Source organism: Ideonella sp. (assembly GCF_041287625.1).
In the GTDB taxonomy this organism is placed as follows: domain Bacteria; phylum Pseudomonadota; class Gammaproteobacteria; order Burkholderiales; family Burkholderiaceae_C; genus Ideonella.
This window is the reverse complement of the sequence record NZ_JBGGNH010000059.1, coordinates 1-90,669: the sequence shown is the minus strand read 5'-3', so window position 1 is coordinate 90,669 and position 90,669 is coordinate 1. Positions and strand designations below refer to the sequence as shown.

Here is a 90,669-nt window from a genome sequence, read left to right as displayed (position 1 = left end):
ACCAGCAGCGGACGGCCGGCCTTGGCGACTTGCTCCAGGATCGGCAGCAGGTCACGGATGTTGCTGACCTTCTTGTCGTACAGCAGCACGAACGGGTTGTCCAGCAACGCCGATTGCTTCTCGGGGTTGTTGATGAAGTAGGGCGAGAGGTAGCCGCGGTCGAACTGCATGCCTTCGACGACTTCGAGTTCGCTCTCGAGCGACTTGCCGTCTTCGACAGTGATCACGCCTTCCTTGCCGACCTTGTCCATCGCGTCGGCGATGATCTTGCCGATGGTCTCGTCGCTGTTGGCCGAGATGGAGCCGACTTGCGCGATTTCCTTGGAGGTCGTGGTGGCCTTGGAGGCTGCCTTCAGCTGGGCGACCAGGGCGGTGACCGCCTTGTCGATGCCGCGCTTCAGGTCCATCGGGTTCATGCCGGCGGCCACGTACTTCATGCCTTCGCGCACGATGGCTTGCGCCAGCACGGTGGCGGTGGTGGTGCCGTCACCGGCGTTGTCAGAAGTCTTGGAAGCAACTTCCTTGACCATCTGCGCGCCCATGTTCTGGAGCTTGTCCTTCAGCTCGATTTCCTTGGCCACCGAGACACCGTCCTTGGTGACGGTGGGGGCGCCGAACGAGCGCTCCAGGACCACGTTGCGGCCCTTGGGGCCCAGCGTCACCTTGACCGCATTGGCCAGGATGTTCACGCCTTCAACCATGCGGGTGCGGGCGTCAGAGCCAAAGATCACGTCTTTTGCTGCCATTTGTATTCTCCGAATTCAGTTCAATGAGGGTTCGAGTGGGAGAAGTGGATTACTTCTCGACCACAGCGAAGAGGTCCTCTTCGCGCATGACCATCAGCTCTTCGCCATCGACCTTGACCGACTGGCCAGAGTACTTGCCGAACAGCACGCGGTCGCCAACCTTGACGTTCAGGACGATGAAGTCGCCCTTGTCGTTGCGCTTGCCTGGGCCAACGGCCAGGACTTCGCCTTGATCAGGCTTTTCTGCGGCGTTGTCAGGGATGACGATGCCGGAGGCGGTCTTGGTTTCTTGTTCCAGACGCTTGACGATCACGCGATCGTGCAACGGACGAAGTTTCATGGCATCTCCTAAATGCAGTGGCTTTGAGCGAGGAAGGCAGCACCGACAAAGGGCGCTGCATCACATCAGGTGCTCAGGAACGCTGGCCAGGAAGGCCGGCGCCAGAACTGTTAGCACTCGACTTGGTTGAGTGCTAATTCCATTATAGGCACCGTCTGCCGGGTTTCAAGAGCTGGCGAGTGCCTGGGTGTGACGAAAGCCGGCCTCAGGGCTGGCTGGAGCCGATTCAGGGCTCAGGCTCTTCGCTGCTGGGCTTGGTCGGCACCCGGTAGCCTTCATTGGCCCAGGCGCCGAAATCATGGCCCTGGCAGCGGGCGCTGCAGAAGGGCCGGAAGGCGTTCGCAGGCGAATACACGGTGCGCTCGCCGCAGGCCGGGCAGTTGACCTCGATTGCCCTGGCGGCAACGGAGGATGGGGGGCTGGATTTGGGCTGGTTCACGGCAGGCGCTGACGGTGCTTGCAAATGCAAGAGCGAGGCAGAAACGAGTGACGAAGCGATGTGACTCAGGCGCAGAGCGAGAGTTCAAACGCGGTGTCCTGCGCGGCAGGGCGCAGGCGGCCTTCGGCGTCGGCCCGCATCAGCCGCACCGAGACCATCAGCCGGTGGCCGCTGATCTCCGGCACCAGGTCCACGCCGTCGTCCAGCCGCACGCGCAGCAACTGGTAGGTGCGGCCCTGGGGCAGGGTTTGCTGGTACTGGCCGCCCTGGGCCACGACCTTGTGCGGCATGCCGGCGTCTCGCAGCAGGCCCAGCAGCACGTGCAATGCTTCGCCCAGCGGCCACAGGTGGCTGAGCCACTGGGCCAGGTCGGCGCGGCGTCGATCGGGGCTGTGCTGCTGCCAGGCGAAATAGGCCGGCAGGTCGAACTCGCAGGTGCCACCGGGAATGCTGATGCGGCTGCGGATGCTCATCAGCCACTCATTGGTGGTCAGCGCTTGCCCCGCTTTGCCGGCGAACTGGTTCAGTCCGTTGAAGGCATGGTCGATGCGAGCGACGACTTCGTCCAGTGCAGCTTCCGACACATGCGGATTGCCGCGGTAGCTTTGCAGCTGCGCCTTGTGGCGCTCCAGCTCCTTGAGCAGGTCGGATTTCAGGTCGGCCCGCGAGGCCACGTCCATGATCTCGAACAGCGTGACCAGGGAGAAATGATGGTCGACCGCTTCGTCACGCGGCACCAGGGTGTTCAGTCGGCCGAACAGGTGTTCGAGCCGCAGCATCGTGCGGATGCTTTCGTTGAACGGGTATTCGTAGAGGACCAAAAGGCGCTTTCCTGGCGGTTGGCTGGCGGCGATTGTTTCACACCCCGATGGCAGCACCCGGACCAAAAAAACCTTGCTGCCAGAGTGCATCCACTTCAGCCTCCAACGCCGGAAGGCTGAGACCATCGTTGAGGATCACCGCGTCCGCAATCGCGCGCCGCTGGGCCCGCGTGGCCTGCAAGTCGATCACCCGCTGAACCTCTTGCGCAGGCCAGCCCGAGCGAGCCATGACCCGCTGGATCTGGGTGGCCTCACTGCAGTCGATGACCAGCACCTTGTCCAACTGTTTGCGCCAATGGGCAGACTCTGCCAGCAGCGGCAAGTCGAACACCAGTGGCTGTCCAGGAGTCGCCTGCACGGCCTGGCGTGCGGTTTCGGCCTGGATCATCGGATGCAGGATCTGTTCAAGCGTCTGCTTCGCTCGCAAGGCTTCGGGGCTTTCGCCAAAAGCCAGTTGGCGCATGCGGGCGCGGTTCAGCGCGCCATGTTCGTCGATCAGGTCGGCGCCGAATGCCGCTGCGATTGCGGGCAGCGCTGCGCCTTGCGGTGCTGTCAGCGCGCGCGAAATCGCGTCGGTGTCGATGACCTTGGCGCCTCGGTTGGCGAGCAGGGTGGCGACCGTGCTCTTGCCGCTGCCGATGCCACCGGTCAAGCCAACGCGCACCGCATTCACTGGCCCATCCAGCCCAACACGGTTTCGGTACCGGCCAACATCAACACCAACCCGCCACCGGCCAGGAATGGACCGAAGGGCACGTAACGGCCTTCGCGCAAGGTGTCGGTGAGCTTCATGCCGATGCCAACCACCGCGCCGATCACCGAAGCCATCAACACGATGGGCAGGATGGCTTTCCAACCCAGCCAGGCCCCCAATGCGGCGAGCAGCTTGAAGTCCCCATGGCCCATGCCTTCCTTGCCTGTCGTCAGCTTGAACAGCCAGTACACCGACCACAGCGACAGGTAACCCACGACGGCACCCCAAACGGAAGTGCTGAGTGGCAGCGTCCACTCCAGCGCTGCGGCGCACAGGCCGGCCCACAGCAGCGGCAGCGTCAGCGCATCCGGCAGCAAGGTGGTGTCCCAGTCGATGGCAGTCAGGGCGACCAGCGTGGCGGCCACGCCGCACCAGGCCAGCGCAACCGGCTGCGGACCCACGCGCCAGGCAATGCCGGCGAACAGCAGGCCAGTGGCCAGTTCCAGCAGCGGATAGCGCGCCGAAATGCGGGTGCCGCAGGCGGAGCAGCGGCCTCTCAGCCGCAACCAGCTCACCAGCGGAATGTTTTCGTGCCAGCGGATCCTGTGCTGGCAGACCGGGCAGCGTGAGGCGGGCTTGGAAAGCGTCAACCTGCCCAGCTTGTCCAATTCCTGCTCAAGTTCACCCGAGGTCGCGGCAAGTGGCTTGGGCGCACCCCGTCCGAAGGTCCGCTGGAACGACTCGCCGTCGCTCAACTGCTGGGCAACGTCCCGCCACCATTGCCGCTCCATCATGCGCGGCAGTCGATGCGCCACCACATTCAGGAAGCTGCCGATGCACAGCCCGAACACACCCAACACCCAGGGCGACAACCAGATCGCCCATTCTCCGGTCGCCATGCGTCAGACCACCTGACCGAGCTTGAAGATTGGCAGGTACATCGAAACCACGATGCCGCCGATGATGGTGCCCAGAAAGACAATGATGATGGGCTCCATCAAGGTTGACAGGCCCTTCACCATTTCATCCACCTCTTCTTCATAGAACTCAGCGGCTCGGGCCAGCATGTCATCCAGCGCGCCGGACTCTTCGCCAATGCCGGCCATTTGCAGCACCATGTTCGGGAACACGCCGGTCGCGGTCATTGCCGAGGTCAGTGCTGTGCCGGAGGCGACGTCACGCTGAATCGCTTCGGTGGCAATTGCGTAGACTTTATTGCCCGCGGTGCCGCCGACCGAGTCCAGCGCCTCGACCAATGGCACGCCTGCGCCAAACAAGGTCGAAAGGGTCCGCGTCCAGCGCGCGATGATGGATTTGCGCACCAGTTCACCGAAGACCGGCATGCGCAGGAACAAGCGGTCCATGAAGAACTGCAGTCTTTCCGAGCGCCGCCAGGTCCGCACGAACATGTAGCCGCCGCCGAAGATGCTGCCGAAGATGGCCCACCAATAGGAGACGAAAAACTTGCTCATTGCGATCACCAACAGCGTGGGCGTGGGCAAGTCGGCGCCGAAGTTCTTGAACACATCCTCGAACGCGGGGATCACGAAAATCATGATCACCGTGACCACGATGAAGGCGACCACCAGCACCGACATTGGGTAGATCAGTGCGGACTTCACCTTCTGCTTCAGCGCCAGCGTCTTTTCCTGGTAAAGCGCCAAACGGCTGAGCAGCAATTCCAGAATGCCGCCTGCTTCGCCGGCTTCGACCAGATTGCAGTACAAGGCATCGAAGTATTTCGGGTGCCGGCGGAACGCTGCAGACAGGCTGGTACCCGTCTCGATGTCCGCGCGGATGTCCATCAACAGCCGGGTCAGTGTCGCATTGGTGCTGCCTCGTGCCACGATGTCAAAGGCTTGCAGCAAGGGCACGCCGGCCTTCATCATCGTCGCCAGCTGGCGCGTGAAGATGGCAATGTCCTTGGGCTTGATGCTCTTGCCGCCAGAGCTGCGGCGCTTCTTCACCTTGGTGACCAGCACGCCTTGCCGGCGCAGGCTGGCACTCACGGCGGCTTCTCCGCCGGCGCGCAGTTCCCCGCGCACGACCTTGCCGTTGCGGTCCTTGCCTTCCCATTCGAAGGTGAAATCCTTGGCGCTTCTTGCTGCCGCTGCTGTAGCCATAAAGCCTCCGGCCGCTCCCGACGGTGTGATCAGTTGTAGTCGACGCCCGCAACGCGGGTGGATTCCCAGGACCCCGGCTTCGCACGGTGCAAGCCGGCGTCGCCTTGATTGTTTTGCATGCCGCTATTCGTTGGTCGCGGCGATGACTTCTTCCAGCGATGTGGCGCCAAGCCTGACCTTCAGCAGGCCGGACTGACGCAAATCGCGCACGCCATCTTTGCGCGCCTGTATCGCCAGATCGTTTGCCGAACCATTGGCCAAGATCAACCGCTGAATAGAGTCGGTGATCGGCATGGCTTGGTAAATGCCCAAACGACCACGGTAGCCATTGTTGCAGGCCGAACAGCCCACGGCGCGGTAAGGACGCCAAGTGCCGTCGAGTTCGCTTTCGGTGAAGCCTGCACGCAACAGCGCTGGCCTGGGATAGTCTGCGGGCGTTTTGCAGCTTTCGCACAAGCGGCGCACCAGCCGCTGGGCGGTGATCAGCAACAGGCTGGACGCGATGTTGAAAGGTGCCACGCCCATGTTCAACAGCCGGGTCAAGGTGGACGGTGCGTCGTTGGTGTGCAGCGTGGACAGCACCAAGTGGCCGGTTTGCGCAGCCTTGATCGCAATGTCCGCAGTGTCCAGGTCGCGGATTTCGCCGACCATGATCACGTCGGGATCCTGACGCAGGAAAGACTTGAGTGCCGAGGCGAAGTTCAGGCCGGCCTTGTCGTTGACATTGACCTGGTTGATGCCGGGCAGGTTGATTTCCGCCGGGTCTTCCACGGTCGAAATGTTCACGCCCGGCTGGTTCAGGATGTTCAGGCAAGTGTAAAGCGACACCGTCTTGCCCGAGCCTGTCGGCCCGGTCACCAAAACCATGCCGTAGGGCCGATGCACCGCGTGCATCAACCGCTCCTTTTCCTCTGGTTCGTAACCCAGGGCCTCGATGCCCATTTTGGCGCTGGACGAGTCCAGGATCCGGATCACGATCTTCTCGCCAAACAGCGTGGGCAGCGTGCTCACCCGGAAGTCGATCGACTTGCTGCCAAAGCGCAGCTTCATCCGCCCATCCTGCGGCACGCGCTTTTCCGAGATGTCCAGCCGCGAGATGACCTTGATGCGGGACGCCAGCTTTTCCTTGATCGCAATCGGTGGCTGGGTGATCTCGCGCAACTCGCCGTCCACACGGAAGCGCACGCGGTAGTGGAATTCGTAAGGCTCGAAGTGCAGGTCGGAGGCGCGGAGATTGATGGCGTCAATCAGCATCTTCTGCAGGAAGCGCACGACGGGTGCATCTTCGACTTCCGCCACCGCCTCCGGTGATGGCGAAGCGCCTCCCGCTTCTTCTTCGGTGACATCGAATTCGAAGTCGGCGGAGGCAATCGTTTCCAGTGCCTGGTTGGCCGAGGTGGTCTGCCCGTCCACCAGCTTGATCAGCTTGTCGTATTCGACGACCACCCATTCCGGCGAAAGCTGTGTTGCGAACTTGATGCGTTCGCTGGCTTCCTGGTCGGTTGGGTCCGCGCAGGCCAGAAACAGGCGGCTGCCTCGCTTGCCAAGCGGAAGAACTTTGTATTGCCCAATCAGCTTGCTGTCGATGAAGGACTTTGGCAGTTTTTGCGTGTCAACCGAGTCCAGATCCAGCAAGGGCGCCGCGAGGGCCTGGGAAAGGGACTGCGCCAGCGCCAGCGGCGTCATGGTGTGGCTGCCGATCAGTTCTGCAATGAAGGAGTGCTTCTTTTCCTTGGCGCTGCGCACCAACTCCTCGGCCTTGGCCGGCTGAAGCTTGCCGCCGTGGACCAGCACACGTGCCACTCCTGACAAGAAGGCTTTGGAAGCGTCGGCAACAGTATCCACGGCTGAACGGCAAAAAGGCTACAACAGGGCGGGGCCGGGCAATCAACGCCCTTCGGCACGGTACTGTATATCGGCGGCATTGCCGGCCAATTCAGCGCGCAAATGGAACTGCAGTGGTCACAAGTTGTGACTGAACGCACGCAAACCGCGGCGGCCTTGCTGCGGCCGGCGGATTGCTTGGCAGATGATCTGCAAGAAGCGGGACCGGAATGCAAAAAGGCGCAGGAAGCTGAAAGTTCCTGCGCCTGCGCATGATTCACCAATGATTCTGGTCGGGGTGAGAGGATTCGAACCTCCGGCCTCTACGTCCCGAACGTAGCGCTCTACCAGGCTAAGCTACACCCCGAATGACCCATTGCCCGGACAGATTTGTTGGCGTTCGATTCGCATTGCACTTTGGGCGCCTTGCTTTTTGCCTCAGTCATTTCTGGTGATGACTGCAGATCCTGCCCGGTTCGCTCAAGAAGAGCGCTCAACCGATCGAGCTGATAATTCTAGCAGCAAATTCAGCGAGTTGGAAAGCGGGAGCGAAGAAAGGCTGTGACGGGCCGCTTCCGCCTCCGTGCGTGCGGCGTCACGCGTCGCGTCGATTGCGCCGGTGCGGTGCACGATGCCGATGATGTCCTGCAGCCGTTCAACTTCGCCTTGCTCGATTGCGTGCCGGATCAGGTTGCGCTCATCGACTGAGCCGCGGCTCATGGCGATCAGCAGTGGCAGCGTGGGTTTGCCTTCACGCAAGTCATCACCAACGTTCTTGCCGAGCGCGGTGGTCGTGCCCTCATAGTCCAGCAGGTCGTCGACCAGCTGAAATGCCGTACCCAGCGAGCGGCCGTAGTCGGCGCAGGCCTCTTCGACTTCGCGCGGCGCCTGGGCGATCACAGCCCCCAGGCGTGCGCTGGCCTCGAACAGCTTGGCGGTCTTGTAGCGGATCACGCGCAGGTAATCCTCGATCGCCACGTCCGGTTCATGCATGTTCATCAGCTGCAATACCTCACCTTCGGCGATGACGTTGGTTGCATCGGCCAGCACGTCCAATACCCGCATGCTGTTCACCGAGACCATCATCTGGAAGGCGCGTGAGTACAGGAAGTCGCCCACCAGCACGCTGGCTGCGTTGCCAAACACCGCGTTGGCCGTGTCCCGGCCGCGCCGCAGAGAGGACTCGTCCACCACGTCATCGTGCAGCAGTGTGGCGGTGTGGATGAACTCCACGGTGGCGGCGAGTTCGTATTTATGAGCGCCCTGGTAGCCCAGCGCGTCGGCGAACAGCAGCACCAGCCGGGGGCGAATGCGTTTGCCGCCTGCGCCGATGATGTAGTGAGAAATCTGTTCGATCAGCGCGACATCGGACGACAGCCGCTGCCGGATCACCTCGTCGACTTGGTGCATGTCATCGGCCATCGGATCGAAGTCGATGCTGGAGGGGGATGGCGTCGTGGAGGTGGGCGACATGAGGCGGGGGAGCGAACCCGATGACAGCAAAACCAATCGATTATAGGAAGCCATCGGCGGTGTGGACGGGCGCGCGGCCACGCGCTCGCCAGCCTCTTTGCGAGTCGGTAGCCGATATGCTATGATCCCAAGCTTCGCCTCGGAATGGTCCGCGGCGATTGGATGAGATGCGTTTTGGCTGGTTGCGGCGCGTCCTGAAATGGGCCGGCTTGGCTGTGTTTTCGGGGGCGCGCCGGCAGCTGATGCGCACTTCAAGCAAAGGGCACATATGTACGCGGTCGTAAAAACCGGTGGCAAGCAATACAAGGTTGCAGCCGGCGAAAAGATCAAGGTAGAACAGATTGCTGCGGACGTTGGCCAGGAAATCGTGATTGACCAGGTTTTGGCTGTCGGTAGCGGCGCAGATCTGAAGGTCGGGACTCCCCTGGTGAGCGGTGCAACAGTGGTGGCAACCGTGGTGGCCCATGGCCGTCACGACAAGGTTCGCATCTTCAAGATGCGCCGCCGCAAGCACTACCAGAAGCATGGCGGTCACCGCCAGAACTACACCGAGCTGGAAATCAGCGCGGTCAACGGCTGATTCAGCACCTCAACAGGAGTTCTGAACCATGGCACAGAAAAAAGGCGGCGGTTCCACCCGGAACGGCCGCGACTCGCAACCCAAGATGCTGGGTGTCAAGGCCTTTGGTGGCCAAGTCATCTCGGCAGGCTCGATCATCGTGCGCCAGCGCGGCACCAAGTTCCACGCCGGCACCAATGTCGCAATGGGTCGTGACCACACGCTGTTTGCGTTGGTCGACGGTACCGTTTCTTTCGCCATCAAAGGCGAGCTGAACCGTCACACCGTGATCATCACGCCGCTGTAATACGCGGCCTTCGCCCGGCCTCTTCTGCGGAAGAGGCCAGCGTCAAAGCCCCGGCTTGCCGGGGCTTTTGTCTTGATGGGCCAAGACACTCGGGCCGGTTTCGGCCCTCCGATACCATCCGAACACCATGAAATTCGTTGACGAAGCCACCATCGACATCGCCGCCGGCAACGGCGGCGCGGGCTGCGCGAGTTTTCGGCGCGAAAAGTTCATCCCCTTTGGCGGGCCGGACGGCGGCAATGGCGGCAAGGGCGGCAGCGTTTACGCCGTGGCTGACCGCAACCTGAACACGCTGATCGACTACCGCTACGCCCGGCGCCATGAGGCGCGCAACGGCGAAGCCGGCCGAGGCGCAGACTGTTTCGGCGCCGCAGCGGACGACATCTTGCTGCGCATGCCCGTCGGCACCATCATCACAGACGTCGAAACCGGCCGCGTGATGGCCGAGCTGATTGACCCGGAGCAGCCGGTGCTGCTGGCCAAGGGGGGCGATGGCGGCTTCGGCAACCTGCACTACAAGACCAGCACCAACCGTGCGCCCCGCCAGCACACGCCCGGCTGGCCAGGTGAAGGCTTCAAGGTCAAGTTGGAACTGCGCGTGCTCGCTGATGTTGGCCTGCTGGGCATGCCCAATGCTGGCAAAAGCACGCTGATCACGGCGGTGTCGAATGCGCGGCCAAAGATTGCCGACTATCCGTTCACCACCTTGCATCCGAACCTGGGCGTGGTACGCGTGGGTCCCGAGAAGAGCTTTGTCGTGGCGGACATTCCTGGCCTGATCGAAGGTGCTTCCGAAGGCGCCGGCCTGGGCCATCTGTTCCTGCGACACCTGCAGCGCACGCGTCTGCTGCTGCATGTGGTCGACCTGGCGCCGTTTGACGATGAAGTGGATCCCGTCAAGCAGGCCAAGGCCATCGTCGAGGAGCTGCGCAAATACGACCAGGCGCTGCACGACAAACCACGCTGGCTGGTGCTGAACAAGCTGGACATGGTGCCGGAAGACGAGCGCGCCAAACGCGTCAAGGATTTCGTCAAGCGCTACAAGTGGAAGGGCCCCGTGTTCGAGATCTCGGCCCTGGCCCGCGACGGCTTGCAGCCGCTGATCCACGCCATCTGGGACCATGTGGCGGCCGAGCAAATCAAGCCGCCGCCCGAGCCCGATCCGCGTTTCGACGCCGCCGCTGACGCGACTGCTGCCGACGAGTGACCTCGCGATGAGTGCAGCACTGCAGGGCGCGCGGCGCATCGTCGTCAAGGTCGGCTCCAGCCTGGTGACCAACGAAGGCCGCGGCGTGGACGCCGAGGCGGTAGGCAACTGGTGCCGCCAGATGGCTGGCCTGGCGTCGCAGGGCTGCGAAGTGGTGATGGTCTCCAGCGGTGCGATTGCCGAAGGCATGAAGCGCCTGGGCTGGACGACCCGGCCCAAGGAACTGCCGGAGTTGCAGGCTGCGGCCGCTGTCGGCCAGATGGGCCTGGTGCAGATGTACGAGAGCAAGCTGTCCGAGCACGGCATGGGCAGTGCGCAGGTGCTGCTCACGCATGCCGACCTGGCCGACCGCGAGCGCTACCTGAATGCACGCTCCACCTTGCTGACGCTGCTGGGCCTGAAGGTGCTGCCGGTCATCAACGAAAACGACACCGTCGTCAACGACGAGATCAAGTTCGGCGACAACGACACGCTGGGTGCACTGGTCGCCAACCTGGTGGAAGCCGATGCGCTGATCATCCTGACCGACCAGAAAGGCCTGTATTCGGCCGACCCGCGCAAGGACCCGGAGGCCTGTTTCATCGACGTGGCAGAGGCCGGCGACCCGGCGCTGGAGCGCATGGCAGGCGGCGCCGGCTCCAGCATCGGGCGCGGCGGCATGATCACCAAGGTGCTGGCCGCCAAGCGCGCGGCCGGCAGCGGTGCCAGCACCGTGATCGCCTGGGGTCGTGAGCCTGACGTGTTGCTGCGGCTGATGGCGGGAGAGGCCATTGGCACGGCCCTGTTGGCCGGCACGCCCAAGCTGGCCGCCCGCAAGCAGTGGATGGCCGATCACCTGCAGATGCGAGGCGCCGTGGCGATCGACGATGGCGCGGTCATCAAGCTGCGTGAGGAAGGCAAGAGCCTGTTGTCCATCGGCGTGGTCGAGGTGCAGGGCGAGTTCCACCGCGGCGATGTCATCGCGGTGCGCAGCGTCGCAGGCGAAGAAGTGGCCCGTGGATTGGCCAACTATTCCAGCGCCGAAGCCCGGCTGATTGCCCGCAAGCCCTCGTCGCAGATCGCCGGCCTGCTGGGCTATGTGGCCGAGCCCGAACTGATCCATCGCGACAACCTGGTGCTCAGCTGAGCGCTGGCCGCCTGGTCAGCGCAACTGAAGGCGGAGGCGGCTTACTCTGGCGCGCCAGGCGGCGACATCACTGGCAGTGCAGGACCCATGGCTTCGTCCATGACACCGTCCGGCGACCTGCGGCCATCGCGGTGCGGGCGCATGCCGCCGCGGAGATAACGGTTCTGGTAGGCCGTGCGGGGCATGAAGCGCGCCAGTTCGGTCAGCGCCATCTGGTAGACGCCGCGCTTGAATTCGATCACCACGTCCAGCGGCACCCAATAGTCGTTCCAGCGCCAGGCGTCGAATTCCGGGTGGTTGGTGGCGCGCAGGTTCATGTCGCTGTCACGGCCCATCAGTCGCAACAGGAACCATATCTGCTTTTGCCCCTTGTAGTGGCCGCGCGCATCCTTGCGGATGAAATGATCGGGCACGTCATAGCGCAGCCAATCGCGGGTGCGCGCCAGAATTTCCACGTGATCGGGAAGCAAACCGACTTCCTCGTGCAACTCGCGGAACATCGCCTGCTCAGGCGACTCGCCATACTTGATGCCCCCTTGCGGGAACTGCCAGGAGTGGGTGCGCAGCCGCTTGCCCCAAAACACCTGGTTGCGGGCGTTGAGCAGGATGATGCCGACGTTGGGCCTGTAGCCTTCCCGGTCGAGCATAATCGAACCCCAAATTTTGAACTGAAATCAATATAGCACCCACGGGGCTCCCCGCCCAGGCTCTCGCTAACCCGGAGCTTGCGCCGGGCGCCTCTGCAGGCTGTAACGTCGCGCCCATGAAAGCCTCCCAGTTCTTCATCTCCACCCTCAAAGAGGCACCTGCAGACGCCGAAGTCGTGAGCCATCAGCTGATGATGCGCGCCGGCATGATCAAGCGCCTTGGCGCTGGCATCTACAACTACATGCCCATGGGCCTGCGCGTGATCCGCAAGGTCGAGGGCATCATCCGCGAAGAGATGAACCGCGCTGGCGCGGTCGAACTGCTGATGCCGGTGGTGCAGCCGGCCGAGCTCTGGCAGGAAACTGGCCGCTTCGACAAGATGGGCCCGGAGCTGATGCGGGTGAAGGACCGGCACGACCGCGACTTCGTCATCCAGCCGACCTCCGAAGAGGTGGTGACCGACATCGCCCGCCAGGAGCTGCGCAGCTACAAGCAGCTGCCCAAGAATTTCTATCACATCCAGACGAAATTCCGCGACGAGCGCCGGCCGCGTTTTGGCGTGATGCGTGGCCGTGAATTCACGATGAAGGACGCTTATTCCTTTGACCGTGACGAAGCCGGCGCGACCAAGAGCTACGAAGCCATGTTCGCTGCTTACAAGCGCATCTTCGACCGCTTCGGCCTTGAGTACCGCGCCGTCGCGGCTGACACCGGCGCGATCGGCGGCGACCTGTCGCACGAATTCCAGGTCATTGCCGACACCGGCGAAGACGCGGTCATCTACTGCCCCACCAGCGACTACGCCGCCAACATCGAACTGGCCGAAGGCGTGGCGCTGCTGGCCGAACGCGCGGCTGCGGGCTCCGCGATGGCCAAGACGCCTACCCCAGGCAAGAGCACCTGTGCCGACGTGGCCGCGCTGCTGGGCCTGCCGCTGGCGCAGACCGTCAAGTCACTGGTGCTCGCGACCGATGAACTGGATGACAGGGGCGACATCAAGAAGACCACTGTCTGGCTGCTGCTGCTGCGAGGCGATCATGACCTGAACGAAGTCAAGGCCGGCAAGCTCGAAGGGCTGAAGAGCGGCTTCCGCTTCGCCACCGTGGCCGAGATCGAGGCCCACTTCGGCTGCAAGCCTGGCTACCTCGGCCCCATCGGCCTGCTGAAGCCGGTCAAGGTGATTGCCGATCGCACGGTGGCCAACATGGCCGACTTCGTCTGCGGCGCCAACGAAGCCGACTTCCATTTGACCGGCGTCAACTGGCGCCGTGACCTGCCCGAGCCGGACCTTGTGGCGGACATCCGCAACGTCGTCGAAGGCGACCCATCGCCCGACGGCAAGGGTGTGCTGGCCATCCAGCGCGGCATCGAGGTCGGCCACGTGTTCTTCCTCGGCACCAAGTATTCCAAGGCGATGAACGCCAGCTACCTGGACGAAACCGGCAAGCCGCAGCTGATGCAGATGGGCTGCTACGGCATTGGCGTGACCCGCATCCTCGGTGCCGCCATCGAGCAGAACCACGATGCCCGCGGCATCATCTGGCCGACCAGCATCGCGCCTTTCCAGGTCGTGCTGTGTCCCATCGGCTACGACCGTTCGGCCGAGGTGAAGACGGCTGCCGACGCGCTGCACGACGAGCTGACTGCCGCCGGCATCGACGTGCTGCTGGACGACCGCGGCGAGCGCCCTGGCGCAATGTTCGCCGACTGGGAACTGATCGGCGTGCCCTTGCGCGTGGTGCTGTCGGACCGCGCGCTGAAAGAAGGCCAGTTCGAAGTGCAAGGCCGGCGCGACGCGGAAGCGCAGAAGGTCGCCGTGGCCGATGTGGGTGCCGTCGTGAAGGCGCGCCTGGCGGCATGAGTGCCGTTGGGGCGAGGCGGCCCGTCAGCCGGCGGGCCTGCCTGGCAGCGGGTGGGGCTGCTTTGCTTGCGCCCTGGGCCGCACCGGCCCGGGCCGGCAAGCAAGCCGAGGAGCCGCTGATCGATTCGGTGCGCAGCGCGCTGTCGTCTGCCATTGCCAACAAGGCGCCACCCAAGCCCAGTTTTGCCAACTTCGACGACCGCCTCGTCTACCTGCGCTGGCTGGGCACCAACAGCGACCGGCTGAAGAAGCGCAAGTCCGAAGACCAGACGCGCATCGAGTTTCTCGAGACCATCTGGTACGAGGCCAAGCGCGCCGGGTTGGAGCCTTCGCTGGTGCTGGGCCTGGTGCAGGTCGAAAGCGGCTTTCGCAAGTACGCCATCAGCGTGGCCGGCGCGCGCGGCTACATGCAGGTCATGCCTTTCTGGTCCCGGCTGATCGGCGACGGCGACGCTTCGCGCCTGTTCCACATGCAGACCAACCTGCGGTTTGGATGCGTGATCCTGCGGCACTACCTGGACCGCGAACAGGGCGACCTCTTTCTCGCGCTGGGTCGCTACAACGGCAGCCGTGGCCAGCCCGAGTATCCGAACATGGTGTTTGGTGCCCGCAAGCAGTGGATCGTCGCCTGAGCTTCGGCCCAGGTTCAAAGGCCGGTCCAGTTCCGCGGTGCGGCATTGCCAACGCCGAGCAGGGCGATGGCCCGTTCCACCGTGTCGTCCACCAGTTCCTCTATCGACTGTGGCCGGTGATAGAACGCCGGCAGCGGCGGGAAGACGATCGCGCCCATTTCGGTCACTGCCGTCATGTTGCGCAGGTGCGCCAGGTTGAACGGCGTTTCGCGCACCATCAGCAGCAGCCGGCGGCGCTCCTTCAGCGTCACGTCGGCTGCGCGAGTCAGCAGGTTGTCGCCAAAACCGTGGGCCACCGAAGCCAGCGTCTTCATCGAGCAAGGCGCAATCACCATCGCGTCCACAGGGTGGCTGCCGCTGGCGATGCAGGCGCCGATGTCGCCCAGCGGATGTGCGTCGTCCGCCAGGGCTTCCAGGGCGTTGCGGTCCATGCCCAACTCGTGGTGCGCGTTCAGCACACCGGCCGAGGTCACGACCAGGTGCGTGTGTGCGCCCAGCGAGCGCAGCCGTTGCAGCAGCCGCACGCCATAGACCGCGCCCGAAGCGCCGGTGATGCCAACGACGATGCGCGGCGCTACAGCGGCGGCTGGCTGTGCCAGCGTCACGCGGCTTCGATCATCGGCTGCAGTTCGCCGGACTGGTACATCTCCATCATGATGTCCGAGCCGCCGACGAATTCGCCGTTCACGTACAGCTGCGGAATCGTTGGCCAGTTGGCGTAATCCTTGATGCCCTGGCGGATCGCGTCGTCCTCCAGCACGTTGACCGTCGTCAGGTCACCCGCGCCGCAAGCCTTCAGGATCTGGATGGCACGGCCGGAGAAGCCGCACATCGGGAATTGGGCCGTGCCCTTCATGAACAGAACCACCTTGTGGTTCTTGACGAGTTGGTCGATGCGTTGTTGAACGTCGCTCATGGCTGTGCTTTCGGGAAATATCGAGGCGAGAAAAGGGTCGATGCGACCATGTGGCTTTATACGACAAGCGGGCAAGGTGGCGCAGCGAGAGCTGGCGATGGCCCGGCGTGTCGCGCTGGTAAGCAGGCGCGCAGCTGCAGGCCTTGCCGTTCCCGTGTGTGACCGTTTGGAGGTGCCGGGGTTCCGGCCGGTGGCCAGACGGCAGCGGAAAGTTCAGAACGAGTAGGACAGCTGAACCTGCAGCACCGGTGCCAGTTGGTAAGGTCGGCTGGGATCGTCCAGGCCGTTGTTGGGATTGCCGGACAGCAAGCGGCGCGAGCCGCCGGCATTGCGCGTGGCCAGCAGTCCCAGGTCGGCGCTCAACCCCAGTCCTGGGCGGGCCCACCAGGCCGTGTAACCCATGCCCAGGTAGGGCGTGGCGGTGGTGTCCAGCGCGCTTTCGCTGGCCTGGCTGCTGGCGCCGAATGTGGTGCGGCTCATCAGCAGGCTGCCAGAACCATAGGCGCCGGGAGCACCCAGGGCCACCGAAGGCGAGCCGAACAACAAGGCACCGGTGGCCCGCAGGCCACCGCCATCGCCGACCCGGCCGATGTCGAAATAACGGTCGCCGGCAAGGCTGGCGCCCAGTGACAGGCGGCTGTCCAGCATGCTGGGCGCCGGGCCCAGCGGCTGGGCGCCAACCGACAAACGGGTTTGCCACTGCGGCCACGCAGCACTGTCGCCGTTGAGGCGCAATCCGTCCCCCACGGTCGCGGCCGAGGCTGCCGAGGCCGCCAGCATGGCTGCAGCCATCACGCCGGCCAGCATGGCGCGGTGAAGGCTCTGGCGAGCGGAAACACGGCTGTCGACGGTGTGCATGCGGCCCCCGGTGGTGTTGTCGCGCTTCGCCCGGTGGCTCCGGATCTGCGCGTCCCAATGCAAAAGATGCTACTCCTTTGCCTCCAATCAAGGCCCGAAAAACGGCGGGATTTCGCCGCTGTTGTGCGGACTGCACCACGCTATGAAGCGGCAGCTGGCTGACCGGTGGCTGGCCACCGACCGCCGGTGCAGCGACCGTGGCCCGCCAGGTCGCGCCGGGTCCGGACCTGGGCAAAACCGGCGCGTTGCAGCAGCGCCTGCACCGCCTCGGCCTGGTCCCAGCCATGCTCGATCAGCAGCCATGCGCCGGGCCGCAGGTGTGGCGGCGCGTCTGCCACCAGCGTGCGAATGGCCGCCAGCCCGTCGCCTTCTGGCGTCAGGGCGCTGCGCGGTTCGTGTTGCAGTGCGTCAAGGTGTGGATCGTCGCCGGCAATGTAGGGCGGGTTGCTCAGCGCCAGGTCGAAGGTTTTGCCGGCGACCGCCTGCCACCAGTCGCTGTGCAGCAGGCGAACCGCCAGTCCCAGCCGCTCAGCATTGGCGCGTGCCACCGCCAGCGCCGCTTCGCTGAAGTCCAATGCGGTCATCTCTGCCGCGGGAAAGCGGTGCTTCACGGCCAGCGCGATCGCGCCGCTGCCGGTGCCCAGGTCGACGACCTGGGGCGTCGGCCTGTCTGCCAGCTCGCAGGCCAGCAGTTCGAGCGCCCAGTCGACCAGGGTTTCGGTGTCGGGCCGCGGCACCAGCACCGCGGGGCTGACCTGCAGCGTCAGGCCGTGGAATTCGCGTTCGCCCAGCAGGTAGGCCGTCGGTTCGCCGGCTGCGCTGCGCTGCCACAAGGCCTGGAAGCGGGTCAGCGCTTGGGTCGGCAGCTCGTCCTGGTCGTGCGCCACCAGCCAGCTTCGGTCTTTCCGCAGTACGTGCGCCAGCAGCAGCTGGGCATCCAGGCGTTCCAGCCCGGCGGTGCGGGCGGCAGCCAGCGCCTGTGTGACCGTCGTCATGCGCCCGTCTCCAGCGCCGCCATCTGCTGCTGCGCCCGTGCCACCAGCAGCGCCTGGGTCACGTCGCCCAGCTCGCCTTCCATCACCGCGCTCAGCTTGTAGAGCGTCAGGTTGATGCGGTGGTCGGTCAGCCGGCCTTGCGGGAAGTTGTAGGTGCGGATGCGGTCGGAGCGGTCGCCGGAGCCAACCAGCGCCTTGCGCGTGGCGGCCTCCTTGGCATCGCGCTCGCTGCGCTCCTTGTCCTGCAGCCGTGCCTGCAGCACCGCCAGCGCCTTGGCCTTGTTGCGGTGCTGCGAGCGGTCGTCCTGGCACTCGGCGACCAGCCCGGAGGGAATGTGCGTGACGCGGATCGCGCTGTCGGTCTTGTTGATGTGCTGGCCACCCGCGCCGCTGGCGCGGAAGGTGTCGATGCGCAGGTCGGCCGGGTTCAGCGTGACTTCGGCCGCTTCATCCGGTTCGGGCATCACCGCGACGGTGCAGGCGCTGGTGTGGATGCGGCCCTGGGTTTCGGTCGCCGGCACGCGCTGCACCCGGTGGCCGCCAGACTCGAACTTCATGCGCGCATAGACCTGCGGGCCTTCGAGCCGGATCACCACTTCCTTGTAGCCGCCCAGGTCCGAACGGCTCTCGCTCATCAGCTCGCTGCGCCAGCCCTGGGCCTCCGCGTAGCGCAGGTACATGCGCGCCAGGTCGGCGGCGAACAGGGCAGACTCTTCGCCGCCGGTGCCGGCGCGGATCTCGACAAACGCATTGCGGTCGTCGTCCGGATCCTTGGGCAGCAGGGCGGTCTGCAGCTCGGCAAGCAGCGCGGCCTGGTCGGCCTCGGCGGCCGCGGCTTCCTCGCGTGCCATCGCAGCCATCTCGGTGTCGGCCGCCTTGTCGGCTTCGGCCAGCAATTCCTGTGCGCCGGCCTGGTCAGCCTCTCGCTGCTCGAAGCGGCGAAACAGGCCGACGACCGCCGCCGCGTCCGACTGCTCGCGCGACAGCGTGCGGTAGCGCTTCATGTCCGCGGTGACCTGCGGGTCGGCGAGCAGTGCGTCGAGTTCGCTCAGGCGCATCGCGAGGCGTTGCAATTGCTGGCGCAGCGAAGGGTTCATCTGGGAGGCGGCGCAGGGCCGGTAGCAGGGCAACGGCCAAGTGTGCCGTGCGCGGAAATCGGGGCGCTGGCGGTGATGCCAGCAAGCAGGCCGAAGGCTCGGCCATCACGCGGCGAGCGCCGCTAACGCCCGCTGTCGTCCGTTTCGCCGGTGTGGGCCGGGCCGCGTGCGGCCTGGCGCAGGAACAGCCGCGAGACCATCTCGGCCGTCTGGTGGCGCTGCTCGCCTTCGCTGCCGTGCAGCTCGGCCAGCGCACCATGCAGCATCTTCTGGGTCAGGCCGCGGCTCAGCGCTTCCAGCACCGTGTCCAGGTCGGTGCCGCGGGCCAGCAGCTTGCGCGCGCGGGCCAGCTCCGCGGCGCGCCAGTCGTCGGCCTGGCGGTTCAGGGCCTGGATCAGCGGCACGCTGGCGCGCTGGTCCAGCCAATGCGCAAAGCTTTGCACGCCGGCATCGATGATGGCTTCGGCCTGCTCGACGGCGGCCAGCCGCTTCTGGCTTGCGGTCTGCACCGCGGCGGTCAGGTCGTCCACGGTGTAGAGGTAAACGTCGGACAGGCGGGCCACTTCGGGTTCGATGTCGCGCGGCACGGCCAGGTCGACCATGAACATCGGCCGGCGGCGGCGCGCCTTCAGCGCCCGCTCCACCGCGCCCAGCCCGATGATGGGCAGCGAGCTGGCGGTGCAGGAAATCACCGCGTCGAATTCGTGCAGCCGCGCCGGCAGGTCGGCCAAGCGCATGGCTTGCGCGCCAAAACGCGTGGCCAGCTTCTCGCCGCGTTCGAGCGTGCGGTTGGCCACCGCCATCAGCTGCGGCTCCTTGGCCGAGAAATGCGTGGCGACGAGCTCGATCATCTCGCCGGCGCCGACGAACAGCACCTTGATCTTCGCCAGGTCCTCGAACAGCTGCGAGGCCAGGCGCACCGTGGCAGCGGCCATGCTGATCGAATGCGTGCCGATCTCGGTCGAGGTGCGCACTTCCTTGGCGACAGAGAACGAGCGCTGGAACAGCTGGTGCAGCGTGGTGCCCAGCGTGCCGGCTTCGTCGGCACCGCGCACCGCCTGCTTCATCTGGCCAAGGATCTGCGGCTCGCCCAGGACCATCGAATCCAGCCCGGAGGCGACACGGAAGGCATGCCGCGCGGCTTCACGGTTTTCCAGCACATAGGTGTGCTGCTGCAAATGCTGCTCGGCCACGCCGCCCTGGCGGGCGAGCCAGTCCAGCGCGGGGCGCACCAGCTCGCGGGCGCGCGCGGGCCCGCTGGCCACGTAGATTTCGGTGCGGTTGCAAGTCGACAGGATCGCCGTTTCCGGCGCCGAGCGTTGCAACTGGTCGCGCAGCGCCTGCAGCGCGGGTGTCAGCTGCTCGGGCGCGAACGCAAACCGGCCCCGCAAATCCAGCGGGGCCGTGTGATGGTTCAAGCCGAGCGCAAATACACTCATGGCGGAATTATAAAATCGTTACCTTGCCCTCAGCACTCGGCCGGTTGGCAGAGGCTGTGGCGCAATTGACGGGAATCAAGCAGGACGACGTCACCATGGGCCCAATGGACGCCATCTGGCATTTGCTGAACTTCTTCGGCCCCGCGCTGGGCGTGGGGTTGATCGCCACCGGCTTGGCCAAGCTGTTGTGGCACCGCCCGCTCAAGCGCGTGCCCTTTGCCCGCCTGGCGCTGTGGACCATGGGCGCCGGCGCACTGGTGCTGCTGTTCGGCCTGGTGCTGTTCGGCCGCGATGGCCGCATGGCGACCTATGCGATGCTGGTCGTCGCCACCGCGCTGGCGCTCTGGTGGCGCGGCTGGGTCCGTCCGCACTGAGCTCAGACCGTCACGCTGTCCTGCGTCACCACCTCGGCGCGCAGCGAGTGCGGCATCGCCTGGGTGATGCGCACGTCGATCAGCTGGCCGATCAGCCGTGGCGCGCCGGGGAAGTTGACGATGCGGTTGCACTCGGTGCGGCCCATCAACTCGGCCGCACTCTTGCGCGAGCGGCCTTCCACCAGGATGCGCTGCACCGTGTCCTGCATCGCGAAGCTGTAGCGGCGCACGTTGTCTTCCAGCCTGGCCTGCAGCGCCTGCAGCCGGGCCAGCTTCGCTTCGTGCGGCGTGTCGTCGTGCAGGGCGGCGGCGGGCGTGCCGGGGCGGGCGCTGAAGATGAAGCTGAACGAAGCGTCGAAGCCGATGTCCTCGATCAGTTTCATTGACTTCGCGTGGTCTTCCTCGGTTTCGCCGGGGAAGCCGACGATGAAGTCGGTCGACAGTTGGATGTCCGGCCGCACCAGGCGCAGCCGGCGGATCACGCTCTTGTATTCCAGCGAGGTGTAGCCGCGCTTCATCGCCGAGAGGATGCGGTCCGAGCCGTGCTGTACCGGCAGGTGCAGGTGGTTCACCAGCTGCGGCACTTTGGCGTAGACGTCGATCAGCCGCTGGCTGAACTCGTTCGGATGGCTGGTGGTGTAGCGGATGCGCTCGATGCCGGGGATCTCGCCCACGTATTCCAGCAGCAGCGCGAAGTCGGCGATCTCGCTGGTGCCACCCATCGTGCCGCGGTAACCGTTGACGTTCTGGCCCAGCAGCGTCACTTCCTTCACGCCCTGGTCGGCCAGCCCGGCAATCTCGGTCAGCACGTCCTCGAAAGGCCGCGAGACTTCCTCGCCACGGGTGTAAGGCACGACGCAGTAAGTGCAGTACTTCGAGCAGCCTTCCATGATGGACACGAAGGCGGTCGCGCCGTCGACGCGCGCTGGCGGCAGGTGGTCGAACTTCTCGATCTCGGGGAAGCTGATGTCGACCTGCGAGCGCTTCTGCGCCTTTTGCTGGGCAATCATCTGCGGCAGCCGGTGCAGCGTCTGCGGGCCGAACACCAGGTCCACATACGGTGCGCGGTCGATGATGGCCGCGCCTTCCTGGCTGGCCACGCAACCGCCCACGCCGATCAGCACGCCTTTTTCCTTCAGGTGCTTCACGCGGCCCAGGTCCGAGAACACCTTCTCTGCCGCCTTCTCGCGGATCGAGCAGGTGTTGAACAGCACCAGGTCGGCTTCTTCGACGTCCTGGGTGGGCTCGTACCCGTCGGCCGCGCGCAGCACGTCGGCCATCTTGTCCGAGTCGTACTCGTTCATCTGGCAGCCGAAGGTTCTGATGAAAACTTTCTTCGTCATGATCGGTTCACTCACGGCTTGGTCCAGGTCTGGGCAGCAGCGTCGAAGCGCCAGCTCTGCGCCTGCTCCAGCGTGCGTGGCCACGGGCTCATCTTGGCCTCGTCGTCGCGCAGCACCCAGACTTCCAGCGGCTGGCCCATGGCGTCCAGGGTGAAGTTGACGACCAGCTTCTGGCCCACGATGGCGCCGGACATCTGCAGCAGGTTGTCCGCCCCGTGGATGCGGGCGCCGGGCGCCAACCGCGTGGCCTGGCCGTTCAGCGTGGCTTCCGGCGGCGCGGTGACCACCAGCACGCCGCGCAGGGCGGTGGCGGGGAAATTGCGGGCTTGCCAGGCGGCGGCCGGCGCGCTGAGCGTGGCCAGGGCAGAAAAGGCGAGCAGGGCCGGCGCGGCGGCAAGCAGGGCGCGCGCCAGCAATCGGCGCGTCATCACACAGCGGTGCATGGCGTGTATCCAGGGGCTGTGAAAGGAAGCGGCCCGAGCGCTGGAAGCCTCGGGCCGTGCGGCGCCGCTGCAGCTGGCCACCCAGGGCGGCGTCGCTCAGCCGGCGAGTCGCCGATTGTAGCGAGCCGGGTCCTGCGCGAGTCGCTCCGGGGTCATGGCAGAGGGCTCAGGCCGCTGCGAGCGCACCCTTGGGCAAGCCGCTGCTCATCGAGGCGCTGTGCTGGCGCGCCAGCTGCCGGGCCGTGGCCACGTCGCGCTTCTGCACCGCCGCCGCCAGCTGCTGCTGGTATTCGGCATGCGCCCGGGCCCGGGCCGGCGTGACGCGGAACAGGCCGTGGGCCGGATTGCGCACCAGGCCGTGCAGCAGGCTCAGCATCAGCGCCAGTGCGGGGTTGCCGCTCAGTTGGCCGATGAGGGTGTCGAAGGCCAGCACCGCTTGCACGCGGTGGCCCTCGTCGGGTGAGGCCTCGAAGCCGGCGTTTTGCTTCACGTGTTCGGCCAGGCGTCGGCGCACCGAAGCGTCGGACGTGCCAGCCAGGACGCCGGCAGCTTCCTCGATCACCGGTGCGGTGGCATTGGCAATCTGCTGCAGCGTGGTACCTTGCGAGCCAAGGAAGATCGCGGCCATGCGGGACACGGCCTGCACCGATGGCGGCTGGGCGAAAAAGCCACCGCCAATGCCACGCTTGATCTTCAGCAGTGCTTCATGCTCCAGCAGGCGCGCGGCTTGGCGGAAAGTCGGCCGGCTGACGCCCAGGGTGGCGATCAGCTGCTCTTCCGAGCCGAGGAACGCATTGTCCGGACCGGTGACGGCCAGGATGCGCTGGCGCAGTGCGTCGACCGCCTGCTGGACCAGCGAGGTGCTGGCCCGGCCTTCGACCTGGGACGCCGGCAAGCTGGCGGCCCGTGGCTTGGCAACGGGCTTTCCCGCCGCTTTGAACGGGACCTTTGACGCAGGCTTGGCAGCCCGCTTGGGCGCAGGCCGGGCCGCGGCCTTGGTGCTGGGCTTGGTGGCAGCTGCGGCGGCTGGCTTCGCTGCGACGGGCTTGGATTTCTTTTCGGCCACTGACTTTTTGGCAGTGGTGGCGCGAACGCCGGGCTTGGGTACAGCCATTCAGGTGCCTTTGTGGGGTGGTAAAGACGGCGCGGCGATTATGTCCCAGTAGAAGCGGGCTTTTGGACCGGGTTGACCACCATGTGGCGTGGCTTCCCCCAACTTGAACAATCCGTGGCACTCCGCCGCGCGTCGGTCCTCATCCTTCCGATGCTGCGGCCGGCCGCCCCGCTGCCTTGCCGCGCCGCTGCACCCCCAGCAGCACCAGTGCCGCCAGCGCGCCCGGCAGCCACTGGTAGACCGCGCGGTAGACCATCACCGCGGCAATGAGCTGCTGCACCGGCCACTGGTCGCTCAGCAGCGCGACGAACACCGCCTCCAGCACGCCAACGCCCGCGGGCACATGCGCCAGCGCACCCGCCACCGCGGCCACCAGCAGCGCAGTGGCCACCGCCAGGAAGTTGGCCCCCGGTGGCAGCGCCACCCAGACAATGGCGGCTGTGAACCCCCAGTGCAGCGTGCCCAGGCACAGCTGCAGCAGCGCCATGCGGCCGTTGGGCAGGTCGAGTTCCAGCGAGCGCCATTGCCACTGCCGGCGCTTGAATGCCACGCAGGCCCACACATACGCGACAACGAGGGCCAGCGCCACGCCGCCCGCAATCTGCCAGACCACCGGTGCCACGCCCCACAGTTGGGGCAGTGCCTGCGTGCCAAACACCAGCAAGGCGCCAAACAGTGCGAAGTGGCTCAACCAGTTGGTCAATGCGCTGGTGCCGGCCACTGCGGCAATCACGGCCGGTCGCAGGCCCAGCGCGGTGTATTGGTTCAGCCGCAGCCCCAGCCCACCGACCATGTAGCCCAGGTTCTGATTGATCGCAAAGCTGACCGCCGCGACCCGCAACACCGCCAGGCGGCTGACCTTGTGGCCTGTGAACTGCTGTCCCAGGAGGTCGAATCCGGCATAGGTCAAATAGCTGAGAACGGAGAACAACAGTGCCGCCGCCAGCTGCCACGCCGGTGTGTCCTGCAAGGCCTTGCCAACCTCGGCCCACGGCACCTTGCGTCCCGCATGCACCAGCAACACCGCAACCCCGACCAGGAACAGCGCCACCACGGCCTGGCGCAGCCAGCGCGCCCGGTACCAGGGCACACCGCGTGGCGCTGCTGGGTGTGCCGGCATCGGCGCAACCACGGTCATGGCGAAACCCGCGCCCGGGCCATGGCTCCGTCACCACAGCCGCCGCTGCTGCAAGACGCGCTGGGCCGTGCCGGCTGGATCGCCGGCACGGCAGCCGGCACGCTGCGCAGCCAGCCCGGAAAGCGCCGCAGCGCAAAGAACACCACTGTGCCGCGCAGTTGCGCCCATGCCGAGCCCCAGGCCGACAGCTGCACCTGAGGCACCTCCTTGCAGGCGTGCTGCATCATGTGGTTCAGCCGCTTGCTGAGTTCGGCATTGAAGCAATGGTCCTTCACCAGCACATTGGCTTCCAGGTTCAGCGCCAGGCTGGTCGGGTCCAGGTTGCTGGAGCCGACGGTGGCCCATTCGTCGTCCACCACCGCCACCTTGCCGTGCAGCGGCCGCTCGCAGTATTCGAAGATGCGCACGCCAGCGCGCTGCAAATGGCCATGCAGCAGCGAGGCAGCAGGTTTCACGATGGGCATGTCCGGCTTGCCCTGCAGGATCAGGCGCACGTCCACGCCGCGCTGCGCCGCCTGGCGCAGCTCGCGCAGCAGGCGGTAGCCGGGGAAGAAATAAGCGTTGGCGATCACGATGCGGTGGCGCGCCTGGCGAATGGCCAGGCGGTACTGGCGTTCGATGTCGGTCCGGTGGTGGTGGTTGTCGCGCACCACCAGGGCCGCCTTCGCGCCGGCTCGGCCCGCGGGCTCCGCTACTTGGCCCATGCGGTGCAGCAGGCGCTGCCAGCGCTGCGCCACCGCGGGCGGTTTCAGGCTGGCGCGCGTCAGGTCGCGCAGCTTTTCAACCAATGGCCCGCGAATCTCCACCGCGTAGTCCTGCTTGGCCAGCGGGCCGAATTCGGCCAGGTGGTCCAGCGAAAAGTTGATGCCGCCGATGAAGCCGATGCGGCCGTCAACGACGACAATCTTGCGGTGCATGCGCCGGAACAGGTTCAGCCGCTGGCCCAGCAGGCGCCTGACCGGCTTGAAGAAGTGCAGCTGCACGCCGGCCGTGATCAGCGAGTCGATGTAGTCCGGTGACAGGTCCGGCGAGCCCCAGCCGTCCACCAGCAGGCTGACCTTCACGCCGCGGTTGGCTGCAGCCACCAAGGCCTCTCGCAACTGCAGCCCCACCTTGTCCTCGAACAGGATGAAGGTCTCCAGCCGCACCTCCTGCTGTGCCTGGGCAATTGCCTCGAACACGGCCGGGTAATACGCCTCGCCGTTTTCCAGCAGCCGGATCTGGTTGCCGTCGGTCCATTCCAGCCGGTGCATGGCAGCCCCTCGTCCGGCGAGTACGTCGGCCGATCCCCCAAGGGGATGCGAGCCGGCTTGGGAGGGGCCCGGCGCTCGGCCCGTTTGGGCGTTGTCGGAGGTGTTCATGGTTCGAGTTGCGCCGCCAGGGGCGCATGGTCAGACAGGTGGGCCCAGGGCCGGCGCGGCAGCCGCAGCGGGGCCTGGCGGCGCATGCCGCGCACATAGATGCGGTCCAGCCGCAGCAGCGGCAGGCGGGCAGGGAAGGTGCGCGGCATGCCGCCCGGCAGTTTGGCGTGCACTTCGCGCAGGCCCAGCTTCATCAGCGGTGCGTGTGCCAGGCCGCGCCAGTCGTTGAAGTCGCCAGCCACGATCAGCGGCGCGCCTTCTGGCACCTGCTGGTCCATGACCGCGCCCAGGCGCCGGATCTGCTGCTGGCGATCGCGCTCGCGCAGGCCGAGGTGCACGCAGATCACGTGCACCTGCGGCTGCCCCGGCAAGTCCAGCACACAGTGCAGCAAGCCACGCGCCTCGGGCGCCGGCGTTGCACCTTCGTGCGGCCTGTCATGTGGCATCTCGTGGTTGTGCCAGCGCACGATGGGGAACTTGGACAGCACCGCGTTGCCGTGGTCGCCCTCGGTGTAGACCGCGTTGCGGCCGTAGGCATGCTGGTGCCAGACGGTGTCGGCCAGGAATTCGTAGTGCGGCGCGTTGGGCCAGTCCGCCACGCGTGCGCCGTGGCCGGCATGGCGGCCATGCACCTCTTGCAGCAGCACCACGTCGGCCCCCACCGCGCGCATCGCGTCCCGCAGCGCGGGCAGCACGAAGCGGCGGTTCAGGCTGCTGAAGCCTTTGTGAATGTTGATCGTCAGCACGCAAAAACCACGCGGGCCGAACGGAGCCGAGTTCGAGGCAAGCATGCAGGCAGTCTCGCCGGGGCATGTGGCTGGCAGCGTCATCCCCCGCAGTTCCTGGCTGTAGGACTGCGCCGCAGGCGGCTTGCACGGAGAGCCCCAAAGTGCCTCGCACCCCGTTGCCATGCTAGGGTCGCACATGCCCACTCATGCCCATGTCCGGCCGGGCGCAAGCCCCGCCAGCGTACTCACAGGAGCCCTGCATGATTTTGTTCCATGACCGCCGCCGCGTGACCTTGCTGCTCGCCACTGCCGCCGCGTTGACCCTGAATGCCGGCACTGCGCTGGCGCAGGCCAACCCGCCGGTGCGCGTGGCCTCGAAGATCGACACCGAAGGTTCGCTGCTCGGCAGCCTGATCCTGCAGGTGCTGGAAGCGGGCGGCATCAAGACCCAGAACAAGCTGCAGCTGGGCGCAACCAAGATCGTGCGCGGCGCGCTGGTGGCCGGCGAGGTGGACATCTACCCCGAGTACACCGGCAACGGCGCCTTCTTCTTCTCCGACGAGAAGAACCCGGCCTGGAAAAACGCCAAGGCCGGCTACGAGCAGGTCAAGGCGCTGGACCAGCAGAAGAACAAGCTGGTCTGGCTCACGCCTGCGCCGGCCAACAACACCTGGGCGATTGCCATCCGCAAGGACGTGGCGGCGGCGAACAAACTGAAGTCGCTGGAAGACTTCGGCAAGTGGGTGGCCGGCGGCGGCAAGGTCAAGCTGGCCGCGTCGGCCGAGTTCGTCGAGCGGCCCGATGCGCTGCCCGCCTTCCAGGGCACCTACGGCTTCAAACTCTCGCAGGACCAGATCCTCACGCTGGCCGGCGGCGACACCACGGTGACCATCAAGGCCGCCGCCGAGCAGACCTCCGGCGTCAACGCCGCGATGGCCTACGGCACCGACGGGCCGGTCGCAGCACTCGGCCTGCAGATCCTCGAAGACACCAAGTCCGCGCAGCCGATCTACGCGCCGGCGCCGGTCATCCGCGCCGAGGTGCTGGCCCGCCAGCCGCAGATCGGGCAGCTGCTGGCGCCGGTCTTCCAGTCGCTGGACAGCGCCACGCTGCAAACGCTGAACGCCAAGATCGCGCTCGACGGCCAGGACGCGAAGAAGGTGGCCGCCACCTACCTGAAGGCCAAGGGTTTCATCAAGTGAGTGGGGCGGGGCATTCGGCCAACCGGGTGCTGCTGGTGCTGTTGATCGCCGGGATGGCTGCAGCGCTCGGGCTGGCGTTTGTCACGCAGGCGCCGAACCGGCTGGTGTCGGGCGTGGGCGTGCCGCTGCGCGAGCTGTTGCATGGCGGGAACTGGGCACTGATCTCGGTGCCTGCGGCGGTGCTGGCGTTGGCCGCGTTCCTGCGGCAATCGGCGGCCACGCACGGCTTGGTGGCGGTCGCCGCCGCGGCGCTGTTGGCTGCGCTGGCCTGGCTGGCCGGCGCACATGCGAAGCAACTTTCAGATGCAGCGGAAGCGGCCGGCAACAGCGCTGGCCGCACCTCGTTTGGCGGCGGCCTCTGGGTGTTGACGGTGCTGTGCTGGCTGGCCGCGGCGGACGCGGTGCAGCGGCTCAAATTCGGCGCACTGGGCCGCACGCTGGCGCTCGGCGCTGTGCTGGCGCCTGTCATCGTGATGGCGGCTTCCGGCGCGCTGGACGCGCTGTCGCTGTTCAAGGAATACGACAACCGGCAGGACGTGTTCGACGCGGCGCTGTGGCGGCATGCGCAGATCGTCGGCGTGACGCTGTTGCCCACGCTGCTAATCGGCGTGCCGCTGGGCGTGATGGCGCATCGGCATCCGCGGTTTGGCACGCCGGTGTTTGCGCTGCTGAACGTGATCCAGACCGTGCCATCCATCGCGCTGTTCGGCTTGCTGATGGCGCCGCTGGCTGCGCTGGCGGTGGCGCTTCCGGCACTGGGCATTGCCGGCATCGGCCTGGCGCCAGCCGTCATTGCACTGGCGCTTTATTCGCTGCTGCCCATCGTGCAGAGCACCTTGACGGGGCTGCGCGAAGTGCCGGCCGCGGCAGTCGAAGCGGCGACCGGCATGGGGCTCACGCCACGCCAGGTGTTCTGGCGCGTGCAGGTGCCGCTGGCGCTGCCGCTGCTGCTTTCTGGCTTGCGTTTGACCACGGTGCAGGCCATTGGCCTGGCGGTGGTCGCCGCGCTGATCGGTGCGGGCGGGCTGGGCGCCATCATGTTCCAGGGCCTGCTCAGCAGCGCGCTGGACCTGGTGCTGCTGGGCGTGTTGCCAGTGGTGGCGATGGCCGTTGGCGTGGACGCTTTGTTCGCGGTCTTGACCCAATGGGCACAGAGGCGCCAGCCATGATCGAGTTCCACGGAGTCAGCAAGTTCTTCGGCAACGCGGCGGCGGTGAGGGACCTGTCGCTGACCATCGAACGCGGCGAGTTCACGGTGTTGATCGGTGGCTCGGGTTCGGGCAAGTCGACCACGCTGAAGATGATCAACCGGCTGATCGAACACGACGCCGGCCGCATCCTGTTCCAGGGCCAGGAGATCCGCAGCTTCCGGCCGGAGGACATCCGCCGCCGCATGGGCTATGCGATCCAGTCCACCGGCTTGTTTCCGCACTGGACCGTGGCGCAGAACATCGCCACCGTGCCGCAATTGCTGAAGTGGCCAGCAGCGCGCATCGCGAAGCGGGTCAGTGAACTGCTCGACCTTTTGGGCTTGCCGCCCGACCAGTACCGCGGGCGCTATCCGCACCAACTCTCGGGTGGCCAGCAGCAGCGCGTCGGCGTGGCGCGGGCGCTGGCGGCAGACCCGGAAGTGCTGCTGATGGACGAGCCGTTTGGTGCGCTGGACCCGATCACCCGCAGTGCGCTGCAGCAGGAAATGGCGCGCATCCACCGGGCTTCCGGCAAGACCATCGTGCTGGTGACGCATGACATCGACGAAGCGCTGGGCCTGGCCACGCGCATCGTGCTGCTGGACCAGGGCCGCATCGTGCAGGCCGGCACGCCGACCGAGCTGCTGCGCAGTCCCGCCAGCGATTTCGTGCGCGACTTCCTCGGCCGCAGCGAGATCGGCATCAAGCTGCTGGCGCTGGAGACGGTGGCCGCGCGCATGCGGCCGCACGAGCCCGCCGATGGCGAGCCGATTGCGGCCAGCTTGAGCCTGCGCGACGCGCTGTCGGTCTTCGTCGCCCGCAGCGTCGAACGGCTGCCGGTGGTGGACGCCCAAGGCCAGGCAGTCGGCACGCTCCATTTCGCCGACCTGCTGCACGCGGCCGTCTGAGCGCCATGTTCCGCATGTTGCGAAACCCCTTGCCCTGGGCTCTGGCCGTGCTGCTCGCGCTGACCTGGGGCATGCCGCTGCTCAAGCCGCTGTTTGCCGCCGCCTTCCCCGCGCTGGACCGGCCGCTGTACGAGCAGGACACATTTGCGCAACTCGTCTGGGCGCACCTGCAGATCGTTGGCCTGTCCAGCGGCATTGCGGTACTGCTGGGCGTGTCCGCCGGTCTGTTCGTCACCCGCGAGGCCGGGCGCGAATTTCGCCCCCTGGTGGAAACCGTGGTCGCGATGGGCCAGACCTTCCCGCCGGTCGCCGTGCTGGCCGTGGCCGCGCCGTTGATCGGCTTCGGCGAAGCGCCGGCGCTGATCGCGCTGACGCTCTACGGCCTGCTGCCCATCGTGCGCAACACCATCGCCGGCATCGAAGCCGTGCCCGCCAGCGCCCGCGAAGCCGCCGAAGGCCTGGGCATGGGCCGCTGGCAGCGACTGCGCCAGGTCGAGCTGCCGCTCGCGCTGCCTGTCCTGCTCGCCGGCATCCGCACCTCGGTCATCATCAACATCGGCACCGCCGCCATCGCCTCCACCGTCGGTGCCAAAAGCCTGGGCTCGCCGATCATCGTCGGCCTGAGTGGCTACAACACCGCCTACGTGATCCAGGGTGCACTGCTGGTCGGCCTGCTCGCCATCGTGGCGGACCTGGGCTTCTCGGCGCTGGCGCGGTGGGTGGGCCGCTGGCGGGCCGGCGAGGTGGGCTGAGCCGCATCTGCACAAGTGACGCGGAAAAGAAAAAGCCCTGTGGGTCGAACGACGCACAGGGCTTGAATTTTTGGTGGCGCTTCAGGGATTCGAACCCCGGACCTGCGGATTATGATTCCGTCGCTCTAACCGGCTGAGCTAAAGCGCCAACAGCCTTCTATTCTAGAGCGGGAAAAGAGAGTTGGGCAAGACTTTTGAGAAAAAGTTTGCCGGACGGGTTGGCGCGAGGTGCAGAACCTGGGGCATGGGTGTGGGCGGGGGAGGGTGAGCCTGCCGCGGTGACAATAGGCGCATGTTCAGTTTTTTCCGCAAGAAGCCGGCCACGCCAGAGGCCGCCTCGCCGGCCGAGGCCAGCGTCCCTGCCGCTCCGGCGCCTGCCGTCGAAGCGCCTCCGGCCTCGCCAGCGCCGTCCGCCTGGAACACCTTGACCTCGTGGGTCACCGGGGCGCCGGTCAAGGCGCCGGAGCCTGTGGCACCGCCGCCTGTGGTGGCCGCGCCTGTGCCGGCGCGAGATGCAGTCGCGCCGCTGCCGCCTGCCGCGCCGCGTCCTCTGCCCATCATTGCGAAGGCGCCTGTGGTGCCGGCTGCGGTGCCAGCGCCGCCGGTTAGCGCCTTGGCGCCCGCGACACCGCCGGCCGAGCCCACGCGGGCCAACTGGCTGAAGAAGCTCACGCAAGGCCTGTCGCGCACCGGCTCCAGCATTGCTCAGGTCTTCACCGGCACCCGCATCGACGACGAACTCTATGAAGAGCTGGAAGCCGCGCTGCTGATGGCCGACACCGGCGTGAAGGCCACCGAGGCTTTGCTGCTGGACCTGAAGCGGCGCGTGAAGGACGCCAAGGCCACCGAGCCGTCGCAGGTCAAGGCTTTGTTGGCAGAGGCCGTCACGGCGCTGCTGAGGCCGCTGGAAGGGGCGCTGGTGGTGGGCGAGCACCAGCCGACGGTGATCATGGTGGTGGGTGTCAACGGTGCCGGCAAGACGACCAGCATCGGCAAGCTGACGCGCCACCTGGCGGACGCCGACCAGAAGGTGCTGCTGGCCGCGGCCGACACCTTCCGGGCGGCGGCGCGAGAGCAGCTGGCGGTGTGGGCCGACCGCACGCAGGTCGAGATCATCAGCCAGGAGAGTGGCGACCCTTCGGCCGTGACCTTCGATGCCGTGAGCGCCGGCCGCGCGCGGGGCTGCGACGTGGTGATTGCCGACACCGCGGGCCGTTTGCCGACGCAGCTGCACCTGATGGAAGAGCTGAAGAAGATCAAGCGGGTGATCGGCAAGGCCCAGCCGGACGCGCCGCACGAGATCCTGCTGGTGGTCGACGGCAACACCGGCCAGAACGCGCTGACCCAGGTCAAGGCCTTTGACGATGCGCTGGGGCTGACCGGTTTGATCGTCACCAAGCTGGACGGCACGGCAAAAGGCGGCGTGCTGGCGGCGATTGCCCGCGAGCGGCCGCTGCCGGTCTACTTCATCGGCGTGGGCGAGAAGCTCGAAGACCTGCAGATGTTCCGCGCCAGCGAGTTCGCGCAGGCCTTGCTCAGCTGAGCTGAGCCAGCGCCTCGGCGATGGCGTCCTGCCCGCCGGGGCGCACCACGCGGGCGACCTCCTGGCCATCGCGCAGGAAGACCAGCGTGGGCCAGAGCTTGACCTTGAATGAGCGGCCCAGCGCCCGGCCCGGGCCGTCCTCGATCTTCAGGTGGCGCAGGCCGGGGCGGGCCGCCAGCGCTTCGTCGATGAAGGGCTGTGCGCCGCGGCACCAGCCGCACCAGTCGGTGCCGAACTCCAGCAGCGTGGCACCGCTCAGCGCGTCGACTTCGGCCCGGCTGGGCGCTTCGGGTTCATATGGGACGGAAGTGGGCATGGCAGGGCCTCCAGGCAGTGTTCACGTCATGGATGGACCCTGGAGACACGCCAGGGTTCAGCGGATTCAGAAACCCATGCCACCGCCCATGCCGCCGGGGCCGCCCATGCCCTTCATGCCGCCCATGCGCTTCATCATCTTCATCAGGCCGCCGCCCTTCATCTTCTTCATCATGCCCTGCATCTGGTCGAACTGATTCAGCAGGCGGTTGACGTCCTGGATCTGCACACCAGCACCGGTGGCGATGCGGCGCTTGCGGCTGGCCTTGCTCTTGCCGTCCATCAGCAGGCTGGGCTGGCGGCGCTCCTTGGCGGTCATCGCGTTGAGGATGCCTTCCATGCGCCGCATGTCGCGCTCGGCCTTGTCCATGTCGGGTTGGCCGGCCTTGGCGGTCATCTGCGTGGGCAGCTTGTCCATCAGGCTGGACAGCCCACCCATCTTCTTCATCTGGCTGATTTGCGAGAGGAAGTCGTTCAGGTCGAAGCCGCTGCCGCTCTTGAGCTTCTCGGCGAGCTTCTGCGCGGCCTCTACGTCCACGCCCTTCTGCACTTCCTCGACCAGCGCGACGATGTCGCCCATGCCCAGGATGCGGCCGGCGTGGCGCTGGGCGTCGAAGACCTCCAGCCCATCGATCTTCTCGGAAGTGCCGGCGAACTTGATCGGCGCGCCGGTGATCTGCCGCACTGACAAAGCCGCGCCGCCGCGCGAGTCGCCGTCCAGCTTGGTCAGCACGATGCCGGTCAGCGGCAGCGCTTCCTTGAAAGCCTTGGCGGTGTTGATCGCGTCCTGGCCCTGCATCGCGTCGACGACGAACAGCGTCTCGACCGGGTTCAGCGTGGCGTGCAGGTCGCGGATCTCGGCCATCAGCACTTCGTCGATCGCCAGCCGGCCGGCGGTGTCGACCAGCAGCACGTCGAAGTAGTGGCGCCTTGCGTAGTCGATCGCGGCGATCGCGATGTCGTGCGGCTTTTGGTTCGGCTCGGACGGGAACCATTCGGCGCCGGCCTGCTTGGTGACCATCTTCAGCTGCTCGATGGCGGCGGGGCGGTAGACGTCGGCCGAGACGGTCAACACCTTCTTCTTGCGGCGCTCGATCAGGTGCTTGGCCAGCTTGCCGGTGGTGGTGGTCTTGCCGGCGCCTTGGAGGCCGGCCATCAGGATCACGGCGGGCGGCTGCGCATTCAGGTTGATGTCGGCCACGCCCTCGCCCATGGTCGCGGCGAGTTCCTTGTTGACCACCGAAACCAGCACCTGGCCCGGGTTCAGCGAGCCGACCACTTCCTGGCCCAGCGCCTTTTCCTTCACGCGGGCAATGAAGTCGCGCACCACGGGCAGTGCGACGTCGGCTTCCAGCAAGGCCATGCGCACTTCGCGCATCATCTCCTGTACGTTGTCTTCGGTGATGCGGGCCTGGCCGCGCATGGTCTTGACCAGGCGTGACAGGCGATCGGTGAGGGTAGTGGCCATGCGTGCGGGGCAGTGCGCTCCTTTGCGCCAGCACGGAGGGGCTGGCCGCAGGGCGCCGGTAAACTGTGAAGATGATTTTATCCGCCACCCCCGCTGACCCCCTGGCCTGGTTGGCCATCGTGGGCTACCTGGTGGCGGCCTGGCCTGCGGCGCCCGGCCAGCGCTGGCCGCTGCGGGTGCTGGTGGCGGCATGGTGCCTGCATGCGCTGGCGCTGGTGGCCGGCACTGGCATCTGGGCGCCCGACGTGCCGGGCGAGGCGGTGCGCGGCCTCTTGATCGGCTTTGCGCCGGTGCTGTCGTTCACGCTGTGGCTGGTGCTGGCGGTGCATGTGGTCGAGAGCCGCTTGTTGCCGGTGTTCGGGCTGCGCCGCGTGCTGGCCTTGTTCAGCGCGGCCGCAATGCTGCTGGCCTGGCTGTTTCCCGGCGAGCTGCGGGCGGTGGCGCATTCGCGCTGGGCACCGCTGCACTGGGTGCTGGGGCTGGCGTCCTACGGTCTGTTTGGCACCGCGGTGCTGCATGGCCTGATGCTGGACTCGGCCGAGCAGCGGTTGCGCAGCGGTGGGCCGGCGACGGCCGCTTTTGGCATGCCGCTGCTGCGGCTGGAGCGGCTGACCTTCCGTTTCGTCGAGGCCGGCTTTGCGGTGCTGACGCTCGCGCTGGCACTGGGCCTGAGTTTCCCGGGCTATTGGCGCTGGGACCACAAGACGGTGCTGTCGCTGCTCGGCTGGGCCACGTTTGCGGCGTTGATTGCAGGCCGGCAGTGGCGCGGCTGGCGCGGCCGCCAGGCCACGCGCTGGCTGTATGCCGGCGCCTTGCTGCTGTTGCTGGCTTACGTGGGTTCGCGCTTCGTGATGGAAGTCGTCCTGCAGCGCCAACTGACCTGAGGTCCCATGTCACGTGTGCTGTTGCTGATCCTGCTGGTGCTGGGCGTGATCTGGTGGGTCGGCCGGCGGCGCCAGCCACCGCCTGAAGCCGGGCCGGCACCCGCCGCACCGCCGGCTGCCAAGCCGGCCGCCACCATCAAGCCCATGCTGCGCTGCGCGCAGTGCGGGCTGCACCTGCCGCAGGACGATGTGCTGACCGACGCGCAAGGCCTGGCCTATTGCAGCGAAGCGCATCGCGCGCTGGGCCCGGCAGGCCCGTCGTCATGAGCCTCTGGTCCCAGGGTGCGGACCGGCGCGCCAAGCCCCGCAACAACGAGACGCCTGACGGCGGTTCCTGGTTCGGCGGGCTGGGTGGCGACCACAGCAGCCTGGACAGCACCGGCGGCGTGGCCACCAGCCTGGGTGGGCGCTGGGGCGACACGCAGTCGGCTTCGGAAGACAGTCATTTCCTGACCCGCCAGGTGCAGCGCCTGCTGCAGAGCGGCGACACCACGCACCGCCGCATCTTCCTCACCTACCTGCTGGTGCGCGCTGGATTGGGCTTTGCACTGGTGCTGGCGCAGGCGGTGATGGGCTGGCTGGCTGGCCGCGGGCCGAGCTGGATGCTGATCGTCTGCAGCGTGCATGCCACGCAGGCCATCATCTGGTGGCTGTGGCTGGGCCGCGCTGCGGCGCGCGCGCCACGGCTGTCGGCGCTGCACTGGTGGGCGACCATCGGCTTCGACGTGGCGGCGTTTGGCGCGATGCACTGGCTGGACACTTCGGCCGCGCTCAACTATGGCGCGTTGCTGGTGCTGCCGGTGCTGATGTCGGGCGTGCTCAGCGCCCGCGTGCCGGCGCTGGCCACCGCCGCGGCCGTCACGCTGCTGCTGCTGGCCACGGCGTTGCACAAGATCCTGCTTGGCGGCGACATGGGCAACCTGCTGTCGCAGGCCGGCATGGCGGGCGCGGGTGTGTTCGTGATTGCGCTGGTGGCCGGGCAGATGGCAGGCAGGCTGGCGCGCGAGGAGCGCGCCGCGCGCGGCAGCCTGGCGCTGGCGCACCAGCAGGCCGAACTGAACCGGCTGGTGATCGACGAGATGGGCGACGGTGTGCTGGTGGTGGACCGGCGCGGCCGCGTGCGCGCTGCGAACCCGGCCGCGCGCCAGCTGCTGGCCGAGGACGGCAGCTGCCCGAAGGCACCGTTCCACCTGGGCGAACAGCCGGGCTGGCGCAGTCTGCTGGACCTGGTGACGCAGGCCTTCGAGGCCGGCGCATGGCCGGGCGGCACGCAGGACCTGACCATCAGTGCCAACGGCGAGGTGCCACGTTCGATCCGCCTGCGCGCGCGCTTCACGCGCGGCGCGCGGCTGCTGATGGCCGGGCAGGTGCAGGGCCGGCAGGAGGTGCTGGCGGTGCTGTTTGCCGAAGAGCTGCGCACCGTGCTGGCGCGCCAGCGGCAGGAGCGGCTGGTGGCCATGGGCCGCATCTCGGCCGGCATCGCGCACGAGATCCGCAACCCGCTGGCCGCCGTGGCGCAGGCCAATGCGCTGCTGCAGGAAGACGTGCTGCGGCCGGATCAGCAGCGCCTGGTCGGCATCGTGGCCGACAACGTCGAGCGGCTCAAGCGCATCGTCAACGACGTGCTGGAAGCGGCGCCCGGTGGCAGCGCGCCGTCGCGTACGCTGGACGGCAGTGCCGAGGTCGGCACCATCATTGCCGACTGGGCGCAGACCGAGCGTTTGCCGCTGGGTGCCGGCAGCCGGCTGCAGGTGCAGTTGCCGGCCGAGACGCTGGGCGTGTCGTTCGACGTGGACCATTTGCGTCGCGTGCTGGTCAACCTGCTGGACAACGCGCTGCGCCATGCCACCGACCAGCCCGGTGCGGTGGTGGTCACGCTGGAGGCGCTGGAAGGTGCGTTCGCCCGGCTGTCGGTGGCGAGCGATGGCGAGCTGATCGCGCCCGAGGTCGAGCCGCACCTGTTCGAACCGTTTCATTCGACGCGCAGCCGCGGCACCGGGCTGGGCTTGTACATTTGCCGCGAGCTGTGCGCGCGCCATGGGGCCATCATCGACTATGTGCGCCACGAAGGCGTGCGCCACGGCAATGTGTTCCTGATCGTGATGCGCCGCGACAGCCTCGCGGCGGAAGGCCGGCTGCACCTATGAATGAATCGCTGAGCGCCGGGAATGGCGTGTTGGTCGTCGACGACGAACCGGACCTGCTGACCCTGTATGAGCTGACCTTGCTGCGCGAGGGGCTGGAGGTCGAGACTGCGGCCAGCGTGGCCGAGGCCTGGGCGCTGCTGCAGCAGCGTGTGTTTCGCTTGGTCATCACCGACATGCGCCTGCCCGACGGCTTTGGCATGACGCTGCTGCACAGGCTCGAAGAGCAGAACCGCAGCGAGAAGGTCATCGTCATCACGGCCTATGGTTCGGCCGAGAACGCGGTCGAGGCGCTGAAGGCTGGCGCTTTCGACTACATGACCAAGCCGGTCGACCTCAAGCAGTTCCGCGGCGTGGTGGCTGCGGCGATGGGCCGGGTTGTGCCGCAGCCGGCGGTGGCGGCGCCGGGCGCGGTGGCGCCGCCTGTGTCCGCCGCGCCGCTGGCCAAGCTGGTCGGCCGCTCGGATGCGATGCTGCAGGTGCGCAACCTGATCGAGAAGGTCGCGCGCAGCATGGCGCCGGTGCTGGTCGAAGGCGAATCGGGCACCGGCAAGGAGCTGGTGGCGCGGGCCATCCATGAGGTCAGCGCGCGTGCCGGCCAGCCCTTCATCGCGGTCAACTGCGGCGCCATTCCGGAGAACCTGCTGGAGTCCGAATTCTTCGGCTACAAGAAGGGCGCGTTCACCGGCGCACACGAAGACCGCAGCGGTTTCTTCCAGGCGGCCAATGGCGGCACCTTGTTCCTGGACGAGATTGGCGAGCTGCCGCTGGCGATGCAGTCCAAGCTGCTGCGCGTGGTGCAGGAGCGTGCGGTGCGGCCCATCGGCGCGGTCAACGAGCTGCCGCTGAACGTGCGCATCGTCAGCGCCACGCACAAGGACCTGACGGCCGAAGTGGCGGCCAGCCGCTTCCGGCAGGATTTGTATTACCGGCTCAACGTGATCCGCATCCCGGTGCCGCCGCTGCGCGAGCGGCTGGACGACCTGGACAGCATCAGCAGCGCCTTGCTGGACCGCATCACGCGCGACGCCGGTGTGTCGCCGGTGCCGCGGCTGTCTGCCGGCGCGCGCCGCCTGCTCGCAGCCTACAGCTTCCCGGGCAATGTGCGTGAGCTGGAAAACCTGCTGCACCGCGCGCTGGCGATGAGCAGCAGCGAGCTGATCGAGGCGGCCGACCTGGGCCTGCCAGACACCTTGTTCCAGGACAGCGCGGGCGATGCCGACACGGCCGCTGCCGAACCTGTGGCGCTGGAAACCCGGGCGGCCGAGCTGGCTGTGGCCGCGCTGCTGCCAGCGCCGCGTGTGCCCGGCGTGCCGCCGCCGCTGCCGGACGACCTTGCGCTGTACCTGGACGAGGTCGAGCGCGGCATCCTGGTGCGGGCGCTGCAGCAGCACAACTTCAACCGCACGGCGGCCGGCGCGCGCATGGGCCTGTCGCTGCGGCAGATGCGCTACCGCATGGCGCGGCTGGGCATCACCGAGGCGGCGCAGGACGCTGGCGCCGACGAGGCGCTGTGAGCGTCCCGCAAACGGGTGACGCGATGTGGCGTGACGGTTGGTGGTCGGGTGCCCGGGCCGTGCCGTCCCCCAACTTCGGTCCTCGCCCGGCGGGCACTTGCATCGACCTGGCGCTGATCCATTCGATCAGCCTGCCGCCAGGCCAATACGGTGGCGACGAGATCGAGCGACTGTTCACGAACACGCTGGACTGGGATGCGCATCCGTATTTCCAGGCCATCCGCGGGCTGCAGGTGTCGGCACATTTCCTGGTCCGTCGCACTGGCGAGCTGCTGCAGTTCGTCGCGTGCGACCAGCGGGCCTGGCATGCCGGCCGCTCGGTCTGGCAGGGTCGCGAGGGCTGCAACGATTTTTCAATCGGCATCGAGCTGGAAGGGCTGGAAGGCGAGACCTTCGAGCCGGTCCAGTACGACACGCTGGCGGGCTTGCTGCCGGCCCTGGCGGCGGCCTATCCGCTGCAGGCGGTGGTCGGTCACGAGCATGTGGCGCCGGGCCGCAAGCTGGACCCGGGACCGGGCTTCGACTGGGCCGCGCTGCGCCAGCGGCTGGCTTGGCCGGCGACGCGTTTTCCCGCGGCGGGTTGACCCGCGTGGACCCCGCGCCGGCACGGCCCGCAAGGCCTGCGGCTTGCGCATTTCCGGCGGCGAGTCAAGCCTTTCCAAGCTTCGCGTGGTTGAAAAATAGACGCTACCGGTAGTGTCCGACAGGGTTTCCCAGCCTACATCTAGCGTCCGCTGTGATAACCTCGGGTCTCGGAAATTCGCCATGTTCAAGCACGTCGACATGCCTTTGCTTGACCTCGCCAGCCATGTGCCGGCGGGCTGCCAGCAGCACCTCTTCGCTTCTCCCTGGGGGCGGAGACGCAGCAGTCGACGAACGCCAGGCGCCGCGCCCACCTCGGGGCCGTGACGCCTGGCGATTGCCTTGCCACAGCCGGCCACGTCTGACCTGACGTTTGGCCAGACAGGCGCGGACCCGAAGCGGCCGCAGCGCCCGCACTTCTTTCGTCTTCACCGAATCCACACAGGGGAATCCATGCAAGCTGTCTCCAGCACCGTCGACGCCGCCGTTGCGCGTCCCAGCACCGCCTCCACCGCCGGCGCGCCCGCGCCGGCCAGTGCCTTCCACGCCTACCAGATCATTCGCCGCAACGGCGCGGTCGTCTCGTTCGAGCCGAACAAGATCGCCGTGGCGTTGATGAAGGCTTTCCTGGCGGTGCATGGCACGCAAGGCGCGGCCTCGGCCAGCGTGCGGGAGACGGTCGACGTGCTGACCGAGAGCGTGGTGCGCGCGCTGATGCGTTCGCGTCCGGGCGGCGGCACCTTCCACATCGAAGACGTGCAGGACCAGGTCGAGCTGGGCCTGATGCGCGGCAGCCACCATGAAGTGGCGCGTGCCTATGTGCTGTACCGCGAGCGCCGTTCGCAGGAACGGGCGCGCCAGGGCGTGGAGTCGGCACCGGTGGCCGTGGCCGCGTTGACGGTGATCGACAAGGGCCAGCGCGTGCCGCTGGACGAAGCCAAGCTGCAGGCGCTGATCGTCTCGGCCTGTGCCGACCTGGGTGCCGACGTGAAGCCGGATCCGATCCTGGCCGAGACCCGCCGCAACCTGTACGACGGCGTGCCGATCGACGAGGTCTACAAGGCCGCCATCCTGGCCTCGCGCACGCTGATCGAGAGCGACCCGGGCTACACCCGTGCCACTGCCCGCCTGCTGCTGCACACGATCCGCCGCGAGATCCTCGGCGAGGAGCTGACGCAGGCCGACATGCACACCCGCTACGCCGAGTACTTCCCGAAGTTCATCAAGAAGGGCGTGCAGGCCGAGCTGCTGGATGAGAAGCTGCTGCAGTTCGACCTGGTCAAGCTGGGTGCCGCGCTGCAGGCTGACCGCGACTTCCAGTTCGACTACCTGGGCCTGCAGACCCTGTTCGACCGCTACTTCCTGCACATCGAAGAGCAGCGCATCGAAATGCCGCAGGCGTTTTTCATGCGCGTGGCCATGGGCCTGGCACTGGGCGAGATCGACCGCGAAGCGCGCGCCATCGAGTTCTACAACGTGTTGTCGAGCTTCGACTTCATGTCCTCGACGCCCACGCTGTTCAACGCCGGCACCCGCCGCTCGCAGCTCTCGTCCTGCTACCTGACGACGGTGGCCGACGACCTGGACGGCATCTATGAAGCACTGAAGGAAAACGCGCTGCTGTCGAAGTTCGCCGGCGGCCTGGGCAATGACTGGACCAACGTGCGTGCGCTGGGCTCCTACATCAAGGGCACCAACGGCAAGTCGCAAGGCGTGGTGCCGTTCCTGAAGGTGGTCAACGACACCGCCGTGGCGGTCAACCAGGGCGGCAAGCGCAAGGGCGCTGTCTGCGCCTACCTGGAAACCTGGCACCTGGACATCGAAGAGTTCCTGGAACTGCGCAAGAACACCGGCGACGATCGCCGCCGCACGCACGACATGAACACCGCGAACTGGGTGCCTGACCTGTTCATGCGCCGCGTGATGGACGGTGGCGACTGGACGCTGTTCAGCCCGTCCACCTGCCCGGACCTGCACGACCTGTTCGGCACCGCCTTCGAGAAGGCCTATGTGGCCTACGAGGCCAAGGCCGACCGCGGCGAGATCAAGCTCTTCAAGCGCATGGCAGCCCGCGACCTGTGGCGCAAGATGCTCTCGATGCTGTTCGAGACCGGCCACCCCTGGATCACCTTCAAGGACGCCTGCAACGTGCGCTCGCCGCAGCAGCATGTGGGCGTGGTGCACTCGTCCAACTTGTGCACCGAGATCACGCTGAACACCAATGAAGATGAGATCGCCGTCTGCAACCTTGGCTCGGTCAACCTGGTCCAGCACTTGAAGGACGGCAAGGTTGACCAGGAGAAGCTGAAGAAGACCGTGTCGACGGCGATGCGCATGCTCGACAACGTCATCGACATCAACTACTACGCGGTCAAGAAGGCACGTGACTCCAACCTGCGCCATCGCCCGGTCGGCCTGGGCCTGATGGGCTTCCAGGACGCGCTGTATGAACTGCGCCTGCCTTACGCCAGCCAGGAAGCCGTCGAGTTCGCCGACCAGTCGATGGAAGCCATCTGCTACCACGCCTACTGGGCCTCGACCGACCTGGCGGCCGAGCGTGGCCGCTATTCGACCTACCGCGGTTCGCTGTGGGACCGGGGCATCCTGCCGCTGGACTCGCTGAACCTGCTGGCCGAGCAGCGCGGTGGCCACGTCGAAGTCGACCGCAGCATGACGCTGGACTGGGACGCGCTGCGCCAGCGCATTGCCACCCACGGCATGCGCAACAGCAACTGCGTGGCCATCGCGCCGACCGCGACCATCTCCAACATCATTGGCGTGGACGCTTCGATCGAGCCTTGCTTCGGCAACCTCTCGGTCAAGTCCAACCTGTCGGGCGAGTTCACCGTGGTCAACGAGTACCTGGTGCGCGACCTGAAGCAGCTCGGCCTGTGGGACAACGTGATGGTCATGGACCTCAAGCACTACGACGGTTCGCTGCGCCGCATCGACCGCGTGCCCGAGGACATCAAGCGCCTCTATGCCACCGCCTTCGAAGTGGAAACGCAGTGGCTGGTCGAAGCCGCGGCGCGTCGCCAGAAGTGGATCGACCAGGCCCAGTCGCTGAACATCTACATCGCCGGCGCGTCCGGCAAGAAGCTGGACGACACCTACAAGCTCGCTTGGTTGCGTGGCCTGAAGACCACCTACTACCTGCGCACGGTGGGCGCCACGCACGCAGAGAAGAGCACGGTCGCGGCGGGTGCGATGAACAGCGTGCCCTCGTCCGGCGGCATCGGCGGTTCGCACATGGCAGCCGGCAGCGCACCGGCCATGTCGGCGCTCGATGCAGCGGCCGCACAAGCGCAGGCCATGATGGCCGCGCAGCAGTCCACACCCGCGACCGACATCAAGTTCTGCGGCGTCGACGACCCGACCTGCGAAGCCTGCCAGTGAGCTTGAAGTGAACGTGAAGCGCATCGCATGCAAGGCCTGTGATGCGCTTCTCTTCATCGGCCCATCGAGTGTTCACACCACGCGCTGCGTGAAGCCTGCCGCATCGCTCGCATCGAGACGATGTTGAGAGGCAACACGCACGCGTTTGCGCTGTCAAGAAGTGCTTGGTGTTTGAACACAACACTCTGATAATTCCACCCCAAGGAAACACGCCATGCTGGTCTGGGAAGACGACGCTCGTACCCCGCCGACTCCTGTTCAACGTACCGCGCCCGAGCCCACTGCCGGCGCACGGACAGCCGACCTGTCGCTGTCTGCGTTGACCACCTCTTCATCGTCCGCCGCATCGGCGATGTCCACCGCGCAAGCCACCGTTCAAGCCGCTGCTGCGCGTGCGGCAGTGGTGACCGCATCGCATGCGGCGCCTGCTTCGAGTGGCCGCGTCAACGCTGCCGACAAGCGCATCATCAACGGCCAGACCGACGTCAACCAGCTGGTGCCGTTCAAGTACAAGTGGGCCTGGGAGAAATACCTCGCCACCTGTGCAAACCACTGGATGCCGCAAGAGGTCAACATGTCGCGCGACATCGCGACCTGGAAGGACCCCAACGGCCTGACCGAAGACGAGCGCCGCATCGTCAAGCGCAACCTCGGCTTCTTCGTCACCGCTGATTCGCTGGCCGCCAACAACATCGTGCTGGGCACCTACCGCCACATCACGGCGCCCGAGGCCCGCCAGTTCCTGCTGCGCCAGGCTTTCGAAGAAGCGATCCACACCCACGCCTACCAGTACATCGTCGAGTCGCTGGGCCTGGATGAGTCCGAGATCTTCAACGCCTACAACGAGGTCAAGTCCATCCGCGACAAGGACGAGTTCCTGATCCCGTTCATCGGCGCGATCATGGATCCGAACTTCAAGACCGGCACGCTGGAAAACGACCGCACGCTGCTGAAGAGCCTGATCGTTTTTGCCTGCCTGATGGAAGGCCTGTTCTTCTACGTCGGCTTCACGCAGATCCTCGCGCTGGGTCGCCAGAACAAGATGACCGGTGCCGCAGAGCAGTACCAGTACATCCTGCGCGACGAGTCCATGCACTGCAACTTCGGCATCGACCTGATCAACCAGATCAAGCTCGAGAACCCGCAGCTTTGGACCGCGGACTTCAAGGCCGAGATCACCGCGCTGTTCCTGAAGGCGGTGGACCTGGAGTACGCCTATGCCGAAGACACCATGCCGCGTGGCGTGCTGGGCATGAATGCTTCGATGTTCAAGGGCTACCTGCGCTACATCGCCAATCGGCGGGCCACGCAGATCGGCCTGGACGCGCTCTTCCCCAACGAGGAAAACCCGTTCCCGTGGATGAGCGAAATGATCGACCTGAAAAAGGAACGCAACTTTTTTGAAACCCGCGTCATCGAGTATCAATCCGGTGGCGCATTGAGCTGGGATTGAATCTGATCAAGAGGCCGGGCGTGTACCGGCCTCTTGTCGCATTCACGAGGCCTGCCAAAGAGCGGCCCTTCCCAGCATGTTGAGAGATCAAGATCCACGACGCGATCAGCAGGGACAAAAGAATCCGTGCGACGAGTCGTCTCCCCATTCACCGCACCGAGGGAGCACCCGGCTTTGGCCGGGACAACACCGCGGGCGGTGAATTGCCGGGCTGTATCGAGCGGCCCGGTGTTTTTGCAACTTGATCAAGGAGTTTGAAATGGCAACTGCGAAGAAGGCCGCTCCGGCCAAAAAGGCGGCTCCGGCCAAGAAGGCTGCGGCTCCGGCAAAGAAGGCCGCTCCGGCCAAGAAGGCTGCAGCACCGGCGAAGAAGGCCGCTGCACCGGCGAAGAAGGCTGCACCGGCCAAGAAGGCGGCGGCTCCGGCGAAGAAGGCTGCACCGGCCAAGAAGGCGGCGGCTCCGGCGAAGAAGGCTGCACCGGCCAAGAAGGCGGCAGCACCGGCGAAGAAGGCTGCACCGGCCAAGAAGGCGGCGGCTCCGGCGAAGAAGGCTGCACCGGCCAAGAAGGCGGCGGCTCCGGCGAAGAAGGCTCCGGCCAAGAAGTCGGCTGCACCGGTCAAGCCGGTAACCAAGGCCGTGGCACCGGTGAAGCCGGCGACCAAGGCACTGCCTTCGAAGCCTGCAGCCAAGAAGGTTGCGCCTGCCAAGAAGGTTGCCGACGCGCCCGCGAAGACCGCCACGGCCAAGGCTCCCGCGAAGAAGGCTGCAAAGAAGGCCGCTGCCAAGAAGGCTGCGCCCACCCCTGCGCCTGCGCCTTCTGCCCCCGCCACGCCTGCAGCCAAGACTGCGCTGAGCCCTGCGGCCGCCTGGCCGTTCCCGACGGGCAACAAGCCCTGAGCCAACGGGCCGGCGTGAAGCCGGCCCTTCGCTCAACCCCCAAAGCCCGGCCCTGCGCCGGGCTTTTCTTTGGGCGTCTTGCCGGCCTTGCGCCGGGCTTTTCTTTGACCGGGCGCCGGCGCTCTGGCGCGCCCGCGTCGTTCAGCCCAGGCCGAGCGCCGAGCGGTCCACCACGTGGTTCTGGCCGCCTCGCTGCGCGATCTTCAGTGCGCCCATTTGGTTGCCCAGCGCGACGCAACGTGCCAGCGGCCAGTCCTGCTCCAGGCCGTACAGCAGCGCCGCGCGAAAGGCGTCACCGCAGCCAGTCGGGTCGACCACTTCGGTGGCCTTCACGCCGGGCACCAGCGTGCGTTCGCCCTTGATCCACAGCTCGCAGCCCTCGGCGGCCAGCGTCACGATGATGCCGGCCAGGTGCGAGCGCGACATCTCCTCCAGGCTTTGCCCGGTGCGCTCGCAGAGCATGCGGCCCTCGTAGTCGTTGACGGCCACCCAGGTGGCTTGCGCGACGAAGGCGCGCAGCTCTTCGCCGTTGAACATCGGCAGGCCCTGGCCCGGGTCGAACACAAACGGGATGCCGGCGGCATGCAGGTCGCGGGCGCGGCGCAGCATCGCGTCACGGCCGTCCGGGCCGATCAGTGCCAGCTTGATGTCGTCGCGTGCCGGCAGGCCGATCTCATGCGCCTGCTGCATCGCGCCGGGGTGGAAGGCGGTGATCTGGTTGTTGTCCCGGTCGGTGATGATGATGGCTTGGGCGGTGTAGTTGTCTGGCACCTGCAGCAGGCTCGTGGTGTCGATGCCCAGTTGCCGGAAGCGGGCCAGGTAGTCGCCGCCGTCGTTGCCCAGCGCGGCCAGCACGACAGGCTCGCCGCCCAGCGCCTTCAGCGTGTACGCGATGTTGCCGGCGCAGCCGCCGTATTCGCGCCGCAGCGTGGGCACCAGGAACGAGACGTTCAGGATGTGGACCTGCTCGGGCAGGATCTGCTCGGCGAAACGGCCCGGGAAGGTGGTGATGGTGTCGAAGGCGAGGGAACCGCAGACGAGGCTGGCCATGGTGTGTTGTCGGATGGAGGAAGGGCGGCGCAGCGGCTCGGGGCCGGCGCCGGACATCAGGAAACGATGGGGTTCAGGGGTAGAAGACTTCCAGCGTGTAGCCGGCCACGTGCAGTTCGCCCACGTCCAGCCGCAGGTCCAGGTGCCAGGCGCCATCGGCTTCCAGCGTGTCGCCATGGCCCAGCTCGGCAGGCATCAGCACCTTGCGCAGCAGCACGCTGCCGCTGTCTGACGAGATGCTGAGCTCCAGCGCCGGAGTGCGCACCGGATGCTCGGCGCGATTGTGCAGGTCCGCGTCCAGCCGCAGCACGCCGGGCTTGCCGGTGGCGCTGAGGTGACTGGCATCCAGCACGATCTGGTCGAGCGCATATGGGCTGGCCACGCGGCAGCGCAGGGCCTGGCAGGCGGCGCCCAGGGCCGGCTGCAGGCTGGGCCAGCGGGCGGCCAGCACGTCGCGCTGGTGGAGCGCCAGCTGGCCCAGCAGCAGCAGGCCCAGCAGGCCGCAGGCACTGGCCAGCACCGCGCGCACGGCAGGATGCCGCCAGCGGGCCGCGCGCTCGGCCTGGCGGATGAACTCGGGTTGGCGCGGCAGGTGCGGGTCGCGCTGGCGGCCAGGTGCAAAGCTGCTGTCGGGGGCCTCACTGACGTCGAAAGGCGCGGCCAGCGCGTCGGTGTCCAGCAACCTCGCTTCGTCTTCCAGGGTCGACGGGCTTTCCACGACGAACGATGACACCGGCGCTGCGGCGGCAGGGGGCGCCGGCGGCGGCGCCTGCCATGGGGCGGGTGACGGCGGAGGCGGCAGCGCTTCGGCCGCTTCGCGTTCGGAGGGGCTGCGTGTGAAGGTGAAGTCGGGCCGCTCGCCGCGTGTCGGCCGTTCGGCCAGGGCGTCCAGCGCGGCGGGCTCGGTGGCTTCGAAGGCACGTTGCGCGGCCTCGTCGTCGTCCACGTCGGAAAACACCACCGAGGACGACTGCGGCATCGGCGCCTGAGCGCTTGTTGCACTGGTCGCGTTGACTGCCTGCGTCGCAGCGGAAGTGGCGCCGAATGTCGACCGGTCGACGATGGATGGCCCGAAACCGTGCGCCGGCACAGGTGGTGGCGCGACGGGCGGCTGCGGAGGCAGCTCGAACAGCCCCTCCAGCGCGTTGAAGACCTCGTGGCACTGGCCGCAGCGCACCCAGCCCTGCGAGACCTTCAGCTGGTCTTGCACCACACGGAAAACCGTGCCGCAGGCAGGACAACGGGTGGCCAGACTCATGCGGGGAATGATGCCATGACAGCAGGGGGATTCCAGGCCGTGGCCGGTTGAGCCGCGCCCATCGCGCTCGCCCGTGCAGCGACGGCACAACGCGTTGCGCAGCCGCGCTGCGCAACGTCTGCGCAGCTCACAGGCGCTGGCCGCCCATCAGGATCCAGCCATCGTCCTGGTCCAGCACTTCCAGCTTGACCCACGGCGCATAGGCGGCCTGCAGCTCGACCGCCTGGCGGTCCAGGATGCCGGCCAGCACCAGGTGCGCGCCGGGTGCCAGGTGGGCGCTGAGCAGCGGTGCCAGCAGCTTCAGCGGCGTGGCCAGGATGTTGGCCAGCACCAATGGGTATTCGCCCTGGGCCAGTTCCGGCAGGCCGCAGCGCAGCGTGACGCCGTTGGCAGCCGCATTGTGTTCGGACGAGGTGACGGCGGCCGGATCGATGTCCACTGCGTCGACCTGCTTCGCGCCATGCAAAGCCGCGCCGATGGCCAGGATGCCGGAGCCGCAGCCGTAGTCCAGCACCCGGTCCCAGCCGGCCGACAGCGCGGGCGCATGCTGCGCGATCCAGCGCAGGCACATGCGGGTGGTCGGGTGGGTGCCGGTGCCAAAGGCCAGGCCCGGGTCCAGGCGGATCACCCGGCTGGCCGCAGCAGGCGGTTCATGCCAGCTGGGCACGATCCAGAATGCGGGCGTGATCTCGACCGGCTCGAACTGCGACTGCGTCAGCCGCACCCAGTCCTGCTCGGGTACCTCGCCCAGGCTTTTCACGCCCAGGTCGCTGGCCCAGTCCTGGGCCAGCAGCAGCGTGCTGGCCTGCACCGCGAGGTCTTCGGTCTCGAACAAGGCCTTCAGCGTGGAGCGGTCCCAGCCGGGCTTGGGCGCTGGCATGCCGGGCTCGCCGAACAGCGCGTGCTCGGCCTCGGTGTCCGCGTCGGCATCCTCGACCGACACTGCCACCGCGTCCAGCTCGTTCATCAAGGCCTCGGACACCGGCTCGACCAGGGCCTGCGGCGCGCTCAGCACCAACTCGAACAAAGCCACTTCGGCATTCCTTTTTCTAAGGGACAACGGCCAGGCGTGCTGTGCGCGCCTGGCCGTTGCTGGGGTCACAAGAGGGAGGCGCCGCGCCTTCAGCGCGTGTGCTCGCTCATCCAGTGTTCCAGGTAATGGATGCTGGTGCCACCCTGGATGAATTTGGCGTCGGCCATCAGCTCGCGGTGCAGCGGGATGTTGGTCTGGATGCCTTCGACCACCATTTCGCTGAGCGCCGTGCGCATGCGGGCCAGCGCCTGCTCGCGTGTGTCCCCGTGCACGATGATCTTGCCGATCATCGAGTCGTAGTTCGGCGGCACGTAGTAGTTGGTGTACGCATGCGAATCCACGCGCACGCCCGGGCCGCCAGGCGGATGCCACATCGTGATGCGGCCAGGCGAGGGCGTGAACTTGTACGCGTCCTCGGCGTTGATGCGGCATTCGATGGCATGGCCACGCATCTCGATCTGGCGCTGCAGGAAAGGCAGCTTTTCGCCAGCGGCCACGCGGATCTGCATCTGCACGATGTCGATGCCGGTGACCAGTTCCGTCACCGGATGCTCCACCTGTACGCGGGTGTTCATCTCGATGAAGTAGAACTCGCCGTTCTCGAACAGGAACTCGAAGGTGCCTGCGCCGCGGTAGCCCATCTTCTTGCAGGCTGCCGCACAACGGTCACCGATCTTCTCGATCACGCGACGCGGGATGCCGGGCGCCGGCGCTTCCTCGATGATCTTCTGGTGACGGCGCTGCATCGAGCAGTCGCGCTCGCCCAGCCAGACGGCGTTCTTGTGCTCGTCGGCCAGGATCTGGATTTCCACGTGGCGTGGATTCTCCAGGAACTTCTCCATGTAGACCTGCGGATTGCCAAACGCGGCGCCCGCTTCGGTGCGCGTCATCTGCACCGCATTCACCAGCGCTGCTTCGGTGTGCACCACGCGCATGCCGCGGCCACCGCCGCCGCCTGCCGCCTTGATGATGACCGGATAGCCCACGGTGCGGGCGATCTTGATGATCTCCTTCGGGTCTTCAGGCAGTGCGCCTTCGGAGCCGGGCACGCAGGGCACGCCGGCGCGAATCATGGCTTGCTTGGCCGAGACCTTGTCGCCCATCAGGCGGATGGACTCGGGCGTCGGGCCGATGAAGACAAAACCGCTTTGCTGCACCCGCTCGGCAAAATCTGCGTTTTCCGACAGGAAGCCGTAGCCGGGGTGGATCGCTTCGGCATCGGTCACTTCCGCGGTGGAAATGATGGCCGGCATGTTCAGGTAACTCAGCGACGAGGCCGCCGGGCCGATGCAGACGGCTTCTTCAGCCAGCCTGACGTACTTGGCGTCGCGGTCGGCCTCTGAATAGACCACCACCGCCTTGATGCCCATTTCCCTGCACGCGCGCTGGATGCGCAGCGCGATTTCGCCTCGATTGGCGATCAGTATTTTTTTGAACATGGTGCGATCACTCGACCATGAACATCGGCTGGCCGAATTCGACAGCCTGGCCGTTCTGCACCAGCACCTGGGTCACAGTGCCCGTGATTTCGGCTTCGATTTCGTTCATGATCTTCATCGCTTCGATGATGCAGACCGGTTGACCGAGCTTGATGACGCTGCCCACCTCGATCAGCGGCTTGCCGCCCGGGGTCGACGAAGCGTAGAAGGTGCCGACCATTGGCGACTTGATGGCCACACCCGCAGCGGCGGCCGGTGCGGCAGGGGCTGCGTCGGCGGCGGGCAGTGCAGGGGCCGGCGCCATGGGCGCGCTGGCCATGGGCATCGACATCATCGGAGCGGCGAAAGCAGCGCCACCCGACTTCACGATGCGCACCTTGCCTTCGTTCTCGGTGATTTCAAGCTCGGCGATGTTCGACTCTGACACCAGATCGATCAGGGTCTTGAGTTTGCGCAGGTCCATGAGAATTTTTTCTCCTGTCAGGAAGAAGGGAAGGGGCCCCGGTCGCGGCCGGGTGGCACGTCTGGGAAGGCGCTGGCACATGCAAGCGCCGTGCCGTCACCAAATCGCTGCATGCTATGCGCAGCAAAGTGCCGGATTATGCGGAATCTGGCCCTAACTGGAAGTTACGCCCCCTATCTTTAGGAGGCGTCATGCTTGCTCCAGCAAAATGCCGAGCCATGTGGCTTGACTGCGGAAGCGCGGACTTTACGCGCTTTGGCCGGTATTCGTAATGAATTGGCCCAAAATAAAGTCGCGATGCCGCGTTCGGTCAGCGCTTGCGCAAGGCGGCTGCCCAGCCGAGCAGCTCCGCTTCCGTGGTCGCGCCCAGTTTGCGGCCTTGGACCTCACCGTCGGCGGAGATGAGCACAGTAAAAGGCAGGCCGCCCGCGGAATTGCCCAAATCCCGCACCAGATCCAGGCCTGTGGCCCCAGCCAGCGCAATTGGGAAGCTTACAGGAGTTTGCGTCAAAAAATGTTTGACGGGCTCAGCCTGATCGATTGCCAGGCCCAGCACCTGGCCGCCCTGCGGCTGCCAGGCCGCCGCAAAACGGTCCAGCTCCGGCATTTCGGCCACGCAGGGCTTGCACCAGGCAGCCCAGAAATTGACCAGCAAAGGCCGCCCCTGGAAGGCCCGCAAGGCCAGCGGCGGGCCGGCCGGCGTGGGCAGTTCGAGCTGCCACAGGCGCGCCAGCGCGGCAGCGGTGGGATCTGGCGACGAACCCCAGCGCTGCCAGCCCACGCCCGCGCCCAGCGCGCCCACGGCGGCCAGGCCCAGCAGCCAGTGGCGCCGGGTGGCGACGGGAACCGTTTCGGCTTCAGCGCCGGCCCTGGCTTCGGCTTCAGTGCGCATGGTCTTGCGCCTCGCTGGCCAGCAGGCGACGCAAGGCGGTGGCATCGCCGCGCCAACTGCGGCCGTTGGTGTCCGGTTTCAGCGCGCCGCGCAGTGCCAAGTACTCGTGCACGACAAAGTGCAGCGCCACCGGCTCGTCCAGCCCGGGTGCGCGGTCCACGGTGCTCAGCACCAGCGCTTCGTGTTCGCCTGCGCCGCCGCTGTCGAAATCCAGGCCGGCGTTGAGGAAGGCGATCTCGGCGGATTTTTCATCATCGCAATACAGGTCGATGATCAGGTTCGACAGCCGGGTGGCCGTGCCGCGCCAGACGGCGCCGCCCAGGTGCGGGCGGAATTCACCCAGCTGGCCCAGCCGTGTCATCCAGCGCAGCGCCAGTTCGCGCAGCGCGCGCAACTCGGCCGGCTGGGTGTCGGCGCAGAACAGTGCGAGGTAGTCGCGCACTTCATCTTCGACCTGCTCGTTGGAAGGCAGCTCGCCCTGGCGGCTGCTGCGCCGGCCCAGGTCGCGCGCCGCCTTGCGCTTGGCAGCGCTGTATTCCAGCCCTTCCTCGACGACCAGCCGGGCGGCAGTGGCGGCGATCTGGGCGGTGGCTTCGGTATGGCTCATGCGGCGCTCCTGGGCAAATGGGTCACGGTGACCGGCCGTGATGGCCGGCCACTCAGGGCAGCTCGACCGCGCCCATGCGGGCCACGATGGTGCCCGAGCGGCCGATCACATACGCCGAGCCGGGTTGTTTCTCGAAGCGCTTGGGCGCCGGCAGCATCACCGCCAGCCGGGCCGCGGCAGGTGCGGAGAGCTTGCTGGCCCCGACATGGAAATAGTGGCGCGCGGCAGCTTCCGCGCCAAACACGCCTTCACCCCATTCCACGCTGTTGAGGTAAATGGCCAGGATGCGGCGCTTGCCCAGCAGGCCTTCGAGCATGAAGGTGATGACGAATTCCTGAGCCTTGCGCAGCGCGGTGCGTTCGCCCGAGAGGAACAGGTTTTTTGCGAGCTGCTGGGAGATGGTCGAGCCGCCAACGACCTTGGGCACCGCACGCGTGAGTGGCTTGGCAGGTGCCGTCTTGCGCGTGGCCTCGCGCTGCTCGATGCGCTCGTTGACCTTCTCGGCCCGCACCTCGGCCTTCTGGTTGCGATCCCAGGCCTTCTCGAGCGCGTCCCACTCGACGCCGGCATGGTCGACAAAACCGGCGTCCTCGCTGGCGATCACCGCGCGCTTCAGGTTGGGCGAAATCTCGTCGTCGGCCACCCAGTCCTGCGACCAGCTGAGCTGGTGCGTCTCGCGCAACAGGCGCCAGGCTTCGCTGCGCTGGAAACTGGTGGACTGCGGGTCGATCAACAGCATCAGCGCCACGCGCAGCAGGAAATACAGCTGCAGCGCGACCGCGCTCAGCACCAGCAGTGCCAGCAAGCGGGCGAGCTGGCCCCAGGCGGTTTTCATGCCGCCGCATCCACTTCGGCGCGCAGCCGGGCCAGCACGTCGCCAGTCTCGGGCCGCATGCCGCGCCACAGCGCAAACGCTTCGGCCGCCTGTTCGACCAGCATGCCCAGGCCGTCACGGCCACGCGCGCCGTGCTGGGCTGCCCAACCGAGGAAGGGCCGCGCGGCGGGGCCGTACATCAGGTCGACCACCAGGCAGTCCGAGCCCAGCACCTTGGCTGGCACCGGCGAGGCCTGGCCGGCCAGGCTGCTGGCGCTGGCATTCAGCACCAAGTCAAACGCGCTGCCAGGCTCGTCCAGGCCGTCGGCCTGCAGCGCCACGCCGTGTTCTGCCGCCAGCGCACGGTGGCTGGCGGCCAGCCGCAGCGCCTTGTCCGGGCTGCGGTTGACGATGCGCAGCTCGGCCGGCGCTTCGGCCAGCAGCGGTCCCAGCACGCCGGCTGCCGCGCCGCCAGCGCCGACCAGCAGCACGCGGCTGCCGGCGATGGCTTGCTGTGCGTTGTGCACCAGGTCGCGGACCAGGCCGGCACCGTCTGTGTTGTCGGCAAACCAGCCGGCGCTGTCACGGCGCAGGAAATTGGCTGCACCGGCCAAGCGCGCGCGCGCCGAAGCATGCTGGGCCTGCGCAAAGGCTTCGAACTTGAACGGCACGCTGACATTGCAGCCCCGCCCACCCGCATCGGCAAAGGCCTGCAGCGAGGCGGCGAAGCCGTCCAGCGGTGCGGTGATCGCCTCGTAGCGCAGCGACTGGCCGGTGGCCTCGGCGAACCAGGTGTGGATGCGCGGCGAGCGGCTGTGTGAGATCGGGTTGCCGAAGACGGCGTAGCGGTCGGGAGAGGCAGGCATCAGCGCAAGGACGGCGGCGTCGGGAAGGTCATTGGCGAATCGTCGCTTCGGCGGTGGCTTCCAGCCCGTCGGTGCGGGTGAAGCGGAAGCGCGAGGTGACGACGATCTGGTCGGCCTGGCGCCGCATCGGGTCGGTGAACTTGCCGAAGGGCCCGGCGGCATGCACGATGGCCACGGCGCGGCGGTTCAGCTCGGCCGATTTCGAAGGCCGCACCACATCGGCGTCTATCAGCTGGCCGGTGGCATCAATGGTCAGGTTCATCGTCAGCTCGCCGTACAACTTCTGGCCCTTGTACTGCGGGAAGTCCCGCGTGCCACGTTCCTCGATCTTGCGGCGCAGGCTGTCGTAATAGATCGCGTAGACCTCTTCGCGCGTGGCCGGGCTGATGTAGCGCTTCTTGGGCCGCGCGTTTTCCTCGTTGATGCGCTTCTCGATCTCGGCCAGCGTGCGCAGCATCTGGCGCCTGCGTTCCTCGCGCTCGGCCTCTTCGCGCGACATCACCGGCTTGCTCGGGTCCGGTGGGGGTAGCAGCGCCAGCTCGCGGCGGATGTCGGCCAGCAGTTGCTGCTGCACGTCCTGCATCTGCTTGATCTGGCGCTGCGCGTCGTCCAGCGCCTCGCCGGGCAGCGAGAAGGGCGATGGCGGCAGCGGCGAGGTGGCGCGGCCGGTTTCGGCCTCGCCGCCGCCGGCCAGGCTGGCCTGGGCGATCGCCTGGGCTTTTTCCGGCCGCTCGTCGCTGCGCGCGTTGACCAGTACCACTTCCAGCGGCGTGTCCTCGAAGATGCGGTTGAAACGCTCCGGGTCCACGAAGCGCAGGCTCAGCAGCACGGCATGCAGCGCCACCGAGACCAGCAGCGCGGTTTGCAGCACCGTGGGGCGCCAGGAGGTGCGGGGCGGTGGCGCGGCGGCGGCAGGCGAATTCATCGTCGGCGGGCGAGGTGGGCGGTGGCGGGTGGCGACTGCAGGGGCGGCGGGCTCAGCCCGCGTCGGCGGCGGGCGCCGGTGGCGCGGCGTCGCCATCGGCCAGGTCGATGGCCAAGGTGAGGCCACCGGCGGCAGGCGCTTCGTCCTGGTCGTCCTGCGCTTCGTCGGCCTCTTCGGCTGGCGCGGCGCCCGGGTCGTCCAGGCGCACCAGCAGGTTGGCGTGCAGGTCCAGCGTCAGCAGGTCCAGGCCGGTGATGCGCACGCGCACGCGGGCATTGCGCGGCATCGCCTCGGTGCCCAGCGCGCGGAAGACCAGCGGCAGCGTTTCGGCGCGCACCAGGCCGTCCTTCATCACGCTGGCGTCCAGCTCGGTCACGCCGTTCTGCTCCAGCCAGCGCAGGGTCCAGAAGCGCTCGATGGCCTGCTGGAAGCCGTTGTAGGCCGAATAGGCGGCGTCGAAGCTGGAAATGACCGAGAACAGCGTCGCGTCCTTGGGCTTGAACGGGGCGACCAGCGCCGCGGTGCGGCCGTGGCGGGCGCAGGCAATGATCTGCCACTGGTTCACCAGGTCCACATAACGGCGCAGCGGCGAGGTGGCCCAGCTGTACTGCGCCACGCCCATGCCGGCATGCGGGGCCGGGCGCACACCCATGCGCACCTTCACGCCGGGCGCCATGCTGGGCTGGCTGCGGTAGATGCCGGGCACGCCCACGTCGCCCATCAGCCCGCCCCAGGTGCTGTTGGCCAGGATCATCGCCTCGGAGACGATCAGGTCCAGCGGCGCGCCGCGCTTGCGCTCGGTGATGATGACGGTCTCGCTGCCGGCCGGCTCGCTGCCGCTGCCGTCGAGCTTGAAGTTGTAGTCGGGCCGGTTGAAGTTCTCCGGCTTGCCGCGTACCACTTCGCGCGCCGCCTTCAGGTGCCGCGCCAGGCGGAAGCAGAAGGCCAGCTCGGGCGCAAACGCATAGTCAGCCGGCGCCTCGCCGGTCAACGAGGCTTCGGTGATCACCGCGTCCAGCTGGTCGTGGCGCAGGTTGGCCGCAATCGGCACGCGCTCCAGCCTGGTCTCGGTGCCCTTCACCTCCAACGTGGTTTCGTCGAAGCGCACGTACAGGCTGACGGCCGGGCAGTCGCGGCCTTCGATCAGTGTGTAGGCCTGCACCACCTCGTCGGGCAGCATGGTCAGCTTCCAGCCCGGCATGTAGACGGTGGACAGGCGCTCGCGCGCGACCTTGTCGACCGGCGAATCCGGCTGGATGGCCAGGCCAGGTGCGGCGATGTGCACGCCGAAGCTGATCTCGCCGCTGCCCAGGCCGGTGACGGACAGCGCATCGTCGATCTCGGTGGTCTGCGAATCGTCGATCGAGAAGGCCTGCACGGCAGCCAGCGGCAGCTCGTCGGGGATCTGGGGGGCCTGCAGCGGCGGGAAGCCGGTGCCCTTGGGAAATTCCTCGAACAGGAAACGCTGCCAGTGGAATTGGTAGGGGCTGTTGATCGCGCCGGCCTCTTTCAGTAGGTCCAGCGGGGCACGCTGGCTGCGCTTGGAGGCTTCGACCACGGCCTTGTATTCGGGCGCGTTCTTGTCCGGCTTGAAGAGGATCTTGTAGAGCTGATCGCGGATCGGCGCGGGGGTGTTGCCACCGGCCAGCTCCGCCGCCCAGGCGTCGATCTGCGCGGCCTGCTGGGCCTTGCGTTCGATCCCCAGCAGGGCAGCCTTGACGATTTCTTCCGGCGCCTTCTTGAACTGGCCCTTGCCGGCGCGGCGGAAGTAGTGCGGCGCCTCGAACAGGCGGAACAGCGCGGCGGCCTGCAGCTCCAGGCCGGCCTGGGCCGAGAAATAGTCCTTTGCGAACTCGGCAAAGCCGAACTCGCCTTCGGGCGCAAATTCCCAGGCCAGGTCCAGGTCGATCTCGGCGGCCTTGGCCTGCGCGGAGGCGATCAGTTCTGCCGGCTGCGGCTTCTCGAAGCGCAGCAGCACATTGGCGGTTTTCACTTTGACGCGCTTGCCCGATTCCAGCTCGATCTGCATCGAACTGTCGGCCTCGGACATCACACGGCCAGCGAGGAATTTGCCGGCATCATCGAACAGGGCATAAGTCACCGGCGGATTGTCGCTGAAGGCACGGCACCCGCCGCGGGCGTGTCGGACAAGCCGAGAAAGTCCAGCACAAAGGCCAGCGGGCCGCCGAACGCGCTCAGCGCGTGGTCGCTGCCTTCGAGCAGCAGGGTCTTGGCGCCGGCATGGCGGGCGCTCATCTCGTGCCAGTCCAGCACCTCGTCGCCTTTGGCAATGACGGCGGCGTAGCGCTCGGGTCGTGTCAGGAAGGCGGGCTTCATCGCCTCCAGCTCCGGGATGAACTCGGCGCGGAAATAAAAGCGTTGCTCCGGTGTCTGCCAGGTGCTTTGCTCGCCAATGTGCTTGGCAAGGTCGCGCGCCGGGTTGACCGCAGGGTTCAGCAGCACCGCAGGGCAGCCCAGCCGCTCGGCCAGCACGCTGGCGTAGAACCCGCCAAGCGAACTGCCGATGATCGCCATGCGCTCGTGTGGCCAGTCGGCCACGCCCTGCAGCGCCAGCGCGATGGCCTCGGCCGGCGAGGGCGGCAGCTGCGGGCACCAGAACTGCAGTTCGGGGCGGTGCTCGGCCAGCCAGCGGCCCACCACCTGGGCCTTCATCGACTGCGGGGAAGAGCGGAAACCGTGCAGGTAGAGCAAATGGCTGGGCGGGACGGGCATCGCACCAGTGTAGGCGGCGGCCCTGGGCACAGGCCTTGCTGAGGAAACTGGGCATTGACGGCGTTGGCCGGCCCCGACAAAGTGCGCGGTTTTGCAACCGGGCAGGCCGCCGGGCCGTCGACTTGCCGGAACCAGACTTCGAGCCGCCGGTTCACAAGACCGCGGCCGCTTTTGGCGGTTTTTCCGCCCTTCTTCCTGTCAGCCAGATCCCGGCTGGCGTTGTTCATCGCCTTCATGCCCATCCAACACCTCGCCTTGTCCCGCCGGCTGCGCCCGGCGCGTTCTGTCCTGACCGTGGCCGCCTTGCTGGCGCTGAGCAGTGCCGCCCTGGCCATCGTGCCGCCGCAGGCCGTGGCCCAGGCGGCTTCCGGCGCCGCAGCCGCGCCGCCGGCCGCGGGCGCCAGCGCACCGGCCGGCGCCAAGCCGGTGGATCCGGCGGCGCCCAAGCCGTTTGCCGACGTCAGCCGCGACGCCACCCGCACCGACGGTTTCGTGCCGTTCTGGCGCAAGGAAGAGAAGGTCTGGCTGGAAATCGCCCCCGAGCAGCTGAACAAGCCCTTCCTGCTGACGGCCAACATCGCCCAGTCGGTTGGCGAGCGCGGCCTGTATGCCAGCCAGATGGGGCCGGACTGGATGGTCGAGTGGCGGCGCATCGGCAACCTGGTGCAGCTCGTCGCGCTGAACAACGAATTCCGCCCCGGCACCGACACGGCATCGCGCGAAAGCGTGCGCCAGGCCTTCTCGGAAAGCCTGATCGGCTCGGCGGCGGTCGCCAGTGCGCCGCACCCGGAGCGCAAGAGCTTCCTGGTCGACGCCAGCTTTCTGCTCGCCGACCTGGTGGGTTATTCAACCCGGCTGGAAGCCGCCTTTCGCCTGCCGTATGGCCTGGACCGCGGCAATTCCTCATTCGACCAGTTGCGCGCCGATGCCAGCCTGACCTCGCTGAGCGCCAGGCTGCACTTCAGCACGCCGCGCCTGCCGGCGCCGCCAATGACGCCGCCGCCGGTGCCGATGCCGCCGCCGCCCACCACCACGCCGGACCCGCGCAGCCTGTTCGTCACCGTCGTCTACAGCATGGCCAAGTTGCCCGAGCAGCCGATGGCTGCGCGCCTGGCCGACCCACGGCTGGGTCATTTCACCGAAGACTTCACCGACTTCAGCGGCGACTTCAAGCCCAACCAGCGGGTGCACTACATCACCCGCTGGCGGCTGGAAAAGAAGGACCCTGCAGCGCCGCTGTCGGAGCCGGTCAAGCCCATCACCTATTGGCTGGACCGCAACATCCCGGAGCGCTACCGCGGCGCCGTCACGGCCGGCATCCTGGAATGGAACAAGGCCTTCGAGAAGATCGGCTACAAGGACGCGGTCGTCGTCAAGCAGCAGCCGGACGATGCCGACTTCGACACCCTGGACGCCGAACACGCGTCGATCCGCTGGTTCGTCGGCTCCGACGTGGGCTTTGCCATCGGCCCGAGCAAGCACGACCCGCGCAGTGGCGAGATCCTGGACGCCGACATCGGCATGAGCGATGTGTTCGGCCGCGGTGCGCGCCGGCTGATCGTCGAAGACCTGGGTGGCAGCAGCGCGAACAGCGCGGCGCGGAACTCCGTGCTGTCAGCCCGTGAAGCCGCCGAGCATTGCGACTACGAACACGAGTCCGCCGCCGAGATGGGCTTCGCGATGGACCTGCTGGAATCGCGTGGCGACATCGCGCCCGACAGCCCGGAGGCCAACGCCTTTGTGCAGGCGGTGATCAAGGACACCATCATGCATGAGGTGGGTCACACGCTGGGCCTGAAGCACAACTTCAAGGCTTCCACCACCATCAGCCAGGCGCAGTTGAAGGACAAGGCCTGGACCGACGCGCACGGCGTCTCCGGTTCGGTGATGGACTACAACGCCTACAACCTGCCGCTGCGCGGCGAGACCGCGGCCGCGCCGAACAACAGCACGCTGGGCCCGTACGACTACTGGGCCATCGAATACGCTTACAAGCCAATCGCGCCCGAGCAAGAGGCGGTCGAGCTGGGCCGCATTGCCGGCCGCAGCACCGAGCCTGCGCTGGCCTATGCCGACGATGCCGATGCCGAAGGCGGCCCGATTGGCGGCCTGGATCCGCTGGCCAACCGCTTCGACCTGGGCGACGACCCGCTGGCCTACTACAAGAAGCGCCTGACGCTGTCCAGGGAACTCTGGGAGCGCGTGCAGGCCCGCACGCCGCACGCGGGTGACGACCCGCTGCGCGCGCGCCGTTCGCTGGCCAGCGGTTTCCGCCAGCTGCGCAACCTGCCGGAGATGACCGCCAAGTACGTGGGCGGCATGGAGACCGTGCGCGACCTGCCTGGCACCACTGGCCGGCCGGCCTACAAGCCGGTGGCCCCGGCGCGCCAGCGCGAGGCGCTGAAGTTCCTGGCCGACGGCGTGTTCAGCGTCGACAGTTTCCAGTTCCGCCCTGAGTTCCTGGCCTCGCTGAGCCCGGACTACACCGAGTGGGAACGCGACAAGCCGGTGCCGATCCCGGCCATCGTGCTGGCCTTGCAAAGCCAGGCGCTGGACCGCCTGATGGCCGCCAGCACCGCGCAGCGGGTGCTGGACCTGCCGGCCTACCTGAGCCCGGCCGAACGCAAGGGCACACTGACGCTGGACGAGGTCTACGGCACGCTGCAGTCAGCCGTGTGGAGCGAGCTGAAGAGCGGCAAGGAGATCGACAGCATGCGCCGCAACCTGCAGCGTGAGCACCTGAAGCGGGTTGTCACCGTGCTGACCCGTGGCGGCGCCGGCCTGCCGGCCGATGCCGTCAGCCTGGTGCGCTGGCAGGCGGTGAAGCTGCAGGGCGAGCTGCGCACGGCGGCCAACAAGCCCACGCTGTCGGTCGACAGCCGTGCCCACCTGGCCGAAAGCCTGTCCAGCCTGAACGAGGCGCTGAAGGCTTCGATGAACCGGATCTGACACTGGTCAGCCGAAACGAAAAAGGGTCCGCGAGGACCCTTTTTCCATGGCGCGCAGGGCGCGTGGCGCTCAGGCCTTGCCGGCCTTGGCCGCCAGCGCGGCCAGCAGCTTCTCGTGCACGCCGCCAAAGCCGCCGTTGCTCATGCACAGCACATGGTCGCCCGGCCTGGCGGCCGCCACCACGGCCTTGACGGTGGCCTCGATGGTCGGGCAGACGATGGCCTGCTCGCCCATCGGCGCCAGTGCCTCGGCGGCGTCCCAGCCCAGGCCGCCGCTGTGGCAGAAGGCCAGATCGGCTTCTTCCAGCGCCCAGGGCAGCTGGGCCTTCATGGCCCCCAGCTTCATGGTGTTCGAGCGCGGCTCGAAGACGGCCAGGATGCGGTCCAGGCCCACCTTGCGGCGCAGGCCGTTGACGGTGGTGCGGATGGCAGTGGGGTGGTGCGCGAAGTCGTCGTAGACCTGCACGCCACCCGCCTCGCCGCGCAGCTCCAGCCGGCGGCGCACGTTCTGGAAGCTGCCCAGGGCTGATGCTGCGGCTTCGGGCGTCACGCCCACATGCTCGGCCGCGGCAATCGTCGCCAGCGCGTTGAGCTGGTTGTGCTCACCCAGCAGCGGCCATTCGACGTGGGCGATCTTCATCGAGCCGCGCAGCACGTCGAAGCTCTGCGGCTCGCCGCGCGCGCGCAGCGTGCCCGGTTCTTCCTTGCGGGCGCCAAAGCGCTGCACCGTGCTCCAGCAGCCGCGCTCCAGCACCCGCTGCAGCGCGTCTTCGCGGGCGTTGACGACCAGCCGGCCCTGGGCCGGCACGGTGCGCACCAGGTGGTGGAACTGGGTCTCGATGGCGGCCAGGTCGACAAAGATGTCGGCGTGGTCGAACTCGAGGTTGTTCAGGATCGCGGTGCGCGGCCGGTAATGCACGAACTTGCTGCGCTTGTCGAAAAACGCGGTGTCGTATTCGTCCGCCTCGATGACAAACGGTGCGCCTGGTGCGGTGCTGCCCAGCCGCGCCGAGACGCCGAAGTTCTGCGGCACGCCGCCGACCAGGAAGCCCGGCTGCAGCCCGGCCTGGTCAAGCACCCAGGCCAGCATCGAGGTCGTGGTGGTCTTGCCGTGGGTGCCGGCAACGGCCAGCACATGCCGGCCCTGCAGCACGTTTTCTGCGAGCCACTGCGGGCCGCTGGTGTAGGGCGCGCCAGCGTCGAGGATGGCTTCCATCAGCGGGTTGCCGCGCACCACCACGTTGCCGATGACGAACATGTCGGGCTTGAGTGCCAGCTGCTCGGCGCCATAGCCTTCGATCAGCTCGATGCCCAGTGCGCGCAGCTGGTCGCTCATTGGCGGGTAGACATTGGCGTCGCAGCCGGTCACGCGGTGGCCGGCCTCGCGCGCCAGTGCCGCCAGGCCGCCCATGAAGGTGCCGCAGATGCCGAGGATGTGGAGGTGCATGTTGGAAAGGAGGCGGAGCGCAGCGCGCGGGCGCGCTGGTCAAGCAGGAATCGGGCTCTGGGTCGCTCAGGCGCGCAAATGCTGCATGCCGGCCCATTCTTCGCCGGGTGGCAGTTGCACCGGCTCGGCAATGCGGGCGGCCTCGATGCAGAGGAAGTGCTGCCACGCGTCGTCCGGCAGGTCCGTGATCTTCGCAGCACCGCTTTCGCCGGGGTTCCAGATGACCACGTCGTCGAAACCCTGCATCGCAATCGAGGCCTTGCGGCCGATCTCGCGCAGTGTCAGCGCCCGGTTCACCTGGCGGTAGACGCGGTCGATCGGGCCGGCGAGCGTCAGCACGTCGCCCCATTGCTGGCCGGTCTTGTGCGTTGCGTCCGGCGCGTTGTCCTCGAAATCGCAGCCTTGCAAGCCTTCGACCTGCAGCTTCGTCGGGTCGATGCAGCGCAGGTAGGTGTGCAGCGCGGCCTGGAAGCTGAAGGGTTTGTCGCCGGTGTTGGTCACCGCCAGTTCCAGGTCCAGCTCCTTGCCGGCCAGGCTCACCGTGAGTTCCAGCTCGAAGCGGTACGGCCAGTGCACGCGGGTCGCGATGTCATCGGTGAAGCGCAGCACACCGATGGCATGGCCGGCGCGCACCACCGATTCGGTGGCCTGCCACGAACGTGTGCGCACCAGGCCGTGGCGCGGCAGCGGGCCACGCTCATTGAACTGCGGGAAGATGACAGGCACGCCGCCGCGGATGGCGGCGCCAGCGCCGTACTTGGCGTCCGGCGACAGGTAGAGCTGCTCCTCGCCGCCGGCCGGGATCCACGAGACCACATGGCCACCGTGCAGCAGCACCGTGGCGCTGGCGCCGTCCGGCGCGCGCAAGCGCAGCGCAGGCTGGCCGAGGAAGCTGCCGAGGGCGACGGCGGGATTCAGGTCTTCACTCATGCTTGGGCAAACGCGCTGCGGGCCGCGGCGATGGTGTCGTCCAGGTCGGACTCGCTGTGGGCGGCGCTGACGAAGCCGGCTTCGTACAGCGCTGGCGCGAAGTACACGCCACGGTCCAGCATCTGGTGGAAGAAGCGGTTGAAGCGCGGCTGGTCGGTGGCCAGCACTTCGGGGTAGTTCTGCGGCAGCTCGCGGCCGAAGAAGAAGCCGAACATGCCGCCTTCGCTGTCGACCGCAAACGGCACGCCGGCCGCTTCGGCCGCGCCGGCCAGGCCTTGCACCAGGCGCCGGGTCTTGTCGGCCAGTGCTTCGTAGAAGCCGGGCTTGGCGATTTCCTTCAGCGTGGCCAGGCCGCAGGCGGTGGCCACCGGGTTGCCGCTCAAGGTGCCGGCCTGGTAGACCGGGCCCAGCGGTGCAAGCTGCTGCATGACCTTGCGGCTGGCGCCAAACGCGGCCAGCGGCATGCCGCCACCAATGACCTTGCCAAACACCGAGATGTCCGGCCGGAAGCCGGGGATGGCTTTGGCATACAGGCTTTGCGCCGAGCCGAGCGCGACGCGGAAACCCGTCATCACCTCGTCGAACACAAACAGCGCGCCGTGTTGGTCGCACAGCTCGCGGATGCGCTTGACAAACGGCACGCTGGCGCGCACGAAGTTCATGTTGCCGGCAATCGGCTCGATCATCACGCAGGCAATCTCGTCGCCCTGGGTGCGGAAGGCTTCTTCGATCTGCGCGATGTCGTTGTAGGCCAGCACCAGCGTGTGCTGCACCACTTCCTGCGGCACGCCGGCGGAGGTCGGGTGGCCGAAGGTGGCCAAGCCTGAGCCGGCCTTGACCAGCAGTGCGTCGGCATGTCCGTGGTAGCAGCCTTCGAATTTGATGATCTTGCTTCGGCCCGTGGCGCCACGCGCCAGGCGGATCGCGCTCATGCCGGCCTCGGTGCCGGAGCTGACCAGGCGCACCTGCTCGATGCTGGGCACGTGGCGGATGATCTCCTCGGCCAGCTCGACCTCGCGTTCGGTCGGTGCGCCGAAGCTGAAACCCTCATGCGCGGCCTTCAGCACGGCGTCCAGCACGGCCGGGTGGCCGTGGCCCAGGATCATCGGGCCCCAGGAGCCGATGTAGTCGATGTACCGTTGGCCCTCGGCGTCCCACATGTACGAGCCTTGGGCGCGGGCGATGAAGCGCGGCGTGCCGCCGACGGCGCGGAAGGCACGCACAGGCGAATTGACGCCGCCGGGAATGGACTGCTGCGCCCGCTCGAACAGGCTGGCGTTGCGGCCTTGGCTGAGATTCTCAGTGGACACGGCGCGAGCCTCCTGGCGGCAGCGCGGCGTCGTCCGGCGTCACCGCGCCAGGCTCGCCTGGCAGGACGGGGGGTTCTTCCTCGTCGGGCGGCAAGGCCCAGAAGAAGCGGTCCGGCACCACATGGCCCATGCCGGGGCGGAAACCCGCGTCCAGGCTCTGGTCCAGGAACTGCAGCGCTTCGCCGACGGCGGCCTGCAGCTCGCTGTTGACCGCCAGCAGCGAGGCCAGCGCGGCGGACAAGGTGTCGCCGGCGCCGACGAACGAGACTTCGAACAGTTCGAACTTCTCGCCGGTCAGGGCGCCCTGGGCCGAAGCCAGCACGTTGTCGATGAACTGCCCAGCCTTGGCCGGCAGCATCACGCCGGTCACCAGCACGAAGCGCGTGCCGTGTTCGGCCGCAGCCACCGCCAGCTCGCGCGGCGAGGCCGGGCGCTCGTTGTCCCATTCGGGCAGCAGGAAGTCGGTCAGCGTCTTGTGGTTGCCCACCAGCACCTCGGTGGCCGGCAGGATCAGCTCGCGGAAGGCATCCAGGTAGCTCTGCTGCTCGTCCTCGTCGACCCAGGACAGGTTGGGCAGGTACGAGACCAGCGGCACCTCGGCATAGTCGGACAGGATCTCGGCCACCGCGCTGACGTTTTCGGCCGAGCCCAGGAAGCCGACCTTGAAGCCGGTGACGGTGACGTCTTCCAGGATGCTGCGGGCCTGCTCGACGATGGCGTCGCCTTCGATCACATGCTGGTCGAAGATCTCGGCGGTGTCGCGCATGATGATGGTGGTGACCACCGGCAGTGCGTGGGCGCCCATCGCGGCGATGGTGGCGATGTCGCCGCCCAGGCCGCTGGCGCCGCTGGGATCGCTGGCGTTGAAGCTCATCACGCAGGCCGGCGACGGCGCTTCCTGCAAGGCGTCGTCGGCGGTGCCGGCGTCGGAGGGAATGTCTGTGGTCATGGTGATGGCCTGGCGCAAGGCGTTCGGCGGAAGGCGCGAACCGGCGGGCCGGCACGATGTGTGGATTGTTGGAGCTTTGTTTGAGCTGTGTTGTGTATGTGCCGACAAACCCTTGGGATTTCGCCTCGGGCCGTCGCTATACTCCGGGCCGATTGTAGTGATCTGGCATCGAACCCGTGAGCGAAAACCGAACCTGGATGTGCCTCATCTGCGGATGGCTTTATGACGAGGCAGCCGGGGATCCCGAGCACGGCCTCGCCCCTGGCACCGCATGGGCCGATGTGCCCATGAACTGGACCTGCCCGGAGTGCGGCGCACGCAAGGAAGATTTCGAAATGGTTCAGATCTGAAGACCGCGCACATGCATGCCGCATGGCACGACGCGGGCTCGCCAGGCGCACAAAGACGCTATTCGTTGAGGGGCGCAAGGTGACCACATTAGGTCTGACGGAAACGCCGTCGGCAGTGACCAAGGTATTGGTCATCGATGACAGCAACACGATCCGCCGCAGCGCGGAGATTTTCCTGCGACAGGGCGGCTATGAAGTGCTGCTGGCGGAAGATGGCTTCGATGCGCTCGCGAAGGTCAATGACCACGAGCCGCACATCATCTTCTGCGACATCCTGATGCCGCGGCTCGACGGCTACCAGACCTGCGCCATCATCAAGCGCAACCCCCGTTTTGCCGACGTGCCGGTGATCATGCTGTCCTCGAAGGATGGCGTGTTCGACAAGGCGCGCGGCCGGATGGTGGGTTCCGACGATTACCTCACCAAGCCTTTCACCAAGGATCAACTGCTGCAGGCGGTGGCGCAGTTCCGCGCCCTGGCCACGCAGCGTTGAAACCGTGGCGGGCCCGCCTCTTGCTGGCGGGTATCCGCGGCCGCCTGCTTTTTGGGTAGTCCCATGACCATTCAGAACATTCTCCTCGTTGACGACTCGAAGACCGAGTTGCACTTCCTGACCGAGCTTTTGACCAAGCGCGGCTTCTCGGTGCGCACTGCCGAGAGTGGCGAAGAGGCCATGCGGCGGCTGGCCGAGGCCAAGCCGGACCTGATCCTGATGGACGTTGTGATGCCTGGCACCAACGGTTTCCAGCTGACCCGGGCCATCACCCGCGACCCGCGCTTCTCCGACGTGCCGGTGATCATGTGCACCAGCAAGGGGCAGGAGACCGACCGGGTCTGGGGCCTGCGCCAAGGCGCCCGCGATTACGTCGTCAAGCCGGTGAATGCCGACGACTTGATGGCCAAGATCCAGGCCCTGGGCTGAGCCCCCGGCCCGCTCGCGACAACGATGTCCAACAAGGAAGCCCTCAGGGAACTGCAACTCCGGCTCGCCAGCCGCTTGCAGGCGGCGCGTGAGCAGCCGCGCGAAGCCGGTTGGCTGGCGGTGGAATGCGGCTCGGCAGGCCTGCTGCTGCCGCTGGGCCAGGCGGGCGAGATCCAGTCCGCCAGCGTCGTGACGCCGGTGCCGCATGCGGTACCCTGGCTGGCCGGGGTGGCCAATGTGCGCGGGCAGTTGCATGCCGTGCTGGACCTGGCCGTGTTCCTGGGCCTGCGCGAGCCGCAGCCCGGCGCCGCGCCGCGGACCGGCGGCCAGCTGGTGGTGCTGAACCAGTCGATGCGCGTGAACTGCGCGCTGCTGATCGACCGTCTGGCGGGCCTGCGTGACAGCGAACAGCTGCAGCGCCTGCCAGAGGGCGACACGCCGAGGCCTGCCTTTGCGCCGCGCCAGTGGCGTGGCGCCCAAGACCGTGTGTGGGATGAACTGGACCTGTCTGCGCTGGTCCACGATCCGTTGTTTCTGGATGTGGCCGCCTGACGATGGCGGTCCCCTGCTGCCGCGTGCTGCGGCAACCCCTGTGAGGAAGACATGAGCCTGCTCGATCAGTTCAAGGACAAGTTTGGTGCCCGCCCGACCGAGGAGGAAACGTCCCGAGCCGAGTCCGCGCCTCAGCCGGCCGCAACGCCTGCCGTGGCCGCCCATGCCGACCAGGAAGTCGACCTGCTGCTGAGCCAGATCGACCAGCGCCTGGGCCAGCAAGCCCAGGCGGCCATCGAGCCCGACGCTGCACTGGCCGCGGCTGCTGCACCGGCGACGCCGGTCGCGGAAGTCAGCGAAGAGGAGGCAGCCGCTTCCCGTCTGGCACCGGAGTTGTCGACCTTTGGCGAAGCCAGCACCGGGCTGCCGCTGATCGGCCGGCGTCCTGCGCTGGAGCAGCAGCGCTTGCTGCTGGGTTTGATCGGCGGCGGCGCGGCGGTGTTCGTGATCACCGGCGCGCTGGCGCTGGGCGCCGCGAACCGACAGGCCAGCCAGCTGTCCGCCACCGGCCAGGCGCTGATGCAGTCGCAGCGGCTCGCGAAGTCGGTCTCGCAGGCGCTGATCGGCAGCCCAGCGGCTTTCCCTGAAGTGCGCGAGAGCGGCGAAGTGCTGGCGCGCAACGTGCGCGGTCTGAGTGCCGGCAACGAAACGCTGGCCGCCGCTCCCGCGGCCACGCAGGAAGTGGTCTCGCCGCTGCTGCCGCTGGTGGACCGCGCCGAAAAGAACGCCGGCATCGTGCTGGCCCAGCAGACGGTGCTGACGCAGGTCGGCCAGGCGCTGCGCCTGATCAACCGCCAGTCGTCCGACCTGCTGGAAACCGCCGAAACGGTGTCCTCGCTGAAGCTGCAGACCAACGCCTCGGCGGCCGAGCTGTCCGCTGTTGGCCAGTTGGTGATGCTGACCCAGCGGATCGGCAAGAGTGCCAACGAATTCCTGACGCTGGAGGGCGTCAGCCCTGAGGCCGTGTTCCTGCTCGGCAAGGACTTGAACTCGTTCCGCGAAATCGCCGACGGCCTGCTGCATGGCAACCCCGAGCTGCGCCTGCCCGGCACCAAGGACCCGCAGACCAAGGAGCGCCTGGAACAGCTGGTCATCCAGTACGAGCAGACGCGTGCACAGGCCAGCGCCATTCTGGGCAACCTGCAAGGCCTGGTTTCGGCGCGTGAAGCGCAGACCGTGATCGTGGCCGACTCCGAACCGCTGCGAAAAGGCCTGGAGCAGGTCCAGTCCAACCTGGAAGGCCAGGGCGGCCTGAGCGCCGGCTACCTGCTGGCCCTGCTGCTGTCGGCGGCGGCCATCATCGCCGGCGGTGTCGGCTTCCTGCGGCTGTATGTGCGCAACCAGGCCTTGCGAGCGCAGCAGGCCGAAGGCCAGCGCCTCGCGGCCGAGGAGCAGGAGCGGGAAGCCAAGCGCGTCAACGACGCGAACCAGGCCGCGATTTTGCGTTTGATGAACGAACTGCAGACGGTGGCTGAAGGCGACCTGACGCAGCAGGCCACGGTGACGGAAGACATCACCGGCGCCATCGCCGACTCGGTGAACTACACGGTGGAAGAGCTGCGCAGCCTGGTGGCCTCGGTGCAGGGCACGGCGGCCCGGGTGACGGATACCACGCAGCAGGTCGAACAGACCTCGACCGAGCTGCTGGCAGCCTCGACCGAACAGCTGCGCGAGATTCGCGAGACCGGCGAGTCGGTGCTGCAGATGGCATCCCGGATTAACCAGGTGTCGGCGCAGGCGCAGGAAACCGCCGCGGTGGCGCGCCAGTCGCTGGACGCGGCGACCACCGGCCGCAAGGCGGTGGCGGACACCATTGGCGGCATGAACACGCTGCGCGAACAGATCCAGGAAACCTCCAAGCGCATCAAGCGGCTGGGTGAATCCTCGCAGGAGATTGGTGAAATCACCGAGCTGATTTCCGACATTACCGAGCAGACCAACGTGCTGGCACTGAACGCCGCCATCCAGGCCGCCTCGGCCGGTGAAGCGGGCCGGGGCTTCTCGGTGGTTGCCGAAGAAGTGCAGCGGCTGGCCGAACGCTCGGCTGACGCGACGCGGCAGATCGCGGCGCTGGTGAAGACCATTCAGACCGACACCCAGGACGCCGTGGCCGCCATGGAACAGTCCACGCAAGGTGTGGTGCAGAACGCCCAGCTGTCCGACGCGGCCGGCAGCGCACTGACCGACATCGACCGTGTGACGCGTGAACTGTCGTCGCTGATTGAAGGCATTTCCAGCGAAGCGCGCAGCGAAGCCGAGTCCGCCAACGTGGTGGCCGCCAACATCCAGCACATTTTCGCGGTGACGGAGCAGACCGGTGAGGGCACGCGCTCGACCGCGCAGATGGTCCATGACCTGTCGCGTTCGGCGGACGAATTGCGCCAGTCGGTGGACCGCTTCAAGATCGCCTGATGGATGCGCTGCACGGCCTGTTGGGGGCCGTGTTTTCGCGGGTCGGCGGTGCCGACGCGGTGACTCAAAGCCCGAGCCGGGCCTGACGCGAACACGCGGCGGGTCCGGCGGGCTCATTTCATGGACAGGAATTCCGGCAACACCATGGACCAAGCACAAGACCACGAACTGCCGGGTGACCTGAGCGCGCTGGCCTGGGTTCAGGACGAACTTCGCCGCACGCTGGACAACGCGCACAAGGCCTTGCGCCGCCACCTGCGCAGCCTTGAAAGCACAACCGGCGACGAAGGCGGTGGCGCGCCGACCGCGTTGCTGCAGGCGCGCGGTTTGATTCATCAGGGCGTTGGCGCACTGGAACTGATCGGCGTGGCGGCCCCCGCCCGCTTGCTGCGTGGCAGCGAGCAGGCACTGCAGCGCCTGAGCCAGGGCCAGGCGGTGTTCGACCTCGCGGCCGTGCAGACGCTGGAGCGTGTCTCGTTTGCCGTGCTGGACTACCTGCGCCGCCAGCTGGCTGGCAAGCCGGCATCCGAGCTGAGCCTGTTCCCGCAGTACCGCGACGTGCTGGTGCTGGCCGGTGCCGAGCGGGTGCACCCGGCCGACCTGTGGAGCGACACGCCTGCGCTGCTGCTGCCTTCGGACAACGCGCCTTCGGCCCTGCCCGAGGCGCAGATCCGCCAGGCCATCGAGGCCAGGCTGCTGAAGTATTTCCGTGGCGACGCCGCGGCCTCGCGCCGCATTGGCGAGCGCTTTGGCCAGTTGGCGGATGCCGGCCACGGCCGGCTGGCCCAGCTGTGGGCACTGGCCGCCGCTTTCTTCGAAGCCCAGGCCCAGGGCCTGCTGCCGGCCGACCTGTATGCCAAGCGCATGGCCTCGCGCCTGCTGGCCCAGTTGCGCGCGGCCGAACGTGGCCAGACCGAAGTGCCGGACCGCCTGCTGCAGGACTTGCTGTTCTTCTGCGCCCGCGCCAGGCCCGCGGCCAATGCGCCGCGGCTCGCCGCGGTGGTGCTGGGCCATCACCTGCAAGCGCTGCCCGAGGTCGACTACGAGCAAAGCCCGCTGGGCCGCTACGACCCTGCGCTGGTGCCGGTGGCACGCCGCCGCGTGGCCGCGCTGAAGGACACCTGGTCGGCCGTGGCTGCGGGCGAGCTGGCAGCGATGCCAGGCATCCCGGAGCAATCCACGCTGGTCGCCGACTCGATCCACCAGATCTACCCGGACGGTGCGCGGCTTGCGCAGGCACTGCAATCGGCGCTCGAAAGCACGGTTCGCCGTGGTGAAGCGCCGAGGCCGGAGCTGGCGATGGAAGTCGCCACCACGCTGCTGTGCCTGGACGCTTCGCTGGACGAGGTCGACCCTGACCAGCCTGAGCTGCAGCAGCGCATCCAGCGCCTGGCCGACCGGCTCGAAGCCGCGTCCAAGGGCTTGCCGGCAGCGCCGCTCGAGCACTGGGTCGAAGACCTCTACCGCGACGTGTCGGACCGCCAGTCCATGGGCAGCGTGGTGCAGGAACTGCGCGCCTCGCTGGCCGAGATCGAGCAGCAGCTGGACCGCTTCAACCGCGAGCCCGAGCAGGGCGACGTGCTGCTGGGCGTGCCCGGCCAGCTGGGCGCGATGCGCGGCGTGCTGTCGGTGCTGGGCCTGGACCAGGCCGCGCAGGCGGTGCAGCGCATGCGCGACGACGTGCACGCGGTCATCGACCAGCGCGCCGACGCCGCCAAGGCCACCGAAGAGCTGGCCGACAACCTCGGCGCCTTGTCCTTCCTGATCGACATGCTGGGCGTGCAGCCTCAGTTGGCCAAGTCGCTGTTCCGCTTCGATGCGGATACCGGCCGTTTCTCGGCACTGATGGGCCGGGCCCGCAGCGCCGCCGCCGAGCCTGCCGTCGAGCCGCGTCTGGCCGACCAGCTGCAGACGCTGGCCCGCGACGCGGCCAAGGACGAGCTGTCCAACGAGGACCTGGGCCGCCACCTCGAAGGCCTGGCCGACCAGGCCGTGGCCGCTGACCAGCCTTCGCTGGCTGTGGCCGCCACGCAGGCCCGCCAGGCCCTGGCCAAGGCCCAGGACGCGGTCGAAGAGGAGGCCGCGCGGGCCGACGTGGTGCAAGCCTTGTCGGACCTGGCGGCTGCCAGCCAGCCGCCGGCCGAAGCCTCTGTCTCCAGGCCGATGCCGCTGGACGATGACGACGACATGCAGGCCGTCTTCATCGAGGAGGCGCAGGAAGTCATCGAGCAGGCCGGCGAAGCGCTCGCCCGGCTGGCCCGCGAGCCGCAGGACCTGGAGGCGATGACGGCCGTGCGCCGCGCCTTCCACACCCTCAAGGGCAGCTCGCGCATGGTCGGGCTGAAGGCGTATGGCGATGCCGCCTGGGCCTGCGAACAGCTGTTCAATGCCCGCCTGGCCGACGCCGTCGTGCAGGCCGACCTGCCGCTGCAGAACTTCACGGCCCAGGCGCTGGCCGAGCTGCGCCAATGGGTCGAGGCGATTGCCGCCGGCCAGGCGCCGGCCGACGTGGGCCCGGCCCTGATCGCTGCCGCGCTGGCCCTGCGCCAGGCGCAGGTGGCGCCGCTGCAGTCGACCGAGCCGCCTTTGCCGCAGTGGGACGCCCCTGCATTCGACGAAGCGGATGCCGAGTCCATCCCGGTGGCTGAATTGCTGCCAGAGCCGCTGTCCGACGACGCCCTGCCGGCGCTGCAAGTGGGCGAGGTGAGCGGTTTCGAGCCGATCGACAGCCTGCCTGGCGAGCTGCTGCCCGCTGGCGACGCCATGCCGGTGCCCGATCACGTGTGGGACGGCGACGTGTTGCCCGAAGCCCAACCGCCCGCGCTGTCCGAAGCGCTGGCTGCTTCCGGCGACTGGCTGCCCGAAGCCGAGGCGGAACCGGAACTGGATGCCGACGACGACGCGCCGCTGCCGATGGGCGAGGTCATCGCCCATGGCCCTTCGGACCTGACCGAGCTGGACCTGCCGGACCTGAACCTGGACGCGCTGGAAGGCGATGCCGCCCCAGCCGACTGGGCCCAGCAAACCGCGCCGCTAGAACCGCAGGCCAGCCTGCCTGACAGCTTCGAGCCGCAGGCCGTGGCGGACGTGCCGGAAGCCCTCGAACTGCCGGGCCTGCCGGTCTGGGCGCCGGCCGAGCTGACCCAGCCTTTCGAGCCGGTCGAGCTGCCGGTGCTGGACCAGGCACTGGACGCGCCGCTGATGGACGCCGGCCTGGATGCCGAGCACCTGGACCTGCCGCTGCCCGAGTTCAGCGACCCGTCACAAGCGCCGCTGGTCGACACCGAAGCCGTGCAGGCGATCTCCCTGCTCGAAGGCGATGTGATCGAGCCGCCGCTGCCGCCTGCAGCCGCCGAGGACGACTACGCGCCCAACGACTGGCCTGAAACCACGCACCAGGCCGGCGGTGACCTGCGCCTGCCCGAGGTCGACCTGGAGCTGGACCTCGAAGATGCGACGACCACGGCGCAGCCGCTGCAAGCGCAGCCTGAACCGGTGCCGCAAGCGCCGGTGGACGATGCCGAGCGCTACAAGGTGGTCGGCCCGCTGCGCATCCCGATCACGCTGTTCAACATCTTCCTCAATGAGGCCGACGAACAGTCGCGCCGCTTGACGGTGGCGCTGGCCGAGTGGCAGCACGAGCTGCACCGGCCCGTGGGCGACACCGCGGTGGCGCTGGCCCACTCGCTGGCCGGCAATTCGGCCACCGTTGGCTATCAGGACCTGTCTTCGCTGGCGCACCGCCTGGAGCATGCGCTGGAGCGTTCCTGTGCCCGTGGCATGGGCCACGAGGCCGAAGCCGCCTTGTACCTGGACGTTGCCGACGAGATTCGCCGGCTGCTGCATCAGTTCGCCGCCGGCTTCCTGAAGCCGGTGCCGTTCGAGCTGCTGGAGCGCCTGGACCGCCATGAGGAAGCCGACGCGCTGCAGCACAACAGCCGCGCGGCCGAGCTGGAAAGCCAGTCGGGCATGGTGCAGGCGGTAGAGGACGAGGAACAGGACCAGGACGAGCCGGACGACGGCTTTGGCGGTTCGGTCACGCAGATGGCGTCGCTGAACCCGCTGGGCGAGGTGCGTTTCAGTGCGCTGGAGCCGCTGGCCACCGAACCTGCGCCGGAAACCCACGCCGCGCCTTCGCGTGGCGAGAGCGAGCGCCTGGGCGCCACGGCTTCGCTGGCCGAGGACCTGGACGCACGTGACGCGATCGACGACGAGCTGTTCGAGATCTTCGTCGAAGAAGGTGAAGAGCTGCTGCCGGTGCTGGCCGAACAGATCCGCCAGTGGGAGCGTCAGCCGGACGACCTGGACGCAGGCGTCGGCGCCTTGCGCGCGCTGCACACCTTCAAGGGCGGCGCCCGCCTGGCCGGCGCGATGCGCCTGGGCGAACTGGCGCACCGGCTGGAAACCGCCATCGAGCGCCTGACCGTGCGCGGTGGTGCAGACGCCGCCGTGCTGGCCCAGTTGCACCAGGGCGTGGACGCGCTGAACGAGGAGTTCCAGCGCCTGCGCCAGGGCGGTGGCGCCGCAGTGCCCGGAGACGGCATGTCGCGCCACATGGGCGACACCGAAATGCAGGCCATGGGCTTCGCCAACACGACGAACCGGCCGCACGAACTGGCCCCGCTGCGGGGCGATGCGCTGACCTTCCAGGCGCCGCAGCAGCACTTCGTGTCCGAGCAGCCGATGCAGGCTGCCGAGCCGGCCATCGAGCTTGCTGCCGGAGCGCCGGTCGCCGAGGCATCATCGCAGTTGCCGGCGGTGATGCAGGTCGACTGGCAGCGCCTGGCGCGCCGCACCGGCCTGCGCGAAGGCGTGCAGGCGGCCCTGCCGGTCGAGCAGGCGTCGGCCGGCTCGGTGCGCGTGCGCGCGCCGCTGCTGGACCGCATGGTGAGCCACGCAGGCGAGGTCGGCATCGCGCGCGCCCGCATCGAATCCGACATGGGCCAGATGCAGCTCGGCCTGAAGGAACTGACGGACAACCTGGAGCGGCTGCGCCGCCAGCTGCGCGACCTGGAACTCCAGGCCGAAACCCAGATGGCCACGCGCATGGAAGCCGCGCGCCATTCCAAGCAGGACTTCGATCCGCTGGAAATGGACCGCTTCACCCGCGTGCAGGAACTGACCCGCATGATGGCCGAGTCGGTCAACGACGTGGGCACCGTGCAGCGCGGCCTGCAGCAGACGCTGCAGGACACCGAAGACCAGCTGGCCGTGCAGGCGCGGCTGAACCGCGACCTGCAGGACGACCTGCTGCGCGCGCGCATGGTGGAGTTCGACACGCTGTCCGACCGGCTGTACCGCGTGGTGCGCCAGGCGGCCAAGGAGTCCGGCAAGCAGGTGCGTTTGAACCTGCAAGGTGGCGGCATCGAGCTGGACCGCGCGGTGCTGGACCGCATGGCGCCGCCGTTCGAACACCTGCTGCGCAATGCGGTGGTGCACGGCATTGAAAGCGGCTCGCTGCGCGAAGCCATGGGCAAGTCGGCCAGCGGCACGATTGACGTGACGCTGCGCCAGGCCGGCAATGAAGTGCAGATCGAGGTGCGTGACGACGGTGCCGGCTTGAACCTGGCCCGCATCGCCGAACGCGCCACCGCAATGGGCCTGCTGAACGAACACAGCCGGCCGACCGAAGCCGAGCTGGCCGGCCTGATCTTCACGCCCGGCTTCTCGACCGCCGACCAGGTGACCGAGCTGGCCGGCCGCGGCATCGGCATGGACGTGGTGCGCTCCGAAGTGACCGCGATGGGCGGCCGGATCGAAACCGCCAGTTCGTCCGGCCAGGGCACGGCCTTCCGGATGGTGCTGCCGCTGACCACCGCGGTGACGCAGGTGGTGGTGGTGCATTCCGGCGCGCAGACCGTGGCGCTGCCGTCGACGCTGGTCGACATGGTGCGCCGCGTGCCGGCGGCCGAGGTCGAGGCGGCCTACCAGACGGGCCTGCTGCGCCACGGCGAGGTCGACGTGCCGTTTTTCTGGCTCGGCAGCCTGCTGCAGCAGTCGCTGCGCGGGCCGGTCGAAGGCAAGAGCCTGCCGGTGGTGGTCGTGCGCTCGGCGGCCCAGCTGGTGGCGGTGCACGTCAGCCAGGTCGTGGCCAACCAGGAAGTGGTGGTCAAGAACCTCGGGCCGCAGCTCTCGCGCCTGCCGGGCCTCGCCGGCATGTCGCTGCTCCCGACCGGCGACACCGTGCTGATCTACAACCCGGTGGCGCTGACGGCGGTGTATGGCGCCGAAGTGCGGCAGCGCCTGTTGGCCGCACCGACGGATGCCGCGACCCACGCGGTGCTGCCGGAAGTGGTCGAGCCGGTGCGCCTGGCGCCGCTGGTGATGGTGGTCGACGATTCGCTGACGGTGCGCCGCGTGACGCAGCGGCTGCTGCAGCGTGAAGGCTATCGCGTGGTGCTGGCCAAGGACGGCCTGGACGCGCTGGAGAAGCTGGCCGACGAAACGCCGGCCGTGATGCTGTGCGACATCGAGATGCCGCGCATGGACGGTTTCGACCTGGTGCACAACGTGCGCAGCGATCCTCGCCTGGCCAAGCTGCCGGTCGTGATGATCACCTCGCGCATTGCCGACAAGCACCAGGAGCATGCGCGTGAGCTCGGCGTGAACCACTACCTGGGCAAGCCCTATGACGAAGACTTGCTGCTCTCGCTGGTGCGCGACTATGCTGGCGAGACGGCTGCGGCCTGAGCGCAAGGGGCGCCAGGCATAGACGGCTGGAGCAGGGGGTTCATGCAACCGCGCTGTCGATGCGACCGATTGTCGAACGGCTCGCCGAACTGACCGGTCTTCGGGACCGGGACGCGCTGGACGTCAGCCTGCTCAGTGCGCTGGCCGAGCTCTCCGGGGCGTGCCGGGTCTCGCTGCACCGCCTGGTGGGCGAAGACCCGGGGCGGCGCTGGCTGATGCGGGCCCATGTCGGGGCCGTGGCGGCTGGCGGCCGCACCGAGGTGCAGATCGAACCGCTGTGGGCCGACCTGCGTGGCCAGCCGCGTTTTGACGAGCGGCCCGATTGGCGTGACTGCCTGCTGTCGCAGCAGCCACGCGCCTGGCAGCCGGTCGACACCACCAGCCTGTTCCCGTTGTGGGTCGACGAGACGCCGGTGGCCATCATCGAGCTGGAGACGGCCCGGGCGCTGACGCCGACGATGCGCAGGCATGCGCTGGCGCTGTTGCAGGTGATGCGCAACCAGCTCGGCATGCTGGACTACAGCGAGCGCGACACGCTGACCAGCCTGCTCAACCGCAAGAGCTTCGACGAATCCTTCTACCGCGCCTCGGCACCGCTGCCGGTGGCGGTGCTGACCGACGACGAGGCGCGCCGCCGCGAAACGCCGCTCAGTTATTGGCTGGCCGTCGTCGACATCGACCATTTCAAGCTGGTCAACGACGGTTTTGGCCACCTGATCGGCGACGAGGTGCTGCTGCTGGTGGCGCGGGTGATGCGTGGCAGCTTCCGCTTCTACGACCAGCTCTACCGTTTCGGCGGCGAGGAGTTTGTGCTGCTGCTGCGCTGCGGCACCGAGCAGGATGCGATGCTGGCCTTCGAGCGCTTCCGCACCCGCGTCGAGACTTACCTGTTCCCGCAGGTCAAGCACATCACCGTCAGCATCGGCTTCACCGACGTGCGCACCGGCGACTCGCCCACGGCGGCCGTCGAACGCGCGGACCAGGCGGTCTATTACGCCAAGCACAACGGCCGCAACCAGGTGCGCTGCCGCGAGGCCTTGCGGCGCGAGGGCCTGCTGGCCGACGAAGAAAAGTCCAGCGACGTCGAACTGTTCTGACGCGCCCGTTGCACCGGGCGCGCTGTCGGCGCGTCAATGGTTGCGGATCGCCGTCAGCCGCTTGCTGGTCTTGCGCGGCGGGCTGTGCTTGGCTTGAACCTGGCCGCCACGCGCCGCTGCAAAGCGCGCCAGTGTCGCCTCGCGCGCCTCGTCATGGGCGACGATGGGCAGCGGGTAGTTCTCGCCCAGCGTGACTTCGGCGGCGGCCAGCTCCAGCGGCAAGGCCTGCCACGGCGCGTGAATGGCCTTGGCCGGCAGCGCGGCCAGCTGCGGCAGGTAGCGCTTGATGAACTTGCCTTCGGGGTCGAACTTCTCGCTCTGCGAGACCGGATTGAAGATGCGGAAGTAGGGCTGTGCGTCGCAACCGGTGGAGGCGGCCCACTGCCAGCCGCCGTTGTTGGCCGCGAGGTCGAAGTCGTTCAGCCAGCGCGCGAACCAGGCCTCGCCGCGGCGCCAGTCCAGCCCCAGGTCCTTGACCAGGAAGCTGGCGGTCACCATGCGCAGCCGGTTGTGCATGTAGCCGGTGCGGCTGAGCTGCAGCATCGCCGCGTCCACCAGCGGATAGCCGGTGCGGCCCTCGCACCAGGCCTCGAACAGCACGTCGGCCTCCTTGCCGTGGGCCCACTTGATGCGGTCGCATTCCGGCTTGAAGTCGTGGCCGTCCACGCGGGGGTGGTGATGCAGGATCTGGTGGTAGAAGTCGCGCCAGATCAGCTCGGACAGCCACACCTCGGCGCCGCGCGAGCCGGCCTGCATGCGCTGCCAGGCCTCGCGCGCCAGGTGGCGGATCGAGACGGTGCCAAAGCGCAAATGCGGGCCGAGGTAGCTCGGGCCTTTGACGGCGGGGAAGTCGCGCGCCCGATCGTAGGCGTCAATGCGGGCCAGGAAGTCCGCCAGCAGCTCGTGCGCGCCGGTGCTGCCCGAGGGCAGGCGCATCTGGTGCAGGTCGGTGCGCGCGAAGCCGAAGTCGTCAAGTTCCGGCACGCCGGGTTCGCCCAGCTCGGCCGGCCAAGGCGCCAGCGCGCCGGCATGCCGGGCCACCGGCCAGGGCTTGACGAAAAACGGCGTGAGCTTCTTCAGCCAGGCGTTCTTGTAAGGCGTGAACACGCTGTAAGGCGTGCCGGTGGCGGTCATCACTTCGGCCCGCTCGAAGATCACGTGGTCCTTGCTGGTGTAGAGCGACACGCCTCGCGCGGCCAGCTCGCCGCGCACCTGGTTGTCGCGCGCCAGCGAGGCCGGTTCGTCGTCATGGCTGGCAAACACCGCCTGCACGCCCAACTGGGCGGCAAGCCGCGGCAGCAGCGTGCGGGCCTGGCCGTGGCGAACGATCAGCCTCACCGGCTGGACGCCATGCGAAAGCCCCAGGCTGTGCAGCTGGTCGTCCAGGTCGACCAGGCTGTCGCGGATGAACTCGACGCGGCGGTCGGCGCGCGGCAGCGGGGCCAGGATCTCGTCGTCGAACACGAAGGCGCACCAGACCTGCCGCGCGGCGCGCAAGGCGGCGTAAAGGGCGGCGTGGTCGTCGGCCCGCAGGTCGCGCCGGAACCATACCAGCGCCCGGTCCAGGGATTTGTGCATGGGTCGCAGTGTCTTCCGAATTTCCGGCGGGGCCGGAAACAGTGCGGGGACCGGCCCTGAAATAGAATGCCGGCCATGGCGGCCGACGGCATCAATCTCACCAACCAGTTCCTGATCGCCATGCCCGGCATGGCCGAAGACGCCTTTGCGGGTGCGGTCATCTACCTGTGCGAGCACAGCGAAAAAGGCGCGCTGGGCCTGGTGATCAACAAGCCGATCGACATCACGCTGAAAAACCTGTTCGAAAAGGTGGATCTGGCGCTGGATGAACAAGGCCTGGGCGCGCAACCGGTCTTCTACGGCGGCCCGGTGCAGACTGAACGTGGTTTCGTGCTGCACGACCGCCAGAACGACGACGGCAGTGCCTACAACTCCACGCTCAGCGTGCCCGGCGGCCTGGCCATGACGACGAGCAAGGACGTGCTGGAGGCGCTGGCCAGCGGGCAAGGCCCGAAGCGGGTGCTGATCACGCTGGGCTACAGCGGCTGGTCGGCCGGCCAGCTCGAAGAAGAGCTGGGCCGCAACAACTGGCTGACGGTGGATGCCACGCCGGAAATCATCTTCGACACCCCCGTGGCCGACCGCTACCGCCGCGCGCTGGCCGAACTGGGCATCGACCCGCGCATGCTGTCGACCGAAGCGGGGCATGCATGACGCCGCCAGGGCGCATCGCTTCGTCTGCATCCTCATTCCTGGCCTTTGATTTTGGTGTGAAGCGGGTGGGCACGGCGACCGGCTCGGCGCTGCTGCGCCAGGGCCAGCCGCTGCGCACCATCGCCGCCGAGGGCGATGCGCGTTTCGCGGCCATCACGGCGCTGATCAAGGAATGGCAGCCCGATGCCCTGGTGGTCGGCGTGCCCTTCCACCCGGACGGCGCCGAACACGACAATACCCGCCGCGCCCGGCGCTTCGCGCGCCAGCTGCAAGGCCGCTACGGCCTGCCGGTGCACGAGGTGGACGAGCGCTACACGACCACCGAGGCGCTGGCGGCCGGCGCCACCGATGCCGACGCCGCCTCGGCCGTCCTGATTCTTGAGCAGTTCTTTCGGGAGCACCTTTCATGAGCACCCTTTCACTCGACGCCGAGGCGCTGTATACCGAGCTGCGGCAAGGCGTGCGCGCGCTGCAACGGCCGGAGCTGTCGCTGGTCGGCATCTGGTCCGGCGGCGCCTGGCTGGCCGAGCGGCTGCAGGCCGACCTGGGCCTGGCCGGCGGCCACGGCGTGTTGTCCAGCTCGCTGCACCGCGACGATTTCGGCGAGCGCGGCATGTCTGCCAGCACCACCAGCACGCAGCTGCCTTTTTCGGTCGACGGCCGCCACATCCTGCTGGTCGATGACGTGCTGTTCACCGGCCGCACCATCCGCGCCGCGCTCAACGAGCTGTTCGACTACGGTCGCCCGGCCAGCGTGCAGCTGGCGGTGCTGGTCGACCGCGGCGGGCGTGAGCTGCCGGTGCAGCCGGCCTACGCCGCCGCCCGCATCGTGCTGCCTGCCGCACAGCGCCTGTCGCTGGCGCGCAGCGACGATGGCCGCTTCACCTTCACTGTCCAAGAGGAGCACTGATGCTCTCCAAGCGAAATCCGCAGCTCAACAAACACGGCGAGCTGATCCACCTGCTGTCGATCGAAGGCCTGCCAAAAGCGGTGCTGACGCAGATCCTCGACACCGCCGGCACCTTCCTCTCGGTCAATGACCGCGACGTGAAAAAGGTGCCTCTGCTGCGCGGCAAGAGCGTGTTCAACCTGTTCTTCGAGAACAGCACGCGCACCCGCACCACCTTCGAAATCGCCGCCAAGCGCCTGTCGGCCGACGTGATCAACCTGGACATCGCGAAGTCCAGCACCGCCAAGGGCGAAAGCCTGGTCGACACGATTGCCAACCTTTCGGCCATGCACGCCGACATGTTCGTCGTGCGCCACAGCGAAAGCGGCGCGCCCTACCTGATCGCCCAGCACTGCGCGCCACACGTGCACGTGGTCAACGCTGGCGACGGCCGCCATGCGCACCCGACGCAAGGCCTGCTGGACATGTACACGATCCGGCACTTCAAGAAGGATTTCTCCAACCTGACCGTGGCCATCGTGGGCGACATCGTGCACTCGCGCGTGGCCCGCTCCGACATCCACGCGCTGACCACGCTGGGCGTGCCGGAGATCCGCGCCGTCGGCCCGAAGACGCTGGTGCCGGGCGACCTGAAGGAGATGGGCGTGCGCGTCTGCCACGACATGGCCGAAGGCATCCGAGATGCGGACGTGATCATCATGCTGCGGCTGCAGAACGAGCGCATGAGCGGCGCGATGCTGCCCAGCGCCGGCGAGTTCTTCAAGAGCTTCGGCCTGACCGACGAGAAGCTGGCGCTGGCCAGGCCCGACGCCATCGTGATGCACCCCGGCCCGATCAACCGCGGCGTGGAGATCGACTCGGCCGTGGCCGACGGCACGCACAGCGTGATCCTGCCGCAGGTCACCTTCGGCATTGCCGTGCGCATGGCCGTGATGTCCACCCTTGCAGGAAACGAAGCATGAAGGTCCTGATCCGCAACGGCCGGGTGGTCAACCCCGCCACCGGCCGCGACGAACTGGCCGACCTGGCCGTGGCCAACGGTCGCATCGTCACCATCGGCAGCGTCTCGCCTGATTTCCAGGCCGACCGCGACATCGACGCCAAGGGCCTGGTCGTCGCGCCTGGCCTGGTGGACCTGGCCGCGCGCCTGCGCGAACCCGGCCACGAGCACGAAGGCATGCTGGAGAGCGAGCTGAACGCGGCCGCGGCCGGCGGCGTCACCAGCCTGGTCTGTCCGCCGGACACCGACCCCACGCTGGACGAACCGGGCCTGGTCGACATGCTGAAGTTCCGCGCCCGCAAGCTCAGCCTGTGCCGGCTGTTCCCGCTGGGTGCGCTGACGCGCGGCCTGCAGGGCGAGGTGCTGACCGAGATGGTCGAGCTGACCGAGTCAGGCTGCGTCGGCTTCTCGCAGGCCGAGGTGCCGATTGCCAACACCCAGGTGCTGCAGCGCGCGCTGCAATATGCCGCGACCTACAACTACACCGTCTGGCTGCGGCCGCAGGACGGCTCGCTGGGCGGCGGTGTCGCGGCCAGCGGCGCAGTCGCCACGCGGCTGGGCCTGTCGGGCGTGCCGGTGATTGCCGAGACGATTGCGCTGCACACCATCTTCGAGCTGGTGCGCGTGACCGGCGCGCGGGTGCACCTGTGCCGCCTGTCCAGCGCCGCCGGCGTGGAACTGCTGCGCCGCGCCAAGGCCGAAGGCCTGCCGGTGACCGGCGACGTGAGCATCAACTCGCTGCACCTGACCGACGTGGACATCGGCTACTTCAACTCGTCCATGCGCCTGAACCCACCGCTGCGCCAGCAGAAGGACCGTGAGGCGCTGCGCGCCGCGCTGGCCGACGGCACCTTGGACGCGCTGGTGTCCGACCACACGCCGGTCGACGCCGATGCCAAGACCTTGCCGTTTGGCGAGGCCGAGCCCGGCGCGACCGGGCTGGAACTGCTGCTCAGCATGGCGCTGAAGTGGGGCCAGGACAGTGGCCTGAGCCTGCCGCAGACGCTTTCGCGCATCACCAGCAAGCCGGTGCAGGTGCTGGGCGACACGCTGGGCTCGCTGGTGCAAAGCGCCGGCCAACTGGTCGAAGGCGGCGTGGCCGACATCTGCCTGTTCGACCCGGATGCCTTTTGGCAGGTCAAGCCTGGCGTGCTGAAGAGCCAGGGCAAGCACACACCGTTCGACTTCGCAACCAGCGGCACGGCCTTGCCCGGCCAGGTGCGCGCCACGCTGGTGGCCGGTCACCTGGCCTACCAGGCGCCTGCGCTAGCCTGATGGCAGGCGATGCAGTGCAAAGCGCCATGCCCGGCGCCGAAAGTGGTTTTCTGAACGGGCTTGCGGCGCTGGCCCGCATGGCCAGGCTGTTCGGCCATGTGATGCGCGGGCTGGTGCTGATCAAGCTGGAGTTCGGTGGCCTGACACAGGCCCAGCGGCACGAGCGGGTGCGGGCCTGGAGCCTGCGGCTGTTCGCGATGATCGGCATGCAGCTGACGGTGCATGGCGAGCCTTCGACCAAGCCGGCGCTGGTCGCTGCGAATCATGTCTCGTGGCTGGACATTGCCTGCGTGCATGCCGGCCTGCCACGGGCACGCTTTGTCTCGAAGTCGGACGTCGCCCGCTGGCCGATGATCGGCACGCTGGCCTACGGCGTAGGCACGCTGTTCATCGAACGCGCGCGCAAGCGCGACGCGCTGCGCGTGGTGCACCAGGTGGCCGAGGCGCTGCGCGACGGCGACAGCGTGGCCATCTTTCCCGAAGGCACGACCGGCCCCGGTCCGACCATGTTGCCGATGCACGCCAACCTGTTGCAGGCGGCCATCAGCGTGGGTGCGCCAGTGCAGCCAGTGGTGTTGCGCTACCGCGAGCCGGGCATGGGCTTCAGCGTGGCGGCGCAATACATCGGCGACACCTCGCTGATCCAGAGCATCTGGCGCATCGCCTCGGCGCGCGGCCTGTCGGTCGAGGTGCACTTCCTGCCGCCGCTGCCGACCGAAGGCCTGGACCGCCGCGCGCTGGCCGAGCAACTGCGAGAGCGGATCCAGCAGCGGCTGGACGCTTGAGCGCGGGTTTGACTCAGGCCTTCTTGCCCTGGTTCGCCACGGCGGCTGCGGCAGCCGCGGCAGCTTCCGCGTCGCCCAGGTAGTAGCGCTTGATCGGCTTCAGGTCAGCGTCCAGCTCGTAGACCATCGGGATGCCGTTGGGGATGTTGACGCCGACGATCTCGTCGTCCGAGATGTTGTCCAGGTACTTGACCAGCGCGCGGATCGAATTGCCGTGCGCGGCCACCAGCAGGCGCTGGCCGGACCGGATGGCCGGGGCCAGCGTGTCGTCCCAGAACGGGATCACGCGGGCCACGGTGTCCTTCAGGCATTCGGTCAGCGGCACCTGCTCGGGCGAGAGCTTGGCGTAGCGCACGTCCTGGCGCTGGCCGCGGGGGTCGTTGGCTTCCAGTGCGGGCGGCGGCGTGTCGTAGCTGCGGCGCCAGATCAGCACCTGCGCATCGCCGTACTGCTTGGCCATGTCGCCCTTGTTCAGGCCCTGCAGGCCGCCGTAGTGGCGCTCGTTCAGGCGCCAGTCCTTGACCACGGGCAGCCAGGTTCGCTCCAGCGTGTCCAGGCAATGCCACAGCGTCCAGATCGCACGCTTCAGCACCGAGGTGTAGGTCACGTCGAATTCGTAACCCTCGGCCTTCAGCAACTCGCCGGCGGCACGGGCCTGGGCCACGCCGGTGTCGGTCAGCTCGACGTCGGTCCAGCCGGTGAAGCGGTTTTCCAGGTTCCAGGTGGATTCACCGTGGCGGATCAGCACGAGCTTGTACATGGACTTTGGGGCGCGAGGTGGCGCGCCGGTGGCAGCTGCAAAGGCCTGAATTCTATAATTCGCGATTCCTTTCCTTACGGCCCTTGGCCGCCGAGACACGCCATGGGCAGCACGCAAGAATTCTTTGTTCAAAACTGGTACCTGATCGTTGCCGCACTGGTGTCGGGCGGCCTGCTGGCCCTGCCGACGCTGCGCCGGGGCGCACAGGGCGGCGGCGTCTCGCCGGCCGAGGCGGTGCGCCTGATCAACCGCGAGAAGGCGGTGGTGGTGGACGTGTGCGAGCCGTCCGAATACGCCGCCGGCCATGTGGTGGGCGCACGCAGCGTGCCGCTGGACACGCTGGAGAAGGCCGGCAAGGAACTGCCGTCGAACAAGACCCTGCCGCTGGTGGTCGTGTGCGCCAGCGGCGCGCGGGCCAACAAGGCCGCTGCGATGCTGCGCCAGCGAGGCCATGAAAACGTGCAGGTGCTGGCGGGCGGCATGCGTGCCTGGCGCGAGGCCAACCTGCCGGTGGAAGCCAGCAAGGCCTGACGGGGCTGGCTGGCGGCTGCCGGTGCATGCCCTGATGCGGTCTGCGGCCTTGCCGTGCAGGCCTGCAAGCCGGCGGGCTGCGGCGGACAATTCGGGCTTGTCCTGACAAAAGCTGACGCCATGAACAAAGTCCAGATGTACACGACCCAGGTCTGCCCGTTCTGCGTGCGCGCCAAGGCCTTGTTGAAGCAACGCGGCGTGGATTCCATCGAGGAGATTCGCGTTGACCTGGAACCTTCGCAGCGCAACCTGATGATCGAGCGCACCGGCCGCCGCACCGTGCCGCAGATCTTCATTGGCGACACCCACGTGGGCGGTTGCGACGACTTGATGGCGCTGGACCAGCGCGGCGGCCTGCAGCCGCTCCTCCAAGGGGCCTGAACCTGGACACCCGGCAGCAGGCTCGGGGCGGCCCGGCGCCCGCTGAGCGACGCCGCCGTCACGGTGCCAAAGGTGTCATGGGCGCTGCGCCATAATGCCGCCCGCAGCCCGCCACCATCCCGGGGCGGGCTTTGTTTTTTCCCGAAAGCGCTTCATGGCCGAACAAGACCAGACCCCCGTGTTCCAGCTGCAACGCATGTACCTGAAGGACTTGTCGCTGGAGCAACCGAACTCCCCGCAGATCCTGCTGGAGCAGCAGCAGCCGCAAGTCGACATCCAGCTGGGCATGGGTGCCGAGCCGATCGCCGAAGGCATCTTCGAGGTCAGCGTCACCGCTACCGTGACCACCAAGGTCGGCGAACGCACGCTGTTCCTGGTCGAAGCCAAGCAAGCCGGCATCTTCGAGATCCGCAACGTGCCGGACGCCCAGCTGTCGGGCATCGTCGGCGTGGTTTGCCCGCAGATGATCTACCCCTACCTGCGCGCCATCGTGTCGGACGTCTGCACCCGTGCCGGCTTCCCGCCCATCCTGCTGGCCGAAGTGAACTTCCAGGCCATGTTCGAAGCCCAGCAGGCGCAAGCCGCCGCTGGTGCCGCCGGCAACCCCGCAGCGATCAACTGATCCTCGTGCCAAGCGCTGCGCCGCCGCTGCGCATCACGGTGCTCGGGGCCGGCGCCTGGGGCACCGCGCTGGCGATTGCCGCAGCCCAGCGCCACGCTGTGCTGCTGTGGGCGCGCGACGCGGCGCAGGTGGCCGAGATGGCCGCCGCGCGCTGCAACACCCGCTACCTGCCCAGGCTGGCCTTTCCGGCCGGCCTGCTGCCCAGTGCCGACTGGGCGCAGGCGATGGCGCATGCTGAGGGCGACGGCCTGTTCATCGTTGCCACGCCGATGGCCGGCTTGCGCGCCACGCTGGCCGCGCTGCCGGCACAGGCACGGGTCTTCTGGCTCTGCAAAGGCTTCGAGGCCGGCAGCGGCCTGCTGGGCCACCAGATTGCGGAGCAGGTGTTGCCGAACGCGCGCGCAGGCGTGTTGTCTGGCCCCAGCTTTGCGCAGGAAGTGGCGGCCGGCTTGCCGACCGCACTGGTCGCCGCGAGTGCCGACGAGGCGCTGACCCGTCTGGCGGTGGACGCCTTCCATGGCGGCGCCTTGCGCGTCTACATGTCGCCCGATCCCATCGGGGTCGAGGTCGGTGGCGCGGTCAAGAACGTGCTGGCGATTGCGACCGGCATTGCCGATGGCCTTGGCTTGGGCCTGAACGCCCGTGCTGCATTGATCACCCGCGGGCTGGCCGAGATGTCGCGCCTGGGTGTGGCCATGGGCGCGCGGGCCGACACCTTCATGGGCCTGACCGGCCTGGGCGACCTGGTGCTGACGGCCACCGGCGACCTGTCGCGCAACCGCCAGGTCGGCCTGGCACTGGCCGAAGGGCTGGACCTGCCGGCCGCGCTGGCCCGGCTGGGCCATGTGGCCGAAGGCGTGTACAGCGCGGCCACCGTGATGTCCCGCGCCCGCGCGCTGGGCGTGGACATGCCGCTGTGCGAGGCGGTCAACCAGCTGCTGGCTGGCGGCTGCACGCCCGCCCAGGCGGTGGCGCAGCTGATGCAGCGCGACGCGCGGGTCGAAACGCTTTAGACGCTGCCCTCGAAGCCGCACTGCCGCCAAGCTTCGAAGACCGACACCGCGACCGCGTTGCTGAGGTTCAGGCTGCGCTGGTCCGGCCGCATCGGCAGCCGCAGGCACTGCTCGGCCGGGAAGGTCTCGCGCAGCGCGGGTGGCAGGCCGGCGGTTTCCTGGCCGAAGACGAGCACGTCGCCCACCTGCCAGCTCACCTCGCTGGGCCGGCGCCGGCCATGGGTCGTGAAGGCAAAGCAGCGTGTGGGGTCTGGCTGCTCGGCGTCGAGAAAGGCCTGCCATGAGGCATGGCGATGCACGGCGGCGTACTCGTGATAGTCCAGCCCGGCGCGCTGCAGCAGCTTGTCTTCCATGCTGAAGCCCAGTGGCTCGATCAGGTGCAGCGCGCAGCCGGTGTTGGCCGCCAAGCGGATCACGTTGCCGGTGTTGGGCGGGATTTCGGGGTGGACGAGCACGATGCGGAACATCCGCGCATTGTCGCGTCTGTCGCCGTGCTCAATCCTTCGGCGCTGCGGTCGGTGTGCGTGCAAGCACCCAGAGCCAGACTTCCGCTGCGCCAGCTTGCCGCAGCGTGCGAGCCGCCTCGAACGCGGTGGCGCCAGTGGTCATCACGTCATCGACCAAGGCCACGCGTCGGCCGGCCAGCGCTCGGCTGCCGGTGGTGCTGAGCATGAATGCGCCGCGCAGGTTGGCGCTGCGAGCGGTCGGGTCGGCCAGCAGCGACTGGGTTTCGGTGGCACGCCAGCGCAGCAGCCAGTCCGCATGCGCTGGCCTGTCCAGCGCCTTGCCAAGCCGGCGTGCCAGTTCCCAGGACTGGTTGTAGCCGCGTTGCTGAGCCCGTTTCTCGAACAGCGGCACTGGCAGCAGCAGCTCCACGGCTTCAGCGCTGTGTTGCTTGTCTTGCCGGATGGCTTGAAGCAATGGCTTGACCAACAGCTTGGCCATTTCGGGCCGGCCGCCAAACTTCATCGCGCCGATCAGGCCGTCCCACGGGAAGCCGTAGTCCAGCGCGGCCAGCGTACCGGTGACCGGCGGCGGGTCTTCGATGCAGCGGCCGCAGCGTGGCGCCTGCGCGCTGGCGGCCGTCAAGGCGTCCGATGCCAGCGCCAGGCCGCAGCCGGTGCAGCGGCTGTGCGGCGCGGCAAAACGCTGCAGGCAAAGGTTGCACAGGCCGCCGCGCGTCCATTCGCGGCAGATGGCGCAGGGAGCGGGCCAGCGACCCGTGGCAAGCCAGGACATGTGGGCCTCAATATACTGGCGCGCCCGAAAAATTCTCAGCCTCCGAGCCGGTGTCCATGTCCGCTTCTTCGTCCCGGCTCGATCCAGCCGCCCTGCGCCGCGTGATGCAGCGCCGCCTTCAGGCCGGCCAGATGCCCTGGCTGCACCAGGAGGTGGCGCGCCGCATGGCCGAGCGGCTGTCCTTGATTCTGCGCACACCGGCCCAGGTGCTGGACTGGTCGCTGGACGCAGGCGCGCCGTCCGAGGCGCTGGCGGCTGCCAACCCCGAGGCCACGATCAGCGTGGTGGACGCCGCTGCCAGCGACGCCGCCGCCACGCCGCCGCGTCCGGGCTGGTGGGCACGCCTTCGCGGGGCGTCCGCCGCAATGCCGCGCGTCGCGCCTGGCGCGGTGCCGTCCGAGAGTGCCGACCTGCTGTGGTCCAACATGCTGCTGCATCACGAGGCCGAGCCGCCGCAGACGCTGCGTGCCTGGCGCCAGGCACTGAAGCCGGACGGCTTCGTGATGTTCTCGACCATTGGTCCCGGCTCGCTGGCGAAGCTGCGTGAGGTTTACGCGGCAGCCGGCTGGCCCTTGCCGCATGCGCCGTTTGTCGACATGCACGACGTGGGCGACATGATGGTCGAGGCCGGCTTTGCCGATCCGGTGATGGACCAGGAAGTGCTGACGCTGACCTACGCCGATCCGGTTCGCTTGCTCGAAGAGCTGCGCGAATGGGGCGGCAACACCGCGCCGCAGCGGCTCGCCGGCCTGCGCACGCCGCGTTGGCGTGAGCGCTTGCTGGCGGCATTGCGTGCGCGGGCCGGTGCTGATGGCCGCATCGCGCTGGAGCTGGAACTGGTCTATGGCCATGCCTTCCGTGCGCCGGACCGTGGCCCGCAGGTGGCCGCCGAGACCAGCGTGGGCCTGGATGCGATGAAATTGATGTTGCGCAAGTCCGGTGGCCGCAAATAGGGTCGGATAGAATTTCCTGATTGATATTGATCAGTCTTGGCCGCCTGCATCGTCATTGATGAATCGATGGGGCGCCGGTGACGGGGTTGATGCGGGACTGATGTCGCCTGCGCAGGCCTCACTGTCCATACGCGGGGCGGTACTGCACCTGATGCGGCCTGCCCCCAATTCGCGGTAGCCTGCTGACCGACCCTGTTGCGATGGTGGCGGGGCTGCAATGTCCACCGTGCGTCGCCGAGCCGGGTGGCCTGCCCGCCGCGGCAGAGGGCGGCGAGATGGCAGAGAAGATCAGGGGCACGCTGCGGCAGTCAGCGTGATCATGGGTTTGGAACGGAACTGACGACAACGATGATGATGACGACCATGCTTTGCAAGAACGTCACGCGCACAGCCCTGGCGCTGGCCGCCCCGCTGCTGGTTGGCGCGGCAATCGCGGCGCCGGTCCATGACCTGCCAGGTGGCCCGGGCGTCAACCAGATCGACCTGCAGGCCCCGGTGACGCGCATCGCCACCGACATCCAGAACCTGCACTACGGGCTGATGATCGTCTGCCTGGTGATCTTCGTGCTGGTCTTCGGGGTGATGTTCTATTCCATCCTGAAGCACCGCAAGTCGCTGGGCGCCAAGCCGGCGAACTTCCACGAGAGCGTCGGCGTCGAGATCGCCTGGACCATCGTGCCCTTCATCATCGTCACGGTGATGGGCTTCGCGGCCACCAAGACGGTGGTGGCCGAGAAGGACACCAGCAACGCCGACCTGACCATCAAAGCCACCGGCTACCAGTGGAAATGGGGCTATGACTACCTGAAGGGCGAAGGCGAGGGCATCAGCTTCCTGGCCACGCTCGACACTGCGCAGCGCGAGCTGTCCGACGCCGGCACGCCGCAGGGCGACAACTACTTGCTGAAGGTCGACAACCCGGTGGTCGTGCCGGTGAACAAGAAGGTGCGTGTCATCACCACCGCCAACGACGTGATCCATGCCTGGATGGTGCCGGCCTTCGGCGTCAAGCAGGACGCCATTCCCGGCTTCGTGCGCGACACCTGGTTCAAGGCCGAGAAGGTGGGCGACTACTACGGCCAGTGCGCCGAACTCTGCGGCAAGGAACACGCCTACATGCCAATCCATGTGCGCGTGGTCTCCACCGAGGACTACAGCAAGTGGGTCGACGGCAAGAAGAAGGAGATCGCCGCCAAGGCCGACGATCCGAGCAAGGTCTGGGAACAGGCTGCGCTGATCGCCCGCGGCGAGAAGGTTTACACCGCCAACTGCGCCGTCTGCCACAAGCCGGACGGCAAGGGCGCCGGCCCCATCAAGCCGCTGGACGGCTCGCCCAAGGTGCTGGATGCCGACAAGACGGTGCAGATCCATGTGCTGCTGAATGGCCAGAACAATGGCGCCATGCCGTCGTGGAAACAGCTCTCCGACACCGAGATCGCGGCGGTGGTGACCTACACCAAGAACAGCTGGAGCAACAAGACAGGCCAGACGGTGCAGCCGTCCGAAGTCGTTGCGGCCCGCAAGCAGCCTTGAATCCCCGAGCGATCTGAAAAGGAAAAGTCATGAGTGCTGTTCTCGACCATCACGGGGATCACGGCAGCGATGAGGCCCACGCCCATCCGCACGGCTGGCGCCGCTGGGTCTTTGCGACCAACCACAAGGACATCGGTACCCTGTACCTGCTGTTCAGCTTCACGATGCTGATCATCGGCGGCATCCTGGCGCTGTGCATCCGGGCCGAGCTGTTCAAGCCTGGCCTGCAGTTCTTCAACCCCGAGCTGTTCAACCAGTTCACCACCATGCACGGGCTGATCATGGTGTTCGGGGCCATCATGCCGGCCTTCGTCGGCTTCGCGAACTGGATGATCCCGCTGCAGATCGGCGCGGCGGACATGGCTTTCGCACGCATGAACAACTTCAGCTTCTGGCTGCTGATCCCGGCTGCGCTGATGCTGGTGTCCTCTTTCTTCATGCCCGGCGGCGCACCGGCGGCCGGCTGGACGCTTTACGCGCCGCTGACGCTGCAGATGGGCCCGTCGATGGATGCCGGCATCTTCGCGATGCACATCATGGGCGCGTCGTCCATCATGGGCTCGATCAACATCATCGTCACCATCCTCAACATGCGCGCGCCCGGCATGACGCTGATGAAGATGCCGCTGTTCGCCTGGACCTGGCTGATCACCGCCTACCTGCTGATCGCGGTGATGCCAGTGCTGGCTGGCGCGATCACGATGACGCTGACCGACCGCCACTTCGGCACCAGCTTCTTCAACCCGGCCGGCGGCGGCGACCCGGTGATGTACCAGCACATCTTCTGGTTCTTCGGGCACCCCGAGGTCTACATCATGATCCTGCCGGCCTTCGGCATCGTCAGCGCCATCATCCCGGCGTTCGCGCGCAAGAAGCTGTTCGGCTACACC

The 90,669-nt window shown here is 67.5% G+C and carries 85 protein-coding genes and 2 tRNA genes; 41 read left to right on the top strand and 46 right to left on the bottom strand.

The window, feature by feature from the left end; translation table 11 throughout:
- From groEL to ACAH41_RS22290, 10 genes are all read right to left on the bottom strand, one after another.
- Positions 1–746 (bottom strand): chaperonin GroEL (gene groEL, locus ACAH41_RS22335; RefSeq protein ID WP_370538469.1); only part of this gene is annotated, 746 nt, incomplete at its 3' end.
- 49 nt (positions 747–795) lie between these two features.
- Complete coding sequence (gene groES / locus ACAH41_RS22330) at positions 796–1,086, bottom strand: co-chaperone GroES (protein ID WP_141285720.1); 291 nt, start codon at positions 1,084–1,086, stop codon at positions 796–798.
- A gap of 226 nt (positions 1,087–1,312) precedes the next feature.
- A complete protein-coding gene (locus ACAH41_RS22325) occupies positions 1,313–1,525 on the bottom strand; it encodes a DNA gyrase inhibitor YacG (RefSeq protein ID WP_325650343.1) in 213 nt (70 codons plus the stop codon).
- 65 nt (positions 1,526–1,590) lie between these two features.
- The gene (gene zapD, locus ACAH41_RS22320; RefSeq protein ID WP_141285718.1) at positions 1,591–2,346 is read right to left on the bottom strand and encodes a cell division protein ZapD; all 756 of its coding nucleotides are present in this window, start codon (positions 2,344–2,346) and stop codon (positions 1,591–1,593) included.
- 37 nt (positions 2,347–2,383) lie between these two features.
- Positions 2,384–3,019 carry a dephospho-CoA kinase gene (gene coaE, locus ACAH41_RS22315; protein ID WP_325650347.1) on the bottom strand — a complete coding sequence of 212 codons (636 nt, stop codon included), beginning with the start codon at positions 3,017–3,019 and terminating at the stop codon, positions 2,384–2,386.
- Positions 3,016–3,939 carry an A24 family peptidase gene (locus ACAH41_RS22310; RefSeq protein WP_325650349.1) on the bottom strand — a complete coding sequence of 308 codons (924 nt, stop codon included), beginning with the start codon at positions 3,937–3,939 and terminating at the stop codon, positions 3,016–3,018. Before ACAH41_RS22310 ends, coaE begins: the two co-directional genes overlap by 4 nt.
- A gap of 3 nt (positions 3,940–3,942) precedes the next feature.
- Positions 3,943–5,163 carry a type II secretion system F family protein gene (locus tag ACAH41_RS22305; protein WP_325650351.1) on the bottom strand — a complete coding sequence of 407 codons (1,221 nt, stop codon included), beginning with the start codon at positions 5,161–5,163 and terminating at the stop codon, positions 3,943–3,945.
- A gap of 123 nt (positions 5,164–5,286) precedes the next feature.
- Complete coding sequence (gene pilB / locus ACAH41_RS22300; protein WP_325650353.1) at positions 5,287–7,008, bottom strand: type IV-A pilus assembly ATPase PilB; 1,722 nt, start codon at positions 7,006–7,008, stop codon at positions 5,287–5,289.
- A 269-nt stretch (positions 7,009–7,277) separates the two neighbouring features.
- Positions 7,278–7,354: transfer RNA gene (locus ACAH41_RS22295), tRNA-Pro, on the bottom strand.
- A gap of 113 nt (positions 7,355–7,467) precedes the next feature.
- The gene (locus ACAH41_RS22290) at positions 7,468–8,409 is read right to left on the bottom strand and encodes a polyprenyl synthetase family protein (protein ID WP_370538470.1); all 942 of its coding nucleotides are present in this window, start codon (positions 8,407–8,409) and stop codon (positions 7,468–7,470) included.
- A gap of 319 nt (positions 8,410–8,728) precedes the next feature.
- Between ACAH41_RS22290 and rplU the strand changes: the two genes are divergently transcribed.
- The 4 genes from rplU to proB all read left to right on the top strand — a co-directional run bounded on the left by rplU (position 8,729) and on the right by proB (position 11,659).
- Positions 8,729–9,040 (top strand): 50S ribosomal protein L21, encoded by a 312-nt coding sequence (rplU, locus tag ACAH41_RS22285; protein ID WP_141285708.1) that lies wholly within the window; start codon positions 8,729–8,731, stop codon positions 9,038–9,040.
- Between the two features lie 28 nt (positions 9,041–9,068).
- On the top strand, positions 9,069–9,326 hold the full coding sequence (gene rpmA / locus ACAH41_RS22280; protein WP_325650358.1) for a 50S ribosomal protein L27: 258 nt from the start codon (positions 9,069–9,071) through the stop codon (positions 9,324–9,326).
- Positions 9,327–9,453: 127 nt separating this feature from the next.
- Entirely contained in the window at positions 9,454–10,533 is a 1,080-nt protein-coding gene (gene cgtA, locus ACAH41_RS22275) for an Obg family GTPase CgtA (RefSeq protein WP_325650360.1), read from the top strand.
- A gap of 7 nt (positions 10,534–10,540) precedes the next feature.
- Positions 10,541–11,659: a glutamate 5-kinase gene (gene proB / locus ACAH41_RS22270; RefSeq protein WP_325650362.1), complete on the top strand. Its 1,119-nt coding sequence runs from the start codon at positions 10,541–10,543 to the stop codon at positions 11,657–11,659.
- Between the two features lie 41 nt (positions 11,660–11,700).
- Here the strand turns inward: proB and ACAH41_RS22265 are convergent, their stop codons facing one another.
- On the bottom strand, positions 11,701–12,306 hold the full coding sequence (locus ACAH41_RS22265; RefSeq protein WP_325650363.1) for an RNA pyrophosphohydrolase: 606 nt from the start codon (positions 12,304–12,306) through the stop codon (positions 11,701–11,703).
- A gap of 116 nt (positions 12,307–12,422) precedes the next feature.
- On the opposite strand from ACAH41_RS22265, the gene ACAH41_RS22260 reads away from it, so the two are divergent.
- Positions 12,423–14,168, top strand: coding sequence for a proline--tRNA ligase (locus ACAH41_RS22260; RefSeq protein ID WP_325650365.1), 1,746 nt, complete (start codon positions 12,423–12,425; stop codon positions 14,166–14,168).
- The gene (locus ACAH41_RS22255; protein WP_325650367.1) at positions 14,165–14,800 is read left to right on the top strand and encodes a transglycosylase SLT domain-containing protein; all 636 of its coding nucleotides are present in this window, start codon (positions 14,165–14,167) and stop codon (positions 14,798–14,800) included. Before ACAH41_RS22260 ends, ACAH41_RS22255 begins: the two co-directional genes overlap by 4 nt.
- A gap of 14 nt (positions 14,801–14,814) precedes the next feature.
- Here ACAH41_RS22255 and ACAH41_RS22250 read toward each other — a convergent pair whose 3' ends face one another.
- The 6 genes from ACAH41_RS22250 to hemA form a co-directional block, all read right to left on the bottom strand.
- Positions 14,815–15,405 carry a UbiX family flavin prenyltransferase gene (locus ACAH41_RS22250; protein WP_325650368.1) on the bottom strand — a complete coding sequence of 197 codons (591 nt, stop codon included), beginning with the start codon at positions 15,403–15,405 and terminating at the stop codon, positions 14,815–14,817.
- Positions 15,402–15,716, bottom strand: a complete 315-nt coding sequence (gene grxD, locus ACAH41_RS22245) for a Grx4 family monothiol glutaredoxin (protein WP_141285694.1) — start codon at positions 15,714–15,716, stop codon at positions 15,402–15,404. Before grxD ends, ACAH41_RS22250 begins: the two co-directional genes overlap by 4 nt.
- Positions 15,717–15,929: 213 nt before the next feature.
- Positions 15,930–16,574: a hypothetical protein gene (locus ACAH41_RS22240; protein WP_325650370.1), complete on the bottom strand. Its 645-nt coding sequence runs from the start codon at positions 16,572–16,574 to the stop codon at positions 15,930–15,932.
- A gap of 140 nt (positions 16,575–16,714) precedes the next feature.
- Positions 16,715–17,569, bottom strand: coding sequence for a peptide chain release factor N(5)-glutamine methyltransferase (prmC, locus tag ACAH41_RS22235; protein ID WP_325650371.1), 855 nt, complete (start codon positions 17,567–17,569; stop codon positions 16,715–16,717).
- Positions 17,566–18,666, bottom strand: a complete 1,101-nt coding sequence (prfA, locus tag ACAH41_RS22230) for a peptide chain release factor 1 (protein WP_325650373.1) — start codon at positions 18,664–18,666, stop codon at positions 17,566–17,568. Before prfA ends, prmC begins: the two co-directional genes overlap by 4 nt.
- Before the next feature lie 122 nt (positions 18,667–18,788).
- Positions 18,789–20,105, bottom strand: coding sequence for a glutamyl-tRNA reductase (hemA, locus tag ACAH41_RS22225; protein WP_325650374.1), 1,317 nt, complete (start codon positions 20,103–20,105; stop codon positions 18,789–18,791).
- A gap of 95 nt (positions 20,106–20,200) precedes the next feature.
- Between hemA and ACAH41_RS22220 the strand changes: the two genes are divergently transcribed.
- Entirely contained in the window at positions 20,201–20,479 is a 279-nt protein-coding gene (locus ACAH41_RS22220; RefSeq protein ID WP_325650375.1) for a hypothetical protein, read from the top strand.
- A 2-nt stretch (positions 20,480–20,481) separates the two neighbouring features.
- Here the strand turns inward: ACAH41_RS22220 and miaB are convergent, their stop codons facing one another.
- From miaB to ACAH41_RS22190, 6 genes are all read right to left on the bottom strand, one after another.
- Positions 20,482–21,822, bottom strand: a complete 1,341-nt coding sequence (gene miaB / locus ACAH41_RS22215; RefSeq protein ID WP_325650648.1) for a tRNA (N6-isopentenyl adenosine(37)-C2)-methylthiotransferase MiaB — start codon at positions 21,820–21,822, stop codon at positions 20,482–20,484.
- Positions 21,823–21,833: 11 nt separating this feature from the next.
- Positions 21,834–22,265, bottom strand: coding sequence for a hypothetical protein (locus ACAH41_RS22210; RefSeq protein ID WP_325650376.1), 432 nt, complete (start codon positions 22,263–22,265; stop codon positions 21,834–21,836).
- 166 nt (positions 22,266–22,431) lie between these two features.
- Positions 22,432–23,379 (bottom strand): FCD domain-containing protein, encoded by a 948-nt coding sequence (locus tag ACAH41_RS22205; RefSeq protein ID WP_325650377.1) that lies wholly within the window; start codon positions 23,377–23,379, stop codon positions 22,432–22,434.
- Positions 23,380–23,518: 139 nt separating this feature from the next.
- On the bottom strand, positions 23,519–24,517 hold the full coding sequence (locus ACAH41_RS22200; RefSeq protein ID WP_325650379.1) for a YbhN family protein: 999 nt from the start codon (positions 24,515–24,517) through the stop codon (positions 23,519–23,521).
- Positions 24,514–25,770: a cardiolipin synthase ClsB gene (gene clsB / locus ACAH41_RS22195; RefSeq protein ID WP_325650380.1), complete on the bottom strand. Its 1,257-nt coding sequence runs from the start codon at positions 25,768–25,770 to the stop codon at positions 24,514–24,516. Before clsB ends, ACAH41_RS22200 begins: the two co-directional genes overlap by 4 nt.
- 104 nt (positions 25,771–25,874) lie before the next feature.
- The gene (locus ACAH41_RS22190; protein WP_325650381.1) at positions 25,875–26,669 is read right to left on the bottom strand and encodes an endonuclease/exonuclease/phosphatase family protein; all 795 of its coding nucleotides are present in this window, start codon (positions 26,667–26,669) and stop codon (positions 25,875–25,877) included.
- Positions 26,670–26,866: 197 nt separating this feature from the next.
- Here ACAH41_RS22190 and ACAH41_RS22185 point away from each other — a divergent pair, with 197 nt between their 5' ends.
- The 4 genes from ACAH41_RS22185 to ACAH41_RS22170 are packed head-to-tail and all read left to right on the top strand — an operon-like array spanning position 26,867 to position 30,658.
- Positions 26,867–27,808 (top strand): ABC transporter substrate-binding protein, encoded by a 942-nt coding sequence (locus ACAH41_RS22185; protein ID WP_325650382.1) that lies wholly within the window; start codon positions 26,867–26,869, stop codon positions 27,806–27,808.
- Positions 27,805–28,977 (top strand): ABC transporter permease, encoded by a 1,173-nt coding sequence (locus tag ACAH41_RS22180; RefSeq protein WP_325650384.1) that lies wholly within the window; start codon positions 27,805–27,807, stop codon positions 28,975–28,977. Before ACAH41_RS22185 ends, ACAH41_RS22180 begins: the two co-directional genes overlap by 4 nt.
- Positions 28,974–29,906 carry an ABC transporter ATP-binding protein gene (locus tag ACAH41_RS22175; RefSeq protein WP_325650385.1) on the top strand — a complete coding sequence of 311 codons (933 nt, stop codon included), beginning with the start codon at positions 28,974–28,976 and terminating at the stop codon, positions 29,904–29,906. Before ACAH41_RS22180 ends, ACAH41_RS22175 begins: the two co-directional genes overlap by 4 nt.
- 14 nt (positions 29,907–29,920) lie before the next feature.
- Positions 29,921–30,658 (top strand): ABC transporter permease, encoded by a 738-nt coding sequence (locus ACAH41_RS22170; RefSeq protein WP_325650387.1) that lies wholly within the window; start codon positions 29,921–29,923, stop codon positions 30,656–30,658.
- Between the two features lie 71 nt (positions 30,659–30,729).
- Here the strand turns inward: ACAH41_RS22170 and ACAH41_RS22165 are convergent.
- A tRNA-Met gene (locus ACAH41_RS22165) sits at positions 30,730–30,806 on the bottom strand.
- 144 nt (positions 30,807–30,950) lie between these two features.
- On the opposite strand from ACAH41_RS22165, the gene ftsY reads away from it, so the two are divergent.
- On the top strand, positions 30,951–32,201 hold the full coding sequence (gene ftsY / locus ACAH41_RS22160) for a signal recognition particle-docking protein FtsY (protein ID WP_325650389.1): 1,251 nt from the start codon (positions 30,951–30,953) through the stop codon (positions 32,199–32,201).
- Here the strand turns inward: ftsY and ACAH41_RS22155 are convergent.
- Positions 32,194–32,517: a thioredoxin family protein gene (locus ACAH41_RS22155; RefSeq protein WP_325650390.1), complete on the bottom strand. Its 324-nt coding sequence runs from the start codon at positions 32,515–32,517 to the stop codon at positions 32,194–32,196. The genes ftsY and ACAH41_RS22155 overlap by 8 nt on opposite strands.
- A gap of 66 nt (positions 32,518–32,583) precedes the next feature.
- Positions 32,584–33,984 (bottom strand): signal recognition particle protein, encoded by a 1,401-nt coding sequence (gene ffh, locus ACAH41_RS22150; RefSeq protein ID WP_325650391.1) that lies wholly within the window; start codon positions 33,982–33,984, stop codon positions 32,584–32,586.
- 71 nt (positions 33,985–34,055) lie between these two features.
- Between ffh and ACAH41_RS22145 the strand changes: the two genes are divergently transcribed.
- From ACAH41_RS22145 to ACAH41_RS22110, 8 genes are all read left to right on the top strand, one after another.
- Entirely contained in the window at positions 34,056–34,868 is an 813-nt protein-coding gene (locus ACAH41_RS22145) for a cytochrome c biogenesis protein CcsA (protein ID WP_325650393.1), read from the top strand.
- Positions 34,869–34,874: 6 nt separating this feature from the next.
- A complete protein-coding gene (locus tag ACAH41_RS22140) occupies positions 34,875–35,135 on the top strand; it encodes a PP0621 family protein (protein ID WP_325650394.1) in 261 nt (86 codons plus the stop codon).
- Positions 35,132–37,015, top strand: a complete 1,884-nt coding sequence (locus tag ACAH41_RS22135; RefSeq protein ID WP_325650396.1) for an ATP-binding protein — start codon at positions 35,132–35,134, stop codon at positions 37,013–37,015. The genes ACAH41_RS22140 and ACAH41_RS22135 overlap by 4 nt, the downstream gene beginning before the upstream one ends.
- Positions 37,012–38,529, top strand: a complete 1,518-nt coding sequence (locus ACAH41_RS22130; protein WP_325650398.1) for a sigma-54 dependent transcriptional regulator — start codon at positions 37,012–37,014, stop codon at positions 38,527–38,529. Before ACAH41_RS22135 ends, ACAH41_RS22130 begins: the two co-directional genes overlap by 4 nt.
- A 23-nt stretch (positions 38,530–38,552) precedes the next feature.
- A complete protein-coding gene (gene ampD / locus ACAH41_RS22125; protein WP_325650649.1) occupies positions 38,553–39,113 on the top strand; it encodes a 1,6-anhydro-N-acetylmuramyl-L-alanine amidase AmpD in 561 nt (186 codons plus the stop codon).
- Positions 39,114–39,564: 451 nt separating this feature from the next.
- Positions 39,565–42,507 (top strand): ribonucleoside-diphosphate reductase subunit alpha, encoded by a 2,943-nt coding sequence (locus ACAH41_RS22120; protein ID WP_325650400.1) that lies wholly within the window; start codon positions 39,565–39,567, stop codon positions 42,505–42,507.
- Positions 42,508–42,721: 214 nt separating this feature from the next.
- Complete coding sequence (locus tag ACAH41_RS22115) at positions 42,722–43,960, top strand: ribonucleotide-diphosphate reductase subunit beta (protein WP_325650402.1); 1,239 nt, start codon at positions 42,722–42,724, stop codon at positions 43,958–43,960.
- Between the two features lie 259 nt (positions 43,961–44,219).
- On the top strand, positions 44,220–44,858 hold the full coding sequence (locus tag ACAH41_RS22110) for a hypothetical protein (protein ID WP_370538468.1): 639 nt from the start codon (positions 44,220–44,222) through the stop codon (positions 44,856–44,858).
- A 141-nt stretch (positions 44,859–44,999) separates the two neighbouring features.
- Here the strand turns inward: ACAH41_RS22110 and ACAH41_RS22105 are convergent, their stop codons facing one another.
- From ACAH41_RS22105 to ACAH41_RS22050, 12 genes are all read right to left on the bottom strand, one after another.
- A complete protein-coding gene (locus ACAH41_RS22105) occupies positions 45,000–45,908 on the bottom strand; it encodes a carbohydrate kinase family protein (protein ID WP_325650406.1) in 909 nt (302 codons plus the stop codon).
- Positions 45,909–45,981: 73 nt separating this feature from the next.
- Entirely contained in the window at positions 45,982–47,166 is a 1,185-nt protein-coding gene (locus ACAH41_RS22100) for a zinc-ribbon and DUF3426 domain-containing protein (protein ID WP_325650408.1), read from the bottom strand.
- A 127-nt stretch (positions 47,167–47,293) separates the two neighbouring features.
- Positions 47,294–48,193 carry a 50S ribosomal protein L11 methyltransferase gene (gene prmA, locus ACAH41_RS22095; RefSeq protein WP_325650651.1) on the bottom strand — a complete coding sequence of 300 codons (900 nt, stop codon included), beginning with the start codon at positions 48,191–48,193 and terminating at the stop codon, positions 47,294–47,296.
- A gap of 95 nt (positions 48,194–48,288) precedes the next feature.
- Complete coding sequence (accC, locus tag ACAH41_RS22090; RefSeq protein WP_325650410.1) at positions 48,289–49,638, bottom strand: acetyl-CoA carboxylase biotin carboxylase subunit; 1,350 nt, start codon at positions 49,636–49,638, stop codon at positions 48,289–48,291.
- Between the two features lie 7 nt (positions 49,639–49,645).
- Positions 49,646–50,101 carry an acetyl-CoA carboxylase biotin carboxyl carrier protein gene (accB, locus tag ACAH41_RS22085; RefSeq protein ID WP_325650653.1) on the bottom strand — a complete coding sequence of 152 codons (456 nt, stop codon included), beginning with the start codon at positions 50,099–50,101 and terminating at the stop codon, positions 49,646–49,648.
- Between the two features lie 310 nt (positions 50,102–50,411).
- Positions 50,412–50,903, bottom strand: coding sequence for a TlpA disulfide reductase family protein (locus tag ACAH41_RS22080; RefSeq protein WP_325650412.1), 492 nt, complete (start codon positions 50,901–50,903; stop codon positions 50,412–50,414).
- Between the two features lie 79 nt (positions 50,904–50,982).
- A complete protein-coding gene (locus ACAH41_RS22075; RefSeq protein ID WP_325650414.1) occupies positions 50,983–51,600 on the bottom strand; it encodes a hypothetical protein in 618 nt (205 codons plus the stop codon).
- 52 nt (positions 51,601–51,652) lie between these two features.
- Complete coding sequence (locus ACAH41_RS22070) at positions 51,653–52,435, bottom strand: transglycosylase domain-containing protein (RefSeq protein WP_325650415.1); 783 nt, start codon at positions 52,433–52,435, stop codon at positions 51,653–51,655.
- Complete coding sequence (gene aroE / locus ACAH41_RS22065; protein ID WP_325650416.1) at positions 52,432–53,280, bottom strand: shikimate dehydrogenase; 849 nt, start codon at positions 53,278–53,280, stop codon at positions 52,432–52,434. The genes ACAH41_RS22070 and aroE overlap by 4 nt, the downstream gene beginning before the upstream one ends.
- A 28-nt stretch (positions 53,281–53,308) precedes the next feature.
- Positions 53,309–54,205, bottom strand: a complete 897-nt coding sequence (locus ACAH41_RS22060; protein WP_325650417.1) for a TonB family protein — start codon at positions 54,203–54,205, stop codon at positions 53,309–53,311.
- A gap of 52 nt (positions 54,206–54,257) precedes the next feature.
- Positions 54,258–56,306 (bottom strand): ribonuclease catalytic domain-containing protein, encoded by a 2,049-nt coding sequence (locus ACAH41_RS22055; protein WP_370538467.1) that lies wholly within the window; start codon positions 56,304–56,306, stop codon positions 54,258–54,260.
- Positions 56,303–56,938, bottom strand: a complete 636-nt coding sequence (locus ACAH41_RS22050; RefSeq protein WP_325650418.1) for a YqiA/YcfP family alpha/beta fold hydrolase — start codon at positions 56,936–56,938, stop codon at positions 56,303–56,305. The genes ACAH41_RS22055 and ACAH41_RS22050 overlap by 4 nt, the downstream gene beginning before the upstream one ends.
- Before the next feature lie 234 nt (positions 56,939–57,172).
- Between ACAH41_RS22050 and ACAH41_RS22045 the strand changes: the two genes are divergently transcribed.
- Positions 57,173–59,887: a zinc-dependent metalloprotease gene (locus tag ACAH41_RS22045; protein ID WP_325650420.1), complete on the top strand. Its 2,715-nt coding sequence runs from the start codon at positions 57,173–57,175 to the stop codon at positions 59,885–59,887.
- Positions 59,888–59,956: 69 nt separating this feature from the next.
- On the opposite strand, the gene mpl is transcribed toward ACAH41_RS22045, so the two are convergent.
- The 4 genes from mpl to ACAH41_RS22025 form a co-directional block, all read right to left on the bottom strand.
- Entirely contained in the window at positions 59,957–61,333 is a 1,377-nt protein-coding gene (gene mpl, locus ACAH41_RS22040; protein WP_325650422.1) for a UDP-N-acetylmuramate:L-alanyl-gamma-D-glutamyl-meso-diaminopimelate ligase, read from the bottom strand.
- A 66-nt stretch (positions 61,334–61,399) separates the two neighbouring features.
- Positions 61,400–62,263, bottom strand: a complete 864-nt coding sequence (locus ACAH41_RS22035) for a D-hexose-6-phosphate mutarotase (RefSeq protein WP_325650423.1) — start codon at positions 62,261–62,263, stop codon at positions 61,400–61,402.
- Positions 62,260–63,573 carry a glutamate-1-semialdehyde 2,1-aminomutase gene (gene hemL, locus ACAH41_RS22030; protein ID WP_325650424.1) on the bottom strand — a complete coding sequence of 438 codons (1,314 nt, stop codon included), beginning with the start codon at positions 63,571–63,573 and terminating at the stop codon, positions 62,260–62,262. Before hemL ends, ACAH41_RS22035 begins: the two co-directional genes overlap by 4 nt.
- Complete coding sequence (locus ACAH41_RS22025; protein ID WP_325650426.1) at positions 63,563–64,522, bottom strand: bifunctional hydroxymethylpyrimidine kinase/phosphomethylpyrimidine kinase; 960 nt, start codon at positions 64,520–64,522, stop codon at positions 63,563–63,565. The genes hemL and ACAH41_RS22025 overlap by 11 nt, the downstream gene beginning before the upstream one ends.
- Before the next feature lie 197 nt (positions 64,523–64,719).
- Between ACAH41_RS22025 and ACAH41_RS22020 the strand changes: the two genes are divergently transcribed.
- The 7 genes from ACAH41_RS22020 to ACAH41_RS21990 all read left to right on the top strand — a co-directional run bounded on the left by ACAH41_RS22020 (position 64,720) and on the right by ACAH41_RS21990 (position 76,545).
- Positions 64,720–64,872 (top strand): rubredoxin, encoded by a 153-nt coding sequence (locus tag ACAH41_RS22020; RefSeq protein WP_141287815.1) that lies wholly within the window; start codon positions 64,720–64,722, stop codon positions 64,870–64,872.
- 22 nt (positions 64,873–64,894) lie between these two features.
- Positions 64,895–65,365: a response regulator gene (locus ACAH41_RS22015; protein WP_310733327.1), complete on the top strand. Its 471-nt coding sequence runs from the start codon at positions 64,895–64,897 to the stop codon at positions 65,363–65,365.
- Between the two features lie 63 nt (positions 65,366–65,428).
- A complete protein-coding gene (locus ACAH41_RS22010) occupies positions 65,429–65,794 on the top strand; it encodes a response regulator transcription factor (protein ID WP_141287808.1) in 366 nt (121 codons plus the stop codon).
- 24 nt (positions 65,795–65,818) lie between these two features.
- Positions 65,819–66,346, top strand: a complete 528-nt coding sequence (locus ACAH41_RS22005; protein ID WP_325650430.1) for a chemotaxis protein CheW — start codon at positions 65,819–65,821, stop codon at positions 66,344–66,346.
- A gap of 51 nt (positions 66,347–66,397) precedes the next feature.
- Positions 66,398–68,758 (top strand): methyl-accepting chemotaxis protein, encoded by a 2,361-nt coding sequence (locus ACAH41_RS22000; protein ID WP_325650433.1) that lies wholly within the window; start codon positions 66,398–66,400, stop codon positions 68,756–68,758.
- Positions 68,759–68,902: 144 nt separating this feature from the next.
- On the top strand, positions 68,903–75,448 hold the full coding sequence (locus ACAH41_RS21995) for an Hpt domain-containing protein (RefSeq protein WP_325650435.1): 6,546 nt from the start codon (positions 68,903–68,905) through the stop codon (positions 75,446–75,448).
- A 59-nt stretch (positions 75,449–75,507) separates the two neighbouring features.
- The gene (locus ACAH41_RS21990; RefSeq protein WP_325650436.1) at positions 75,508–76,545 is read left to right on the top strand and encodes a GGDEF domain-containing protein; all 1,038 of its coding nucleotides are present in this window, start codon (positions 75,508–75,510) and stop codon (positions 76,543–76,545) included.
- Between the two features lie 33 nt (positions 76,546–76,578).
- Here the strand turns inward: ACAH41_RS21990 and ACAH41_RS21985 are convergent, their stop codons facing one another.
- Complete coding sequence (locus tag ACAH41_RS21985; RefSeq protein ID WP_325650438.1) at positions 76,579–78,123, bottom strand: deoxyribodipyrimidine photo-lyase; 1,545 nt, start codon at positions 78,121–78,123, stop codon at positions 76,579–76,581.
- 75 nt (positions 78,124–78,198) lie between these two features.
- Here ACAH41_RS21985 and ACAH41_RS21980 point away from each other — a divergent pair, with 75 nt between their 5' ends.
- From ACAH41_RS21980 to ACAH41_RS21955, 6 genes are read left to right on the top strand one after another with little or no spacing between them, the layout of a single operon-like run.
- The gene (locus ACAH41_RS21980) at positions 78,199–78,777 is read left to right on the top strand and encodes a YqgE/AlgH family protein (protein ID WP_325650440.1); all 579 of its coding nucleotides are present in this window, start codon (positions 78,199–78,201) and stop codon (positions 78,775–78,777) included.
- On the top strand, positions 78,774–79,187 hold the full coding sequence (gene ruvX, locus ACAH41_RS21975) for a Holliday junction resolvase RuvX (protein WP_325650442.1): 414 nt from the start codon (positions 78,774–78,776) through the stop codon (positions 79,185–79,187). The genes ACAH41_RS21980 and ruvX overlap by 4 nt, the downstream gene beginning before the upstream one ends.
- Complete coding sequence (gene pyrR / locus ACAH41_RS21970) at positions 79,184–79,687, top strand: bifunctional pyr operon transcriptional regulator/uracil phosphoribosyltransferase PyrR (RefSeq protein WP_325650444.1); 504 nt, start codon at positions 79,184–79,186, stop codon at positions 79,685–79,687. Before ruvX ends, pyrR begins: the two co-directional genes overlap by 4 nt.
- Positions 79,687–80,649 carry an aspartate carbamoyltransferase catalytic subunit gene (locus tag ACAH41_RS21965; RefSeq protein WP_325650446.1) on the top strand — a complete coding sequence of 321 codons (963 nt, stop codon included), beginning with the start codon at positions 79,687–79,689 and terminating at the stop codon, positions 80,647–80,649. The genes pyrR and ACAH41_RS21965 overlap by 1 nt, the downstream gene beginning before the upstream one ends.
- Positions 80,646–81,962 carry a dihydroorotase gene (locus tag ACAH41_RS21960; RefSeq protein WP_325650447.1) on the top strand — a complete coding sequence of 439 codons (1,317 nt, stop codon included), beginning with the start codon at positions 80,646–80,648 and terminating at the stop codon, positions 81,960–81,962. Before ACAH41_RS21965 ends, ACAH41_RS21960 begins: the two co-directional genes overlap by 4 nt.
- Before the next feature lie 26 nt (positions 81,963–81,988).
- Positions 81,989–82,747: a lysophospholipid acyltransferase family protein gene (locus ACAH41_RS21955; protein ID WP_325650448.1), complete on the top strand. Its 759-nt coding sequence runs from the start codon at positions 81,989–81,991 to the stop codon at positions 82,745–82,747.
- Positions 82,748–82,760: 13 nt separating this feature from the next.
- On the opposite strand, the gene gpmA is transcribed toward ACAH41_RS21955, so the two are convergent.
- Positions 82,761–83,507, bottom strand: coding sequence for a 2,3-diphosphoglycerate-dependent phosphoglycerate mutase (gene gpmA, locus ACAH41_RS21950; RefSeq protein WP_325650449.1), 747 nt, complete (start codon positions 83,505–83,507; stop codon positions 82,761–82,763).
- 102 nt (positions 83,508–83,609) lie between these two features.
- On the opposite strand from gpmA, the gene ACAH41_RS21945 reads away from it, so the two are divergent.
- The 4 genes from ACAH41_RS21945 (at position 83,610) to ACAH41_RS21930 (ending at position 86,054) form a co-directional block, all read left to right on the top strand.
- Positions 83,610–84,038: a rhodanese-like domain-containing protein gene (locus tag ACAH41_RS21945; protein ID WP_325650450.1), complete on the top strand. Its 429-nt coding sequence runs from the start codon at positions 83,610–83,612 to the stop codon at positions 84,036–84,038.
- Positions 84,039–84,158: 120 nt separating this feature from the next.
- Positions 84,159–84,419, top strand: a complete 261-nt coding sequence (grxC, locus tag ACAH41_RS21940; RefSeq protein WP_325650452.1) for a glutaredoxin 3 — start codon at positions 84,159–84,161, stop codon at positions 84,417–84,419.
- Positions 84,420–84,573: 154 nt separating this feature from the next.
- On the top strand, positions 84,574–85,041 hold the full coding sequence (secB, locus tag ACAH41_RS21935) for a protein-export chaperone SecB (RefSeq protein WP_141288502.1): 468 nt from the start codon (positions 84,574–84,576) through the stop codon (positions 85,039–85,041).
- 26 nt (positions 85,042–85,067) lie between these two features.
- On the top strand, positions 85,068–86,054 hold the full coding sequence (locus tag ACAH41_RS21930) for an NAD(P)H-dependent glycerol-3-phosphate dehydrogenase (RefSeq protein ID WP_325650657.1): 987 nt from the start codon (positions 85,068–85,070) through the stop codon (positions 86,052–86,054).
- On the opposite strand, the gene trmL is transcribed toward ACAH41_RS21930, so the two are convergent.
- Both trmL and ACAH41_RS21920 read right to left on the bottom strand, forming a co-directional pair.
- Entirely contained in the window at positions 86,051–86,521 is a 471-nt protein-coding gene (gene trmL, locus ACAH41_RS21925; RefSeq protein WP_325650454.1) for a tRNA (uridine(34)/cytosine(34)/5-carboxymethylaminomethyluridine(34)-2'-O)-methyltransferase TrmL, read from the bottom strand. The two genes, ACAH41_RS21930 and trmL, sit on opposite strands and share 4 nt — an antisense overlap.
- Positions 86,522–86,549: 28 nt before the next feature.
- Positions 86,550–87,293, bottom strand: coding sequence for a ComF family protein (locus tag ACAH41_RS21920; RefSeq protein WP_325650456.1), 744 nt, complete (start codon positions 87,291–87,293; stop codon positions 86,550–86,552).
- Positions 87,294–87,349: 56 nt separating this feature from the next.
- Between ACAH41_RS21920 and ACAH41_RS21915 the strand changes: the two genes are divergently transcribed.
- From ACAH41_RS21915 to ACAH41_RS21905, 3 genes are all read left to right on the top strand, one after another.
- Complete coding sequence (locus tag ACAH41_RS21915) at positions 87,350–88,246, top strand: methyltransferase domain-containing protein (protein WP_325650458.1); 897 nt, start codon at positions 87,350–87,352, stop codon at positions 88,244–88,246.
- A 354-nt stretch (positions 88,247–88,600) separates the two neighbouring features.
- Positions 88,601–89,779: a cytochrome c oxidase subunit II gene (gene coxB / locus ACAH41_RS21910; protein WP_370538466.1), complete on the top strand. Its 1,179-nt coding sequence runs from the start codon at positions 88,601–88,603 to the stop codon at positions 89,777–89,779.
- A gap of 29 nt (positions 89,780–89,808) precedes the next feature.
- The coding region (locus tag ACAH41_RS21905; RefSeq protein WP_370538465.1) for a cbb3-type cytochrome c oxidase subunit I at positions 89,809–90,669 on the top strand (861 nt) is incomplete at its 3' end.

What these genes read in the sequence shown, in the direction of transcription:
- groES (WP_141285720.1), bottom strand. Translation starts at nt 1,086, where the DNA reads ATGAAACTTCGTCCGTTGCACGATCGCGTGATCGTCAAGCGTCTGGAA.
- ACAH41_RS22310 (WP_325650349.1), bottom strand. Translation starts at nt 3,939, where the DNA reads ATGGCGACCGGAGAATGGGCGATCTGGTTGTCGCCCTGGGTGTTGGGT.
- ACAH41_RS22305 (WP_325650351.1), bottom strand. Translation starts at nt 5,163, where the DNA reads ATGGCTACAGCAGCGGCAGCAAGAAGCGCCAAGGATTTCACCTTCGAA.
- ACAH41_RS22290 (WP_370538470.1), bottom strand. Translation starts at nt 8,409, where the DNA reads ATGGCCGATGACATGCACCAAGTCGACGAGGTGATCCGGCAGCGGCTG.
- rplU (WP_141285708.1), top strand. Translation starts at nt 8,729, where the DNA reads ATGTACGCGGTCGTAAAAACCGGTGGCAAGCAATACAAGGTTGCAGCC.
- rpmA (WP_325650358.1), top strand. Translation starts at nt 9,069, where the DNA reads ATGGCACAGAAAAAAGGCGGCGGTTCCACCCGGAACGGCCGCGACTCG.
- cgtA (WP_325650360.1), top strand. Translation starts at nt 9,454, where the DNA reads ATGAAATTCGTTGACGAAGCCACCATCGACATCGCCGCCGGCAACGGC.
- proB (WP_325650362.1), top strand. Translation starts at nt 10,541, where the DNA reads ATGAGTGCAGCACTGCAGGGCGCGCGGCGCATCGTCGTCAAGGTCGGC.
- ACAH41_RS22265 (WP_325650363.1), bottom strand. Translation starts at nt 12,306, where the DNA reads ATGCTCGACCGGGAAGGCTACAGGCCCAACGTCGGCATCATCCTGCTC.
- ACAH41_RS22260 (WP_325650365.1), top strand. Translation starts at nt 12,423, where the DNA reads ATGAAAGCCTCCCAGTTCTTCATCTCCACCCTCAAAGAGGCACCTGCA.
- ACAH41_RS22255 (WP_325650367.1), top strand. Translation starts at nt 14,165, where the DNA reads ATGAGTGCCGTTGGGGCGAGGCGGCCCGTCAGCCGGCGGGCCTGCCTG.
- grxD (WP_141285694.1), bottom strand. Translation starts at nt 15,716, where the DNA reads ATGAGCGACGTTCAACAACGCATCGACCAACTCGTCAAGAACCACAAG.
- ACAH41_RS22240 (WP_325650370.1), bottom strand. Translation starts at nt 16,574, where the DNA reads ATGCACACCGTCGACAGCCGTGTTTCCGCTCGCCAGAGCCTTCACCGC.
- prmC (WP_325650371.1), bottom strand. Translation starts at nt 17,569, where the DNA reads ATGACGACGGTCACACAGGCGCTGGCTGCCGCCCGCACCGCCGGGCTG.
- prfA (WP_325650373.1), bottom strand. Translation starts at nt 18,666, where the DNA reads ATGAACCCTTCGCTGCGCCAGCAATTGCAACGCCTCGCGATGCGCCTG.
- hemA (WP_325650374.1), bottom strand. Translation starts at nt 20,105, where the DNA reads ATGAGTGTATTTGCGCTCGGCTTGAACCATCACACGGCCCCGCTGGAT.
- ACAH41_RS22220 (WP_325650375.1), top strand. Translation starts at nt 20,201, where the DNA reads ATGGGCCCAATGGACGCCATCTGGCATTTGCTGAACTTCTTCGGCCCC.
- miaB (WP_325650648.1), bottom strand. Translation starts at nt 21,822, where the DNA reads ATGACGAAGAAAGTTTTCATCAGAACCTTCGGCTGCCAGATGAACGAG.
- ACAH41_RS22210 (WP_325650376.1), bottom strand. Translation starts at nt 22,265, where the DNA reads ATGCACCGCTGTGTGATGACGCGCCGATTGCTGGCGCGCGCCCTGCTT.
- ACAH41_RS22205 (WP_325650377.1), bottom strand. Translation starts at nt 23,379, where the DNA reads ATGGCTGTACCCAAGCCCGGCGTTCGCGCCACCACTGCCAAAAAGTCA.
- ACAH41_RS22200 (WP_325650379.1), bottom strand. Translation starts at nt 24,517, where the DNA reads ATGACCGTGGTTGCGCCGATGCCGGCACACCCAGCAGCGCCACGCGGT.
- clsB (WP_325650380.1), bottom strand. Translation starts at nt 25,770, where the DNA reads ATGCACCGGCTGGAATGGACCGACGGCAACCAGATCCGGCTGCTGGAA.
- ACAH41_RS22190 (WP_325650381.1), bottom strand. Translation starts at nt 26,669, where the DNA reads ATGCTTGCCTCGAACTCGGCTCCGTTCGGCCCGCGTGGTTTTTGCGTG.
- ACAH41_RS22185 (WP_325650382.1), top strand. Translation starts at nt 26,867, where the DNA reads ATGATTTTGTTCCATGACCGCCGCCGCGTGACCTTGCTGCTCGCCACT.
- ACAH41_RS22175 (WP_325650385.1), top strand. Translation starts at nt 28,974, where the DNA reads ATGATCGAGTTCCACGGAGTCAGCAAGTTCTTCGGCAACGCGGCGGCG.
- ACAH41_RS22170 (WP_325650387.1), top strand. Translation starts at nt 29,921, where the DNA reads ATGTTGCGAAACCCCTTGCCCTGGGCTCTGGCCGTGCTGCTCGCGCTG.
- ftsY (WP_325650389.1), top strand. Translation starts at nt 30,951, where the DNA reads ATGTTCAGTTTTTTCCGCAAGAAGCCGGCCACGCCAGAGGCCGCCTCG.
- ACAH41_RS22155 (WP_325650390.1), bottom strand. Translation starts at nt 32,517, where the DNA reads ATGCCCACTTCCGTCCCATATGAACCCGAAGCGCCCAGCCGGGCCGAA.
- ffh (WP_325650391.1), bottom strand. Translation starts at nt 33,984, where the DNA reads ATGGCCACTACCCTCACCGATCGCCTGTCACGCCTGGTCAAGACCATG.
- ACAH41_RS22145 (WP_325650393.1), top strand. Translation starts at nt 34,056, where the DNA reads ATGATTTTATCCGCCACCCCCGCTGACCCCCTGGCCTGGTTGGCCATC.
- ACAH41_RS22140 (WP_325650394.1), top strand. Translation starts at nt 34,875, where the DNA reads ATGTCACGTGTGCTGTTGCTGATCCTGCTGGTGCTGGGCGTGATCTGG.
- ACAH41_RS22135 (WP_325650396.1), top strand. Translation starts at nt 35,132, where the DNA reads ATGAGCCTCTGGTCCCAGGGTGCGGACCGGCGCGCCAAGCCCCGCAAC.
- ACAH41_RS22130 (WP_325650398.1), top strand. Translation starts at nt 37,012, where the DNA reads ATGAATGAATCGCTGAGCGCCGGGAATGGCGTGTTGGTCGTCGACGAC.
- ampD (WP_325650649.1), top strand. Translation starts at nt 38,553, where the DNA reads ATGTGGCGTGACGGTTGGTGGTCGGGTGCCCGGGCCGTGCCGTCCCCC.
- ACAH41_RS22120 (WP_325650400.1), top strand. Translation starts at nt 39,565, where the DNA reads ATGCAAGCTGTCTCCAGCACCGTCGACGCCGCCGTTGCGCGTCCCAGC.
- ACAH41_RS22115 (WP_325650402.1), top strand. Translation starts at nt 42,722, where the DNA reads ATGCTGGTCTGGGAAGACGACGCTCGTACCCCGCCGACTCCTGTTCAA.
- ACAH41_RS22110 (WP_370538468.1), top strand. Translation starts at nt 44,220, where the DNA reads ATGGCAACTGCGAAGAAGGCCGCTCCGGCCAAAAAGGCGGCTCCGGCC.
- ACAH41_RS22105 (WP_325650406.1), bottom strand. Translation starts at nt 45,908, where the DNA reads ATGGCCAGCCTCGTCTGCGGTTCCCTCGCCTTCGACACCATCACCACC.
- ACAH41_RS22100 (WP_325650408.1), bottom strand. Translation starts at nt 47,166, where the DNA reads ATGAGTCTGGCCACCCGTTGTCCTGCCTGCGGCACGGTTTTCCGTGTG.
- accC (WP_325650410.1), bottom strand. Translation starts at nt 49,638, where the DNA reads ATGTTCAAAAAAATACTGATCGCCAATCGAGGCGAAATCGCGCTGCGC.
- accB (WP_325650653.1), bottom strand. Translation starts at nt 50,101, where the DNA reads ATGGACCTGCGCAAACTCAAGACCCTGATCGATCTGGTGTCAGAGTCG.
- ACAH41_RS22075 (WP_325650414.1), bottom strand. Translation starts at nt 51,600, where the DNA reads ATGAGCCATACCGAAGCCACCGCCCAGATCGCCGCCACTGCCGCCCGG.
- ACAH41_RS22070 (WP_325650415.1), bottom strand. Translation starts at nt 52,435, where the DNA reads ATGAAAACCGCCTGGGGCCAGCTCGCCCGCTTGCTGGCACTGCTGGTG.
- aroE (WP_325650416.1), bottom strand. Translation starts at nt 53,280, where the DNA reads ATGCCTGCCTCTCCCGACCGCTACGCCGTCTTCGGCAACCCGATCTCA.
- ACAH41_RS22060 (WP_325650417.1), bottom strand. Translation starts at nt 54,205, where the DNA reads ATGAATTCGCCTGCCGCCGCCGCGCCACCGCCCCGCACCTCCTGGCGC.
- ACAH41_RS22050 (WP_325650418.1), bottom strand. Translation starts at nt 56,938, where the DNA reads ATGCCCGTCCCGCCCAGCCATTTGCTCTACCTGCACGGTTTCCGCTCT.
- ACAH41_RS22045 (WP_325650420.1), top strand. Translation starts at nt 57,173, where the DNA reads ATGCCCATCCAACACCTCGCCTTGTCCCGCCGGCTGCGCCCGGCGCGT.
- mpl (WP_325650422.1), bottom strand. Translation starts at nt 61,333, where the DNA reads ATGCACCTCCACATCCTCGGCATCTGCGGCACCTTCATGGGCGGCCTG.
- ACAH41_RS22035 (WP_325650423.1), bottom strand. Translation starts at nt 62,263, where the DNA reads ATGAGTGAAGACCTGAATCCCGCCGTCGCCCTCGGCAGCTTCCTCGGC.
- ACAH41_RS22025 (WP_325650426.1), bottom strand. Translation starts at nt 64,522, where the DNA reads ATGACCACAGACATTCCCTCCGACGCCGGCACCGCCGACGACGCCTTG.
- ACAH41_RS22020 (WP_141287815.1), top strand. Translation starts at nt 64,720, where the DNA reads ATGTGCCTCATCTGCGGATGGCTTTATGACGAGGCAGCCGGGGATCCC.
- ACAH41_RS22015 (WP_310733327.1), top strand. Translation starts at nt 64,895, where the DNA reads ATGGCACGACGCGGGCTCGCCAGGCGCACAAAGACGCTATTCGTTGAG.
- ACAH41_RS22010 (WP_141287808.1), top strand. Translation starts at nt 65,429, where the DNA reads ATGACCATTCAGAACATTCTCCTCGTTGACGACTCGAAGACCGAGTTG.
- ACAH41_RS22005 (WP_325650430.1), top strand. Translation starts at nt 65,819, where the DNA reads ATGTCCAACAAGGAAGCCCTCAGGGAACTGCAACTCCGGCTCGCCAGC.
- ACAH41_RS22000 (WP_325650433.1), top strand. Translation starts at nt 66,398, where the DNA reads ATGAGCCTGCTCGATCAGTTCAAGGACAAGTTTGGTGCCCGCCCGACC.
- ACAH41_RS21995 (WP_325650435.1), top strand. Translation starts at nt 68,903, where the DNA reads ATGGACCAAGCACAAGACCACGAACTGCCGGGTGACCTGAGCGCGCTG.
- ACAH41_RS21990 (WP_325650436.1), top strand. Translation starts at nt 75,508, where the DNA reads ATGCGACCGATTGTCGAACGGCTCGCCGAACTGACCGGTCTTCGGGAC.
- ACAH41_RS21985 (WP_325650438.1), bottom strand. Translation starts at nt 78,123, where the DNA reads ATGCACAAATCCCTGGACCGGGCGCTGGTATGGTTCCGGCGCGACCTG.
- ACAH41_RS21980 (WP_325650440.1), top strand. Translation starts at nt 78,199, where the DNA reads ATGGCGGCCGACGGCATCAATCTCACCAACCAGTTCCTGATCGCCATG.
- ruvX (WP_325650442.1), top strand. Translation starts at nt 78,774, where the DNA reads ATGACGCCGCCAGGGCGCATCGCTTCGTCTGCATCCTCATTCCTGGCC.
- pyrR (WP_325650444.1), top strand. Translation starts at nt 79,184, where the DNA reads ATGAGCACCCTTTCACTCGACGCCGAGGCGCTGTATACCGAGCTGCGG.
- ACAH41_RS21965 (WP_325650446.1), top strand. Translation starts at nt 79,687, where the DNA reads ATGCTCTCCAAGCGAAATCCGCAGCTCAACAAACACGGCGAGCTGATC.
- ACAH41_RS21960 (WP_325650447.1), top strand. Translation starts at nt 80,646, where the DNA reads ATGAAGGTCCTGATCCGCAACGGCCGGGTGGTCAACCCCGCCACCGGC.
- ACAH41_RS21955 (WP_325650448.1), top strand. Translation starts at nt 81,989, where the DNA reads ATGCCCGGCGCCGAAAGTGGTTTTCTGAACGGGCTTGCGGCGCTGGCC.
- gpmA (WP_325650449.1), bottom strand. Translation starts at nt 83,507, where the DNA reads ATGTACAAGCTCGTGCTGATCCGCCACGGTGAATCCACCTGGAACCTG.
- ACAH41_RS21945 (WP_325650450.1), top strand. Translation starts at nt 83,610, where the DNA reads ATGGGCAGCACGCAAGAATTCTTTGTTCAAAACTGGTACCTGATCGTT.
- grxC (WP_325650452.1), top strand. Translation starts at nt 84,159, where the DNA reads ATGAACAAAGTCCAGATGTACACGACCCAGGTCTGCCCGTTCTGCGTG.
- secB (WP_141288502.1), top strand. Translation starts at nt 84,574, where the DNA reads ATGGCCGAACAAGACCAGACCCCCGTGTTCCAGCTGCAACGCATGTAC.
- trmL (WP_325650454.1), bottom strand. Translation starts at nt 86,521, where the DNA reads ATGTTCCGCATCGTGCTCGTCCACCCCGAAATCCCGCCCAACACCGGC.
- ACAH41_RS21920 (WP_325650456.1), bottom strand. Translation starts at nt 87,293, where the DNA reads ATGTCCTGGCTTGCCACGGGTCGCTGGCCCGCTCCCTGCGCCATCTGC.
- ACAH41_RS21915 (WP_325650458.1), top strand. Translation starts at nt 87,350, where the DNA reads ATGTCCGCTTCTTCGTCCCGGCTCGATCCAGCCGCCCTGCGCCGCGTG.
- coxB (WP_370538466.1), top strand. Translation starts at nt 88,601, where the DNA reads ATGACGACCATGCTTTGCAAGAACGTCACGCGCACAGCCCTGGCGCTG.